We start from the raw sequence: 112,867 nt of genomic DNA on the forward strand, positions 1-112,867 counted from the left end.
CATCGTCGTTTTCGGCGTGGTTGGCTATAACGTGCTGCTGGCGAAGAAGCCAGCCGAAGAAAAAAGCTGAAGATCCACACACATTGAGATAAGGAGAGAATCAAATGACTTGCTATGAGGAACTGAAAGCCCGCGGCCTGATCGCTCAGGTCACCAACGAGGAGGAGATCTCCAAGATGATCAACGAGGGCAAGGCCGTGTTCTACATCGGCTTTGACCCCACCGCCGACTCCCTGCACGTGGGCCACTTTATGGCCCTGTGCCTGATGAAGCGGCTGCAGATGGCCGGAAACCAGCCTATTGCCCTCATCGGCGGCGGCACCGGCTATATCGGCGACCCCTCCGGCCGCACCGATATGCGCTCCATGATGACTCCCGAGACCATCCAGCACAACTGCGACTGCTTCAAAAAACAGATGGAGCGGTTCATCGAGTTCGGCGAGGGCAAGGCCCGGATGATCAACAACGCCGACTGGCTGCTGAAGCTGAACTATGTGGAGCTGCTGCGGGAAGTGGGCGGCTGCTTCTCCGTGAACAACATGCTGCGGGCCGAGTGCTATAAGCAGCGCATGGAGAAGGGCCTGAGCTTTTTGGAGTTCAACTATATGATCATGCAGTCCTATGACTTCTACTATCTGTTCCAGCACTATGGCTGCAACATGCAGTTCGGCGGCGACGACCAGTGGTCCAACATGCTGGGCGGCACCGAGCTCATCCGCCGCAAGCTGGGCAAGGATGCCCACGCCATGACCATCACCCTGCTGCTGAACTCCGAAGGCAAGAAGATGGGCAAGACCGCCAACGGCGCGGTGTGGCTGGACCCCAACAAGACCTCCCCCTATGACTTTTATCAGTACTGGCGCAACGTGGGCGACGACGACGTGCTCAAGTGCCTGCGGATGCTCACCTTCCTGCCCCTGGAGCAGATCGACGAGATGGACAAGTGGGAGGGCAGCCAGCTGAATACCGCCAAGGAGATTTTGGCCTTTGAGCTGACCAAGCTGGTCCACGGCGAGGAGGAGGCCACCCGTGCCCAGGCCGCTGCCAAGGCCCTGTTCGTGGGCGGCGGCGACATGAGCAACGTGCCCGCCACCACTCTGACCCAGGATGACCTGACCGACGGCACCATCGGCGTGCTGGACCTGATGGTCAAGTGCAAGCTGGCCCCCTCTAAGAAGGAGGCCCGCCGCCTGGTGGAACAGGGCGGCGTGGAGGTCAACGGCGAGAAGGTCGCCGCCCCCACCGTCAGCTACACCGCTGCCGATTTGACCGGCGAGGGCCTGCTCATCAAAAAGGGCAAGAAGGTCTATCACCGGGCGCAGATGTAAGCCCCTGTGGGAAAATACAGCGCATGAGAAAAGAGCAGCCGCAGCAGTTCAAAGCTTGCTGCGGCTGTTCTTGTATTCAGCCGTGCTGTGTGATACTATGAGGTCAGAGAGAACGACAAACTCGAATTTATATATAAAGGAGAATATTGATGAAACTGTTTTTATGTTCGCACTTTTCAAGTGTAGGAAGTCTGATAAAGGAAGAAATTGAAAATAAAAAAGTCACATTTATTCCAACAGCTTCGCTGCGTGAAGGCTACACCGGTTATGTCGGCTCGGCTCAAAAATTATTCAAAAAGTTGGGAGCAATCGTAACTGAAATTGATATTTCAACGGAGGCTTATTCAACGATACAGTCTGTTTTTGAAGAAGCAGATGTGATATATTTTACCGGCGGAAATTCTTTCTTTCTTATGGACCAGCTCCGTAAAACGGGAACTGATGGGCTGCTGAAAAAGGAATTGGCAAATGGAAAATTGATGATCGGCGAGTCGGCAGGCGCAATTATATGCGCTCCAAGCATCCAATATATCGAGCAAATGGATGAAAAGCCGGAGGACTACTCACAAGAAGATGATGCAGGGCTTGATTTGATTGATTTCTATGTTCTTCCGCATTATCTTACAGCACCATTTAAGAAAGTTACCGAGAAAATAATGACTGAGTTTTCGGATTTGAATCTATGCCCAATTAACAACCGTCAGGGAATTGTAATTGATGGTGAAGGTTCAAAGGTTATTTGCAAAGACTAATTTGAAAATTCCAGTTTGTAACGCTGAAAAATCAAAATATAAGGAGGTCATATAAGCTTTTCAATGTTATTGCTTCTCGTATAGGTTATAATGGGTGCGGGGGCCTTTGTCGCATTTAATGGAAGGAACACGGCAATCGGCATGGCATTGCTGCTTGTCATGGCGGTTGGTATTTTAATTTTGGGATATCTGTTCGTCCGTTCGCCAATGTGATAAATCTCGATGTTGTTATGCGCACCCGGAGTGCTGTGGCCAGACGATCTAATCAGGTAAAAAATGCAAACAATGCGGTTTTTCAGCCGCATTGTTTGCGTTTGTGCCGTCTACAGGCCGGGAGTCTCAAAACTGCCCGATGTCCCGCACCACTGCGCTGGCCAGGACCAGGCCGGCGGCGGCGGGGACAAAGGAGATGGAGCCGGGGGTGGCCCGGCGGGCGGTGGAGCCGGGGCGGGTATCCTGCCCGGCTGGGGCCTCCGTCTGGATGGGCCGGGCGGGGGAGAGGGGCTCCTCCTGGGAGTAGACCACCTTCAGGTGGTTGATGCCCCGCTTGCGCAGCTCCTTGCGCATCACCCGGGCCAGGGGGCAGCCCTGGGTCTTGCTGATGTCCGTGACCACAAAGCCCGTGGGGTCCAGCTTGTTCCCCGTGCCCATGGCGCTGATGAGGGGGACGTTCAGCCGGGCGCACCGCTGGGCGATGTCCAGCTTGGCGGCCACGGTGTCGATACAGTCCACCACATAGTCATACTGCCCCAGGTCCACCGTGTCCGCGTTTTGGGGCAGATAGAACATGCGGATGGCCCGGACGGTGCAGTCTGGATTGATGTCCGCCACCCGGCGGGCGGCCACTTCCGCCTTGGGCTGGCCGATGGTGGAGCGCAGAGCAACCAACTGGCGGTTCAGGTTGCTCTCAGACACGGTGTCATCGTCATACAGATCCAGAGCGCCCACGCCCGCTCGGGCCAGGGCCTCCACGCAGAAGCCGCCCACGCCGCCGATGCCGAATACGGCCACCCTGGCCCGGGCCAGGCGGTCCAGGGGGGCGTCCCCGATGAGCAGGCGGGTGCGGATAAAGGGATCAGACATGGTGTTGCCTCCTTTGTTCCTGATTTGAGTTCTGCCCCCGCTGGGGGCAGAAGTAGAAAAAAGCGTAAAATCAGCAATATCCCCGCCCCGAAAACAGGGGGCGGGGATATGAAATTTCCGTAAAGGCCTTTTACTTTACAAGCATACTCATGTCATACATTCCGGGGGCGGTGACACCGGCGATGAACTTGGCGGCCTCCACCGCACCCTGGGCGAAGATCTCCCGGGAGAGGGCGGTGTGGCGGATCTCCATCACCTCGTCGTGCCCGGCGAAAATGATCTCATGCTCGCCCACGATGGTGCCGCCGCGCACGGCGGAAATGCCGATCTCCTTCTTGTCCCGGGGCTGGCGGACACTGTGGCGCTCGAACACATATTCGGTCTCGTGGCCACAGCTCTGGGCGGCGGCATCGGCGATCATCAGGGCGGTGCCGGAGGGGGCATCCACCTTGCGGCGGTGGTGCCGCTCCACGATCTCGATGTCATAGCTGTCGCCCAACACGCTGGCCGCCTTCTTTACCAGTTCCAGCAGGACGTTGATGCCCAGGGACATGTTGGCGGAGCGGAAAATAGGGGCCTCCAGAGCGGCAGCGCCGATCTGGGCCACCTGCTCCGGGGTGTAGCCGGTGGTGGCCAGCACCAGGGGGGTCTTGGTGGTCCGGGCGAACGCCAGCAGGCCGTCCAGGGCGGCGGGGGAGGAGAAGTCGATCACCGCGTCCGCCTTGCCCTGGAACTGGGCGGGGGAGGCATAGACGGGAAAGCTCCCATCGCCGGTGCCCATCACGTCGAAGCCCGCGACCACCTCCACCTGGGGATCGGCGGCGCACAACCCGGCGACAACTCGGCCCATGTGGCCGTTGCAGCCGGAAACGATTATCTTCAGCATGGCAAACGCTCCTTACTTCAGCAGGTCCATCCGCTCCAGAGAGGCACGGAGCACCGCCAGGTTCTTCTCGGAGATGTCGCACAGGGGCAGGCGCAGGGGGCCGGCCTCCATGCCCATCAGGTTCATGGCCGCCTTTACGGGGATGGGGTTCACTTCGCAGAACAGGGCATCGATCAGGTCCATGTACTGAATCTGAATTTTGGACGCCTCCTCGAAGTTGCCGTCCAGGCACAGGTGGCTCATCTTCACCATCACGTCGGGGGCGATGTTGGACACCACGGAGATGACACCCTTGGCCCCCAGAGACATCATGGGCACCACCTGGTCGTCGTTGCCGGACCAGATGTAGAAGTCATCGGGGCAGACAAAGCGGGTGTGGGCCAGCAGGGAGAAGTTGCCGCTGGCCTCCTTCACGCCGTTGATCTTGGGATTTTCGGACAGGACCCTATAGGTGTCAGCAGTGAAGGACACGCCGGTGCGGCTGGGCACATTATAGAGGATAATGGGCAGCGAGGTCCGGTCGGCGATGTACTCATAGTGCTTGATGAGGCCGGTCTGGCTGGCCTTGTTATAGTAGGGAGTGACGTGGAGCAGGGCATCCGCGCCGGAGTCCTCCGCGTGCTGGGACAGATAGACAGCGGCGGAGGTGTCGTTGCTGCCCGCCCCAGCGATGACCTTCACCCGGTGGTCCACCCGCTTGACGCAGAACTCCACGGCGGCAATGTGCTCCCGGATGGACATGGTGGCGGACTCGCCAGTGGTGCCGCAGACACACACGGCATCTACCCCGGCGGCGATCTGGGCATCGATCAGACGGCCGAAGGCATCGTAGTTGATATTGCCGTTCTGGTCAAAGGGGGTGGCCAGGGCGCAGCAGGAGCCGGTAAATACAGGCGTTCTCATAAAAAACTCCTCTCTTTCAATGGAAAAATATCCCGTTTCGTGGGGAGGAAACGCAGCTTACTTGTGGTCGATGTAGCCCTCGGCGCACAGCAGCTCGGCCAGCAGCACCGCACCGCCGGCGGCGCCCCGCAGGGTGTTGTGGCTCAGGCCCACGAACTTATAGTCATACTGGGTGTCGGGACGCAGACGGCCCATGGATACGGCCATGCCGCCCTCCAGCTCCCGGTCCAGCTTGGCCTGGGGACGGTCGGGCTCCTCGAAATAGTGGATGAACTGCTTGGGGGCGGAGGGCAGCCCCAGCTCCTGGGGACGGCCCTTGAAGTCGGCCCAATCGGCCTTGATCTGCTCCATGGAGGGCTTCTTCCCGTCGGCGAACTTGACGAATACAGCGGCGGTGTGGCCGTCGGACACGGGGACACGCAGGCACTGGGCGGTGATGGCGGGGGCATCGGCCTTGACGATCTTGCCATTCTCCACATGACCCCACACCTTCAGGGGCTCCTGCTCGCTCTTCTCCTCCTCGCCGCCGATGTAGGGGATGACGTTGTCGATCATCTCGGGCCAGCGCTCAAAGGTCTTGCCCGCGCCGGAGATGGCCTGATAGGTACACACCAGGGCCTTCTCGATGCCATACTTCATCAGGGGGTGCAGGGCGGGGGCATAGGACTGGATGGAGCAGTTGGACTTGACGGCGATGAAGCCCCGCTTGGTGCCCAGGCGGGCGCGCTGGGCGGGGATGACCTCCAGATGCTCGGGGTTCATCTCGGGCACCACCATGGGCACGTCATCGGTCCAGCGGTGGGCGGAGTTGTTGGACACCACGGGGCACTCGGCCTTGGCATAGCGCTCCTCCAGGGCGCGGATCTCCTCCTTCTTCATGTCCACGGCACAGAAGACAAAGTCTACCATGCCGGCGATCTTGTCCACGTCGGCCTGGGCGTCCAGGACCACCATGGACTTGGCCTGCTCGGGGATGGACGTTTTCATAGCCCAGCGGTGGGCAACGGCCTCTTCATAGGTCTTGCCGGCGGAGCGGGGGCTGGCCGCGATGGCGGTGAGCTGGAACCAGGGGTGGTTTTCCATCAGGGTGACAAAACGCTGGCCCACCATGCCGGTGCCGCCAATGACGCCTACTTTATACTTTTCCATACGAAACGACCTCCAAACTATAGCTATGACGGGGGCTTTCCCTTCGTGCGCCGAACGGGGGAGAGGGCTGCGAGGGGAAAAAATAAATCAGCGGCTTTTCAAGCGGCTGATTTTGTACTATAATGTCGGCGTAGGTGTTGTCCGCCGCCGGCAAAATATTCACAAAAGCAGACAGCGCTCCATCAGACCAAACTGATGACAGTCGCAAGGCTGTTAACCTGGCGACCAGAACTCACTCTGCCGGGTGAGGAGTCCTTCGGCGGCCGTCCCCTTTCGGCATGGCTGAAACAGGAACCGGCTCCCTGACCATGCTTACTCCTGTAAGCCGCGACCTCTATCTAGCTAAATTTAAATTTATCCTACCATGTTTCAAATGGGGTGTCAATAGCGCAAACCGGACGAAACAGAGAAATGGAGCAGACCATGAAGAAAAAAATTATGCAGCTTGCCGCTGTTTTCCTTGCAATGACAATGTGTGTGCCCACTGTATGGGGGGCGCGCACAGACAGCGCCGATCAAAAGGTCCGGGTGGGTCTGGCCTCCTCCAGCAGCCACAACGCCACGGGGGAGCTGGCCTGCGCCCATCTGCAGAACAACACGGGCTTTGGCGCAGGCTATCGCTTTGGTTACTATGACAGCGACCTGAACTTTGTGGAGCTGGCCCGCACGGGGCAGAGCACCGACCAGATCGCCGTGCTGAAGGCCCGGAACATGTACTATGGCTATGACTCCTCCGCCGGAAAGTATACCTATTCCGAGAGCAGCCTGGGCGGCCCGGCGGTGGGCTGCTATCACATCCAGATCCCAGGCTCCTATGTCTCCTACAGCAACGTCGCGGCGGACGCCCAGCTGTACGGCGGTTTTGTGGCCTGGATCGACGGGGCCTATCAGGTGCGGGTGGGGTCCTACGCCACGAAGGAGGCGGCACAGGCCGCCCTGACCGACCTGCCCCAGGGCACGGTGGTGGGCACCAGTGCCTACGGCATGAACGTGGTGGAGACGGGGACGGACCGCATCCTGTTCCAGTTTGACATGGGCAAGGGGGGCGCTCTGGGTATCCTGCCCGATGTCACCGGGGCCGGCGACGTGCGCACCTGGTTCTCCGGCTATAAATACCGGGGGGGCTTTACTTACCAGCGGGTGAGCGGCAACGACCTGACTGTGGTGAACGTGCTGCCTTTAGAGGACTATATCCGGGGGGTCATCTGTTATGAGATGGGCAACTCATGGCCCTTGGAGGCCCTGAAGGCCCAGGCCATCTGCGCCCGGACCTATGTGCTGCGGCGGCTGAACTACCACGGCAGTCTGGGTTTTGACGTGTGCAACAGCGACGCCTGCCAGGTCTACCGGGGCGTGGGCAGCAACCGGGCCGACTATGGCCCCAGCGACACCAGCGACCGGGCCGCCTCCGAGACCGCCGGGCAGGTGCTGTGGTACAACAGCACCCTGGCCGACACCTATTACTCCGCCAGCCACGGCGGAGCCAGCGAGAGCGCCTATTATGTGTGGGGCACCAGCATGACCGACTACCCCTATTTGTGCGGCGTAAAGGACCCCTACGAGGCATCTGTGGCCGACCGGAACAGTTACTCCTCCTGGACGGTGACCTATTCCGCCCAGCAGCTCACCACCCGGCTCCAGAGCTATGGCTTTGGCACCAACACCAGCCTGGACCATCTGGAGCTGACCTATTCCGACCTGGGCAACGTGATCCAGGTGAAGCTGTGCTATGCCAACGGCCAGAGCAACACCATCACCCCCCGCACCAAGCCCCGGGGCATCCGGGCCCTGTTCGGCCTGAACTCCATCCGCTTTACGGTGAACGGCCAGGGGGCGGATTCCGCATCCTCCGCTTCTTCCGGTACCACCGGCGGACAGAGCACTTCACAGACCGGCTCCGGCTATCCCGTCAACGGCAGCGGGAGCCTGTCCGATTTGGACGGGGTCTATGTGATCTCCGGCGGCGGGACGGTTGCCAAAGCGGGGGAGAGCCTGTATACTATCACAGGGAGCGGGGCCACCGCCGCCCTCCGGCCCGCCGACAGCGGCAGCAATAATAATGGCAATAACAACAACGGCTCCGCCGGGGGCAAGGGCGTGGTATCCGTGTCCGGCGGCTCCTATGTCTTCAACGGCAGCGGCAACGGCCACCAGGTGGGCATGAGCCAGTTCGGCGCCAACGCCATGGCCCGCCAGGGCTTTGCCTATGACGACATTGTGGAGTTCTATTTCCCCGGCACCCATGTGGGGAGCTGCCGTTAAATCAGCTTGATGCATTCTATAGACTATTAGAGAAGAAAGGCGACATACGTTTGAAAACTTCTGATTTTGACTTTTACCTGCCCGAAGAACTCATCGCCCAGACCCCGCTGGAGCGGCGGGATGCCTCCCGGCTGCTGACCCTGGACAAGCACACCGGCCAGACCGAACACCACCACTTTTATGAGCTGCCCCAGTTTCTCCGCCCGGGGGACTGCCTGGTGCTGAACAACTCCCGGGTGCTGCCCGCCCGCCTCATCGGCCACCGGCCCACCGGCGGCGTGTGCGAGGTGCTGCTGCTCACAGACAAGGGGGAGGGCCTGTGGGAGTGCCTGGTCCGTCCTGGTAAGAAGCTGCGCCCCGGCGCTCAGGTGATCTTCGGCGAGGGCCAGCTCACCGCCACGGTGGAGGGAGAGCTGTCCGACGGCAAGCGCCTGGTCCGCTTCCACTACGAGGGTATTTTCCTGGAGATCCTGGAGCAGCTGGGCAAGATGCCCCTGCCGCCCTATATCAAGGCGGAGCTGCAGGACAACGAGCGGTATCAGACGGTGTACTCCAAAGTAATGGGCTCCGCCGCCGCCCCCACCGCCGGACTGCACTTCACCCCGGAGCTGCTGCAGCAGATTCAGAACATGGGGGTCGACCTCTGCTATGTGACCCTGCACGTTGGCCTGGGCACCTTCCGCCCGGTGAAGGCGGAGGACATCCAGGACCACGAGATGCACTCGGAGTTCTGCCAGATCAGCCAGGAGACGGCGGATGTCATCAACCGCACCAAGGCCCGGGGAGGGCGGGTCATCTGTGTGGGCACTACCTCCTGCCGGACTGTGGAGAGCTTTGCCGCCGAGGACGGCACCATGACCGCCCGCTCCGGCTGGACCAACATCTTCATCTATCCCGGCTACCGCTTCAAGGTGCTGGATGCCCTGATCACCAACTTCCACCTGCCCCAGTCCACCCTTATCATGCTGGTGTCCGCCCTGGCCGGCCGGGAGCACGTCCTGGCCGCCTATGAGGAGGCCGTGCGGGAGAAGTATCGGTTCTTCTCCTTTGGGGATGCGATGTTTATTGGAGACGTGATGCCCTCCAAGGCTGAAAACGGCGAAAAGCCCGCAAAATAAGGGTTTTCAAGGAAAACGCCTTAACCGCCGCAAAGACCTGAAAAAGCCGCGTGGATAACCGAAAAGCATCACGCATCGTTAGCTTTGAAGGGATGCTTATAAAATTGAACAACTTTTTTGGCGCATAATGTTGCGGCGATACTGCATAGACTGCATAAGATGGCCCCGACCTCAGTATATGAGGCCGGGGCTTTTCTCATGTCTTGTAGGTGAATGTGTGGGTCGCACCGTTCTTGAATGTGATGGAGGTGACGCGTCCATCGTTTACAACGATGTGGTCTATGATCTGCTGGAGGAAGCTGTGCGGGATGGAGGGGTCAATGGCTCGGATGTACTTCTCGTAGTCGATGTAGCGGTCTTCAATCAGCTTGTTCGCCATGATGTAGTACGACTGAAATGCCGAAGCTGCGGCTTGGAGATTGGGTATCATGCAGCGCATACATCAGACCGAGCGGCAATCACTCGTCTGGCCGGAGATTGCCGAGTGGTGGATGCCATCTACGCCGTCAATGACGTTCGGCGACGTGTTGGCACCTTGAAAACCGAAGACTGAGTAGGGGAGAGGCCGGGATTTTCCCGGCCTCTTTGCTTTCTTGCCACAAAATATATATAACATATTGACTTCAAGGTATGATGTGGTATAATATACTCAAAGAAATTAAAGGAGTGATTTCAGATGGCGAAAGTATCAACCAGCATTTCCATTGACGCCGATGTGAAAGCACAGGCTCAAGCTCTGTTCGCAGACTTCGGCCTTGACCTGTCCACCGCAATCAACATCTTCCTGCGGCAGTCGATCCGCGAGAATTGCATCCCGTTTTCCATTCAGCGCGAGGTTCCCAATGCGGACACCATCGCCGCTATGCGGGAAGCTGATGACATGGTAAACCACCCTGAGCAGTATGAGACCTTCCACAGTATGGAAGACCTGAAGAGGGCTTTGGAGGCATGAAGTACGATGTGAGGATGTCCACCCGCTTCAAGAAGGATATGAAGCTGGTGCAGAAACGTGGGTACGACCAGAGGCTTATTTTCGAGGTGATCGAATTGCTTGCCAACGGCATGAAGCTCGACGAGAAGTACAAAGACCACCTCCTGACCGGCGATTACGGCGGTTTCCGTGAGTGCCATATCACGCCCGATTGGCTGCTGGTGTACCAGTACAGGGAGCAGGAGCTTTTGCTGCTGCTGTCCAGAACTGGAACCCACAGCGACCTGTTCTGAACTATGGAGCAGGCGGCGATGACGTACAAGGGGTATTCGGCAAGGCCCGAATACTCCGCCGAGGACGGGGCCTTCTTCGGAAGGCTCCTCGGCATCAACGACTTAGTGAACTTCGAGTCCGCAAATGCAGAGGGCTTGGAGGAAGAGTTTCATAAGGCAGTGGACGACTATCTGGCGTTCTGCTCCGAAATAGGGAAGCAGCCCCAGACACCCACCGTCTGAAAATACGAGAAAGATTGCAGAATGTGGCGCGGCGGTCTTGACTGCTGCGCCTTGCATCTGCAAAGTATAGAGGGAACGATGAATGACTATGCAGAAAATCCGAAAATCACGCTTCGCGTGAGCATCGGTAATGCGATGTTTATCCATTGAGATCAAGCCATCTGTTTTTGGCTGTAAACAAGAAGTGAAGGAGTTTTGTTGTGTTTGAAGTGATAAAACAGGAGGGGAGAGCCCGGCGGGGGGTGTTTACCTGTCCCCACGGCACGGCCCAGACCCCGGTGTTTATGAACGTGGGCACCCAGGGGGCCATCAAGGGGGCGGTAGATGCTTTCGATTTGAAGGAGCTGGGCTGCCAGATCGAGCTGTCCAACACCTATCACCTGCACCTGCGCCCCGGCGACGGAGTGGTGCGGGACATGGGCGGACTGCATAAATTTATGCGGTGGGACGGCCCCATGCTCACCGACAGCGGCGGCTTTCAGGTGTTCTCCCTGTCCGGCCTGCGGAAGATCAAGGAGGAGGGCGTGACCTTCGCCTCCCACATCGACGGGCGGCGCATCTTTATGGGCCCGGAGGAGTCCATGCAGATCCAGTCCAATCTGGGCAGCGACGTGGCTATGGCCTTTGACGAGTGCATTGAAAATCCCTCCCCCCGGGAATACGTGGAGCGCTCCTGCGCCCGAACCACCCGCTGGCTGGAGCGCTGCGTGGCCGAGCACAAGCGGCTGAACGCCCTGCCCGGCTGTGTGAACCCGGAGCAGATGCTATTCGGCATCAACCAGGGGGGCACCTATCCCGACATCCGTGTCCGCCATATGCAGGATATCGCCAAGCTGGACTGCGATGGCTATGCCATCGGCGGTCTGGCGGTGGGGGAGCCCACCCAGACCATGTACGACATCATCGACGCGGTGGAGCCGCATATGCCAAAGGAAAAGCCCCGGTATCTCATGGGCGTGGGCACCCCCTCCAATATCATTGAAGGGGTGGCCCGGGGCGTGGACTTTTTCGATTGCGTCATGCCGGCCCGGAACGCCCGCCACGGCAAGCTGTTCACCTGGAAGGGCTTTCTCAACATCAAGAACGAGCGCTTCAAGCTGGACACCCGGCCCTTGGACGACGAGTGCGGCTGCCCCATGTGCAAAAACTTCTCCCGGGCCTATCTGCGGCACCTGTTCGTCTCCGGGGAGATGCTGGCCATGCGCCTGGCCGTGATGCACAACCTGTATTTCTATAATCAGCTGATGGCCCGCATCCGCCAGGCCCTGGACGAGGGGCGGTTTGAGGAATTCCGATGCCGGTATTCCGACCTGCTGGACCGCCAGGCCCCGAAAGATTGAGGGCGTTTACCAGGCAATTTTGCAAAAAGGCTTGTCAATCGGTCTGCAAGCCGCTATAATAAAGGAAATGCGTCTGCTGAGAGGCGGACAGTCCAAACATTTGGAGGGAAACACTTTGGAAAGTATTATCTTGATCGCGGTCATGTTCGCCATGCTCTATTTCTTCATGATCCGCCCCGAGAACAAGCGGAAGAAGGAAGCGGACAACCTGCGCAGTTCCCTGACCGTGGGCGACAATGTGCTGACCATCGGCGGCATCACCGGCACCGTATGTGCCGTGAAGGAGGGCACCGTGGTCATCGAGACCGGCGCTGACCGCGTCCGTCTGGAGATGACCAAGGAGTCCATCGCCACCCGGTTCACCAAGGATGCCAAGTCCGGCGAATCCAAGTAAGGCCAAGGAAAAACCGCATAGTTCACGCCCTCCCCGCATAGGTTTAGAACAAAACCGTGGGGAGGGCGTTTTTCTATGAAAAAACAGGAGAACAAGCGCGGGGAAATGGGGGAGCGCCCCTGGCTGAGGGCCGCCCTGGCCGTGCTGCGGGGCGGAATTCTGGCCTGCGGCACGGCGGCGGTGCTCCTGCTGGCAGCTGCCTGTCTCATCTCCGCCGGGGCGATGGGGGAGCGGTGGCTGATTGGCGTGGTCCCCGGGGCCTGCGTGGCGGGCAGTCTGCTGGGCGGGCTGTACGCTGTTGGCCGGACTGGCCGCCGGTCCCTGGCGGTGGGCCTGGGGACTGGGGTCACCCTATTCTTGCTGCTTCTGTGCGTGGGGCTGCTGGCCTATGATGCCGCCGGACTGGAGCGGGAGGGGGCCGGAACCCTGTGTGCCTGCCTGTGCGGCGGGGGGCTTGCGGGCGTGTTATCTCTGCCCCGAAAGAAAAAACGCAGAAGATGATTGAAATGCGAAAAGACTTATGCTATAATAAGTATAAATATTGCGGGGCTTGCCCCGACAACATCAGGAGGAGATACCAAATGAAGCACATCCAGACTCTGAACGGGGCCACTCTGAAGGCCAGCGCTGCCAAGGGCGGCTGCGGCGAGTGCCAGACCTCTTGCCAGTCCGCCTGCAAGACTTCTTGCACCGTTGCCAACCAGAAGTGCGAGAATCAGTAAGATAAATAGCCTTGACAAAAGGGTAGGCGTTAGCCTGCCCTTTTTTATGCCCACGCCCGGAAGATACGGGACAGAATAAAAGGGGCAGGAATTACAGAGGAGAGGAATTCAACAATGGTACATACCTTTACTGCACTGGGCCAGTATCTGGCCGCCGACGTGAACAGCGGCGCGGTCCATGTGCTGGACGAAATGAGCTATCGACTGCTGTCCGCTGTGGGGGAGGAGGGGCCCATGGCCCCGGAGATGCCGGAGACGCTGGCCCAGCGGCTGCCCCAGTATCCCATCCAGGAGTTGAAGGAGGCCTGGCAGGAACTGCACGGCCTTCAGGACCAGGGCCTGCTGTTCACCAACGACGAGTACATCGACCCGGAGAAGGCCATGGAGCTGCCCCGCCAGGCGGTGGTAAAGGCCCTGTGCCTCCACGTGTCCCACGACTGCAACCTGCGCTGCCGCTACTGTTTCGCCTCCACCGGTGACTTCGGCACCGGCCACCGCATGACCATGGACTTTGAAACGGCCAAGCGGGCCATCGACTGGGTGGTGGAGAAGTCCGGCAAGCGCCGGAACATCGAGGTGGACTTCTTCGGCGGCGAGCCCCTGATGGCCATGGACACGGTGAAACGTACTGTGGAATATGCCCGCTCCCTGGAGCAGGCGCACAACAAGTGCTTCCGCTTTACCATCACCACCAACGGCATCCTGCTCAGCGACGAGAACATCGACTACATCAACCGGGAGATGTCCAACGTGGTTCTGTCCCTGGATGGCCGTCAGAATGTGAACGACCATATGCGCCCCACCATCAACGGCAAGGGCAGCTATGACGTGATCGTGCCCAAGTTCCAGAAGCTGGTGGCCGGCCGGGGCACCAAGGACTATTACGTCCGTGGCACCTTTACCCGGGAGAATCTGGACTTCTCCGAGGACGTGATGCACCTGGCCTCTCTGGGCTTCCGCCACGTCTCTGTAGAGCCCGCCAGCGGGCCCCTGGACGATCCCTTTGCGATCAAGTGTGAGGATCTGCCCCAGGTGGATGCCGAGTATGAAAAGCTGGCCCGGGAGCTGATGGGCCGCAAGGATGTGAACTTCTTCCACTTTAACGTGGACCTGGCCCAGGGCCCCTGCGTCATCAAGCGCCTGCGGGGCTGCGGCGCAGGCTGCGAGTATGTGGCCATCACCCCCGACGGGGACATCTATCCCTGCCACCAGTTCGTGGGGAAAGAGGAGTACTGCATGGGCAACGTGTTCGACGGCTCCTTCAACATGGACATCTCCAGCACCTTTGCCAACCAGAACATCTACACCCGGCCCGCCTGCCGGGAGTGCTGGGCCCGGTTCTATTGCAGCGGCGGCTGCTCCGCCTCCAATCTGCTGGTGAACAACGACATCTCCAAGTCCAACGAGGTGGCCTGCGAGATGGAGCGCAAGCGTCTGGAGTGCGCCATTGCACTCAACGCCATCGCCGCCGGGATGGGGGAGGCCGTTCCCACTTGTAGCAATACGGATTGTAATCAGTGCGAAAGCTGCCAATAAGTTCTGGCTTTCTTTACTTTTAACTGGTTTTAGCGAGAAATAACTCAAATCTATTCAGAACGTCCTGCTGTCTGGCAGGGCGTTCTTTCATGCTGTTTTACGCAGTTAACATAATTTAGTTTACATAAAAATGATACATAACGGAAAAATTTTTGCAAATTGGCAAAAAACACTTGCGAAATCCGACGAAAACCGTTATAGTAATTATGTCACCTGTTTTGGTTCTATTTTCCTCTCTGCGGGCATACCCTGGCAGAGGGGTGAGCAAAATGGGAAAACGGCTGGGCAAGACTGCCGATCTCTTTTCCGACCAGGGCCTTTGTCTGATGGTCCTGTGCGCCGTCTTTTTGCTGGGCGGCGCGGCGGGCTGCCTGTTTTCCGGCGCGGCCGGACAGGCCACCGTGGCCGAGCTGACGCAGTATTTAACGGACTATCTCACGGCGGCTCAAGCGGGGACCGCCGCCCGGTGCGGCTTTTGGAGCGCCGCATGGCGCTATGTCCGCCTGTGGTTGGCCGTGGCCATCATGGGTCTGACCGCTCTGGGCGTGGCAGTGATCCCGGGGCTGTTCTTTGCCCGTGGCTTTCTGCTGGCCTTTTCCACCGCCTGCTTTTACCGCGTCTTCGGCGGACAGGGGGTGTGGCCCGCTGTGGTCCTGTTCGGTCTGCCCGCCCTGTTTTGGGCCCCGGCACTCTTTTTATCCGGGTGGCAGAGCCTGTCCGCATCTTTATGGCTTCTGCGCCGCTGGCGGGGACAGGAGCGGGGCAGCGGCCCCTTTTCCCCGGTCTACTGGCTGCGTCTGGCTGTATTGTGCGGGCTGATGCTGCTGGCGGGCGGGGTGGAGTGCTCGGTTGCCCCCGGTCTGCTTCGGGCTGCTGCCAAGCTGGCCATGGGCACATAACTTTTATCACAACGATGGAGGGAGGGAACGGTGGTGTCCGACTGGATCGACGCCTATGAGGACTATTTAAAAACGGAGAAGCAGGCATCGGCCAACACGGTCAGCTCCTATCTCCGGGATGTGCGGCAGTTTGCCTCCGCTATGGAGGAGCAGGAGCACTCCCTGGCCCAGGTCACGCCGTTGGAGGTGGAGGGCTATATCCGCCGGCTCACCGTTTTGGGCAAGTCCCCCGCCACAGTGACCCGCTCTCTGGCCTCCATCAAATCCTTTTATCATTATTTGCTCCTGCAGGGTGAGGTGTCGGGGAATCCGGCCAGATCTGTGGCTCCCGCCAAGGTAGAGCGCAAGCTGCCCCAGATCCTCACCAGCCGGGAGGTGGAGCTGTTCCTGGCCCAGCCGGAGCCCACCGATGCCAAGGGCTGCCGGGACCGGGCTATGCTGGAGCTGCTCTATGCCACCGGCATCCGGGTCAGCGAGCTGATCTCCCTGGACGTGGACGACCTGAACCTCCCTGGCGGGGTGCTGAAATGCGTCAGCCGGAACAAGGAGCGGATCATCCCCCTATATCCCGCCGCCATCCAAGTGCTGAATGACTATGTCCATCACGTGCGTCCCCGGCTGGTGGAGAATTTGAACGAGACCGCTCTGTTTGTGAACATGAACGGGGAGCGGATGAGCCGCCAGGGCTTTTGGAAGCTCATCAAGCACTATCAGGAGAAGGCTGGTATTGAAAAGGATATCACGCCCCACACCCTGCGCCATTCCTTCGCCGCCCATCTGCTGGAGAACGGTGCGGACCTGCGCTCTATCCAGGAGATGCTGGGCCACGCGGACATCTCGTCCACCCAGATATACTCCCGTCTGGTGAACCAGAAAATCAAGGATGTCTACCGCAAGGCCCACCCCCGGGCCATGAAGGCCGTATAAAATGAAATCAAGTAGATATAAAAAAGGAAACATCAAGTCCCATGTCCGCACCGTCAAGGTGTTGGCATGGGGCTTTTTGTATATCAGAAGAGCAGATACACCTCGTAAAACGGCTAAGTTCTCCTATATAGGGGTGTTCTTTCTTTGTGGAATATGGTATACTCGTTTTAGTTTAACAAACCGGAATTTGTGAAATCCACATATTTTAAGAAGGAGCCTTCGCTTATGCGAAAGCTCCTTTTCTGTATACTTTACTTTTTCAGCTTTAAGCCATCTCGGAATGCTTCGCCCACACGCTCGGTGACTTTATAATAGCCGTGGGTGTAGGGGTCAAATGCGATGGCGTTGACCTTAGACATATCAATTTTTCCATCCACCATAACGCTCTCATCGGCAGTGACATTGACCACCTTGCCGATGACACCGCATCCGTATTCATTGTTCTGATACTCGATGAACTTGCACTCCAGACAAATCGGGAACTCGTTGATGACAGGGGCATCTACGGTTTCGGCTTTGCCGGCGGTCAGACCGCTGCGGGCAAATTTATCGGCAACTTTATTGCCGGACTCTACGCCGAAATAGTCTGCTTCCACTATGTGGGCTGCATCGGCAATGCTGACGGTGAATGCTCCCCGTGCCTTGATGTTCTGTACGGTCTTATGAGTCTCGGTGAGGTTCAGAACAACGGTGTCCCGCTCCTGCATAGTGCCCCATGCGGCGTTCATGACGTTTACGCTGCCGTCCTCGTTATAAGTCGCAACCATCAGAACCGGCATGGGGAAAATGCCTTCGGTGATTTTCAGTTTTGTTCTCATGATAACTTCTCCTTGTGATCAGATTGACAGGACTGTTCATCCTGCTTATAATTATAACCTAGTAAAACAGAAATTCAAGTACTGACTATTATGATAGGTACTATCTTAGGAGAAAGTGAAATGATAAAGAATTATATTGAGACCGCCAATTTTGAGGATACTGGCTTTGCCTACACGCTGTCGCTGATCTCCGGCAAGCACAAGATGGTCATTCTCTACTGCCTGATGGAGTTTGAGACGGTGCGATTCAATGAACTGAAACGGTATCTGAAAATCATTTCCGACAAGACCCTCAGCACGAATCTCAAGGAACTGGAAGCGGATAAACTGATCGTCCGTACCGAGTATCCGCAGATCCCGCCGAAGGTGGAATATGCGCTTTCGGAGCGTGGGAAATCGCTGATGACTGTGCTGGATCAGCTCTGTGTCTGGGGCGAGGAGAATCGACTGACAGAGTGACAACTTCCAAGTTGTCGTACTCGTTCCTAGCAGTGTTTGGGGCGGGCACGCCCCAACAAGAAGCAGTCCCCAAGCGGCAGGAAATTTTCAAGAATTGAAAATTTTTGGCCACGGGATGATTCTTGCTCTTACGAACAGCAGAAAACCCAGAACTGCACAGCTGATTCAGCTAGCAGTCCTGGGTTTTCTGTTATCAGATTAGAATATGTTTTACGAAGTCCCTGCATAAAAACGGCAGTCCGTTTTCATATAGAAGCACGATGGAGAAGGGGAGAGGCTCACTAGTTTTTCGCCGGGCTCCCGTCCTCGTTGAAGTTGGCCTTCAGCAGGCCGTCCACCAGAAAGGCGGACAGGCACAGAAAGATCATCTGCCCCCCGATGAGCCACAGAAACAGCGTCCCCAGCAGGCTCCGGCCAAAATACGCCGCCCCGGCGGACACCACCGCCAGGGCCAGGCCCAGCCGGACCCACAGTTTGGACAGGTGGGCGTGGGCAAAGCGCCAGGTATCCTCGTTTTGCTCCGACAGGGCGGTGCGGTAGGCCAGCCCGTTACCTTCCCGACGGGGCGGATGCTTCCGCCAGCGCAGGCCCACCGCCAGCATGGCCACGGGGGTGAGCATGGTCAAAATCACTTGAAACCACATCATTTTCACTCTTTTCTATTATCGTTGGTTTCCCCTGAGTCCAAAACTTTTCGGCGTTTTTTAACACCTGCCAGGGGATTGGCCCGGGCGGCGGCCCGGAGATCGTCGTTATCCACGTGGGTGTAGATCTGGGTGGTGTTCAGGTGGTCGTGACCCAGGACCTCCTGCAGGGTGCGCACGTCCACGCCGTTTTGCAGCATCAGAGTGGCCGCCGTGTGGCGCAGCTTGTGGGCGGAATACTGGGTGCTGTCCAGCCCCGCGTCTGCCAGGTGTTTCTTCACCAGCTTGTGGACCGCCGCCACCGAGATGCGCCGCCGGTTCTGCAGGGTGACAAACAGGGCGTTCTGGTCAATGAGGGTCAGGGCGTTCCGGTCGATCATCCAGTCCTGGATGGCCTTGACGCAGGCGTCGTTCAGGAACAGGATGCGCTCTTTATTGCCCTTGCCCAGCACCCGAAGCTGGTTGTCTCGAACATCCGTTACATTCAGATTCACCAGTTCAGAGATCCGCAGGCCGCAGTTTAAAAACAGGGTGAGGATGCAAAAGTCCCGGGTGGCGTTTTTGCCGTCCACGGACTCCAGCAGATCGATGCTCTCGTCCAGACTGAGATATTTGGGCAGGGCTTTTTTCTGCCGGGGCGAGTCCAGGTCCTGGACCGGGTTTTTGGTCAGCAGCTTGGCCTTGTTGGTGAGGTATTTATAAAAGGAACGGATGGTGGCAACTTTCCGAGCCCGGGACGCGGCGTTCAGCCCTTTGTCCCGGGTGAGAAAGTTCATGTAGGAATAGACATCCGTCAGCGTGACCGACTGAAACAGCTCCAGGGACACGTCGTCCAGCGGGATGTGGTCCATGGGTACAGACCGCAGGGACGGATCACGCGCCTGTTTTAAGTAACGCGCAAAACTGCGCAGGTCTAAATAGTATTCATCCACCGTTTGCCGGGAATGGCCCTGGATGGTCTCGTGATAGACCAGAAAGTCCCGGATCAGGGGTGGAGCCTCGGTTCGATAGTCCATTTCGCGTTTTAGCCTCCACTTAGGTCAACAAAATTTTTATTTTGTTGACCTGATATAATCTCTTTTTGAGGGCCATACGGTCCTCCTTTTGCTATAGTATATCACAGGTCACCGATGCCGTCCATACTCTGCAATCAGTGCAGCACCCCTCGTATTTAATCGTTAATCGTTTCGGCCGCAGCGCTTGCGGTGTCTGCATGAACTGTTTTGCAGGATAAGTTCCAGGCTATGTATAAACCGGCACTGCCGTTGTTGACGAAAACTCGGTTCAACCACGCCTGGCAGCTTGATCATAAATGGACCAATCGGACGTATGTGCCCTGTCACGAATCAATGTGTCCTCAATATGCGGTGTCCCCCTCCGCCGTCATGGCCTTGGTATCCACATCCAGCTTGCTTCATGGCCTCATGTACACAAAGCGTCTATGTAAATGTTGCACTAGTGAACTATTAAAGTAGCGTACAAACTTATGTAGCTACCTATCAGCATACCGCGTCTGTTTTATGGGCGGTATAAATGTTTTTGATAAAAATGATGAAAAACTTTGATTAAAATGCTCAAAAATACGGTTGATTTCCCCATATTAAAATGTTAAAATGACGATACAAGTTCAACAGCAAGCAGCATTTGGTAATTCAGAGTGACTGAATATTTATGTGAAATAATAGGATCATTCCACACAATAGTAGTTTTTGCTTTTTTAATAAAGCAAGATACGCATGTTTGCTTTTGTTGTTCTTGAGGGTGTCGCACCGGAGAGCAGAGGGGAGCTTTTCGGCCGGTGCCTGCACTGTTTGCCCGCCGGAGGAGTTCTCACACTCCTCCCCTCCGTTCCCACCGGGCGTCCCCCCTGACGATCGGTTCGCCGGAGCGTGACGGGCCACAGCTTTCTTGCACTGCACCTGCTGAAACACGATCCAAGAAAAAGAAGGATCGCAGGTTCAAACGGCACAGATTCCTATCTCAATGTAACCGTAAAATCAGTTTACAGAAAGGAACCTACCACCATGAAAATGAAACGATTGACCAGTCTGCTCCTTGCCGCTGCTATGGCTCTGTCTCTGGCGGCGTGCGGAAACGCCGACCAGGGTGGCGACAAATCCACTGCACAGAAGGTCTCTGCAACCACTTTGAAGGATATCGAAGCTCCGGGCGAGCCCGAGAATATCCCGGAAGCCCTGCAGGTCGACTTTAACAAGCGCTTCCATTATGCAGAGCTGGAAGATGTCTACGCCGCCCTGCATGAGCAGGCTCCCGACATCACAGAGTTCTATGCCATCGGCTCCACCTGGCAGGAGAGAAGCATGTGGTGCCTTGAGATCACCAACAAGTCCATCCCCGAGGATCAGAAGATCGGCATCGGCGTGTTCGGTCCCATCCACGGCGAGGAGCCCGAGGCCGCTATCAGCGCCATGTACACCGCCTGGTGGATGATCCTCAACCGCGACACAGATTACATGAAGGCTATGCTGGATCAGTACATCATCTATGTGGTCCCCGCCATCAACCCCGACGGCTATGAGCAGTCCTTTGTGTACCCCAACCGCTCTAACCTGCGTCCCATGGACCGCAACGAGGACGGCGTTCCCTTCAGCGATCCCTATGCCGATATCGACGGTGACGGCTTCATCGCCGACATCTATTCCGGGACTGCGGACAAGATCCCCACTGAGAAGCTCAGCACCGACTGGACCAAGCCCGAGCTCAACCGCTTCGGTATGGAGAGCCCCGACTGGGACGGCAACCACATTCTCGGCGACGATCCCCGCGGCAGCGGCATCGACATGAACCGCACCTTCAACTATCAGTGGAACCGCTTCGATGCGGAGACCTACGCCGAGGGCGCTACCCAGCCCAAAGTGGGTGCCGTCTCCTGGCACGTTGCCGGCTCTGATGCCGCCACCGAGCCCGAGGTCCGTGCGATGCAGAACTTCCTGGCTCAGAAGAGCATCAATGCCAGCGTCAACCTGCACACCGGTATGCAGGCCGTGTTCTATCCCTGGTGCTACAAGGCCTACGACCCCAACGACCCCGGGGATGCCGAGCTGGGCTTTATGGAAGGCGTTGCGGAGCAGATGCGCTCCAAAATGGAAGAGGTCACCGGCCGCGGCTTCTATCAGCTGCACTCCTACGACGATTATCCCACCAGCGCTGAGATGATCGACTACGCTTACGGTACCTTCAACATCCACGCCTACACCATCGAGGTCTATGAGGGCGGCAAGACCGGCGATCCCGCTGACTGCCGGTGGGAGAACGATCTGCCCGAGGAGAAGTGGGTGTTCTACTCTCAGGATGACATCCGTGAGAAGCTGGGTCTGGACCCCACCACTCTGGTGAGCGCATGGGACGGCTCTCACCTGGCTGCGAACGAAGGCCTGTGGTTCCACACGACCACCAGCGCCCAGTGCGTCCGCGAGGCCCCCGAAGAGCAGGACATCATGGTCAAGGCCGCCAAGGACGCCATCCTGATCATGATCGAGAACGAGCCCCACGGCGAGGGTTATCAGCGCCCCTTCTTCGTGAAGTAAGCGCCCCGTTCAAACACAAAGAGTTCCGGGCGTTGCCCCGGTGTCTCGGACAACTTCGTTCAACCGCCAAGGGCGTGCCGTCTGTCATTGCAGACGGCACGCCCTCTCGCTTTGCCCTCCGCCATTTCTCAGAACGCTATCTTGTCCGAAGAAACGCGAAAACCGGCCGCATAATCCAAGCTGTGTGCCTCCAAACTAAGGACATCTCATTTTAAGGAGGTCCCCTTCCATGAAACGTCCCCTTTTCCCAGGCTTTTTCTCGGGCCGGGCGTTGGCACTGCTGCTGGTGCTGGCCCTGCTGTGGCCCCTCAGTGTCCCCGTTTCCGGTTTCTTCTGGAACAAAAAGTCCGACGGGCCGAAGCTGAAGGATTTCTCCAAAAACGGCCTCATCGGCAGCGTCATCGTCTTTGAGCCGGAGGACTTTGTGGTCCAGTCCGGCAGCCAAGCCGTGTTGGACAGCATCACCATTCTCAGCCTGCCCGACCCGGGCTCCGGTGTGCTGACCATGGGCGGGCAGCCTTTGGAGGAAGGTGCCACCGTGGAACGCAGCGCCCTGGGCGGGCTGCGGTTCCAGTCGGCCCAGGCCCCCACCGAGACCACGGTCAGCTTCACCTTCTCCCCTATTTTCTCCGGCTCCGGCTCTGCCGGCCAGGACCCGGTCACCGTCACTCTGTATCTGCTGACCCAGGCCAACCGGGCCCCGGAGGCCCGGAATATGGACCTGTCCACCTATAAAAATGTGGCCATCACCGGCTATTTCGACGCGGCGGACCCGGAAGGCGACCCTCTCACCTTTCAGATCTCCGACTCCCCCGCCCGGGGCGGCGTGACCTTGGCCGAGGACGGCTCCGGCCGGTTTGTCTACACCCCCTATGAGAACAAGACGGGCCGGGACTCCTTCACCTATGTGGCCCTGGACCAGGCGGGCAACGCCTCTGCACCTGCCACCGTCACCCTGCGCATCGAAAAGGCCGGGACCAAAGTGCGTTACGCCGACATGGACGGAGACCCGGCCCATAAGGCGGCCCTGCGGCTGGCGGAGACCGGCGTCTATGTGGGCCAGCAGGTGGACAGCCGCTACTTCTTCCAGCCCGATGCCACGGTGAGCCGGGCCCAGTTCCTCACCATGGCCATGGCTGCCGTGGGAATGGAACCCCTGGATCAGGTCTCCCTCACCGGCTTTGCCGACGATCAGGCCATCCCCACCTGGGCCAAGGGCTCCGTATCCGCCGCATTGAAGGCGGGCGCGATTCAGGGCGAGCGGGATGCCTCCGGCGCACCGGTGTTCCAGGCGGGGGCAGCTGTCACTATGGCGGAGGCCACCGTGATCTTAGACCGCCTGCTGGATGTGGCTGATGCCCCGGTGGAGACCTTCTCCACCGATGCACCGGAGCACTGGGCGGCCCAGTCCGCCGCCAATCTGGCTGCCTGCGGAGTGATTCCATCCGTGGATACCGATCCCCAGGCCCTATCTGCCCCCCTCACCCGAGGAGAAGCGGCGGAGCTGTTGGACGGCACTCTGGATGTGCTGGCCGAGCAGGACAGCGGCAGCTGGCTCCCCTGGTAAGCGCGCCGTGAGACAGCAAAAGCGGCCCCGGAGCAAAACACGCTCCGGGGCCGCTTTGATATGCGCTATGGGTTTGGATCAGTCCTCGTCCGCCGCCGCATCGTACATGGGCCGTCCGCCGGCGGCACCGGCGGCAGGGGCGGCTCCGCCCACGCCGGACAGGGCGCGGAAGCGAGCCCGGGACTTCTTGATCTCGTCATAGGCCTCGGCCACCGCCTCTTCCGTGCGGCGCAGGGCATCCTCGCAGTATTCGTTGGCAGAGCGCTTCAGCTCCCGGCTGCGTTCCTCCACCTGCTGCATCAGCTCGTTGGCCCGCTGACGGGCCTGGAGGGAGATGGTGTTCTCCTCCAGCAGCTGGCGGGCCTTGTCCTCCGCCGCCTTGCGGATGGTATCCGCCTCCCGCTTGGCCGCCGCCAGCGTCTCGGCCCGGCTGGCCATGACCTTTCTGGCCTCGCCCAGTTCCATGGGGAACTGGCTGCGAATGTCGTCGATCAGGTCCAGTGCCCGGTCACGCTCGATCACACATTTATCGCTGGACAGCGGGGCGTTTTTCGCCTCGTCGATCATTTCAAATAACATGTCCAGCAGTTCTTCCACACCGCTTGCCATGGTTATCCTTCCTTTCCTTCGGTTCCTTCCAATTCCCGCATCCGCTGGTTCACTGCGTCCACGATCTCCCGGGGGACAAAGTCCGCCAGGTCAGCTCCATAGCGGGCCATCTCCTTGACGATGGTAGAGCTGAGATAGGTGTACTTCTCGCTGGAGGCCAGAAACATGGTCTCCAGGCGGGGGTTCAGCTTGCGGTTGATCACCGCCATCTGCACCTCCTGCTCAAAGTCAGACACCGCCCGCAGGCCCTTTACCACCACATGCGCCCGCCGACGCTTGGCATAGGCGGCCAGCAGCTCGTTGGAGAAGTCTACTTCTACATTCTGAAACCGGGCCGTGGACCGGCGCAGCAGCTCCACCCGCTCCTCCGGGGTGAACATGCCGTGCTTTTTGGAGTTGACCATCACGCAGACGATCAGCTTGTCAAAGCAGGCGCTGGCCCGCTTGATGATGTTCAGGTGGCCCAGAGTCACCGGGTCAAAGCTGCCCGGATAGATGGCAATACTCATTGGCGTTCTCTCCCCGCCCGGTGGAACAGCGTCAGCTTGATCTTGCCGTACCGATACTCCCGGCCCCGCTCATAGGGGGCTTCCAGCTGAGGGATGGTCCGTTCCGCCGCAGATTCGCATACTATTATACCATGTTCCCGAAGAATGTCAAACCTTGCAATGGCCTCCAATGCCCGGTCCAGCAGGTCGCTCTGATAGGGCGGGTCCAGGAAGATCAGGTCGAATTTTTCCCGGCAGCCGGACAGGAACGAGATGGCATCCCCCTGGACCACATGGGTCCGATCCTGAAAACCGCAGGCTTTGATATTCTCCCGGATGAGGGCGGCGGCCTCCCGCCGCTGCTCGGTAAAGGTGCAGTGTTCTGCCCCACGGGACAGGGCCTCCAGTCCCAGCTGGCCCGTGCCGCCGAACAGGTCCAGCACCCGGCGGCCTTCGATCTCAAACTGGATGATATTGAACAGGGCCTCCTTCACCTTGTCGGTGGTGGGGCGGGTATCCATGCCCTGGAGTTCTTTTAACCGTCTGCCCCGGGCAGAGCCGGAAATAATGCGCATACGCTCTCCTCGCTTCTCTGATTATTTCGTGTGAAAGTGCTGATACACAGCTTGAGCCGCATTTTTGGGCAGCGCCTTCTGGAGGTCCTCCAGGGATGCGGCCCGGATGGCCTTGATGCTTTTAAACTGCCGCAGCAGCTGGGAACGGCGCTTCTCCCCCACCCCCGGGATATCGTCCAGGGCGGAGGCGCGCATGTGGCCCGCCTGCAGCTGGCGGTGATACTCGATGGCAAAGCGGTGGGTCTCCTCCTGGATCTGCCCCACCAGGGCGAACACCGCCGGGATAGCCTGGATGCCGATCTCCCGCCCGTCCGGGTGGACCAGGGCGCGGGTGCGGTGCCGGTCGTCCTTCACCATGCCGAAGGCGGGAATGGACAGGTTCAGGGTCTCCAGCACCCGGGCGGCCACCTTCACATGTTCCTGTCCGCCGTCGATGAGCAGCAGGTCGGGCTTGTCCGAGAACTTCTCGTCCCCGTCCAGATACCGGCGGAACCGGCGGGTGAGCACCTGCTCCATGGAGGCGTAGTCATCCGGCCCGGTCATGTTTTTCAGCTTGAAGCGGCGGTAGTCGCTCTTTTTGGGCCGCCCGTCCACATAGACCACCATGGAGGCCACGATGTCACTGGCACCGGTGTTGGAGATGTCATAGGACTCCATCCGCCGGGGGGGCTGGGTCAGGCTGAGCATCTTGCCCAGCACCTCCAACAGCTTGTTCTGCCGCTCCTCCCGGGTGGTGGCCCGGGCCACCTCCTCCCTGGCGTTCTCGTTGGCCAGGCGGATGAGGTCGGTCTTGGCCCCCCGCTGGGGGCTGACCAGTTCCACCCGCCGTCCGATCTGTTCTGACAGCATCCGGGTCAGGGGCACCTGGTCGGGCAGCTCCCAGGGCAGCAATATCTGCTTGGGCAGCCGGTCCCGGCCCACGTAATAGGCCCGGATCAGGGCGGACAGGGCGGCGGCGGGGTCCTCCTCCATGGGGGTCTCGAACAGCTCGAAGTCCTTGGCCGCCAACTCCCCCTCCATATAGTGCAGCACCACAAAGCAGCTCTTGGCCGTGCCCCGGTAATAGCCGGTGACGTCGGTGTCGGCCAGGGAGCCGGCCACCACCTTCTGCCGCTTGCTCAGCAGCTCAATGGCCCGCAGCCGGTCCCGCAGCTCCGCCGCGTGTTCAAAGCGCAGCTCCTCCGCCGCCTGCTCCATCTCCGCCGTCAGGTCGGCCTGGACCTCTTTAAACCGCCCCTCCAGCAGGGAGACGGCCTGGGCGATGGCCTGGTCGTGGGCGGACTTCAGCTCGTCCCCCCGGCAATAGCCATCGCATTTGTTCATGTGGAAGTTCAGGCAGGGCCGCTCCTTGCCGATGTCCCGGGGGAACTTCTTTCGGCAGGAGGGCAGGCGCAGGGCAGTACACAGGGCATCGATGATGGCCTGGGTGTTCTTCCGGCTGGCATAGGGGCCGAAGTACCGGGCCCCATCCTCCGCCACCTTGCTTGCCAGGGAGAACCGGGGATAGGCCTCGTTGGACAGGCGGATATAGGGATAGCCCTTGTCGTCCTTGAGCAGGATGTTATACCGGGGCTGGTGCCGCTTGATGAGGGCGCACTCCAGCACCAGAGCCTCGAACTCGCTGTCGGCGATGATCACGTCGAAGTGGTCGATCTGGCTGACCATGGCCCGGGTCTTCTCGGTATGGGCGGCGGAGTCCTGAAAATATTGGGAGACCCGATTTTTCAGCGCCTTGGCTTTGCCCACATAGATGACGGTGTTCTTGGCATCCTGCATGATATATACGCCCGGCTTCAGGGGCAGACTGTGTGCTTTTTCTTTCAGTTCGTCAAAGGTCATGACCGCCCCTCCCCTCTCCTGCGGGCATTTATTTTCCGGACACGTCAAAAAAGGCGCCGCAGCGCGGCGCCTTTTTGCTTGACAGTTGGCTTACTCAGAGAAATCGGAAGAGATCATCTTATACAGAGCCTCGACCGCTTCCTTCTCGTCGGGGCCGTCCGCGATCAGCTTAATGGGGGTGCCCTTCACGATACCCAGGGACAACACACCCAGCAGGCTCTTGGCGTTGACCTTCCGCTCCTCCTTCTCTACCCAGATGGAGCTTTTGAACTCGTTGGCCTTCTGAATGAAATAGGTAGCGGGTCTGGCGTGCAGACCGACCTGATTATTCACGACTGCTTCCTGACTATACATAAGCTGTACCTCCGCCTCGTCGTTTTAGTTTGTGTAGCTTTAGCATACCAGATTTAGACCGTTGCCGTCAATGACAATTTTCACAAATATCGCATGGTTTTCACCAGAAACGGGAAGCAAAATCTGTCATTTTGCGCAAACCAACAAAAAATCAATCCCGTTTTCTAAAAAAATTAACAAATCCCAAACAAAATTTCTGTGTGTGGGAGACGGACGGCCCGCATTATCGCAGCTCCGCCACGGTCACGCCGTCCTCCCCCTCGCCGTAGCGGCCGGGTCGAAAGGCCTTGATATAGCGGCTGCGCTTGAGATAGGTGCGCACGGCCTTGCGTACTGCGCCGGTGCCCTTGCCGTGGATGATGGTCACCGTCTCCAGCTTGCCCATCATGGCCGTATCCAAAAAGCGCTCCAGCACGGAGATGGCCTCGTCGGTCATCATGCCCCGCAGGTCGATCTGGCTGGGGACGGCGGCAGTGCGCAGGGTGTGCTGGGCCCGGGCCACGATCTTTCGGGCCTCCCGCTGGGTGTGGGTCTCCCCCTCCACCACCCGGACCTCCTCCTGCTTGGCGGATATCTTCAGAATACCCGCCTGCAGCTGCAGGGAGCCATCCTTGTTCACCGACAGCACCGTGGCCTTGGTGCCCATGGACACCAGCTCCACCGTGTCCCCCGCCACGGCGGGACGGGTGGGCGGCGGGGCCTCGGTCTGGGGAGCGGAGCCGCCCAGGTTCCGCTCCGCCTCGTTGAGCATCCGGCGGGCCTCCGCCCGGCTGTCGTTCACCTGCTGCCAATCCAGGCGGTCCTGGCGCTTCTGCATCTCCTTCAGCTGGGACAGGGCCAGGTCGCTGGCCGCCCGGGCCTCCTCGATGATGCCCCGGGCCTCGGCCTGGGCCTTCTCCACCACTTTGGAGCGCTCCTCCTCCAGCTTCTTCCGATACTCCCGGGCCTTGGCGGCGGACTGCTCCATCTCCAGCTTCAGGCGGCGGGCCTCCGCCCGTTCCTTCTCCATCTCCTGGCGCTGCTGGTCCAGGCGGGTGAGCACATCCTCAAAGCGCACGTTCTCCGCATCCAGCCGGGCGGCGGCCTTGTCGATGATATACTCGGGCAGCCCCAGACGGCGGGAGATGGCAAAGGCGTTGGACTTGCCCGGGATGCCCAGCACCAGGCGATAGGTGGGGGCCAGAGTGTCCACGTTGAACTCGCAGGAGGCATTCTCCACCCCGGGGGTGGTCATGGCGTATACCTTTAATTCGGCGTAGTGAGTGGTGGCGCACACCTGGGCCCCCATGCCCCGCACCGATTCGATGACGGCGGCGGCCAGGGCTGCGCCCTCCACCGGGTCGGTGCCCGCCCCCAGCTCGTCGAAGAGGATCAGGCTCTCGTCGTCCGCCTCCTTTAAAATGCCCACGATGTTGACCATGTGGGAGGAGAAGGTAGACAGGGACTGGGCGATGGACTGCTCGTCGCCGATGTCGGCCAGCACCCGGCGGAACACCCGCACCGTGGAGTCGGACCCGGCGGGGATGTGCAGGCCGCACTGGGCCATCAGGGTGATGAGGCCGATGGTCTTCAGGGTCACCGTCTTGCCGCCGGTGTTGGGGCCGGTGATGACCAGGGTGTCGAACCGCTCCCCCAGCTCCAGGTCGTTGGGCACGGCCTTCTTCTTGTCGATGAGGGGGTGCCGGGCCCGGCGCAGGCGCAGGAACTTGTCAGACAGTTTGGGCTCGCTGCACTCCAGCTTTAAGGACAGCTGTGCCCGGGCGAAGATGGTATCCAGCCAGACGATGAGCTGATAGTCCTCCAGAATGTCCTCCTTGTGAGCGGCGCAGTCGGCGGACAGCTCGGCCAGGATGCGCTCGATCTCCTTCTTCTCCTTGGCGGCCAGCTCCCGCAGCTCGTTGTTGGCCTTCACCACGCCCATGGGCTCAATAAAGAAGGTGGAGCCGGAGGAGGACACGTCGTGGACCAGGCCGGGGATGGCGTTCTTGTGCTCGGACTTCACGGGCACCACATAGCGGTCAGACCGGATGGTGATGATGGACTCCTGCAGATACTTGGATTGGTTGGAGGAGATGAGCCGCTGCAGGATATCCCGGACCTTCGCCTCGGCGGCCCGCATGTGTCGGCGGATGGAGGCCAGCTCCGGGCTGGCGGAGTCGGCGATCTCGTCCTCCCCCAGGATGGAGTTGGTGATGCGCTCCTCCAAAAAGCGGTTGGGGGTGAGGGCCTGGAACAGGTGGGAGATGGGGCTCTTCTCCTGGCTGGCGCCATAGTCCCCGGCGGTGCGGGCCGCCCGCAGCACGGCGGCCACGTCGGTGAGCTCCCGGGTGGACAGACTGCCCCCCACGTCCGCCCGCTGGAGGGATGCGGCCACGGGCTTGACCCCGGAGAAACCGGGGCTGCCCCGCAGTATGAGCATCTTCACGGCGGCGGACGTCTCGCCCTGGGCCCGCTGGATGTCGTCAATATCCGTCATAGGGCGGAGTGTAAGGGATTTTTCCTTGCCCTCCTCCGTCACGGCGCAGCCCGACAGCATGGTCAATACCTGGGGCAGTTCAAGGATCTGAATGGACTTTTCTGATAATTCACTCATAGATGAAACTCCTGTATCCGGCCAGTGCCGGATGATTTATCTTTGCCTATTTTCCCACAAATCATGCCATTTTGCAAGGGGGCGGTCAGCCCACCCCCGCCGCCGGGCCGAAATAGGTGACCAGCAGGTCCACGCAGGCCCCATAGGACCGGATGCCCAGGCTCTGGCCGTTGCCCTTTAAAAAGGAATCGTACACCTGCTCCGCCCGGTCCTCCACCGGGGAGCGCATGGCCGCCCAATATTGGTTGTTGTCCTGCCAGTCCTGGGACAGCTCCGCCGTGAACGTGCTCCGGGCGATGGCCTGCCAGGTCTGGGGGGCCACATCGTACAGGGCATTGCACAGCTGGATCAGGCCCATAAGATAACCGGAATACTGATAGGTCACGTCCTCCCCGGTGACGCAGGCGGCGATGCCCACAAAATTGGCCTCCAGCTCGGAGGCGACCATGCGCTGGTGGGCCATCTCGTGGGCGATCGTCGCCGGAACAAGGCAGGCCGGGGCGTCCACGTTTACGTTGGCCTCCCCGGTGAAGGGAAAGTACATCCCGGTAAAGCCCAGGCGGCTCTGGAGCCGGGAGAAGAAAATGGGCTTGGCCCTTACGGGATCCATAGCAAGGCAAGGAAATTCCCTTGTCAGGTTTTCATAGACCTCCGGGCCGGTCTGGAACACAGTCTCCCGGTCTGCGGCGAAGTGTCCCGCCCCGTCCCGGGGGACCTGACCGGCCAGCCGGGCGGCATTTTGGGCGAAGTAACGGGTCACGGCGGCCAGCTCCTCCACCGAGCAGGCCCGGTCGGAAAGACCGCTGCGCTGGGCGAAGGTGTCGGCATAATAGGCCGCCCGCCACATCCAGCAAAAGGCGCACCACAGCCACAGCCAGGCCGCCCCCAGGGCCAGCAGCCGCCGGAAGGACCGTCCCAGCCCCCGGCGGTGAACGAGACCCGCCACAGCCCGGACCAGCCACACCAGGTTCCCCGCCAGAAACAGGGCGATCAGCCACTCCATCACGGAAACCGGTACCCGGGACCACAGCCGCCCCAGCAGCCGCTCCCCCGGGCCCATCACATGGAACACCCAGAAATTCATCACGGCCCGCTTGCTGTGCAGCAGCTGGAACAGCACGCTCAGGGCCGCCGGGATGCACAGCGCCCCCGCCCACCGCCAAAAGGTCCGGGAGCGGGAGCCGGTCCGCTCCTTCCCTTTGCAAAATATGTCGTTCACAAAACGCTCCTCCTGCCTAGTCTATGTCGATCACCGGCCCCCGGGTCCACTCCTGTCTCGGTGGGGGCAGCTGGGGCAGAAACAGGCCGTATAGGTCGGTACACCGGGCCTCCAGCTCAAACAGCTGCCGCCCCGGCCCGTCCAGAGCCCGGGCGTGGGCGGGCTTGGTCAAAATGGGCAGCCGGGCTTTCTGCTTCATCTCTCTTAATACCTCCCGGCCCCGTGCATTGAAGCCCAGCACCCGGAGATAGGGCGGCTCATCTGAGATATCCGCCGCCGTCAGGCCCAAGAAAGCCCACAGGGCCATCCGCCGCAGCCGGGCCATGGCATAGCGCCGGGTCTTGGCCTGGGCAAAGAAATCGTCCAGGCTATGACACCGCTGCCCCGCCCGCTCTAATCGCTGGGGCAGGCCCTCCCTGGCTCCGGCATCGGGCAGCTTGGCCCAGTCCTCCGCCCTCATCTTCCGCAGACAGGCCAGCATCGCCCGCTCCCCCAGCTCGGGATCGGTCAGGGGGGCGGACTGTAAAAGGGGCAGATTCCCGGCGGGGACATAGGGCCGGACGGCCTCCCACTCCCCCCGTGCCAGGTGCTGCCGCAGCTGAGTGGCGGAGCGGAAGCCCTCCCCTGTTTCGTCCCATGTGTTGTGAGCCGCCCCCTCCCGGCGGACGGTGACGGGGCGGATGGCGCTGCCCAGCGCCCGCAGGGAACGGAGATACTCCACCCCCAAATTGTTGTTGGGGCTGGCCAGAGCGGTCCCCACCGGACCGATCAGGTGCTCTACCGCAGTCTGACGGGCGGCGGCAAAAGAAGCGCCCCCTTCTAACGCCCGCCGCAGCTGCGCCGGATAGTCCGGGCTGTCCAGGCAGTCCGCCGCCGCTTGAAGGGAGGACAGTTCCCCCGCCTCGCTGCCAAAGCACAGGGTGTCCACCACCCCGCTGCAGCACATCAGCGCCACCGCCCCCCGGGCAAAGGACTCCGCCGAGGAGGCCGCCCACACCGTGGGCAGCTCCAGGACCAGGTCCACCCCGCCGTTCAGGGCCATCCGGGCCCGGGTCCACTTGTCCGTCACGGCGGGCCGTCCCTGCTGGACCCAGTTGCCGCTCATCACCGCAGCCACCGCCGTGTCCCGTCCGAGCTGCTCCCGCAGGGCGGATACCTGATAGGCGTGTCCGGTGTGAAAGGGGTTATATTCCGCTGTGATCCCGGCGATATTCAAGGGCGCTCCTCCTAGAAGTTACGATAGTTAATTTTCTTCATCTTTTAAGCAAGATAGCGATTGTATTTTACGAAAAAAAGAGGTACAATAAAATGGCTTTTTTATTGTACCGCCATTTCCGGCACAAGGCAACGAAAACAATAAAATTTCTGTTATGAAGGAGATCGACTTCTATGAACGTACTGGTCATCAACGCCGGCAGCTCTTCCCTGAAGTATCAGCTGCTCAACCCCGATACCCAGGAGATCCTGGCCAAGGGCCTGTGTGAGCGCATCGGCATCGACGGCAAGTTTACTTATAAGCCCACTGGCAAAACGGCTGTCAAGGCCGCCGACGTGGCTATGCCCACCCATTCCGAGGCCATCCAGACCGTGCTGAACGCCCTGGTGGATAAGGAGAACGGCGTCATCGCCTCCATGAAGGAGATCGACGCGGTGGGTCACCGGGTGGTCCACGGCGGCGAGAAGTTTGCCAAGTCCGTGCGCATCACCGACGAGGTCATGGCCACCATTGAGGAGTGCAACCCCCTGGCCCCCCTGCACAACCCCGCCAACATCATCGGCATCCGCGCCTGCCAGCAGCTGATGCCTGGTACCCCCATGGTGGCCGTGTTCGACACCGCCTTCCACCAGACCATGCCCCCCGTGGCCTATACCTATGCCCTGCCCTATGAGTATTACGAGCAGGACAAGGTCCGCCGCTATGGCTTCCACGGCACCAGCCACAAATATGTCTCCCAGCGGGCCGCCGCCATGCTGGGCAAGCCCATCGAGGAGCTGAAGCTGATCTCCTGCCACCTGGGCAACGGTTCCTCCATCACCGCCATCGACGGCGGCAAGAGCGTGGACACCTCCATGGGCTTCACCCCCCTGGCCGGTCTGCCCATGGGCACCCGCGCCGGCGACCTGGATGCCGGTATTCTCCAGTATCTGATGAACAAGCACGGCATGAACATCGACGAGATGCTCAACGTGCTGAACAAGAAGTCCGGCGTGGAGGGCATCTCCGCCATCTCCTCCGACTTCCGTGACCTGGAGAACGCCGAGGCTGAGGGCAATCAGCGGGCCGAGCTGGCCCTGCGGGTGTTTGACTATTCCGTGAAGAAGTACATCGGCGCCTATGCTGCCGCCATGGGCGGCGTGGATGCGGTGATCTTCACCGCCGGCGTGGGCGAGAACGGCCCCGAGACCCGTGAGAGCGCCTGCGCCGGTCTGGAGTTCCTGGGCATCAAGATCGACCCCGAGAAGGATAAGGTCCGGGGCAAGGAGATGGATGTCTCTGCCGACGATGCCAAGGTCCGCGTCCTGGTCATCCCCACCAACGAGGAACTGATGATCGCTATGGACACCGCCGCCATCGTTAAGGGCTAAAGAGCGGTCCTATCTCAAGACAGTTCAAGAGGGTCGCCCAATCGGGCGGCCCTCTTCTTGTATCACTTGTATCGACCTGCCTTATTCCAGCCCGAAAATATGATAGATGTAATTTCCTCGGGCGTCGGCGATGTGGAAGATGTAAACGGTGTCGCCCGCGATCTTATAGACGCAGACATAGTTGCCGATAAACAGCGCCCGAAAGCCATACTTCCCCATCAGCGTGTCATATTTCAGCACGCCCATCTCCGGGAAGTCGGCCAGCCTGGCGACCTCCCCCAGCACCCGGTCGGCAAATTTTTTCGCATAGGGCCGCCCCACCTGGACGTGGTAATACCGGACCAGCTCCCGCAGCTCGTTCCGGGCCTCACTCAGCCACTTGATCTTCACCCAGCAGTTCCTCCACTTCCCCGGCCATCTCCTCCATGGAATAGGTCCTCGCTCCGGCCAGACGGTTCTGCTCCCGGCGGAGCAGCTCCGCCAGCAGATCCAGTTCCGCCTCTCGCTTCTCCCACAGCTCCAGGGGGACAAAGACCATCTCGCCCTCCCCGTTTCGGGTCAGAAAGATCGGCTCCTGCTTCTCCTTGGACAGCTTTACCATCTTGTCATACTCGTTGCGCAGCGCTGTGGCGGAACGGATCATCATGGCGCTCACCCCTCCAGGTATTTATTCTGTCATAATTATAACGAAATCATTCCCTCTCGTCAAGGCGCGGCGGACAGCGTTGACAATTTCCCAAAAACCGGCCATAATAAAATCAAGCAAGCATATCCGTATGTGTAAGGAGGCCCCCATGGATATCCATGTGAACGACGTACTGAAAATGAAAAAAGCCCACCCCTGCGGCAGTCAGGAATGGCTGGTGCTGCGGGTGGGGATGGATTTTAAAATGCGCTGCCAGGGCTGCGGCCACGAGGTGATGCTGCCCCGGAGCAAGGCGGAGAAAAATATCCGCAAGGTGTTCCGGGAGGGCGCACCCGTTCAGGTGTGACCCCGCCCCAGACTTTCAGGAAAGGATGAACCACTATGCGCTATGACAGCGACCTGCTGTACCGCCCGCCGGGCGAATGGAAGAGCTATCTGCTGCAATGCACCATCGGCTGCTCCAACAACCAGTGTACCTTCTGCGGCATGTACAAGGAGAAAAAGTTCCGCATCCGCCCCACCCAGGAGATCTTAGAGGACATCGACATGGCCCGGGCCTATTACGGCCCCGGTCTGCAGCGGGTGTTCCTGATGGACGGCGACGCCATCATCATCAAGACGGAGGACCTGCTGCGCATCCTCCGCAAGCTGTATGACACCTTCCCCGCCCTGGAGAAGGTCACGCTGTATGCCGGGCCCCGCAGCACCCTGTCCAAAACGCCGGAGGAACTGAAGGCCCTCCACGATGCCGGTCTGTCCCGGGCCTATCTGGGGGTGGAGAGCGGCAGCGATGCGGTGCTGAAGTTCATCCACAAGGGGGTCAACGCCCAGCAGATGCTCCAGGCCGGTCAGCGCCTGGTGGAGGCGGGCATCGACCTGTGGGTGACCATCATCCTGGGCATCACCGGGGAGGGCGGCGACTGGCGGGAGCACATCCTGTCCACCGCCCAGATCATCAACGAAATGAAGCCCCGGCACCTGTCCGCCATGACCTTTGCCCCCGCCAAGGGCACCCCCCTGGGGGACGACGTGCTGGCGGGCCGCTTCAAGGTCTATGGCCCCGACCACATTCTGGAGGAGTGCCGCCTGCTCATCCAGCATCTGGACGTGGACCCGCTGCACTTCACCAGCAACCACGCCTCCAACTATCTGCCCTTGAAGGGCAGCCTGCCCCAGGACCGGGAAAAGTTCCTCTCCCTCATCGACCAGGCTCTGGAGGGCAAGATCCGCCTGCGCAAGACGCTGAACCGGGGCATCTGAGAATTTTTCGACACAGCCCCTCCAACCACAGCAAAACTCCCTCGGCTTCCCCTGCTTTCAGGGCGAACCGAGGGAGTTTTTGTATTTTTCTGCGATGGGAACTTCTTCCGTTCTCCCCCGGAGTCCCCTATAATAAAGGCATACACTCAGGAGGTGGAGGACTATGACACAGGTCAATATAGCGTCCCGGAAATGGCGGGATGCCCAGGGGCGGGAGCGCCGGTTTCACTATGGACTGCTCATCCGTGAGGTGGCGGCGGAACCCTTCTTCTGTGAGGACTACGGGGTGCGGGTGTGGGAGGACGGCGGCGAGGATGCCAGCGTCCCCGGCATCACCGTCAGCGCCCAGCGGGTGGACGAGCTGCTCTCCCTGCTGGTGGAGCACCGGGTCAGCCCCACCGCCCTGGCGGACGTGGTGGCCGATTGGCTGTGATGGGTGTAAAGGGAATTCCCTTACTTATCCTTCCTGTCCAGTTGCTGCACGGAGACTACCAGCAGGGCGATGATGCCCAGAACGGCGAAGATACCGGCCATACCCTGGCCCATCAGCTCCAGGGCCATGTTTAAATTCTCTGTCATTGAACACGCACTCCTCTCGTCTCAGCCGCCGATCATATGGGCGGCGCAGTATTGCAGGATCACGCCGCCGGCCACCACCGAGGCGATCTGCCCGGACACGTTGGCACCGGTGGCCTGCATCAGCAGGTGGTTCCGGGGATCGGCCTCCTGGCCCAGTTTTTCGATGACCCGGGCGGACATGGGGAAGGCGGAGATGCCCGCCGCCCCGATCATGGGGTTGATCTTCCGCCGGGGCATGAACAGGTTCAGCGCCTTGACGAACAGCACGCCCACCACCGTGTCCAGCACAAAGGCCACCAGGCCCAGACACAGGATCATCAGGGTCTCCACCCGCACGAACTGGTCGGCCCGCATGGAGAAGGAGATGGTCACGCCCAGCAGCAGGGTGATGAGATTGGCCAGCTCGTTCTGAGCCGTGCGGGTCAGGGTGGGCAGCACACCGCTCTCCCGGATGAGATTGCCCAGCATCAAAAAGCCAACCAGCGCCACCGACGCAGGGGCCACCAGACCGGATACCACCGTGACCAGGATGGGGAACAGGATGCGCAGGCGGCGGGAGACCCGGCCAGGGGCATAGGGCATAGCCATGGCCCGCTCATTCTGGGTGGTGACCAGCTTGATGGCGGCGGGCTGGATGATGGGCACCATAGCCATGTAGGAATAGGCCGCCACGGCGATGGCCCCCACATAGCTGGAGCCCAGCACCTGGGACACCAGGATAGACGTGGGGCCGTCCGCCGCACCGATGATGCCGATGGAGGCGGCGTCCTTCATGTCAAAGCCCAGGACCGTGGCCAGCAGCACCGTGAGGAAGATGCCCGCCTGGGCCGCCGCTCCGCACAGAAACAGCCGGGGGTCAGCCAGCAGGGGCCCGAAATCGATCATGGCACCGATGCCGATGAACAGCAGGATGGGCATGGCCTCGCTGGCCTCGATCCCCACCTGAAACAGCCATTGGACGATGCCGTGGGTGACCTCTCCCCCGGCCCCCGCCTGGTCGATGACCCCGGACAGGGGCAGATTCACCAGAATGGCTCCAAAGCCCATGGGCAGCAGCAGTGCAGGCTCAAAGCCCTTTTCAATGGCCAGCCAGATCAGCAGCCCGCCCACAACGTACATCACCAACTGCTGTGGGGTGATGGACAGAACGCCCTGCCATAAGAATTCCATAGATATCCCTCTTTCTTGTCTTTGTGGTGAGTATGCCCGATTTGAACGAAAAAAGACCTGCGTTCCCGGTGACAGGAACGCAGGTCTGGTCATTTCAGGCAAAGCCAGGTCGGACGCATACGGTCCGCCATGCTTGTTGACTCGGCCGCGCACAAAACCGTGCGCCGACTACTCCCCTTTGTTGTGGGGATGATACCACAGTTGGGCCGCAGATGTCAAGGGAAATTTTTCTTTCCGGGGTATATTCCACGAAAAATCACGTGTGCAACTTGGAATTGCGGAAATTCAAAGTTGACATGGTGGCATTTCCCGCCGATTCCGTGTAAAATAGACGGTGTCGAAAGGAGGTCACGCAGGATGATCGGAACCAAAATATCGTTTTGCCGGAAAAAGGCCGGGCTGTCGCAGGAAGCTCTGGCGACGAGATTGAACATATCCCGTCAGGCCGTTTCTCGCTGGGAGACGGGCGAAGCAGTACCGGACACAGAGAAGATCGTTCAACTCAGCAGATTATTTCAGGTATCCACCGACTATCTTTTGCTGGATGAGATCGAGGAACCACTGACGGGACAAAATCCGACCGGTATCCAGACAGGCCCCGCAAAAGAAAAGCGCAGATATCTGCGGATCTATTTTGGAAAGTGTCTGCTGGCCATCGGCCTCATTGCACTCGCCGTCATATTGATCGGTGCGGGCGTTTATGCGGATTCCCTGACTAGCTGGTATACTGCATGGGGCAGATATGGAACAGCATTATTCAAAACGTGGATCATTGTGCCTTTTCTGCTCAGCGCCTGTATCTCAGCGGGCGGAGTCATAATTCTGTTGGCAGAATACTTCAGAGAGGACTGATGGACCTGCGCCGGACAGAGCAGTTCTATATCATAACGACCCCATAACGCCATCAAACGGAAAAGCCGGACTGAATGACCGAAGCGTGCCATTCAGTCCGGCTTTTTGTCTGTTTCCGGCAACGATAACAGGTTTTTCAGTGCTCCCCCTCGGTCAAAGCGGCCTCGATGGCCCCCTCCTCCGCCTGCATGGCCTTCAGGGTGCGCTCCAGCAGGGTGTCCAGCTCCCAGCCCAGCAGCTGGGCGCCGTTTGCAATGATGTCGCGGGAGCAGCCGGCGGCGAACTTTTTGTCCTTATACTTCTTTTTCAGGGATTTCAGCTCCATGTCGGCCACGCTTTTGGACGGACGCATCAGGGCCGCCGCCCCGATGAGACCGGTGAGTTCATCAGCGGCAAACAGGACCTTTTCCATCTCGTGTTCAGGCTTGATGTCCACGCACAGGCCCCAGCCGTGGCTGGCGGTGGCGTGGATGATGGCCTCGTCCACTCCGGCCTGACGCATCAACTCCTGAGACTTGACGCAGTGCTCCTGGGGCCACTGCTCAAAGTCCAGGTCGTGGAGCAGGCCCACCACGGACCAGAACGCCTTCTCGTCTCCATAGCCCAGCTCCTGGGCGTACCAGCCCATCACATGCTCCACCGTCACGGCGTGGCGGAGATGAAAGGGCTCGTGATTATACTCGGTCAGCAGGTCCCACGCCTGCTGTCTGGTCATTGCCATGGTGTTTTCCTCCCGGTGCATAAAAATAGAGGGTCAGCCGCAAAAAAGCTGGCCGCCCTCTATTTGTAACCCCATCGGGGCAGTTTGTCAATAGGCGGTCACAATGCCGCCGTCGTTGGCATAGACGCTGGTGATGCCGCCGGCCTCCAGAATGAGGATGTGGGCGAATTTGCAGCGCTGCTCGGCCATGGCCTTCACCTGGAAGGCCCGGTCCAGACAGTTGCAGTGGCAGATCGCCAGGGTACGCCCGGCGTGGGCCGGGTCGTTTGCCATGTGGTCCACCATTTTGGACAGGGCCTGCTTCATGGACAGCGTCTGTCCCAGCTTGCAGATCTCCCCCTCCGGCGTAGCGCCCATGAGCAGCTTGATCTTCAGCGCTCCGGTGATCACCGACTGCAGGCGGGTCAGACGGCCGTTTTTCCGCAGGTTCTCCAGTGTCTCCAGCACGAACATGGTCTGCATCTGATAGATGAACTGCTCCACCTCCCGCACCACATGCTTGAAGGGTGCGCCGCTCTCGGCCAGCTCCCGGACCTTCAGGGCCACCAGCACCTCGCCGGAGGAGGCGGAGCAGGAGTTGAACACATAGACGTTCTTGTTGGGGTGATCCTCCTCCATCAGCATCCGGGCCTGTTCGGCGCTGTTGTGGGAGCCGCTGAGCAGGGCGGACAGGGTGACCACATACACGTCCTCCTCCTCCGGGCCCTGATAGGCATCCAGATAGCTCTGGGGGGAGGGACAGGCAGTGGAGGGGGCCTCCTCGCTCTGCTTCATGGCCCACAGCAGATCGGCCTGGTCAAAGGTCTCGTTGTCAATAAAGCTGCTCCCGTTGGAGCGGATGGTCAGCGGCACCTTTATGAAGCGTGGGTCCTTCAGCATCTGGCCGGTCAAATCGCAGCAGCTGTCCACAACGATCTTAAATCCCATTCGTATCATCTCCGAATATGGTTTTTTAAACTATGTCTTGTGAGATACTATAGCATGTTTTATTCCGTTTGTAAAGAGAACGGCTCCCTTAAAACAGCTCCGGGTACTCCTCATGGAGCTCGGAGAGCAGCTTTTTGTCCGATTTTTCCGTGAAGGCCAGCTTTTCATACAGGTCCGGGCGGCGCTGGCGGGTGCGCAGCAGGGATTGCTTCCGCCGCCACAGGTCCACCTTGGCGTGGTTGCCCGAGAGGAGGATGGGGGGCACGGCCCGGTCGTGCCAGACCTCCGGGCGGGAATACTGGGGGGCCTCCAGCGTGCCGCTCCAGTGGCTCTCGTTTTCATAGCAGGAGGGGTCGGACAGCACCCCGGGCACCAGACGGCACACCGCATCGGCCACCGCCATGGCGGGGATCTCTCCCCCGGTCATCACAAAGTCACCGATGGAGATCTCCTCGTCCACGCACTCGTCGATGAAGCGCTGGTCGATGCCCTCGTAGTGGCCGCAGACCAGGATCAGGCGGGAGTAGTCCGCCTTCAGCCGCCGGGCATCGGCCTGGGTGAAGGTTTTGCCCGCCGGGGACATATAGATGGTGTGGACCCGTTCCCCCGCCTGGTCGCAAATGTGCTGCCAGCAGTTGTAAAGGGGATCGGCCTGCATCACGGCCCCACGCCCTCCGCCATAGGGATAGTTGTCCACCTGCCGCTGCTTGTTCTTGGTGTAGTCCCGGATCTGGTGGCACTCGATGCGGATATAGCCCCGCTCCTGTCCCCGGCCCAGCACCGATTCACACAGCATATCCCCTACCACGTCGGGGAACAAGGTCATAATGTCGATCTGATACATGGTTGTTCCAGCGTCCTTATCTTTTTTCTCATTCGTTCTCCCCTACCGGGCCGCCCCGGCGGTGTCCTTATCATTATACGGAATTTTTTCAGCTTTTTCAACGTATGTTTTACCGTTGAGAAAAATAAAAGCAGCCGCCGCACAGCTGGTTTGTGCGGCGGCCAAAGTCAAGAGAGGGTGTTATTTCATTCAGCTGGCCAGAGAGTCCCGGTTTGCTGCGGGCTGGGGAGATACGTTCCGGGTGTGGCGGATCTCCTCCCACTGGGTGGTCTGCTTCACCAGACAGCCCAGGGTGATGGGCAGCCAGGACAGCAGGAAGAAGCCATACAGCCCCAGGGCGGGCAGCAGACGGCGGTCCCATTTGCCCTCCAGCGTCAGCACCAGTGCGGCAGCGGCGGCAGAGCCCAGGATCATGCCCGCCAGTTGGGTGAGCGCGGCGGTCAGCAGGACCCAGGGGGCCAGTTCTATCCTGGGACAGGTCAGGGCGGCGGAGACGGACGACAAGATCAGCCCGCCCAGAGCCGCCGCCTGATAGAAGGGCACCACCAGCAGGGCGGCTACATCGGCCAGGACCAGCGGCCTGCTCCCCTGTTCCGCACCCTGGCCCAGCCGGGACAGATACCGCCCGGCCACCTGAATGGTCCCGCTGGTCCAGCGGCGGCGCTGCGTGACGGACACGGCATAGTCCAGGGGCTGCTCGTCATAGGTGACGGCCCGGGGGACCCAGGCCACCTTCTCCCCCGCCAGGGCGCACTGGACGGTCATCTCCAGGTCCTCGCTGAGGGTGTGGGTGTTCCAGCCGCCCAGGCCCTCCAGCACCCGGGTGGCCACCATAAAGCCGGTGCCGTTGATCATGGCGGACAGCCCCATAGCGGCCCGGCTCTGGTTATAAAACCGATCCATCATCCAGTAGTAAATGGAGTAACAGCCGGACAGCGGGTTGTCATAGGGGTTCTTGCTGTCCCGATAGCCCTGAGCCGCACCGGCCCCGGCCTGATAAGCCAGGTCCATCTCCCGCAAAAACCGGCTGTCCACCACGTTGTCCGCATCGAACACGCAGCAGGCATCATACCGGCGGCCCCGGAGACGGGCGTAGGCAAAGCGGAGCACCTCCCCCTTGCTCTTCACCGGGCGGTCGCATTTCAACACCCGGGCCCCAAAGCCGGCCGCCGCCCGGGCGGTGTGGTCGGTACAGTTGTTGGGGATGACCCAGATGTCATACAGCTCCGGGGGATAGTCCTGCATCAGCAGACTGTTGATGAGGGGGCCGATGACCAGTTCCTCGTTCCGGGCAGCGATGAGCACGGCGAACTTTGTCCGGGCCGGACGGATGGGAAAGGGCCTCTGCCCCCTCCAGCACATCAGTCCACTGACCAGATAGTATCCGCCCCACAGGGCCAGCAGACTTCCCGCAGTGCCCGCCAGGGCCTTTATCAGCATCACGATCCATTCCATGGCCGTCTCCTCCTTCTCTTTCTGTCCCTATGGTAACAGACAAAGGTTAAGAAGCCAGCGGGAAGAAGTTTAAGATTTTATAAAGACTTTTGAAAGGCCCGCCCGTTCAGACACGACTTGGCTCCACTTTCTTCACAGTTTATTGATTTGACTGTTTTATCTATGTTTGGTATAATATCTTTATACAATTTGACCAAACTATGTTTTGGCCAACTGGCCCGGAACACCCCGTTTCCTGCGTTTTCTATGTTTTTCCTGTGTGTTCCCCGCAAAAAGGAGGTTCATTTTGATCCGCTTCGAGCATGTGTCCCTGCACTATGGAAACCAGACCATTCTCAACGACCTGAATTTTGAAATCAAAGAGGGGCAGTTTGCCGTCCTCATCGGCCCGTCCGGCTGCGGCAAGACCACCACCCTGAAAATGATCAACCGCCTGATCCAGCCCGACAGCGGGCATATCTATCTCAACGGCGAGGACGTGGCCAAGACAGACCGGTATCAGCTGCGCCGCCGCATCGGCTATGTCATCCAGCAGGTGGGCCTGTTCCCCAACATGACGGTGGCCCAGAACATCTGCGTGGTGCCCCGGCTGCTGGGCACGCCCAAGGAGGGCTATGACGACCTGGTACGCCGGATGCTGGCCATGGTGGATCTGCCCTATGAGTCCTATGCGCACAAATACCCCTCAGAGCTGTCCGGCGGCCAGCAGCAGCGCATCGGCATCCTCCGGGCCCTGGCCGCCTCGCCCCCGGTGGTGCTGATGGACGAACCCTTCAGCGCCCTGGACCCCATGACCCGCCGCTCCCTCCAGCTGGAGATCAAGCAGCTCCAGCAAAAGCTGAACAAGACCATCGTCTTTGTCACCCACGACATGGACGAGGCCCTGGACCTGGCCGACCTGATCGTCTTTCTGGACCGGGGGAACATCGTCCAGGCCGCCGCCCCGGAGGAGATGCTGGAACACCCCGCCACCCAGCAGGTGCGGGACTTTTTAGGCAGTCACATCTCCGGCCCCTCCCCCGCCGACCTCACCGCCGCCGACGTGATGCGCACCGGCGTTGTTGTCGTCAACCAGAACCGGGGCATCCACGAGTGCGTCAGCCGGATGCAGCACCACAACGTGGACACCCTGCTGGTGGTGGACGAGGCCAGGCGCTATCAGGGCACGGTTTCCATCACGGACATCCGTCTCACCGGCCATGTGGTCAAGACCATCGGCCCCCTGGTGCGCAACAATACGCCCACCGTGGGAGTGGATGACAACGCCAAGGATTGCTTTGACCTGTTGGCCTCCAGCGGCTTCCCCTATCTGGTGGTCCTCGCCCCGGACAAGACGGTGGCCGGAATCATCACCAAGACCTCTATGGCCGCCGCCATGGCGGAGCATCTGTGGGGGTGATGGATATGACCATGCAGACCGTCCACGATATTCTCCGGGCTGTGGCCGTCCACCTGGGCTACACGGTGGTCTCGGTGTCGGTGGGCTTCGTGCTGGGGGTGGCCCTGGGCATCGTCCTGTCCCGGTTCCCCCGGGCGGCCCGTTTTATCCTGCCAGCCCTGTCCGTGCTGAACACCGTGCCCGGCATCGTCTTTATCGGCCTGCTGTTTCTGTGGCTTGGGATGCGGCCTGTCACCGTGCTGGCCGCACTCAGTATCTACGCCGCCTTCCCTGTGCTGAAAAACACGGTGGCGGGCCTGGCGGCGGTGGAGCCCCAGTATAAAGAGGCCGCCCGGGGCTGCGGCATGGACCAGCTTCAGCGGCTGCGGCTGGTGGAGCTGCCCCTGGCTATGCCCACCATCATCGGCGGGCTGCGCCTGTCCACGGTGTACACCGTCAGCTGGGCGGTGCTGGCCGCTATGATCGGCCAGGGCGGACTGGGAGACTTTATCTATAAGGGCGTCAGCTCCAACAACCATGTGCTCATCCTTCAAGGGGCCATTCCGGCGGCCCTGCTGGCCTTTTTGCTGGGCTCTCTGGTGGATGCCCTGCAAAAGCGTGTGGTCCCCCGGGGGATGCGCAGCGGAAAGGGGGCGGCGGAGAGATGACCATGCTGATGCTGCGGGACCACCTCTCTCTGGTCCTGGCCGCCATGCTTCTGGCCGTTGGCCTGGGTGTCCCCCTGGGGCTTGCCTCCTATCTGTACCCCAAGGCGGGTCAGGTCATTTTGCGCCTGGTGGACCTCATTCAGACCACACCCGCCCTGGCTCTGCTGGGTGTCATTATGGTGGCCATGGGGCCGGGCAAACCCACGGTGGTGGTGGGGCTGGCCCTCTATTCCCTGCTGCCCATCGTGCGCAACACCAGCCTGGGGCTGTCCCAGGTCCCCGCCTATTTAAAGGAGGCGGGGGATGGAATGGGCATGACCCGGGCCTATCGTCTGCGCCATGTGGAACTGCCCCTGGCCCTGCCTATGATCTTCACCGGGGTGCGCATCGCCGCCGTCAACGCCATCGGCACGGCGGTATTCGCCGCCTTTGTGGGGGGCGGCGGCCTGGGCGGAGTGTTTTACACCGCCATCCGCCAGAAGGACCTGCCCCTGATGCTGAAGGGCACCGCCGTGCTCATGGTCATGGCCCTGATCCTGGACCTGGTGCTGTCGGCGGCAGAGCGGCGGCTGAATGACCGCCGGTGGCGAAAACCCGCGCCATCCTGGCTCCGGTGGACCGGCGGGGTGGCCTGCGCCGCCCTGTGCGCCGGACTGCTCCTGTTCCCCCTGCTGCCCCAAAGTACCGCCGGGACGCTGGTGCTGTATGACGGGGACTACACCGAGGTGAAGCTGATGCACCGCATCATCCGCCTTTTGGTGGAGGACCAGACCGACCTAACTGTGGATATCCGGGATCAGATGACCCAGGTGAACAACTATAATGCCCTGCGGGGCCCCTCCCCCAGCTGCGATCTGATGTTCACCTATGACGGCACGGTGCTCACCACCTTCCTGGGCCGGGACACCGCCGATATCCCCGCCGGGGAGAGCCTGTTTGACTATGTGAATGCCCAAGTGGCGGAGGACGGCCTGCGGCTGCTGGGCAAGGTGGGCCTGAACAACACCTATGCCGTGGGCGTCACCGCTCAGGCGGCCCGGGAATACGGCCTGACCACCCTCAGCGACCTGGCCGCCGCAGCTCCCGACCTGCGCTTTGGGGCGGAACATGAGTTCTTCACCCAGGAGGGCAGCATGAAGTTCGACCCCTTCACCCGGTTCTACGGGCTGAATTTCCGCACCGTCTCCGCTGTGGACGTGGTGCTGAAATATCAGGCCCTGGAACAGGGGGCCTTCGATGCCATGATCGTCTATACCACCGACGGACTGAACAAGCGGGCGGGGCTGACCATTCTGGCCGACGACCGGGGCTTCTTCCCGGAGTACAACGGGGCCATTCTGGTGCGGGAGGACCTGTTCAGCCGCCACCGGACCGACGCACCGGAGCTGGAGCAGGTGCTCAGCCAGCTCACCGGCCAGGTCAGCAGCGCCGACATGGTGGAGATGACCTACGCCGTGGACGTGGAGGGCCGGGACCTAGAGACCGTGGCCCACGACTTCCTGGTCCGGCGTGGACTCATCAAATAATTCTAAAAAGCGCCCACCTGGGAACGAATCTCACTTCCTAGGTGGGTGCTTCTTTGTCTCCTATTGCTTTTCTCTGAGCCATTCATCCAAAAAGGCCATCTGCTCCGGCGTATGGAACCAGTGTTCTCCGCCGGACACGGTGGTCAGTCCGGCACGGTGGGCCTGGGCAAAGGCGGCGATGGTCGCCGGGGTCGTCAGATTGTCCCGGTCCCCGTATAAAATCTCTGTAGGCACGTCCCACTGCACGGGGTTGGCCCGGACGTAGGTCAGATAGTACCAGTCCAGTGTCTGGCCGAAATCGGTATGAATGCGCCCCGCTTCCTTCAACTGCCCTTCGGTGATGCGGGCCCAGCCCATCATGTCGGTGATAAGCCGCTCCATGTCCACCACAGGAGAGATGAAAAAGGCCCGCTGTACGCTCTGGTTGGACAGGGCACCCATGGAGAAATAGGCCCCAATGCTGTTGGCAATCAGCGTCAGCGGCCCCCGCTCTTCTGTCAGACGTTGGACTTGAGGGCGGACTTCCCGGATAAAATCCCAGGGGGTGTCCGCCTGATAGTCCAGGCCCAACACATCTTTTCCTGGGAAAAGAGGGCGGTAGTGCTCCGCCTCCCGGGCGCTGCCCCCCTGGCCGTGGACGTAAAGGACCAGGGGCGCATCGGTTCGTTTCAAATCGTGCATGGATATTCCTCATTTCTTCGTCTGCGGCCGCATACCCTTACTACAAAAGGAGGGAGCGCCCATATGAATATAAGCATGGAACAGCTGCGGTATAAAGAGGTGGTCAGTCTGGCCGACGGCACCCGGTTCGGCTATGTGGGGGATCTGGAGGTGGACACCGACCTGGGCCAGGTCACGGCCCTCATCATCCCGGGCCGGCCCCGACTGCTGGGACTGCTGGGCCGGGAGCCGGACCGGACCATCCCCTGGTCCGCCGTGCGCCGCTTTGGGGAGGACATCGTCCTGGCGGACCTGCCCGGCCAGCGGGGAGACTAGTCTCACACGTCCCAGGCCCGGCCGGTGGCGAAGAACCACAGCACCCGCCTCCGCACCGGGCGGCCCAGAATTTCTTCCAGCGCACGGCTGTAGGAGCAGAGCTGCCGGCGGTACTCCTCCCCCCGCTGGGCCTCGCCCCCGGGCTGGATGCGGTCACTTTTAAAGTCGATGACGGTGATGCCGTCCCCGTCGTCGAACCAGGCGTCGATGACGCCCTGGAGGAGCACCTCCTCCCCCTGGGGCTCATACTCCCGGGCGGGGACCAGCAGGGAGAACTTAAACTCCCGGCGGCACTCCCGGGCGGCACACATGTCCCGGCCCAGATCGCTCTGGAAAAAGGCGGACAGCACCGCCGGACGGATGGCCTGGCGCTGCATGGGGGTAAGGAAGCCCTCCCGGGTCAGCCGGTCCAGCTCCGCCCGCACCCCCTCCGGGCTGTGGTCCCCGGTCAGGGGGAGATACTGCATGGCCTGGTGGAGGGCGGTGCCCCGCTGGGCGGCGGTCAGGCCCCGTTCCTCCGCAGCAAAGCGGGGGCGGTGGACGGCGGGCTCCGGCTGGGGCAGGTCGGTGGACATGCCCTCCTCCGCCGCCTCCTGATCCAGGGGCCGCCCCTTCCGCTGGGTGGCCGTCACCTTAGAGGGCACGTCGGCCAGGGCCAGATGGGGATAGCGCCAGGACAGGTCGGGCTGCGGGCCCTCGTCCGCCCGGACGTCCTTTTCCGCCTTCCCCACGATGCCGTCCCGGTCGTCCTGGTCGTCCTGGGTCTCCCCCAGGTCGTTCACCCAGCAGATCTCCCAACGGGGACCGATCTCGGGGTCCGGGAAGTCCTCGTCGTGTCCCGGAACGGCCAGGGCCCGCAGCAGCGTGGCCTCGGGCCGGGTCATGGCATACAGCAGCACCCAGTGGCCCACGCTGGGCTGCACGGACAGGGTCATGGGGGACACAGGCAGAGTCAGATCCTCCCCCAGTTCGGTCAGGGTCTTGCGCCCGGCGGTGAGGGCCACGGACAGGATCAGCTTTTCCCGGGCCCGGGTCATGGCCACATACAGCAGCCGCAGCTCCTCGGCCATCATCTCCTGGTCCAGACGCAGGGCCACCGCCTGGCGGGCCAGGGTGGGATACTGGACCATCCGCTCCGGCTCCAGCCCCTTGGGACCCACGCCCAGCTCCGGGTGGAAGAGCACCGGGGCCTTCAAATCGTCCCGGTTCAGCCGTCGGCTCAGGCCGCACACCAGCACCACCGGCTTCTCCAGCCCCTTGGAGCGGTGGATGGACAGGATGGACACGCCCTCCCCCTCCTGGGCGGGGCGGGCGGCGGACAGCTTTCCCCCCGTCTGGCGCAGCCGGTCCAGCCGCAGCAGGAATTGGAACAGGGTCCGGCAGCCCCCGTCCTCCATCTGCCCGGCCAGGGCGTAGAGGGACAGCAGGTTCTCCTGGCGCTTGCGCCCCTCGTTCATGGCGCCGAAAATGCCCAGCAGGTCCGCCGTCTCATAGATGTGCCAGATGAGCTGGCGGCAGGTCCGGTCTCCCGCCCCAAAGCGCAGCCGCTCCAGCCGGTCCAAAAAGTCCGCACAGTCCTGCTCCCCCCGGGCCGCCCCGGCGGCCACGGCGGAATAGAAGTCCTCCCCCCGGTCGTTCGAGCGCAGCTCGGCCAGCCGGTCGGCGGTAAAGCCGAACACCGGGGAGCGCAGGGCGGCCAGCAGGGGCACGTCCTGACGGGGGTTGTCCACCAGGCGCAGAATGGCCAGGGCCACGTTCCCCTCGGTGGTGGACAAAAAGTCCTCGTTCCCGTCGGCCACCCAGGGGATGTTCTCCTCCCCCAGGGCCCGGGTGTAGTGGTGCAGCACCACGCCGGGGCTGCGCAGCAATATCATCACGTCGCTGGGCCGCAGAGGCCGCTGGCCGTCCCCCTCGGTCACCATCAGGGGCTTGTCCAGCAGCTGACGGATGCGCCGGGCGGCAAAGCGGGCCTCGGCCTGGTCCTTGTTCTCCCGGTCCTCCCGGTCCTGCTCCCCCAGATAGGACAGGTCCAGCACGTCCAGCTCCAGGGCATAGTCCGCCCCCTCCGGGTCGGGGAAGCTTGCCCCGGGGACCAGGGCCTGGTCGTCGGTGTAGTCCAGCTCGCCAAAGCTCCGGGACATGACGTTTCGGAACAGGTCGTTGCAGCCCAGCAGCACCTGGGGCCGGGAGCGGAAGTTTTTCGACAGCACCCGCCGCCGGGGCTGGCCGGGCCGGGCCTTCGCTCCGTCCGGGAAGCGGTGGTACTTGTCCAGAAAGATGGTGGGATCGGCCAGACGGAAGCGGTAGATGGACTGCTTCACGTCCCCCACCTGAAACAGGGTGCGCCCCTGGTGGGAGATGGCCCGGAAGATGGCGTTCTGCACCTGGTTGGTGTCCTGATACTCGTCCACCTGCACCTCTTCAAAGCGGTCGGCCCACATCCGGGCGGCCTGGGTGGGCTCTCCCCGGTCATCCAGCAGCAGCTTGACCGTCAGGTGCTCCAGATCGGAGAAGTCCACCAGCCCCCGCCGCCGCTTCTCCTTGGCATAGTCGGCCAGAAAGTCCGCCGTCAGCTCCATCAGAGCCCCGACCACCGGGCGGGCCAGGGCCAGCTCCTCCCCCAGCTCCCGGCTGCTCTCCTGGAAGAGGCCGGAGAGCTTTTCCAGCTGCTTTTTGCACCGGGAGCGGGTGGTCTTGATGCGCTCGGCCCGGTCTGCGACCTCCATCTCCTCCCAGGCCTCCAGCTCTTTGGACCGCTTTTTCTTCCGGCCCAGGGTGGGGAACGGGATGGGCAGGCAGGCGGTGGTCTCGTCCCAGCCGCGGGCGGCGAGCAGCTTATTCAGCTGGGCGATGCTCTCATGCAGGGCGGTGGCGTAGTTCACCTTCAGCAGCTCGTCCTCTCCCACCAGTTCCAGCGCCTGGCAGATGCGTTTCCGGCACCAGCGGCACCGGCGGCGCAGCTCCTCCAGCAGGATGGACCCCCAGGTGGTGTCCTCCATGTCCGTCCCCGGCTCCAGCTGCCAGCGGCTCTGCTCCTCCCCCAGCCAGCGGGCGGGGTCTGGATGGCTCTGCACCCGTCCGGCGATGTCCAGCACGATCTGGGCCAGACGGCTGTCGTCCCGCCCGGCGGCCAGGGTGTCCACCAGCCGGGCGAAGGGCCCCTGGGGGTCCATGCCCTCATACCGGCGGTCCAGGGTCTGCTCCAGCACCCGGGTCATCAGCACCTGGGCCTCCCCCTCGTCGCACAGGCGAAAGTCCGGGTCCAAGTCCAGCACATGTCCGCTCTCCCGCAGCACCGCAGAACAGAAGGCGTGGATGGTGGAGATCTGGGCCTTGTACACCAGGGTCAGCTGGCGCTGAAGATGCCGGTCGTGGGGCCGCTCGGCCAGGCGGACGGCCAGCTCCTGGGCCACCCGGGTGCGCAGCTCGGCGGCGGCGGCCTTGGTATAGGTGATGACCAGAAAGCGGTCAATGTCCAGCCCCTCCTCCGTCACCCGGTCCAGCAGCCGCTCCACCAGGACCCGGGTCTTGCCCGACCCGGCGGCGGCGGACACCAGCAGCTCGCCCCCCCGGTCCTGTACAATATCCCGCTGTTCCGGGGTCAAAGGAAACGCCATGGTCCCGTCCTCCCTGTCACTGTTTTAAAACGTCTAAAAACTTTTCGATGCGAATTCCCTTGTTCTTCTCGATCTCGCCCTTCTCCAAATCGATGAGCGTCTCCAGCACGTCCATGGCCCGGCGCACCGCCCCCTGAAAGGCTGTGCCGCCCAGCAGTTCCCCCACCAGCACGGCGGAGAACATGTCCCCGGTGCCGGGAAAATGGACGTCGATAAACTGAAAGGGGATGCAGAAATACTCCCCCGCCCTGTGGTCATAGCCCCACACGGCGTGCTCCCCCGTCTCGGCCTGCTGGCCGCTGGTGATGACCACCGACCGGGGGCCAAATTCCCGCAGGGCATCGATCACCCGCCGGACCTGATCCCGGGTCAGAGACTGCTGCCCCTCGTACAGGCCGGTCAAAAACTCCGCCTCAGTGAGGTTGGGCACGATCACGTCAGCCACACCGATGAGCCGGCGCATGTTCTCCACCGTCTCCTCCGTCACGCCGTTATACAGCTTTCCCTCGTCGGCCATGATGGGGTCGGTCATCACCAGCAGGCCCTCCTTCTTCTGGCTGGCGATAAAGTCCCGGATGATGCCCACCTGAGCCGCCGAGGCCAGAAAACCGGTGGTGATGCAGTCGAACTGAAAGCCCAGCTGCTTCCACACCTCGATGGCCTTGACCATATAGTCGGTGGTGTCCAGGATGGTGAACTTGCCGTAGTCCAGGGTGTTGGACACCAGGGCGGTGGGCAGGTTATACACGCTGTGGCCCAGGTTGGACAGCACAGGCAGCATGGCCGCCAGGGCCACCTTGCCATAGCCGGGCATGTCGTTGATGATGAGTACGTTTTTGCTGTTTTCCATATTGGTCGCCTCTCTTTCCCGATGTCAGCCCTTCTGCAAAAAGTCCAGTACCAGGGCGTTGAATTGCTGAAAGTTATCCCGGGCCACAAAGTGGTCCCCGGGCAGGATGGCCAGCCTTCCGTGGGGGATGGGGGCGGCGATCATGCGGGTATGGGCCTCGGCGATCACATCGTGGTCCCCGGCCACCACCAGCACGGGCATCCGCAGCCCCCGCAGGGCCAGGTGGTCGATGTGGGGCTGGGTGACCATCAGGTCCAGCAGCTCGAACTGCCCCTCCAGCTCCGGCTGCACACGGCGGGCCGCCTGGAGGGCCGCCCAGCGCAGGCGCAGCTTCATCCGCAGGCCGCTTTTCAGCCCCTCCGGCTCCAGATTGGCCCCGTTGAGCACCAGCTTTTCAATGTACTGGGGGTATTTCAGCGCAAAGATCAGCGCCACGTTTCCCCCGTCGGAGAAGCCCAGCAGGTGGCACTTCTCAATGCCCTGCCCGTCCAGAAAGTCCTTCAGGTCCTGGGCGAACTGCTCCAGGGTGAAGGGCGCCTCCCCCCGGGGAGAACCGCCGTGCCCCCGGGTATCCAGGGCGATGACCCGATAATGGGCGGCGAAGGGCTCCATCTGGTGCTGAAAATAGGTGTGGTCCTCTCCGTTTCCGTGGAGCAGGACCAGGGGGAAGCCCTCCCCCATCTGCTCGTAGTGCAGCGTGATATCCATGTTTCGTCTTGTCTCCTTATGTCACAAAGCCCTGCGGGGCTTTTTTGCGTTTCAAAGGCCCGTTTTGTATAGGGGCAGCACGTTGATCACCGGCTCCTCGTAGGGGTGGGCCGCTTTCACTGCCGCCAGGGTCTCGTCCAACCGGGCGGCCGGGCAGCACACCTCGATCTTGATCTCCTCCGCCCGGTACAGCTGCCCCGGCCGGCCCAGATAGGGGTCCGTCCCCTCCAGGGGCCGCCAGCAGCTGTGCACCCGGCTCCAGGACAGGCAGCGGTCATATCGGCCGATGTGCCCCGCATCCGCCGACCACAGGGCCCGGCACACCGGGTCGAAGGACTCCTCCGGCAGAAAGATCTCCAGCTTATACACAGACTCAGTCATCGGCTCCATCTCTGCTCACCTCGCTCCAGAAGTCCGCCGCAGCGATCTTGGGGGCCCACCGGCGGCAGTCGCCCCCCCGGCCCTCCTCAAAGTGACAGGCGGCGGCGTAGTCGCAGTAGCGGCAGGCGTTTTTGTCCGGCCCCCGCCAGAAGGGGTCGGCGGCGATGGCCCCCCGGCCCAGTTCCCGGCAGATCTCCTCCAGCACCCGATGGATGTGGCGGCCCAGCTTGCCGAACTGCTCGGCGGTGGCCAGGGCCTCTCCGGTCACGTCGCCGGAGGTCTTGGACACCCGCAGGGGCAGAAAGCGATAGCCCGCCTCCCCCGCCATCTCCATGGCGTCCAGCACGCCCCGGTCGTTGAGCACCAGACCGCTGCGGGTCAGCTCCTTGTCCACCGCCTTGCGCCACTGGTCGTCGTCCATGGTCCGGCTGCCCTGGATCACCGCCTCGTGGGCGGGGAGATAGAGCACGCCGGCGCTCTCCACAGGCATCTTGTAAAGGTTTTCTCCCTGTCGCTCTAAGGCGAAGAGATACAGCAGCGTCTGCAGGCCCAGGCCGTTCCAGACCTCCGTCCAGTCAAAGGACTTCTTCCCGGTCTTATAGTCCACCACCCGCAGGTAGAGCCGCCCGTCCCGGACCCAGCCGTCCACCCGGTCCACAAAACCGGACACGCTGATGGTCACCCCGTCCACGGTAAGCTCCACCGGGGGCAGTTCCCCCTTCCGGCCAAAGCCCAGCTCAAAGGAGATGGGCTTGAAGCTGCCGGACAGCAGCTCCTGGGCCACATTCTCCACCACCGCCTGCACCGAGCGGAGCAGACGGCGGAACAGATATTGAAAGCGCTCGGACTGGCCCTCCAGGCCGCCCAGCTCCTCCTGAGTATAGCGCTCCACCGCTTCCCGGGTCAGAGCAGCCAGGCGCTCTCGCTCCCGGTCTCCAAAGGCCGGCTCTATGCCGGGGAGCCGGGTCTGCTGGAACATCTCGTCCTGCATGACCTGCTCCAGCACATAGTGGACAAAGGTGCCGTAGGCCGGGGCGGAGAACCCCGCCTGCCGCCGGGGCTCGGCCTTCAGGCCATAGCGCATGAAATAGGCGAAGTGGCAGGAGCGGTATTTGTCCATGCGGGAGGCGGACATGGCCACCCGCCGGCCATACAGCCGGTCGGCGGCGGAGCGGGACAGGCTGCCCCGGTCCCAGCGCTGGGCCCGGTCCTGGCGATCCAGCTCGCCGGCGTACTCCGGCAGACCCTCCAGGGCCAGGCGGGCCCGGGGATTCCATCCGGCCTGTTCCAGAGCGGGCCGGGGGGCCTCCAGAGCAAACTGTCCGTCCCACGCCTCCTGACCCACGGTCAGGTCAGAGAACAGCCGCAGCAGCCGCTGGGCCAAAAAGCTGGGGCGGCGCTCCTCCCCCCCGGGGCCGCTGGCCGCCCAGGACACCAGCAGATACCGGCTGGGCCGGGTACAGGTGAGGTATACGGTGGTCATCTCCCGGTACAGCAGCTCCCGGGCCGACCCGCTCAGCTCCAGGCCGTACAGGGCCAGCAGGCTGCGGTCGTCGTCCGACAGCAGTCCCGGGGGCGTGGATGCCTGGGGGATGGAGCCGTCGTCCGCCCCCAGCAGGATCAGGGCCTTCACCTGGTGGCCCGTCTGACGGGTGGTCTCCCCCGCCGTCACCCGGTCCAGGGAGACGGGGATGGCCCCAACCTCATACTGGGACAGCACCAGCCGGAACAGGGCGGCAAACTCGTCCAGATCCATGGGCTGGTCTCCCAGCAGGGCGGCGCACTGCTCCAGGCCGCCGCACAGGATGTCCCACAGCTGGCGATACTCCTCTGCCAACAGGGGCTCTCCCCGGCGTTTCAGCTCCTCCACCCGCTGGGCAAGGCGCTCCGGCAGGCCGATCTCCTCCAAAAAGGTGTAAAGTGCGATTGCTTGCCCACGTCCGGTTTTGTTGGTGTTTCTTCGCAGCGCCTCCAGCGGTTTGGCTACATCTCGCCGGGCGGCGTCCAGCCGTTCCGCCAGGGTGCGGTCCGCCTCCTCCCAGGGGAAGCCGTAACCCCTGGGATGCCAGGCCCACGGCCTGTCCTGGGTCCAGGCGCTGCCCCGGATGTCCCACTCCAGCACATAGTTCTCCAGCAGGTCCCGGTCCTCCTGGGGCAGGTCGGTGAGCCCGGTTTTCAGATAGCGGAACACATCGTCATAGGCGTAGTTTCCAGCCACCGTATCCAGCGCCGCCGTCACCAGAGCCAGCACGGGCTTTTCCAGGATGTCCGACATGGCGGAGGAGAACACGGGGATGCCGAACCGTGGGAAGATGCTCTCGATCAGGTCCCGATAGGCCCCGTAGTTCCGGGCCACCACCCCGATGTCCCGAAAGCGCAGGCCGCTGTCCCGGGCCAGGCGCAGGGTGCGGGCGGCGGCCCACTCCACCTCCGCCCGGGGACTGGAGGCCCGGAACAGCTCCACCGCCCCGGCCTGGGGAACGGGCCGGACATCCTCATGGCCGAACAAGGCCTGTTCCAGATGTTTCAGGGCGTCAGGCTTTGTGCTGTAATCGCTGACAGGGTGTTCCACCTCACAGAAAACGCCCTCGCCGGCGGCCAGCCGCAGCAGCCGTGCCGCCGTGAGCCGGGCGGGAGAAAAGATGCCCGTGCCCCCCTCGTCCTCCTCCAGGTGGTCGCAGGTCAGGGTCACCGTCACCTGGTTGGCCTGACGCAGCAGATGGCGCAGCACCTCCTGCTGCTGGGGGGTGAAGTCGGTGAAGCCGTCCAGCCACAGGTCCTTCCCCCGGGCCCAGGGACAGCGGGTCAGCTTGTCCGCCGCCCGGGTGAGCCGGTCTCTGGGGTCCAGGGCCGTCTGGGCCACCAGGGCCTCGTAGGCCCCGCAGATGAGCCCCAGGTCGGTGAGCTTGTCCCCGCCGGGGCCCTCGGCCTCCTCCCCCGCCCGGATGAGCTGCTCCGGGCTCACCCGGCAGCTTTTCAGCTCGTCCACCGTAGCCAGCAGGGATTGAAGAAAGGCGGGACGCTTGGAAGGGCGGCCATAGACTTTCAGCTGCTGGGCGGTCTCCTGCACCGCCCGATACATCAGCAGCAGCCGTCCGCCCCCGTCCAGCTCCTCCAAGCCCAGCCCACCGGCGGCCTGGAACACCCGGTTGGCCAGGCGGCTGAAGGACAGCACCTCTGCCCGCAGGGAGATCCCCGGGCCGCCCGCCCTGCACAGGGACCGCTCGGCCTCGTGGGACTGCTGTTCCGGGGTCATCAACACCTGGGGCCGTTCTTCGGCAGCCTGGCACAGGCGATTCAGCACGGCGGTGGTCTTGCCGCTCCCGGACCGGCCCATCAAAATGCGCAGCATCCGCCTTCCCCCTCTCATGATACAAAATCGGCCTTTATTTTATCACATTTTCCGCTGCAAAAAAAGAGTGGGAACATAAAAAATGCCCCGGGCTTTTCCTGGGAAAAGCTCCGGGACCTCCAGGCGATATTCTTCACGTTGTCTTCTTTTTTCCCATGGTCTGATAGAGCCAGTCCAAAGCATCGGTCAGGCCCCCCAGCTGGTCGATGAGGCCCAGCTGCACCGCCTCCTCTCCATAGAGGATGCTGCCCACGTCGGCGGCCAGCTCGTCGGTGCGCAGCATCAACCGGGTCAGGTCCTCCCGGGAGATGTGGCTGTTGCCGGTGACGAAGCGGACAATGCGCTCCTGTACCCGCTCAAAATAGTAAAAGGTCTGGGGCGCGCCGATGACCAGGCCGGTCAGCCGCACCGGATGCACCGTCATGGCGGCGGAGGGGGCGATGAAGGACCGCCGGGCCGCCACCGCCAGAGGCACGCCGATGGAGTGGCTGCCCCCCAGCACCAGAGAGGCGGTGGGCTTGGACATAGAGGCGATGAGCTCTGCGATGGCAAGCCCCGCCTCCACGTCTCCCCCGGCGTTGTTCAGCAGGATGAGCAGGCCATGGATGTCCGGGTCGCCCTCCACCGCCGCCAGCAGGGGCAGCACGTGCTCGTATTTGGTGCTCTTCATGCCGGAGGGCAGCAGCTGATGCCCCTCGATCTGCCCCACGATGGTCAGCACATAGACCCGCCCCTCCTCCCGCTGGATGAGGGATGTGCCCAGGTCCACCAAATTCTGCGTGTTGGCCGGGGTCTCCGGCTGTGTGTGATCCTGTTCCATGTCTGCCATAGTCGCGCCTCCTAAACCGGAATTTCTGTTAGGGTGCGCGGAGTGGGGCCGATTTAGTCACAAAAAGGGCGTGAAAAAGCGGCGTGACGAAAATTCGCCACGCCGCTGGTGTTCCGGCTAGAATTAGCCCTGCTCACGCATCTTGGCGAAGCAGTCGCTGCAATAGACGGGACGGTCAGACTTGGGCTCGAAGGGCACCTTGGCCTCGCCGCCGCAGGCAGCGCAGACAGCGGTGAAGTACTCACGGGGGCCACGAGCCGCGTTCTTGCGGGCATCACGGCAGGCCTTGCAGCGCTGGGGCTCGTTCTGGAAGCCGCGCTCGGCATAGAACTCCTGCTCACCGGCGGTAAAGGTAAACTCGTTGCCGCACTCTTTGCATACCAGGATCTTGTCTTCGTACATGGATAATTCCCTCTCTTTGACTGTTGTCCGGCCCCGCTTAGGGTCGAACGGTGTAATATTGCGATCAGCTCTCGCTGGATACGCCGGAAGAAAATTGCTGCGCCACCTTGCGCCGAATGCGTTGGATCGCGTTGTCCACCGACTTTGTGGGGCGGCCTACCTGGCGGGCGATCTCTCCGCAGGAGAGGCCGTTGAGGTATAGGGGTAAGATGTTTCCTTCGAGCTCAGATAACTGGCCCTTCAGAGCGTCTAGTCGCTCTTTCAGTTCCTCCCTGCCGATGATGACGTCCTCGGGACTTTCGACGCTGGAAAACAGGTGTGCGTTGCTTCCATCAAAAAGAGGGGGTTCAAAAGAGACGCTGTGGTTTAGGGGGGCGTGCTTTCCGCCCTGGGCCGCACGGATGGCGGTGTACAGGCGGCTGCGGATACAGATCTCCGCATAGGTCCGAAACAGGGTATCCCGCTGGGGGTCAAAGCCCCGGATGGCGGTGAGCAGACCCAACATACCCTCCTGGATCAGGTCCTCGCTGTCCCCTCCCACCAGAAACAGGGGGCGGGCACAGGCGCGAACCAGCTGCCCATAGCGGCTGACCAGTTCGGTCTCCGCCTGGGGGTCACCCCGGGCAGCCCGCAGACACAATTCCCGGTCTAAATCGTCCGGGGACAGGTCCGCTTGCCTATTAACACTTCTGCTATCAACCATAATAAACAAAATCGCCGGATTTGTCAAGTGGCCTGTGGAAATATTTTGTTCATTTTCCCAGAACCGACAAAATCCATGGCAGATGCTTACAGCTTGGCGATCAGATCCGCCAGCCGCTGGGCGGCTTCCTGGGCGGTCTGCTGGGTCTTGGCCTCCACCATGACCCGCATCAGCGCCTCGGTACCGGAGGGACGCACCAGCACACGGCCCTCGTCGCCCAGCTTCTCCTCCTCCCCGGCCACAGCCTGGGCCAGCTCCGCACTGGCCATGACGGCCTTCTTCACGTCGTTGTTGGCCACGGGGATATTGATGAGCACCTGGGGATATCGGGGGCAGGCCCCAAAGACCTCAGAGGCCTTTTTGCCGCTCTCCTTCAGCAGGGCCAGCATCTGCAGGGCGGTCAGCTCGCCGTCTCCGGTGGTGGCGTGCTCTAAGAAGATCATGTGGCCGGACTGCTCGCCGCCGATGGCATAGCCCTTCTCCAGCATCCGCTCCAGCACGTTCCGGTCGCCCACGTTGGTACACTCCAGCTTCATGCCGTGCTCCTTCACAAACCGGTGCAGCCCCAGGTTGGACATCACCGTGGCCACCACTGTCTCGCCGGACAGCTTGCCCTTTTGCAGCAGATCCAGACCGCAGGCGGCCATGATCTGGTCTCCGTCGATGAGGTTGCCCAGCTCGTCCACCGCCAGGCACCGGTCTGCGTCGCCGTCAAAGGCGATGCCGATGTCATAGCCGCCGGCCTTGACCATGGCGGCCAGGGCATCGGTGTGGGTGGAGCCGCACTTGTCGTTGATGTTCACCCCGTCGGGGTCGGCGTTGATCACGTCGGTGCGCAGCTTGGAGAAGCGGTCAAACAGCCGGGCGGCGGTGGCGGAGGCCGCACCGTTGGCGCAGTCCACCAAAATGCGCAGCCCGCCCAGGGTGGAGTCGATGGTCCCCTCCAGGTGGTCGATATAGTCCTCCGAGGCCTTGGGGGCCACATAGCTCACCTTGCCGATGTCCCCGTGGGTCTTGCGGGGCACATTGTTGTGGCCGAAGAGGACGATGTCCTCGATCTGCTCCTCCAGCTCGTCAGAGAGCTTAAAGCCCTTGCCGTTGAAGATCTTAATGCCGTTATGCTCGAAGGGGTTGTGGCTGGCGGAGATGACGATGCCGGCGTCCGCCCCCTCGTCCACCGTCACCCAGGCCACGCCGGGGGTGGGCAGGGTGCCCAGGTCCAGCACGTCGGCCCCGGCGGTACAAAGGCCCGCAATGAGGGAGCCCTTCAGCAGGTCGCCGGAGATGCGGGTGTCCTTGCCGATGGTGACCAGGGGCTTCTCCCCCGGCTGCTTGTCCCGTGCCAACACCTGCGCCGCAGCCAGGCCCACCTTATACGCCAAGTCCGCATCCAGACCGGCGTTGACCACGCCGCGGATGCCGTCGGTCCCAAATAACTTTCCCATAGTTCGATCTCCTCATTCTTTTTAAGACTGACCCGGTCTGTAGGGCCGGTTTTTCTGTGTTTACAGGGACAGCTGGTCCAGGCCGCTGCTCTCCCCCGCCGTCACGCCGGGGACAGGCAGCCCCAGATGCTGATAGGCCTTCGCCGTGACGCACCGGCCCCTGGGGGTGCGGGTGAGAAAGCCCAGCTGCATGAGATAGGGCTCGTACACGTCCTCCAGGGTCACGGCCTCCTCGTTGATGGTGGCCGCCAGGGTGTCCAGGCCCACAGGGCCGCCCCGATAGTTTTCCATGATGCTGCGCAGCATCCGGTGGTCGATGGTGTCCAGGCCCAGATAGTCGATCTCCAGGGCGGTGAGGGCCTCGTCGGCCACCTTTTTGGTGATGACACCCCCCGCCCGCACCTGGGCGAAGTCCCGCACCCGCCGGAGCATCCGGTTGGCGATGCGTGGCGTGCCCCGGGAGCGCCGGGCGATCTCCATGGCCCCGTCGTCCTCGATGGGCACCTCCAGAATGTCCGCCGAGCGCTTGACGATGAGGGCCAGCTCCTCCGGGGTGTACAGCTCCAGCCGCAGCGTCACGCCGAAGCGGTCCCGCAGAGGGGCGGACAGCTGTCCGGCCCGGGTGGTCGCCCCGATGAGGGTGAATTTGGGCAGGTCCAGCCGCACGGAGTTGGCCGAGGGGCCCTTGCCGATGATGATGTCGATGACATAGTCCTCCATGGCCGGGTATAGGATCTCCTCCACCTGGCGGTTCAGCCGGTGGATCTCGTCCACAAAGAGGATGTCGTTCTCATTTAAGTTGGTCAGCAGGGCGGCCAGGTCCCCCGCCTTCTCGATGGCCGGGCCGGAGGTCACCCGCACGTTCACCCCCATCTCGTTGGCGATGATGCCGGACAGGGTGGTCTTGCCCAGGCCCGGGGGGCCGTGGAGCAGCACATGGTCCAGGGGCTCGCGGCGCATCTTGGCCGCCTGGATAAACACCTCCAGATTTCCCTTGGCCTTCTCCTGGCCGATGTACTCCCGCAGGGTCTTGGGCCGGAGGGAGTATTCGTTCTCATCCTCCCGGGTCAGGGAGGTGGTCACCAGAGGCTCCTCCATCTCCTGGGGGTCAAAATCCGAGTTGGAAAAATCAATAGACATTGGGTCACTTCCTATTGGCGGTCAGAAATTTAATGCTTCATCATCTTTTTCAGTGCCGCCTTGATGATCTGCTCCAGGGTCAGGCTGTCCAGCTCCAGGCCCTTCAGGGCCAGGTTGATCTCCCCCTGGGAATAGCCCAGCACGGCCAGGGCTGCGGAGGCCTCCGACAGCTTGTTCTCCGGGATGACGGTGATGCCGCTGCCGCCATAGCTCTCCCCGGCGGTGCCCAGGGTCTGGCCCTTAGCCAGCTTGTCCTTCAGCTCCAGGATCACCCGCTGGGCGATCTTTTTGCCGATGCCCGGGGCGCAGGTGAGGGCCTTCTCGTCCCCGGTGATGATGGACAGGGCCAGGTTGGCCGGGGTGGTGGCCGACAGGATGGACAACGCCGCCTTTGGCCCCACGCCGGAGACGGAGATGAGCTGGCGGAACAGGTTCAGCTCCTCCTGGGTGCCGAACCCGAACAGCTCCACAGCGTCCTCCCGGGTGTTCAGGTGGGTGAACAGCTTGGCCTTCTCCCCCTGCTTCAGCTTGGACAGGGTGTGGCTGGTGGTGCGGCAGGCATAGCCCACCCCGCCGCAGTCGATCACAGCCAGGTTGGCCTCGATATGGGCCACCGGGCCGCTGACATAGTAAAACAAAAGGATCACTCCTTGTGATGTTGTGATTTGTTATCTGGTGTCGTATTTCGCCGGATCGAACTCCCGGTCTGTGTTCAAAAGGGAGGTGGCCGCCCGGCTGTGGCAGATGGCCAGGGCCAGGGCGTCGGCGGCATCGTCGGGCCGGGGGATCTCCTTCATGTGCAGCAGGCGCTGGGTCATCAGCATCACCTGGCGCTTTTCCGCCTTGCCGTAGCCCACCACCGCCTGCTTCACCTGCATGGGGGTATACTCGAACACGGGCACCCCCAGCTTCTCGGCGGCCAGCAGGATCACCCCCCGGCCATGGGCCACGGCGATGCCGGTGGTGATGTTTTTGGTGAAAAATAACTCCTCCACCGCCATCTCATCGGGGTGAAAGGCGTGGATCAGCTCCTCCATGTCGTTGGAGATCTGCAGCAGCCGGTTGGACAGGGGGATGCCCGGCGGCGTGGTGATGACCCCATAGCGCAGCAGCTGGTTCCGATTCCGCTCCGCCCGGACCAGGCCAAACCCGATGGTGGCCACCCCGGGGTCGATGCCTAAAATGATCATGCCGCCCTCCCCTGTTCGCTGTTAGTCGTACTATTGTACCACAAAGTTTTGAAAATGGAAAGCAGAATAAATTTTGTTGCCCGGGCCGTCCGGGACATGGTACAATGATGTGGAACAAAAAGAATAAACTGCTCATGGAGGTGTCCCTATGAAAAAAGTGGAATTCGTGCGGGTCAAGTCGGAACTGAGCGGCTATGGCTTCAGCAAGGGCATGAAATACTGCTTCACCGGCATCGAAAACATCATCAAGGACCGCCTGATGGACGGCTGGTCCTTTGAGGGCTACGTCCCCGTGGAGAACCGGGGCATCGGCGACATAGAGACCCTATCGCTGATCTTTCAGAAGGAGCTGTAAGTCATCATGACGAAAAAACGAATCAGAGATATTGTGCTTGCCTTGAAAGCGAGTAATTTGACCGGGGACTGAAATATTTTTCTGTCAGTGCTTGACAAACGCCCTCTTTTTCGCTACAATCATCGTTACAACAGGCGATGACGGGAATAAAGACAGCGGCCTGCCCATTTCAGAGAGTCGGTGGTTGGTGCGAACCGATGTGTGCTCCGCTGTGTATAACTGCTCCCCGAGCCTTCTGTCTGAACAACTCAGTAGGACAGAACGTCTGGCCCCGTTATCGGCCCCGGCCTTGTTAGAGGCTTCTAAGGGCCGTTTGGGCGACCAACGGCTGAACCAGGGTGGTACCGCGTGATGTTCACGCCCCTGACTTGAACAGACAAGTCAGGGGCGTTTTTATTTTCCCTGACGGACATTTCTAAGGAGGCTCTTATCGCTATGAAACCCGGATATCAAAAGTACATTCCCTTCCAGCCCCAGAAGATCGAAAACCGCACCTGGCCCGACAGGGTCATCACCAAGGCCCCCGTCTGGTGCTCCGTGGACCTGCGGGACGGCAACCAGGCCCTGGTGGACCCCATGAACCTGCAGGAGAAGCTGGAGTATTTCCACACGCTGGTGGACATCGGCGTGAAGGAGATCGAGATCGGCTTCCCCTCCGCCAGCGAGACGGAGTACGAGATCTGCCGGGAGCTGATCGAGGGCGGCCACATCCCCGACGACGTGACCATCCAGGTGCTGGTCCAGGCCCGGGAGCACCTGATCAAGAAGACCTTCGAGGCCATTCGCGGTGCCAAGAACGTCATCCTCCACTTCTATAACTCCACCTCCACCCTCCAGCGCAAGGTGGTGTTCCACATGGATACCGACGGCATCACCAAAATCGCCACCGACGCCGCCGACCTGATCTATGAGATGAGCAAGCCCCTCATTGACCAGGGCATGAACCTGCGCTTTGAGTATTCCCCCGAGTCCTTTATGGGCACCGAGATGGACTACGCCGTGGAGATCTGCCAGGCGGTGCTGGAGCACCTCCACGCCACCCCGGAGCGCAAGGTCATCCTGAACCTGCCCACCACCGTGGAGAACTGCATGCCCAACCAGTTTGCCGACATGCTGGAGTATTTCTGCCGCAAGATCCCCGGCCGGGACAGCGCCATTATCTCCCTCCACCCCCACAACGACCGAGGCACCGGCGTGGCCACCACCGAGCTGGGCCTGCTGGCCGGGGCCGACCGTGTGGAAGCCACCCTGTTCGGCAACGGCGAGCGCACCGGCAACGTGGACATGGTCACCCTGGCCATGAACATGTGGACCCAGGGCATCGACCCGGAGCTGGACTTCCACGACATCAACAAGATCAAAGAGATGTTCGAGCGCTGCACCAAGATGCCCGTGGGCGACCGCCAGCCCTACGCCGGCAAGCTGGTGTTCACCGCCTTCTCCGGCAGCCACCAGGACGCCATCAACAAGGGCAGCCAGTATATGAAGGACTCGGGCACCGAGTATTGGGAGATCCCCTATCTGCCCATCGACCCCGCAGACGTGGGCCGGGAGTACGAGCCCATCATCCGCATCAACTCCCAGTCCGGCAAGGGCGGCGCAGCCTATATCATGGAGCACAACTTCGGCTTTGATCTGCCCAAGGCCATGCACCCGGAGTTTGGTTCGGTGGTCCAGCACGAGACCGATGCCGTAGGCACCGAGATCACCCCGGAGCGCATCAACCAGCTGTTCCACCAGACCTACATCGACGTGGATGGCCCCTACAAACTGCTCAAGCACGCCTTCCAGGAGACCATCGACGGCGAGGGCCACTCCCATGTGGCCTTCCAGGGCACCATCCAGCACACCGACACCATCTTCCAGGTGTCCGGCGAGGGCAACGGCCCCATCGATGCCTTCTTCAACGCCATCAAGGGCGAGAAGATGGCCCGCTTCTCCTTCCTGGACTACGCCTCCCACGCCATCACCGACGGCTCTGACTCCCAGGGCGTGGCCTATATCCTGCTTCAGGATCAGCGGGACGGCAAGAAGTATTGGGGCGTGGGCCTGTCCCACAACATCAACCTGGCCCCCCTGCGCGGCATCCTCTCCGCCATCAACCGCGCCAAACGCGCCAGACACCACGAGTAAGGCGTTCCTGATCTGTTCCAACGGCAAAGGCCGGTCTCCCCGGGGGCCAGCCTTTGCTTGTTGAAAAAAATCCCATCAAATCCGATTGACATTTTCTGAAATCCCGCATATAATAAATGTGGATAGAGGGCATCATCCCTCTGGTGTGACTGGCACCTAAAATCCGAAAGAGATGCCGGACTTTGGGCCGGAGCGTTGGCGGGCAACAGAAAAACCCGATATAGATGCAGTAGAATGGTCTTTGACCAGATGGAACTGAGCGTCGGCGGACGACAGAAAAACCAGTCATGAAAAGAGAAGGCGCGTGACACTGCGGTGTCGCAGTCTTCTCTTTTTTATAGGTTTAAAGGCGGATAGAGAGCGGATTTTGCATATTTGAAGCCTGAAGCTACATAGCATCTGAGTCAAAGGGACGGTTCCCGCGGGGACCGTCCCTGAGACTGTCAAAAAAGCCTGTCATTGCGAGGAGGCCCAACGGGCCGACGTGGCAATCCGTTCCTAAAACTCACGAGTATCAGCACATTCCCGACTTTTTGGTTACGGATTCCCACGTCGCTGCGCTTCTCGGAATGACAGAAAAGGGTTTATCGACACGCTGCCTTTGTTCGTTTACTTCCGTCTCTTCGCCTTTGGCGCAGGCAGTTCATCGTACATGGCGTTGAACAGGCCCGTCAGGAACGCTTTATCATCCACCTCGTCCACCAGCAGCATCTCTTTTGCCCCCGCATAGGGCAGCTCATAAATGGCCGTGGGCATATAGGCCACAGCCGCCTTCACAGGCTTCACCAGCAGCCGGTCATCATAGATGCCGCCCACGATCTTGCCCCGGTAATACAGGATGAACTCACCCATCATGGCCCGGTAAGTGATCTCCTCCAGGCCGGACAGCTGCTCCAAAATGTAATTCAGATATTCTTTTCCGGATGCCACGGTCCTCTCCCCTTTTGCGGTTTTGATCTTATTATACTTGGCCTGTCAAATCGGGGGACCGGTCCCCGATTTTCTCTCTTCTCCCCTCGACTGTTTCAATTACTCTGCCTTTCTTTCTCTGTTTTTGTTTTATCTGTGAGATATCCCGATTTTACGGGATAGCTTTCGATATGAATTGACTTTTCGCCGCTTTAGAGTATACTTAACTTAGTTCTTACTTGATCAACTCCGCCCGTCTCCCCACTGACGCAGACGTTTGCTGCGTTCAGAGTTCTTTTAAAAAGAACAAAGACGGGCTGGTTTTCTATTAAGGAGGCGCTTCCATGGCAAAAGCGGCGGACAACAGTTCAAAGGCGGCGGCCAAGGCCCCTGCCCGCATGTCGAAAAAGGACTCTCTCACCAAGGAGCAGCTCCGGGCGGTGGATGCCTGGTGGCGGGCGGCCAACTATCTGTCCGCCGGCCAGCTCTATCTGCTGGACAACCCCCTGCTGCGCCAGCCCCTGCAGCCTGAGCATCTGAAGCAGCACATCGTGGGCCACTGGGGCACCTGTCCCGGACAGAACTTCATCTACACCCATTTAAACCGGGCCATTGTGAAATATGACCTGGACATGATCTACCTCTGCGGCCCCGGCCACGGGGGCAACGCCGTGGTGGCCCAGGACTATCTGGACGGCTCCTACAGCGAGATATACCCCAACATCAGCCAGGACGTGGCCGGGATGAAGCGGCTGTTCCGCCAGTTTTCTTTCCCCGGCGGCATCCCCTGCCACACCGCGCCGGAGACCCCCGGCTCCATCAACGAGGGGGGCGAGCTGGGCTATTCCCTGGCCCACGCCTTCGGCGCGGTGATGGACAACCCCGGCCTCATCGCCGCCTGCGTGGTGGGCGACGGCGAGGCAGAGACCGGCCCCCTGGCCGCCGCATGGCACTCCAACAAGTTTTTAAACCCCATCACCGACGGGGCGGTGCTGCCCATTCTGCATCTGAACGGATTTAAGGTCTCCAACCCCACGATCTTTGCCCGCATCTCCCACGAGGAGTTGGAGATGTTCTTCAAGGGCTGCGGCTGGGAGCCCCGCTTTGTGGAGGGGGACGAGCCCCAGTCCATGCACCAGAAGATGGCCGCCGCCCTGGACTGGGCGGTGCGGGAGATCCAGCGCATTCAGGAGTACGCCCGGTCCAGCGGCGATGCCGCCCGGCCCCGCTGGCCCATGATCGTCCTGCGCACCCCCAAGGGCTGGACCGGCCCCAAGGAAGTGGACGGAAAAATCGTGGAGGGCTCCTGGCGCGCCCACCAGGCCCCCATCCCCGTCCACGACGGCCGGCCGGGGCGGCTGGAGCAGCTGGAGGCCTGGCTGCGCAGCTATCACCCCGAGGAGCTCTTTGACGAGAACGGCGCCCTCATCCCCTCCCTCCAGGACTTCGCCCCCAGGGGGGAGCGGCGCATGGGAGCCAACCCCCACGCCAACGGCGGCCTGCTGCTGCGGGACCTGCGCATCCCCGACTTTCGGGAGTACGCCCAAGAGGTGCCCCGGCCCGGTGCGGTGGAGACGGAGGACATGGCCGTTTTGGGCGGCTATGTCCGGGACCTGATGTCCCGGAACCTGGCCGGGCGGAACTTCCGCATCTTCGGGCCGGACGAGACGGCCTCCAATCGTCTGGAGCAGGTGTTCCAGGCCAGCGGCCGCCGCTGGGCCGACGAGATCGACCCGGAGACAGATTCCTGCCTCTCCCACGATGGGCGGGTGATGGATGCGGCCCTGTCCGAGCATCTGTGTCAGGGCTGGCTGGAGGGCTATCTCCTCACCGGGCGGCACGGCTTTTTCAACAGCTACGAGGCGTTCATCCGCATCGTGGACTCCATGGTCTCTCAGCACGCCAAGTGGCTGAAGGTGTGCCGCCAGCTGCCTTGGCGGCAGTCCATTGCATCGCTGAACTATGTGCTGGCCTCCAACGTGTGGCAGCAGGACCACAACGGCTTCACCCACCAGGACCCGGGCTTTCTGGACCATGTGGCCAACAAAAAGGCGGACGTGGTGCGGCTCTACCTCCCCCCCGACGCCAACTGCCTGCTGTCCTGCTTTGACCACTGCATCCAGAGTCGGAACCAGATCAACGTGATGATCGCCTCCAAGCTCCCACGGCCCCAGTGGCTGAACATGGAGGAGGCCATCAAGCACTGCACCCACGGCATCGGTATCTGGCAGTGGGCCTCCAACGACCAGGGCCATGAGCCGGACGCAGTGCTGGCCTGCTGCGGCGACACCCCCACCCTGGAGACCCTGGCCGCCGTGACCATCCTGCGCCACCACCTGCCCGACCTGAAGATCCGGGTGGTGAACGTGGTGGACCTGATGAAGCTGCAGCCCCACACCGAGCACCCCCACGGCCTTACCGACGAGGACTATGACGCCCTGTTCACCACCGATGCCCCCATCATCTTCGCCTTCCACGGCTACCCCACCCTGGTCCACGAGCTGACCTATCGCCGCCACAACAAAAAGCTCCACGTCCGGGGTTACAAGGAGGAGGGCACCATCACCACCCCCTTCGACATGCGGGTACGCAACGACATCGACCGCTTCCACCTGGTCATGGACACGGTGAAGCGCCTGCCCCAGCTGGGCAACAGCGCCGCCTATCTCATTCAGGAGATGAAGGACAAGCTGGTGGAGCACCGCCAGTACATCACCACCCACGGCCAGGATATGCCCGAGGTGCGGGACTGGAAGTGGAACGGCGGAAAGGGGATCTACTAAAAACGTTTGACCCCGCTCCTGCTCTGTGCTATACTAAAGCAAATGCTGGCATGAAGCCGGCCCCTGCGCATCCCTTCCCCTGCATTATTTCATACGGATGGAATCACATACCGCAAAGGTATCGCCTGCCCAGAAGGGCGGGGCTGCTTTTGCGGTATTTTTTATCCCGTTCAGGAAAGGAAGTTTTTCAATGACAAACACGAACCGCTCCGTCAAGAACATGGTGGTGGCCGCCCTGATGCTGGCCCTGGCCTATGTTCTGCCCAACTTTACCGGAAACATCCCCCAGATCGGCTCCATGCTGCTGCCCATGCACCTGCCCACCCTGCTGTGCGGCTTTTTGTGCGGCGGCGTGTGGGGCGCTGTGGTGGGCTTTGTGGCCCCTCTGCTCCGCTCCACTCTGTTGGGGATGCCCCCCATGTTCCCCACCGCCATCTCCATGGCCTTTGAGATGGCCGTCTACGGCCTGGTGTCCGGTGCGCTGTACCGCCGCCTGCCCAAGAACCTGGGCGGCATCTATGCCTCCCTCATCGGCGCTATGGCAGCCGGGCGTGTGGTGTGGGGCGTGGTCCGGGCCCTGCTGACCCTGACGGGCAACACCCAGTTCTCCTTTGCCGCCTTCATCGCCGGAGCCTTCACCTCCGCCATCCCCGGCATCCTCCTCCAGCTGGTGGCCATCCCCGTGGTGGTGGTGGCCCTGCAGAAGGCCCGCCTGATCCCCCAGGCCGCCTGACACCATGGAGCAGATTGCGGCGCTCCTGAAGGAGCATATCGACAGCCACCCCGGTCTGGAGACCGTGGACGCAGTAAAATTTTTGTTCCAAAGCTATCTGGGGCCGGAGCATCTGGTCCCCTCGGAGCCGGCTTCTCTGACCCGCTTGGAGGAGGAGCTGGCCCAGTGCGGCCCCGATTTTGGCCAGCCCCTGACCCAGTCCCTGGGCAACGGCCTGTGTCGGCTGAACCTCCGGCCAAGCCAAGCAGCGGGGCTCTCCCCCGCCACCCTGAACCGCCTGTTCTTTCTCACCGCCCGGCAGTTCCGGGGGGACCGGGCGGCGTTTGAAGGGGCGCTGGACCAGGTCCGGGACTTTTGCCTGCCCGGGTGGCCGGATTTTCCGGCTGACTACCGCCGCCGGGGCTGTCCGGCGGTGCGCCACAGCAGCGCCTATCGAGCGCGCTACCGCCCGGCCTATCGGGTGGTGCTGGCCCGGTTCGGGGCGCTGGTCCCCATTCTGGCGGCCATTGACCGGGAGCTGGCCCGGCGGGATCAGGTGCGCCTGGCCATCGACGGCCCCTGCGCCTCGGGCAAGTCCACCCTGGCCCGGACGCTGGCGGACATCTATGGCTGCCCGGTAATCCACATGGACGACTTTTTTCTCCGGCCCCACCAGCGCACCCCCCAGCGGCTGGAGGAGCCGGGGGGCAACGTGGACTACGAGCGCTTTGATGCCCAGGTCCTCTCCCCCCTGTGCCGGAACGAGGCCGCCCGCTATCGGCCCTGGCGGTGCCGCACCGGCGACCTGGGGCCGGAGATCGTCATTCCCCCCGCCCCTCTGGCGGTGTTTGAGGGCAGCTATTCCCTCCGCCCCGACCTGCGGGAGCGCTATCACCTGCGCATCTGGACCCAGGCCCCCTGGGACACCCGCCTGGAGCGCATCGCCCAGCGGGGCCCCGGCTGCACCGACCGCTTCCGGCAGGTCTGGATCCCCCTGGAGGACCGCTATTTCGCCGCCTGCCGGGTGAAGGAGTGCTGCCAGCTGGTTTGGAACGGGGACAATTAGTTTACAGCAAAACAGGCATCGCCGTTGGGTCGATGCCTGAGACTGTCAGAAAAGTCAGCGAAGCTGAGTGAGGGATTCCGTTTTTAGGTCAGCTTTCCGGGCAGATCATATCCGCCCCTACACCGTCTCCTGGGGTAAGAAACAAAAAGCCTTCCCCTGGGGGAAGGTGGCATGGCGCAGCCATGACGGATGAGGGGAACGCCATCGACATTTGAGTGCTTCTGACGGAACGGCCAAAGCCTTCGCCCCGCAGGGGAGAAGGTGGCATGGGCGAAGCCCATGACGGATGAGGGGGACCACGGGGGTGCACCCGTTATCGACGGGCCGCTGAGGACAGCGGCCCCTACGAAATCTATCGTAACCCTGCGTAGGGGCGGATGTCCCCATCCGCCCGTTCGAGGGCCTCCGCACCTTACGATACCCGCCCTCATCCGCCCCCTGCGGGGGCACCTTCCCCCTAGAAGGGGGAAGGCTTAGGGACGTGGGGTCGGAATCCTTCCGTCACGGGCTGCGCAGCCCTTGGCAGCTCTGCTGCCTTACGGATGCAGCGTACCCATTGCGGGCGCTGCGCCCGTGCCACCTAGCCCTATCCCTTTTGTCCCTTCGGGACATTTCCCCTTGATAAGGGGAATCGGCCTTTGACAAGGGAGGCTGCCCTCTCAGTCACGGCTAACGCCGTGCCAGCTCCCCCACAGGGGGAGCCAAGGGAACGAAGGGCAGGGCGCTGCGCTGCTTTCGCTCCTCGGAATGCCAGAAAGGATTTATTGACAGGTAAAAACGCTGCGGATGAAGTTCCGCAGCGTTTTTCTATGTCACGCTAAGGATGTTGCCAGCTGCTCCACCACCTGGGCGACATAGCCCGGCAGGGGCTGCTCCTGGACCCCGGCGATCACCACGCCGCAGCTGTTCATGGGCACCAAAAACTTTTTGGCCCGGCAGCCGCCCACGGCCTGGGCCATGGCGGGGGTCACCTCCCCCAGAATGGCGTGGGCCACTACGATGCCGATGGGCCCCAGCACTGCGTCGGCGTCCGCCACGCCCCGGACCACCGGGTTCTCCCCGGTGGCCCCGCAGTCTGCCCCGGCCTTCAGCATGGTGGCGGTGGCGATGCTGTTGGTGCCCAGGGCCCACACCTCCGCCTGGGGCAGACGGGCCTTGACCCCCTCCACCAGCAGCTTGCCCAGCCGGCCGCCCTGGCCGTCGATGACTACGATCTTCATGTAATTACTTCCTCTCCATGCGCCAATGTGCGCAAAACACAGCGCCACCGCCGGACCCCCGGCATAGAATGGGTTCGGTGGTGGTGCATTATGAATCTGTCCTCCGGCGACAGCCGGGAGCTGCTGGCTCTGGCCATAGCGCTGTCCCTCTGTCTGGCCCGGGATCAGGGCCAGGCGGAGCTGGGCCGTCTGGCCGCCTTTTTCACCGTGGTGGGTGACACTCTGGCCCTGTTCGCCCTCCAGCCCGACCTGCGGCCGCCGGATCAGGGGGTGAAATAGTCCTTCAGCTCCTCCATCCGGTCCACCGCCATCTGATAGCCCTTGGCCCACAGCAGGCGCAGCTTCTCCGGGTCCCGCTCGGTGCGGGACACCCCCATGGTGGAGTCGGGCAGGATGACCTTCACCTTCCCCTGGCGCTCCAGACGGAACAGCTCCTCCCGGTTCTCGTTGTACACATGGGCCCGGTGCTCCATCACATGCAGGAAATTGGGGTAATCCCGATAGGTCCGGTGGAGCAGCTTCTGCATGGGGTCGGACTTCCTGACATAGTCCCGGGGGTGGGTCAGCACCACCAGCAGCCGGTCGCACCCCTGCTCCAAGGCGTGCTTCCAGGGGATGGCATCGGCAATGCCCCCGTCCAGATAGGGCTGTCCGCCCAGGTGAAAGATGGGGAACATCAACGGCATGGCGCAGGTGGCCTGAAGCAGCGTGGAGTACCGGTCCCGCCGGGGCACGGGGAAATATTCCGCCTTGCCTGTGTTCAGGTTGGTCACCACCGCCTCCACCTGGCCGGGATAGGAGGCGAAAGCGTCATAATCAAATGGGATCAGCTGGTTTGGAATGGTGTCATAGGCAAATTTCAGGCCGAAATAGCACCGGTTATCTTTATCTGCCAGATTCCGCATGCCCATATACCGCTTGTCCGGGGCATAGGTGGTGACCACCTTCAAGTTTCGCCGGGGCTGTCGGGACAGATAGCTCACTCCATAGGCGATGCCGGCGGACACGCCCACCAGATAGTCGGGCATCACGTCCTGTTCCAGCAGGGCGTCACACACGCCGCTGGAGAAAATGGCCCGCAGGGCCCCACCTTCCAATACGATCCCTTTTTTCATGGCTGACCTCTCTTTGAATTTGCAAAATCGTTAGACATCTTGGTAATTATCTGAAGGGCTATTTCCTGTCATTGCGAGGAGGGCAAAGCCCGACGTGGCGATCCGTCTCTTAGTCTCTTATAATAATGCCGCCAGGGCCTCCCGGATGTTGGCCACCCGGATGAGCTCCAGCCCCTCGGGCACCGTCAGCTTCCCCTGGATGCGCTTGGGCACCAGGCACTTGGTAAAGCCCAGCCGCCGCACCTCTGCCAGCCGCTGGCCCAGGGCGCTCACCGCCCGCAGCTCCCCCGTCAGGCCCACCTCGCCGATGGCGGTGAGGTCGTGTGGCACGGGCTTGTCCCGAAAGCTGCTGGCCATAGCCAGGATGGCCGCTAAATCGGCGGCGGGCTCCTCCAGGTCCAGGCCGCCGATGACGTTCATATAGGCATCGCAGTTGCTCAACAGCAGCCCGCCCCGCTTCTCCAGCACCGCCAGCAGCAGGGCCGCCCGGTTATAGTCGATGCCGTTGCTCACCCGCCGGGGGTTGCCCAGACTGCTGGGCACCACCAGGGCCTGGATCTCCGCCAGCACTGGGCGCACCCCCTCCATCACGCAGGTGACGCAGGTGCCCGGGGCGTCGGCGGGCCGCCCGCTGAGCAGGGCCTCGGACGGATTGGGCACCTCGGACAGGCCGCAGTCCTCCATCTCGAACACGCCGATCTCGTTGGTGGCCCCAAAGCGGTTTTTGGCCGCCCGGAGGATGCGATAGGCCATGTGCCGCTCCCCCTCGAAATAGAGGACGCAGTCCACCATATGCTCCAGCACCTTTGGCCCGGCGATGGACCCCTCTTTGTTCACATGGCCGATGACAAAGACGGTGATCCCCTCCCCCTTGGCCAGCTGCATCAGGGTCATGGTACACTCCTTCACCTGGCTGACGCTGCCGGGGGAGGCGCTCACGTCCCCGTTGTACATGGTCTGGATGGAGTCCACAATGAGCACGTCCGGCCGCATGGCGTGGACGGCATCCACCAGATTCTCCAAATTGGTCTCCGCCAGGAGGTACAGGCCCTCCCCCCGGACGTTCAGGCGCTCGGCCCGCAGCTTGATCTGCCGCTCCGACTCCTCGCCGGAGACATACAGCACCTTGGCAAACCGGCACAGGCTGTCGCAGATCTGCAGCATCAGGGTGGACTTGCCGATGCCCGGCGCACCGCCCACCAGTACCAATGAGCCCTTCACCGCCCCGCCGCCCAGCACCCGGTCCAGCTCGCCCATGCCGGTCTGAAAGCGCAGCTCGTCGGTGGTCTCCACCTGGGCCATGGCCCTGGGGCGGTTCAGGGCCACCCCTGTGTCAGAGCCGCGGGCCACGGCGTAGCCCGTCTTCCGGCTCTTGGCACCCGGCTTTTCCGCCGGGCGCTCCTCCATGGTGTTCCAGGCCCCGCAGGCAGGGCAGCGGCCCATCCACTTGGGTGTCTCGTTGCCGCAGTCGGTACAATAAAACAGCGTCTTTGCCTTCATGTTTCCGCTCCTAGTCTGATACATTTGTTTCTATTGTAGCAGGATTTTTTGCCCCGGACAAGGGGGCAGCGATTCTTTTTCCTCCATACATTTTCAGGAAAAGCGAGCCGATTTTTCTTCCTGCACCACGGACAGGAGCACCGCCGCCAGCTTTTTTTGATAGGCCCCGTCCCGCAGGAGGGCCTCCTCCTCCGGGTTTGTGAGAAAGCCGCACTCCAGCAGTACCGCCCGGCAGTTCACGTGGTTCATTAGATAGACGGTGTCCGGGACTGGCTTGCACTCCCGGCGGTTGTCCGGCTGCAGGTTCTCCCGCAGGGCCCTCTGCAGAGCCTGGGCCAGCTCCTGCGAGCCCTCAGTTTTGGCGTAAAAGGCCTGGCTGCCCCAGTATTTCCCCTGGGGATAGGCGTTCTGATGGATGCTCAGCAGCGTGGCGTTCGGGATGTGATTTACCGCCTGCGTCCTGTTTTTCAGGTCGGAGGTCTTTTTCTCTCTGGGGCTCACCGCCCCGGGACTGTGCAGCGAGACATCCTTCTCCCGCAGCAGCACCGGGTCGGTGCCGTAAAAGGCCAGCAGGTCCCGCAGGCGCAGGACCACCGCTAAATTGATGTCGCTCTCCCGGGCCCCGGTGACGGACACCGCGCCCCCGTCCTCTCCCCCGTGGCCCGCGTCCAGGATCAATGTCTCCTCCGCCGGGACAACGGTCTGAACCGCCGGGCACGTCCTCCCCAGCAGACACCGCCCCGCCAAGAACATGAGAAAGACGGTCAGCCCCACCCAGGCCGCCGCCAAAACCATCGTGCGCTTCAAGCCCACCACCTCCGCCCTATCCTATGGCCCCCGCCCCTGGACTATGCCGAAAGTGACATCCGCCCCCCGGCGGCATAGACTGACGTGAGGGACCTGTCAGCGTCCCTTACATTCCATGGAGGAGGGATCTTCTTTGAACACACCCACCGGCAGCGCCTGCCCGCTGCCCCACTGCCCTGACCACTATGGCACCATGCCGTCCTGCGCCGGACTGGCCGTGCCTTATGTCCCCTTTCAGCAGGAGAACGCCAAACAGTATGCCCAGGATCAGGCCCTCAGCGCCGGGACGCTCTTCCCCGGCCTGAATCTGCCCTTCCACCTGAAAACGGAGAACAGCACCCTGCCCGACACCCCCATGGCCCAGCTGCAGGCCCTGGAGTTCGTGGTGCTGGAGCTGGGCATCTATCTGGACACCCATCCCCAGGATACCGAGGCTCTGGCCCTGTTCCGCCAGTACACCGCCATGGAGAAAGCGGCCCGGGCGGCCTATGAGGACCGCTTCGGCCCCCTGACCCAGTCCGCAGCCGGAGGCGACAGCTATCGCTGGCTCCAGGAGCCCTGGCCCTGGTGCTATGAGCAGAATGAGGTGAAATAAGGGATGTTTTTTTATGAGAAAAAGCTCCAGTTCCCGGTGAAGATCGCCACCCCCAACCCCAAACTGGCGGCCTTTATTATCAGTCAGTATGGTGGGCCAGACGGCGAGCTTGGTGCCTCCATGCGCTACCTCTCCCAGCGCTATACCATGCCCTACCCCGAGGCCAAAGGGGTGCTGACTGACATCGGCACAGAGGAAGCGTCATGGCCCCCAATTTTGGCGCGGTATTTTTCCAGTCCGTCCAGCACATAGACCCATTTGGCGGGCAGCAGATTGAGCGCCACCGCTACCCTGCCGTCCCGGTACACGGTCATCTGTTGGAGGAGATGACCGTAAAAGTCGTCGTCCGCCGTGCGCCCGCTGACGATGCCCGTGATGGCGGCGCGAATGTCCGGCTTTAGGGTCTGCGTGTCGGTGTTCAGCGTCTGCCGCTGTTGGATCGCGGCGATTTTCTCCCGCACCCGGTTCATTTCACTTTCACAGCGGGCTTTGGCGCGCTGATAGTCAGCCTTGGTGATGCTCTCGTCGAAAAAGCGGTCATGGATGGTGTCATTGCGGGCTTGCAGCTTTTCAAGCTCCAGCTCCAGCCGCCGCAGCTCCTGCTCGCCGCTGTCGTCGCCGGACACCAGAACGCTTTCCACAATGCGGGCGAGGTTTGATATGATCGCTCTCTTATCCAGCGTCACGGCGTTCACGGAGCGCCGTAGAAGATCCATGGCGATGTCGTCCCGGATCTGCCGCCCGACGCTGCATCCGATGGTATTTCCCGCGCCGTCTGTGCGCCGCAGGCCCTCGTTGGTGGCGGTGAAGCAGCACCAGCGATAATAGGAGCTGCCGTCCTGCCGCTTTTGGGTGCGGTGAGAGAAGCTCTTGCCGCACTCGCCGCAGCGAATTTTGCCGGAGAGCGGATAGCGGTTGCCGTGTCCGCCGCGGCCCGTCGCGCGGTTGCGTCGGGATAGCTCCCGCTGCACCGCCTGCCACGTTTCCCGGTCGATGATGGCCTCGTGGTGGTCTTTCAGCTCGACCAGCGGCTCCTTGCCGTGGTTGTACTTCTTTTCATGGGTCAGGAAGTCCGGTGTGTAGGTCTTTTTCTGGATCAGGTCGCCGCAGTATTTTTCATTTTTCAGGATCTTTGTCACGGTGGCCGATGACCAAAGGCAGTTGCCCTTGCTGCTGAGGATACCGGCCTCCCGCAGCTCCCGCGCGATGGTGCTGCACCCTTTGCGCTCTTGCAGGTACTTATGGAAGATGAGCCGGACAACTTCCGCGCCCTCCGGGTTGACGGTCATTTTGCCGCCGATCACGTCGTAACCCAGCAGCGAGCCGCCAAAAACGACGCCCTTCTCCATGCTGCGCATCTGTCCCCATTTGGAGCGTTCAGAGGTCCTTCGGCTCTCATCCTGCGCGACGGAGCTCATGATCGTCAGCCGCAGCTCCCCATCGTTGGTGCGGGTATCCAGGCTGTCATTGAGAAACAGCACCCCTACACCCCGCCGCCGCAGCGCGCGGGTGATTTGCAGCGCGTCCACCGTGTTGCGGGTAAAACGGCTGACCTCCTTGGTCACGATCAGGTCGATCTGGCCCAGCTCCGCCGCGTGGAGCATTTTATTGAACTCCACGCGCTTGCGGGTCGATGTGCCGGAGATGCCCTCGTCGGCATAGATGCCCTGCAAAACCCAATCCGGCTGGCGCTGGATGTACTCGCGGAAATACCGCTGCTGCGCTTCAAACGAGTTCGCCTGATCCTCCTTATCCGTGGATACGCGGCAATACGCCGCTACTTGTAGCATAAAACCGCCTCCTCGCGGGTATCATACGGCAAATCTCATGCCTCTGCAACTGTGCGGATACTGAAAGGCACTATTGCTTTACAGAGTTTGATTTCCCTGTATTTCTTATCTGTTCTTCCAATTTTTGTACGCAGTTCCTACACTGCATTTCGTTAAGAACCCCTTGCCGCTGCAAGGTGAGCAGGACGGCTCGCTGGTATGCGAAAAGAAAGTCCTGCCCGATCTCGTCTGCCGCCTGATTATGCAGCAACTCCGGTTTGCTTGCCATCCTGCTCCCCCCTTTCCCTGAAACTATGCGGAGAGACCGGTGAACTTGTTTTCTGTTTTCCCGGAAGCGGTTTCCTGCCGATCGTTTGCGCAGAATTTCAACTTCCACATACTGATTCCCTTGCGGAATTTGTCGTTGACTTACTTGGATAAGCTGTGCTAAAATACTCTCAAAAAAATGATCACACCGCCAAAAACGCCGCACGGCGGGCGGGTACATGGCTGAAATGTCTGCGAAACCGCCGGTTCACGGCTCGGCAAACGGAATATCTTGCCCGAAAAGGCTTCAAAAGGCATCGAAAACCACGGTTTTCGGTGCTTTTTTGTCGCGCTAAGAGCATGCCTTACCCGCTCTACAGGCAGGGTGAAGAAAGGATATGAGACATGAAATCAAGACACGGAAGAGTTCGGATGCGGGTTGTGAGCCTTTCCAGCAGTCTGCTTGCGCTTCTGATCGCGGTACTGGTAACGATGCTGGTGGCGCGGCTGCAGCGTGGGTTTATCGAGCTGCACGATGCCACGGAGCAGTACATCGTCTGCGTCAACACCGCCCGAGAGATGCAGGACGGCTCTAACTACCTGACGGAGCAGGCCCGCCTTTTTACTCTGTGGGGAGATATCGAGTACTTAGATAATTACTTCACGGAGGAAAATGAGACCCGACGGGTCGATCTGTCTGCGGAGAAATTACAGAAATGCTCTGGAGAGAGCGACAGCTTCGCGTATATCACCACAGCCTTTCAGCTCTCCCGCGCCCTGACGAAGGTAGAATACCGCGCCATGCGGCTCATGGTGGAGGCCATGGGAGTAGATCCTGCCGAATGGCCGCAGGAGCTGCTGGACACGGTGCTCTCCGAGGAGGAGGCGGCTCTGTCCAAGTCTGAGAAGGTGGAAGCGGCGCAGCATCTGCTCCGAAGCAGGACCTATCAGGAAAAGAGGGACGGCATTGCCGCCTCGATCACCGCCTATCGGAACACGATGGCAGCAGTGACCCGCGACCGGCAGACGAAGGCTGCCGGCAGACTCTCCGCCAGCCTGTGGCAGTTGGGCGTCTACTCCGTTCTTTTGGTTGTGTCGATCTTCGCCAGCTGGGCGCTGGTCTATCTGCTGATCGTGAAGCCCATCGCCCGCGGCATCGGCTATGTCCGCAGGGGCGAGTTGGTGCCGGTGCGGGGCGCGATGGAGGTGCGTGAGCTGGCGTCGGTATACAACGAAATGTTCGAGGAAAATCAGGAGAAGCAGCGCATCATCCGCCGAGAGGCGGAGCGCGACGCACTGACGGAGCTGCTCAACCGCCGATGCTTTGAGCGGACCCTGGGCGCTTACAAGCAGGCGGGCGAGCCCTTTGCGCTTGTGATCGTGGACATTGATACCTTTAAGACCATCAACGACACGATGGGACACTCTGTCGGCGACGCGGTCATCAAGCGGGTGGCGTCTGCGCTCGGCGGCGCGTTCCGCGGCGGAGATCACATCTGCCGGATAGGCGGCGACGAGTTCACCGTCATCGTGTCGGACATCACCAAGGCGGACGCCGACGTGATCTGTCGGAAGATGGCTGCCATCAATGAGCGGCTCTCCGTGCCGGAGGACGGCGTACCGACGGTGTCGCTCAGCTCCGGCGTGGCCTTCGCCAACAACAAAAAAGCGGCGGAGAGGATTTTTGAAAACGCGGATGAGGCGCTGTATCGGGTGAAGAAAACCGGCAGAAACGGCTGCGCCGTTTACTGATGGGCCTTCTGCGGTGCGCTTGCGCTCCCAGCTGCCCGAGAACGCCGCGGATGGCGGAGCGACAGGCGGGGAAACGAGCAAAGCCGCTGCTAAGTGTATGAAAAAACAGCAAGGCTGTTGGCAAATGCGCCGACAGCCTTGCTGTTTTTTACGGGTGTTCTGAAATCTCCACGTCCTTGATGGGGCTGCGCTCCATGGCCAGCAGGTATGTGAACGGTGAATTGACCTATGAAGAATTAGATGCGCTTACACAGCTCCCAAAGAAGAAAGGCGAATAATAGACGAAGAAAACATGAGCGTTTTCTGTTTTCAATACAGCTCTTGTGTGGTATGATAATAAAAATGACCGTTTGGAGGATTTATCATGAACTACATTCTAAAGCAGTTCGATGAACCGCTGGTTAAATTCTCCGCAACGACCGATACCAGTGAGCCGGAGATCCAAATCCTTTGGACAAACGAAGAAAAAGCGGCATTTCTGCCGCTTGATCTGACGCTGACACCGGACGGATTGAGTCGTTGGCTGCGCCGCCGCACGATCCCCAAAAACCGCGCCTACGTCCATAGCCTTTTAGCAAAATGCGGCTTAAACCTCAACCGACCGCTCAGTATTATCAGTGCTTGTAAAGGACTATCCCTTAACGATTGCTATTGGGTCGTCGAGGACGGTGACACCGCTTCTTTCGACAAAGTAAATCTCTACGACAACCCATTCAGCAATGTTCTGGCCGAGCTTGCCTTTACCGGCTATGGCAGCAGCGTCCGCGCTTCCCTGCTCTCCAGCCCGGAGTTTACCACCAACGGAATGCTTCGTAAATGCTGGCGGCGCATGGGCGGTAAGGTGTATCTCTATAAGGGCGGCACGGAGGGCGCGGCCAACACAGGCAACGAGCCATACTCTGAGTTTTACGCCGCACAGATCGCCGCCGCCATGGGCGTTCACGCGATCCCCTACGGCTTATCCCGTTGGAAAGGCGTTCTCTGCTCCACCTGCGAGCTTTTTACCGACAAGGTGTATGCCTACCTCCCGATCGGCCATCTTGTTTCTAAGGGCGGCATGGGGGCTGTCAGGACATATTACGAGAAGATGGGAGTCGAGTTTGTCGACGCGCTGAACGAAATGCTGGTGTTCGATGCGGTGATCTGCAATGTGGACCGGCATTTCGGGAACTTTGGCGTAATGGTCGATAACCGGACGAATACCATCGTCTCCCCCGCTCCCCTGTTCGACCACGGCAACTCCCTCTTTAACTTTGCGGGCGCGGACGCCTGGGCGAACGAGACCGCGCTGGAGGCATATATCGAAACGCTGTACCCCAGCGTGTACGATGATTTTCTCGGTACGGCGGCAAGTGTCCTGACGCCGGAGCTGCGCGAGAAGCTGCGGCATCTGCTGAACTTCAAGTTCAAGAAGCACTCGCGCTATAACCTGCCCGAAAAAAGATTGCGGATGATGGAGCGGCAGGTGCAGCGAAGAGCGCAAAAGTTATTGGAACTGTAAAAATAAGCACGGTTACCGGAAATAGCAGTAACCGTGCTTATTCTTATGCGACAGCATTTAAATTGATTTTCTCTATGGTATTCCGAATTCCCATCCAAACTGTAAGATCCGTGAACACCTCCACGATGCTGCCGTGGTCGGTAAACGGCGCTTCCTGCAAAACGGACAGGTCTTTCATCATGCCGTTGTGGACGATGTACTCCACGATCTGATTTACGAAATAGATCTGTCGACTATCGAGGCTGGCATCGTTCAGGTACTGCGCAAAAGCCTCTTTTGCCGCATTCATATCAAGCCCGACGATCTCCCGCACAAACTCCCCCAGCGGCTTCTGGCCGTACTCGGCCTCGTAATCCTGTTTCGTCCCGACCTCGTTCCAGAGTGCTTTCTCCAGCGCCTGCACGTCCTCCGCAGTCAGAGGAACATTGTCCTTTAGCTTGGCAATGGCCGCATTGTCCATGTGCTGACGCACGTAGAACTCCGCCTTGGCCTTGTAGTTCTTCAGATCGTCGTTCTCCAGCTCAGATTCTTTCCAGTCCACAGACAGAATTTCGTCATCAAAATTCGTATCATAGTGCGCTTTACTGACCGGAATATACTTGATGAGGTCACGCAGATTCTCCCGGATGTGCTCAAATTCATTGATCCCGGCAGTCTCCACATAGTCTGTATGCAAAATCTTGTCGATCAGCTCAGCCTGTGCCATGATCTCCGGGATGTTCGCCACAGATGCAACAGCGGAAACTTTCTTAAACAGGTCGCTGCGGGCTTTGCTGTATTTCTTTCCGGCGAGATAGGCAAGCTCGATGCCATACATCAGCGCGTCGAACCGCAGCGCCTTGGCATCGTCCTCTTCCGGTGTAATGAGCGGTGCAAGCTCCTGCCCCATGAGCAGCGTGTCCTCATAGGTCAGGGCGCTATAGCTGTCCGGTTCGGCATACCGCTCTACATATTTTAAATGCTGGCGGACAGCAAAGTTCTCTTTGTTCAGTTCCCGCACCTTGCGCACCATGTCCTCCACCAGCGTCTTGCGGAAGGCAATCAAGTCCGTCGTCTGATACGCCAAGTCCTGTAATTTGAAGGCAATTTGGGCCTTCAGATGGAAGATCGCACCTTGCAGGGCGATCATATTGGCGGTGGGCCGTCCCTTGTTCATGCGAAAGAACTCAAAGTTGCCGCAGAAGTCGAAGATGTAGAACTTGTCCTTGTCCTTACCGTCCAGCAGCCCCGGACACAGACGGGTGCCTCGCCCGATCATCTGCCAGAACTTCGCCTTGCTCATGACCTTCTTGAAAAACACCAGATTCAGCACTTCCGGCACGTCAATGCCGGTGTCCAGCATATCCACGGAAATGGCGATTTGAGGCAGCTTCTTCGGGTCGGAAAACTCGTCAATGGCGCTTTGGGCATAGGTCATATAGTTGTCGATGACCTTGGCAAAGCCGGGAAGATGCGGGTATTCCTGATTGAAAACCGTGAGAATTTTCTCTGCATGGGTGTGGTTCTTTGCAAAGATGATGGTCTTGCCCAGTTTGCTGCCGTAGTCGATGGTCAGGCCGTGGGTCATCAGTGTGTTCAGCACCTGTCGGATGGTGTCCTCGTTGAAGATCCACTCATTCAGCGCCGACGATGCAATGCTGTCCGGCAGCTCGCCGTTCTCGTCCTCAAAAGTGTCCTCGTAAGCCTGCTTGTCCGCGTCGGAAAGTTCATCGTAGACAATGCCCTGTTCCATGAATTTCAGCTTCGTCTCCACAGACAGGAAGTCCACCAGATACCCGTCCTTCACCGCCTGCGCCAGCTCATAGCCATAGGTCGGCACGCCGTTTTCCAGCTCAAATATCTCATAGGTATTCTTGTCGATCTCGTCCTTGGGCGTGGCCGTCAGTCCTACCAGCGGCGCGTCGAAATAATTGAAAATATCCCGGTATTTGTTATAAACGGAGCGGTGCGCCTCGTCGCAGATCACAAGGTCAAAGTGCCCACAGGTAAAGAGCTTGCCCTCCTCATCCTGTACGCTGTCGATGACATTGTACATGGTCTGATAAGTAGAAAAGATGCAGTGAGCGGTGTAGTTATCCTTCTCCTCACAGAGGTTGGTAACGGAGAGATCGGGCAGCAGATTCACAAAGCTGCGCTTTGCCTGGGTGACCAGACTGTTGCGGTCAGCAAGAAACAGGATATTCTTCACCCAACCGTGCTGAAGCAGCACATCACACAGAGCAATGACCGTCCGTGTCTTGCCGGAGCCGGTAGCCATGACCAGCAGCGCCTTGCGGCGATTTCGGGCAAAGGCGTCGCAGGCGGCCTTGATTGCCCCCTCCTGATAGTAGCGCCCGGCGATCTTGCGGTCCACCATAATATTTTTGAGGCTCGTCCGCATACTCTGGAGATTGAAGAGCTTCTCCAGATCGCGTTTGGAGTAAATGGCCGCACATTTCCGCTCAGGGTATAGATTGTCCGTGATGCGGGTCTCAAAGCCGTTGGTCAGGAAGATGACCGGGCGGCGATGATACTTTTTCTCCAACAGATCGGCATAGAGCTTTGCCTGTTGGCGGCCCTTGGCCACATCCACACAGGTGCGCTTGGCCTCCACCACCGCCAAGGGGCGGCCGTCGTCCCCGCAGAGCACGTAGTCCGCATAGCCCACCTCGGACTTGTTTGGCATACCGGGCAGCTCCACCTCATTCAGCCAGTCCTTGCCCTCTGTCCAGCCCGCATCTGTGAGCATGGTGTCGATATACAGCTTGCGGGTCTTGTACTCAGACAGGTCGAGGGGCTTGGGCACATAGGTCTGCTGCTGCTCGGCTCGGCGGGCGGTGAGTTCCTCCTTCAGCGCAGCGTTCTCCGCCATCAGTGCGGCGAGATCCACCTCCGGCGCTTCCTGCACCGGTGCGGCGGACACTTCGCTTTTCTGCGTCAGCAGCGCAGGGTCGAAATGTCCCTCGGTGTAGTTCTCACCGTAGCAATAGGCCACAAAATCCAGAAAGACATACAGGTTTTCCAGACACAGCGCCGCCTGCTCCTGGGTGATTTTCTTGCCGGTGTGGGCGGCGTTGTTTCCCATGCGGCGGATCAGGTCCATCCGCCGCCAGATGTCTGCGCCCACAATGTCCCGGAAGTCCTCGGTGTTCATCAGACTGACCAACGTGTCCTGATAAGGCATGACCAGCGCCTTGTCCACGGAGTACATCCACTTCACGGCGAATTCCATCGCCCTGCGGCAGTTCAGCACGCAGGCGGAAGGGTCGATATGTAGAATCCGCTCGGCGGAGACGGCAACAGGGGCGAAGGAGGAAAATTGTGGGGTTGAGAGGAATGTGTCAAAGTTGGTCATAAAATCACCTGCCATAAACAGCTATTAGTACCAGTATAGATTGCTACCTTGCCCTATATAACTTTTAGCGATGTAGGGATTTTTCAGCTTGTCCCAGGAAAGTGACTCTCCGTATCCTAGGTGTCTAGCAATCGCTTCGAGAAGTTTTATATATGCATCGTCAAGTGCAGACAACTTTTGCATGAAGGACTGTGGGACTGTTAGATTATCTGTCACGTCGTTCTGAGCTTTTTTGTAATTTTCTAGACAGCTACAAATGTCGGGACAGTTAAAAAATACGATAGGAATGATGTTTAACGCTGTTACGCGTTCTGGTTGTGCTGGAAACAAACGGTATGTAACCAACGTTTTCAGTATGCTTAGCTGTTCTTTTCTCAACTCTTCTCTTTGAGATAGCTTAGAACCGATTAACACGCCAAAAAGTCCAGAAATGAGAGAGAGCAAAATATTCATACGGCTTCTCCTTTATCTATTACAGTCGATGTATTTTACAGTAAGTCGATACTCTGACAGGGACAGGCAAGATATATGCCTACTGTCGCTCACACAGTGAATAGGTCATCTCCCATACTCCGTTTCTGAGATCAGCATAGCCTGTTGTTTTTCATGTTTGATTTTGCCAATCATAAAAAACAATCTCCAATGATAGTTCAACTTGCTTTTTTCCAATAATGGCGCTTGAAATAAGCGCAAGAATTGAAATTATAATAGATAATATATTTAACATTTTATCGCCTGAAATCATTCTGTTGTAGATATTTAAAAGCCACTGAAAAACCATAACTTTCTAGAAGCACATTCATGTTTTCCGCAAAACGTTTCTGGTTTTCGATAGAAAGCTTTTCAAACTCGGCCTTCAAGTCAAAAGCCGTTTTTGAAAATTTGGCTACGAACCTTTCATATTCCTGTTGTGAAGTCATAGTAACGCCTCCTCAAATTTGGTTTCGCCCTAATTTTACCATGTTTTTTGAAGAACGGAACGTCAACTTTACATCAGTTATTCGTCAAAATACGTCTGCATCAGACTGTCGAACAACAGTTGTGCTTCATCCAATGCTTTCTGTACGGCGACTTTTGATTTGTCGACCTGTTTAATGAATACCTCAAAGTTTTTTTGTTCTTCAATACTCGGTAGAGGAATGAGTATTGTCTTTATTTCGGATAGATTTAAGGTTTTCTGTGCAATACCTTTGACTTTTTCTTCTATTTGCCGCTGGCCATCTGGAGATAGCAATGCCGCATACAAATAAAAGCTATTCACAATTTCGTGTTTGGGTTTCAAATATGCGATATGCCTTTGAAACAGGAATTTTTTATCTTCAACAACGACTGCCACATGGCCATAGGAACCTACTGTTGATAACAGCAGATCTCCTATCTCGATAGGCGTTCGCTTGTAGAGTTCACCGTATGTTTCTTCGCTTATGAATTTTTCAGCGTTATATGTGACAGTATTGTTAACCAGATTTGAAACAAAAATAAAGGGAATTCCGTTGTCTTGAAACTTCGGCGGCTGATGCGTCCCGTCAGTGATTATTGAGCACAATTCATTCATCGAAGCTATATGCTGACAAGAACTAAACATCTCGACAAATCGTGCCTTGACCAGCTCGTCCAGTTTCTGGAGTTGTTGTTGATATAGCGTAGTCATGCTACATACCTTCTCCAGGACATCGACAGCATACTGCTGCTGCTCTTTTGATGGAAAGGGAATTTCCATTGCCAGGAAATCACTATCCGTTATCCTTTCACGACGTTTAACGCTTCCATTAAACTTTGATGAGTAATAACGAACGCTTCGAGGAGAGCGCAATACCGTTTCAAGATATTTGGGGACAATTTTTTGAAAATCAACATTCCAGATTTTATAAGCCGGGCTTACAATACCGATATCGACAATAGACTGAATTCCAAAATTAGCTTCATCGATGTGAATTCCTTGAACAAGTTGTCCACGTTTTACAAGTTTGTATTGTTCCGTGTCTCTTGAAGCAATTCTCTTTTTGAACTTATCGCTTTGAAGAACAACGCCATCACTCTTTGTAATTGATAGAACTGGATAATCACTTGCCCCACATCGTTCTATTTTTGCTGATGAAATAACTTCACAAAGTTTTATATATTCCATTCTTCATCCCCACAAATCCGAATTTAGTCACATTCTAAGCAATTCTTCCAACTTGCTCATTTCCGCACCAATCTCCACTTCCAGCTCTCTCAGCTGGGCCATGATCTCACTGGTGGGCGGGTACTCCACGGGCTTATACTCGGTTTTCTTATACTTGTTGATGGACAGGTCATAGCCGTTGTCCACGATCTCCGCCCTGGGCACGAGGAAAGACTTCTCTGTGCGCTGGCGGTCTTTTTCTGCCCCCGGCTTGCGGAAGCGGGCAATGATGTCGGGGATGTCATTGTCGGCCACCGGGCTGCGCTTATCGTCCAACGAGAAGCCGTCGGCGGTCATGTCGTAGAACCACACGTGGTCCGTGCCGCCGTGGCCGGTCTTGGTGAAGATGAGCACGGCGGTGGACACGCCTGCGTAGGGCTTGAACACGCCGGAGGGCATGGAGATCACGGCCTCCAGCCGGTTGCCGTCCACCAGCTCCTTGCGGATGGCCTTGTGCGCCGTGGACGAACCGAACAGCACGCCGTCCGGGACGATGCAGGCGCAGCGCCCGCCGATGCGCAGCATCCGCAGGAACAGAGCCAGAAACAGCAGCTCGGTTTTCTTGGTCTTGCAGACTTTGAGAAGATCCGCAGACACGGTGTCTGCGTCCAGACTGCCCTTAAATGGCGGGTTGGCCAAAATCAAGGAATACTTCTCCTTGTCCGGGTTCTGGTCGCTAAGGCTGTCCCGGTACTCGATAAAGGGGTTGTCAATGCCGTGGGTCATCATGTTCATGGCACCGATGCGGAGCATGGTACGGTCCATGTCATAGCCGAAGAACATGTGATTCATGTAGTGATCTTTCTTCTGGCGGTTGAAGAAGATCTCTTCTTTTCGGTTTTCTTTCAAATACTCGCCCGCTGAAACAAGAAAACCGGAGGTGCCGCAGGCCGGATCGCAAATCATGTCATCGGCTTTCGGGTCCATCAGCTCCACCATCATGCGGATAATATGGCGCGGGGTACGGAACTGGCCGTTGCGGCCGGACTGGCTGATTTTGCTCAACAGATATTCATAGGTGTCGCCCCGCACATCCACCGCCTGTGATTCGCTCATCAGGCGGTAGATCTCGTCCAGCGCATCCACCACCTTGGAGAGCAGCAGCGGCGTGGGCAGCTTGAAAATGGCATCGTCCATGTACTTGGAATAGGCGCTGTTCTTATCCCCGTGGAGATTCTTGATAAAGGGAAACACCCACTCCTGCATGACGGAGTACATCTTCCCTGCCGGGAAATCGTGGAATACGCTCCATTTGAGCTGCTGGCCGTCGATGGTGCGCTCACCCACCTGCACCTCATCGGTGAAGATGCTGGTATAAGGCAGTCCCAGCATGGCGGCCTCTTTCGCCCGGAGATTGTCCGAATCATCCAAGTCGTGAATGAACATCAGATATGTGATCTGCTCGATCACGTCCAGCGGGTTCACCAGACCGCCCGCCGCAAAAATATCCCAGAGACTGTCAATTTTGTTTTTCAATTCGCCTGTAATCATGAATCCAATCCTCTCAAAGTTTTACAATTCTTTCTCTCTAAGCCAAGTTTTCTATTTAACCAGCACTTCCCACTTGCCGTATCTCTTGCCGTTCTCTCTGCGGATATAGTTCTTATCCTGCAAGGACTTCATGATCCGCTTCACGGTTGCGATGGACTTGCCAGTTGCGTTCACAAGCTCCTGCTGCTTGATGGTCGGGTTTTGTGCGATCCGCTCCAAAACAGCCAGTTCCTCCAGCGAGCAGTCCAAAGTATCAAATTGATACTTTGAAACTTTGGGGCTGGTACTTTGGGAAGCGCTCTCGTCCACATAATCAATGTGCACCTCATTCCTTGCTCAGATCTTCCGTCTTGAAGGTCGTATACCCCTCATAGTAGTAGCTGTGGTCGATGCCCTTCATATAGACCTCACAGCTGTTGATCTCGTCGGTCAAAGCCGCTTTCAGCAGAACCTTGATCTCCACGTCCTTGATGGGGCTGCGCTCCATGGCCAGCAGATAGTCCTCCTTATCGACACGGCTCCAATCCACCACCTGCCCGATACCGGCTTTTAGCATCTGGTCAAGCCAGATGCGGGTACTGCGGCCGTTGCCCTCGCGGAACGGGTGGGCGATATTCATCTCCACATACTTCTCGATGATCTCGTCAAAGGTGGACTGCGGCATCTTGTCGATGTTGGCAAGCGCCGCCTCCAGATACATCAGCGGCGCAAAGCGGAAATTGCCTTTTGCCAGATTCACAGTGCGCAGTTCACCGGCAAAGTCATAAATATTCTCGAACAGCGCCTTGTGAATGGCTTGCAGCGACGCAAATCTGCCGGGGGCCAGCCTGTCCAGAGCGCCGCTTTCAAACAGTTCCACGGCTTTCTTCTTGCTGATCCGCTCCTCCTCGCGGGCAAGCTCGGCGGAGTTGGTGATGCCAAGTTTATTTTCAAGTGCCATTGTGGGCCTCCATGTGTTTGCAAAATAGCTTCTCAGTGGGTGTCCAGAAGGTCGGATGACCTTTCTGCCAACAATTCTACAGAGTAATTATACCATAAAACGCTATATTCACAAGCGGAAGAAAGAAAACACGGCCTTTCCCGCACCTGTGGCCCTTTTGCTTCCACAGTCGGCACAGAGGAACTGGGTCACATGGAGATGGTGGCCGCCATCGTCCACCAGCTGACCCGGAACCTGAAAGAGGATCAGATCAAGGACACCCCCTTCGCCGCCTACTTCGTGGACCATACCACCGGGGTCTACCCCACCGCCGCCTCCGGCTTCCCCTGGAGCGCCGGGTCCATCCAGTCCACCGGCGACGTCATCGCCGACCTCACCGAGGACCTGGCCGCCGAGCAGAAGGCCCGCCTGACCTATGACAACATCCTCCGCCTGTCCGACGACCCGGACGTGAACAACGTCATCCGCTTTTTGCGGGAGCGGGAGATCGTCCACTTCCAACGCTTCGGAGAATGCCTGCGCCTGTGCAAGGAAAAAATGGACGCCAAAAACGTCTACCTCACCAACCCCGCCTTCGACGCCCCCACCGCTGCGCCGCTGACCCAGGGGTAAACTCAAGAGGAGCCCCCGGTCCGTACAATGGACTGGGGGCTCCTCTCTTCATTTAAACAGCGCACTGAAATTTATCGCTTGGCCGATACATCACACCAGCGTCACCAGGCCGCTGTCCTCCAGGAAAGACTCCGCATTGTTGATAGCCTGATTGACCTCCTGCTCATTTACCACGTTCGTTTCGGCGGTGCTGCCAGTCTGGCGGACCAACTGGACCTTGCACATGCTGTACAGCAGTCCCACCAGCATTACCGTATTCTCCGTCATCTTCTTTTCCGCATCCGTAAACTCATTCCAGTCCGTCTTCCCGCTCACGACCACCAGATCACCCAGCTTGCTCAGGTGACGGAGATAGAGACGATCCAACGTTTTCAGCGCCTTTTCAAACGCAGCTTCCGTATCATACAGCTTCTTCAGATAACGACAAATCTTATTGATCTCCCGCTCTGCCTTCTCCATCTGACGATAAGCCTCATCTGCCTTGTCAGACAGCTTGCTTCCGGTCACATTGAAGATAATACCGCCTACCAAAAGGCCAACACCCAATGTGGTCGCACCCAAAATCGTGGTACCCAGCGCCATTCCTCCGCCGCCAGCAGCAATCGCTCCGCCACCCAGGGCAGCCAGGGTCGCATTAGTCGCTGCCACGCCGCTCAGCGACGCAATGGCAGTACCTGTGGACGCAGTGCCCAGCGCCATCACTGCTGCCGTAGTCGCACCGGCTGCGGCAAACCCGCCAGCCGTTCCAACTGCTGCGCCACCAAGTCCGCCCAGCAAAACACCGGCACCCACAGAAACCTTCTTCAGCTCTTCCCCGTTATAGGCGGGAATATCCACATTCTCTTTGTTGTAGCCTTTGAACTCAGGCCGGTTCTGGATGCGCTCGAAAATATCCGAAAACTTCTTAAAACTGTCCAGGATCACCAGTTCCATCTCGCCCAGGCGATCCATAGCCTCTGTCGTCTCCTGGTTCTGCTTTTCAAACTTGGCGATGTTTTCCTTGTGTCTCTTGTCCGCCAGCTTCATGGTGTCGTTGGCTTCCTTCATCTTGGCTCCGCCGTGAACGGCACTCCCCAGTCCAACAGCTCCGGCAATGGTAGCGACTCCACCCAAAATTAACGGTAACGGCATAGTAATTTCCTCCTAAATCTCTTTTTTCTTTAATTGACTGCATACCAGCAGGTTCTCACGATAGAATTCTTCCCTCGACATGGAATCCTTGAAAAACCGGTCATAGCTCTCGTCGATCCGGCACAACAGGGGTCGGGTCTGATAGATGCTGCACAGATTCCCGTCCAGATATCTGCACACCCCGTCTCCCCTGTCCAACTCTCGGTACAGCTCGGACAGCTTCAAATTGCGGCAGCATGCCCCGCATTGATCACATGGAAACATCACTGAAACACCAAGTGCGCATGCTCGTCGCGCATGAATGCGTCAAAGTCTTCAAAGCCCTCCCAGGGCAGCGGCAGCTTTCTGGCTGCGAACGCCTGCCGCAGGGTGAGATTCAACTCAGCCGGGGTCTGAATCTTGTCCAGCTTATTTGCGATCTCGTTAAACGCACCGGTCTCTTGCTCAAACCGCTCTATGTCGATCTGCATCAGTTCCGCCGCATACCGCTCAAAATACGCCGCATACTCCCGGTAATAATTCAGCTCCGTTTCCATCGTGTGAACGTTGTTCAAACATTTGACCAGCGCATTCATGGTCTTGCTTCTGTCTAAATACATGAGCAGCGTACAGCTCATAATGCCGGTCGCAAACGCCTCGCAGAAATTCTTTACAATTTCTCCCGTCTCTCCCAGGCTGCTCAGCGGGGTGCGGGCCAATGCGTCACCCACAAGCACACCGACGGTCACACTGGCACCGACAGAGAGAACCTTTACGACTGCGCACATCCGGTCTCCGAATTCATAATCATCCGGGTTGATGAAAAGGACCTTCATCGCTTCCACCAAAGAGGCATAGGACTGTCTGATGATACGCACCGTCGATTTTGCAGTCGTAAAGAAGATGTTGCACAGCGTAGTTGTCACGCTGGCCAGGACACCGGCAGTCGCACCGTTCAAAAACCGGGAACACAGTTCGGGATATTTTTCTTTGGCTTTTTTGATCCCTGTTTCAATCCCCCGAACAATCGCTTCCAGATATTCTGTCAGGCCAGTCTCCTGGTCGTTCAGCTTCTTCCATTCGTCTTTCACCGAGAACCAAATCTCAGCAAACACAAATCCAAGCACCTGCCGCAATCCCATGCCGGCCCCGACCTTGACTGCTGCGTATGTCATATCTTTTCTGAACTGTACACTGGTGTAATAAGTACGAGCTAGCTGGGCATCGTAATCTTTTTTTGCCCGCTGATATTCCGCTCTCAGGCGCTCCTTCACTTCTTCCGGGAGCGGCTCTCCCTTCTTCCCGTTCCAGTCTACTTTGCTGGGATTCGCTTCACACCAGGCGATATATTCATCCACGCTCATGTTAGACATATTTCGATTCAAAGCCGCATTGGTATAGCGTAGATTTTCCGGGCGGTTAGCCAAGTCCAAACCGTCCATTCCAGATAAGACCCGCCCCCGGTCATTATGTATTTCCTCTGCTGACATGACATGGTCCAGTTGTCCCTGCTGACCACGGGGGATATTCTTTTCCATACGAGGTATTACCTGATTGCCAGGAACATATGTATCCGCAATCTTTGTGCCGTGCTGGTCAAACTCATTTTTTGCCGCTTTCACTGTGCCCGCATAACGCTGGTCTTTGTGATACGCAACTCGATCATATTGACCTCTATTCTCATAGTTCTGCTGATTTTTGGCGGATTTATATGTCATCTTGTCATCCACGCCAATTTTCCGTACATTGTGAATCGTGTCCACATCTCCGCCGTGCTGGTCTTTTATGATAAAGTCCAGGCCAAACGACGTAATCAGGCTCTCGACCAGCAATCTCTCATACTGCTGAAAGATACTGGTGAACAGCGGCTCGCTGGGGTCTGGCACATAGCCTTTGTCAAACGAAACGATCTGATTTGCTGCTGGCATTCTCTTCGCCTCCTAATCAAAGTAGTGTGATATACTCCCCCTGGCTCCTCAGCCACATCTCGATCCCCTTGCCGAACACCTCCGCTTTCACGATCCACCCGTCCTCGGTCTGTTCCTCGATCTCTGCGGTGGGCAGGCGGTCCAGCACGGCCTCGATGGAGGGGCCGGTGTATTGGAAGCGGATGGTCTGCAGTCTGCCGCCGTACATAAACTGCACCCGCTTACGGAACTCGCCCTCCTGAAAGCGCTCCAGATAGGGCACCTGAAAGTGCTCCCGGGTGACCCGGAAGTCCCGGATGCGGTCCAGGCGGTAGATGGTGGGGAACAGGTCGTCCGGGTTCTCAAAGGCCGCTTTTTTGTCGATATCCCGGATGAAGGCCACCAGATAGAAGTAGTATTCCGAGAACATCAGCCCCACCGGCTCGATGGTCCGGCGGACGGTCTCGCCGCCCTTCAGCTTTTCGTAGTCGATCTCCGTCACCAGGTGCTTCTGCACCGCCTCCCCCAGGGCCCACATGCGCTCCAGCAGGGGCTTTTCGTGGTGGGGCTGGATGTACAGGTGCTTTTCGTTGGCCAGCAGCTCCGCCACCGCCTGGCGCTGCTCCGCCGGAACGCAGCAGCTGACCAGCTTGTCCAGAATGGGCAGCATCTCGTCCCGGCGCAGGGAGCGGCTCTCCAGCAGGATCTTGCACACCGCCAGTACCTCGCCGTTGGTGAACAGGGTGCTGCCCCACTCTACCAGGCGGTAGGCCCGCTCCTTGGCGTCATAGATGATCTCCCCCGGCGGGGTCTGCTCGGCGAAGAAGCAGCGCAGGTCCTCGATGTCCCGCTGCAGGCTGCGCTGGGTCACGCCGAAGCGGTCCGCCGCCTCCTGCTTGCGCACCTTGGCCCCCCTGGCAAAGTCCCGGTAGAGATACAGCAGCCGGGCCGTTTTTTCCGTTTCCATCTCGTCCTCTCCTCCTGTCTGACGTTGTTGAAGTAGATAAAGACAGGGCCGCTCTTTCGGGTGCTGTTTGGAAGTCCTGTCCACAGTATATGCTACATCTTCCATTTATGCAACAGATAGTTCCAATTTTCCGCACTTTCAGCGTTCTTCCGCCTGGGACTTGGTTTCTCCTTCGGCGTACCTGGCGTAGAACGCCTCCGCCAGCAGCCGCAGGGCCTGGGTCCGGTCCAGCTTGTCCTTCCAGCCCTGGGCATCTCCGGTTTTGATGGCCCGGCACAGCCAATCCTCCGCCGCCCCCAGGTCCCGGGCCGTGCCCCGGCCCTCCAGGCAGCAGGCCCCCAGCCGGATCATGGCCTTCACATGGCCCTGTTCTGCGGCGCACCTGCACAGATCTGCCGCCGTCCGGTCGTTCTGCTCCGTACCCGCCCCGGAGAAATAGCAGATCGCCAACCCGAACCAGCCCTCGCTGCACCCCTGCTCCGCCGACTTCCGAAACCAGGCCGCCGCCTGGTCCGCATCTTCTTTCACACCAAAGCCCTCCAGACAGCAAAAGCCGAAGATACTCTGCCCCTCCGGGCTGCCCTGCTCCGCCGCTCGTCTCAGCCACGCCGCAGCCTGAGCCGGACTGCGCTCCACGCCCCGCCCCTGGGCATAGCAGTCGGCCAGCTGCACCTGGGCCGTCCTGTCCCCGCCCTCAGCCCGGGCCAACAGTTCCTCCCATTCCTGCATTCTGTCTCCCCCTTTCTCTGTTCTGCCCCCATTCTACGCAGGCAGAGAGACAGCTTTTGTCCATCCTGGAAAGCTCCGAAATTTTCTCCTGAAAGTTTATGCTTGTCCCTTCTCAAAGTTTATTTAAGGGAACAACTAATGGCGTTAAACTGATATCATAGCCAAGTGACAGGAGGATTCTGCCGTGGACTGGAGTGCGATTGGAAAGCGGATTCGATGCCAGCGGGAATATATGGGCCTTACCCGGGAGCAGTTTGCCGAGCAGATCGAGGTGACCCCCAAGTTCTGTTCCGACATTGAGACGGGCGCCAAGGGCATGTCTGTCCCCACCCTCTGCCGCATCGCCAGGACCCTCCGCCTGTCCACCGACTATATCCTCTATGGCCGACGGGGCCAGGAGGACCCGGAGCCGGTGATGCGGGTGCTGGAGACCTGCTCCGCCCAGGAGCGCACCTATGCCGAGCAGCTGCTGAAGACCTTTGTGGCCGCCATGAACATGAAAGACAACGAAAAGGCCCCGCTGTAACGGCGGAGCCTTTCTGTTTATGTATTTACGATATCTAAAATCCAAGAAAACGCTTTCCTTTCTCCCGTTTCCGTGATATATTGTATTTGAAAGCAAATACTTTTATTAAAAGCGGCCGCAGCCGGAAAGGAGTGTCTTTTTTGATCTACACACTGGAACAACTCAAGGAGCTGATCGCCCCCATCGCAGAAGAGTATCAGCTCGCTGCAGTCTATCTGTTCGGCTCCTATGCCCGTGGCACCGCAACCGAGTCCAGCGACGTGGACCTGCTGGTGGACACAACAGGCACTTCTCTGACCAGTCTTTTCGCTCTGGGGGCGCTATATTGCGATTTAGAGGATGCCCTGCAAAAACGGGTCGACCTCATCACCATCAGCGCCCTGCAGCAGCGGACTCAGATGCCAAGTGAACAGGATTTCCGTCAAACGGTCATGCGGGAAAGGGTGAAACTTTATGCTGCCGCCTGATTTACAGCGGATCAAGCACATCCGCGACTATTGCACCGAGATAGAGAAGACCGTCATGCGCTATGGCCGGGCCTTCACTATCTTCGACAGCGACCCAGACTATCAGCGATCTGTCTCCTTTTCCATCCTTCAAATCGGTGAACTCAGCGGAGGTCTGACCCAGGAATACCGTCAGGCCACTGCCGACAGAGTACAGTGGGGACCAATCAAGGGGATGAGAAATCTGGTTGCACACAACTACGGCAGTATGAGCCGCGAGATCATTTGGGAGACAGCAACAACAGATATTCCCGCTTTAAAACGATTCTGCGAGGAGCAGCTGGCAAGCGCTGATTTCTGATCTTTTTGTATTTTCATAATCATGTAAACACCGCCCGAACCGGTCCTCTCCCCGGTTCGGGCGGTGTTCTATTATGGTTACTTGGCCACGCCCTCCAGCTGGGCGGCTCGGTCCAGGGCGGCGTCGATGTTGGGCTGGAAGTTCTCCCGGCCCACCTCGTCCAGCAGGCCGGACTTCTGGAACACGGACATGGGCTGCTCGTTCACATGGGAGAACACCACCTGGATGTTCTGGCGGCGGCACTCCTCCCACAGGCGGCGCAGGCCGTTCAGCGCCGTGATATCCAGGGCGGGGACGGCACGCATGCGCAGGATGAGGACGGACTTGTCCGTCTTTCGGTCCATATGGGGGATCTTGTCCGCTGCTCCGAAGAACATGGGGCCGGTGACCTCGTAGACCATGACGTGGGCGGGCACGGGCTTAAACCGGCCCTGATCGTCCTGGGTATCCTCCACATACTCCCACTCCCGGACCACGGCCACGTCGGCCATGCGTGTCATGAACAGCAGACAGGCCAGGGTCAGGCCCACGGCAATGGCCACCACCAGATCGAACACCACCGTGAGGAAGAAGGTCAGCACCAGCACGGCGATGTCGCTCTTGGGGGAGGTCTTGACCACTTTGACCACCGTGCGCCAGCCGCTCATATTATAGGCCACCTGGAACAGGATGGCGGCGATGCAGGGCATGGGGATCAGGGCGGCATAGGGCATCAGCAGCACCAGTACCAGCATCAGCACCACCGCATGGACCATGCCGGCCACTGGGGAATTGCCGCCGTTTTTGATGTTGGCCGCCGTGCGGGCGATGGCTCCCGTGGCGGGGATGCCGCCGAACAGAGCGGAGGCCGTGTTGCCCACGCCCTGAGCCACCAGCTCCATGTTGGAGTTGTGCCGGGCGCCGATCATCTCGTCGGCCACCACGGCGGACAGCAGCGACTCGATGGCCGCCAGAATGGCGATGGTGCACGCATCGGGCAGCACCGCCGCCACCGTCTCATAGGACAGGGCGGGCAGCTGGAAATGGGGCAGCGACCCGGAGATGGTATACAGATCGCCAATGGTGTTCACTGGCAGGTCAAATCCCTTTATAATGCCTGCGGTGACGATGACAGCCACCAGAGAGGCGGGGATTTTCTTCAGTGTCTTGGGCCAGAAGATCAAAATGGCCAGGGCCAGACAGCCCACGCCCAGGGCGGTGACGTTCATCGTCCCGATGCACAGGACCACCTGCTCCAGCTTCTCCATGGTCTCCACGGGAGCGGTCTGGAAGGTCAGGCCCATAAAGTCCTTGATCTGGCCGATCAAAATGGTCACGGCGATGCCGGCGGTGAAGCCGGTGGTGATGGTATAGGGGATGTACTTGATCATGCTGCCCATGCGCAGCAGGCCCATGATGACGAGCAGGATACCCGCCAGAATGGTGGCCACCGCCAGGCCGTCCATGCCGTTGCGGGCCACGATACCCGCCACGATGGTGGCGAAGGCCGCCGTGGGCCCGGCGATCTGCACCTTGCTCCCGCCCAGGGCGGAGATCAAAAATCCGGCCACGATGGCGGTGTACAGTCCCTGCTCCGGGGACACGCCGGAGGCCAGGGCCAGGGCGATGGACAGGGGCAGGGCAATGATCGCCACGATGATGCCGGATATCAGGTCTTTGACGAACGCTTCTTTGGAATAGTTTCTCAGCGACAGCAGCAACTGAGGTTTCAGTTCACTCACAGTTCTCTCTCCTCTTATTTTTCTAGGGACACACACGATTTTTCATTATAGAGAAAACTGCTGTGATTTGCAAGGATTTTTCCCAATTTGGCCCGTCTTGACCAAAAACAGCAAAGGCCGCTGCCGGAAAGAGAACGGCCTTAACGTTGCCTTCTAAGTTGGCTCCCAGATCAATCGCCTGCATATTTCAATCCTCGCCCCGTGCGGGGACGACCCGCCCGGTAATTCGATCTACGTCCCCGGGTGGGGGTGACGCAAGTATAAAGACCAGATCACGGCCCGTATGCGATTTCAATCCACGCCCCCCGTGTGGGGGGCGACCACCTCATCCATATCCACGTCCTGCCCCTTCATATTTCAATCCACGCCCCCCATGCGGGGGGCGACCGTCGACATTCTGCCGCAGATTTTCCGCGCATAGATTTCAATCCACGCCCCCCGTGTGGGGGGCGACCATGGTCATGGCGTTAGGCCCGTCCCGCAGCTCATTTCAATCCACGCCCCCCGTGTGGGGGGCGACAGCCGCCAGCAGCTGCACAAGGCCACCAGAGCGATTTCAATCCACGCCCCCCATGCGGGGGGCGACTCACCTTGCGCATCTCGTAGTCCGCACGCTCGGCATTTCAATCCACGCCCCCCGTGCGGGGGGCGACGGCTACTATATCGGCAAGCCCATGCCCCCGGAAATTTCAATCCACGCCCCCCGGGTGGGGGGCGACAGCCGTGGTAGACTGGCACGGCGATGAGGCTGTATTTCAATCCACGCCCCCCATGCGGGGGGCGACACGGTTCAACGTCAATTTTACGTCATTTTTACGTCATTTCAATCCACGCCCCCCCCATGCGGGGGGCGACGTCGAGAGTCTGTACCAGTGACCCAGCCGCTGCCGTAATTTCAATCCACGCCCCCCGTGCGGGGGGCGACTCCGCAGCTGCTCCCCATAATCCGGCACCTCATTATTTCAATCCACGCCCCCCGTGCGGGGGGCGACAACGCCGTCTATAGCGACTACGTCAAGGTCGCCAATTTCAATCCACGCCCCCATGTGGGGGGCGACGGTCGGAGAATTCTTCCTCATTGCATCCAAGTGGCAGCCCTTTGTCGGCTTGACTTTTGGGGTATAGCCCCGGTCATAGAGCCGGTGCATCTCCGCCGTCATCGTCCGCACCTCCTGCCGCAGGGTCTCTGTCAGCTCTACCGTCACACGGCGGCGGGTCTGGCCGTAGTACAGGGCTCCCCCCGGTGATACTCCAGCACGTCGCAGGCCCCGGACACCCCCAGGGTACGGGAAAACACCCGTACCCCCCGCACCGCCAGCAGGTCTCCCCGGCTCTCCCGCAGGTCCTCGTCGTGGGCCCGCTGGTGCAGAATGCCCCCCTCCACCGTGCGGTAGTTCTCCTCCCACTGGTCCTCCACGTGGATCAAGGCCCACTGCCGGCGGCAGAACTTGAAATGCTGGAGACCGGAGAGCTGGAGGAAGTCCTCCTCCTGATAGGTCACCCCATCCGCATACAGGCGACACCGGCGGGGAGCTTCTCCTCCTCCACCGTCACGGTATAGTCAGAATAGCTGCGGGCTACGGGAACTGCCGGGCCCCGCTCCGCCTTTACCAGGTCGAACAGCTTGTGGGCGGGGGCATTGCCCAGCTCGCTGTCGTGCTTGAACACGATCAGCTCCCGCACCGCCATTTTCCCCCGGGCGGCGGAGTGGTCATTCTCAAACATGTTCAGGATGGCTGTCCACAGCAGAGACAGGTCCTTCTCTGAGAATCCGGTGGTCTTTCTGGCCAGGTTGGCGGAGATATAACCCTCCATCCGATACAGGCCATAGGGCACGATGTACTTGCGGCCCATCTCCGTGCCTTTCTTCTCTGCGTCCGCCTCGGTGGTGATAGCCACACGGGTGATGGTGACCTCCTGGGGCAGGATGGGGTCCACGCTGCGGGCAAAGCCCAGCTGCACCGGTCCCCGCACCTGACCGCAATTCAGCGCCCCTTTGACAAAGGTGGTCATCACTGCGCCGAAAGTGCGGATATCATAGAAGTTGGCGCACATAAAGTCCCGCAGCTTCATGTCCAGCTGGTCGTCCTTCTTTTTGGCCTCCTTCAGCTTCCCCGGGTCCGCACCCACATAGGAACACGCCTCTGCGTCGCTGCGGTTCAGCGGTACGCCGTCCTTGATGTAGATGCGGTAGCCCTCCTCGCCCTCCTTGGCCATCTCCACATAGTTGCGGATCTTCCGCTTGATGCACACGTCCGTCACCAGGCCATGGCCGGTCTCCGGGTCCACCCGGGGCATATTCCCGGCATCCGGGTCGCCGTTGGGGTTGCCGTTCTCCACGTCGAACAACACTACAAACTCATACCGGTTCTTGATGGGTTCAGACATTTTTCTCTTCCTCCTTTTTGTGATTACACTGATGATAGTAACCGAGATAAAAACAAACTACCTCTTCCTGCGTGGATCTTGCGGGAGGCGGCGAAGTCAATTTCGCAGCAAGCTCACTTTCCAAATCTCCAAGCTTTTTCCCCAATCCCGGCTTATCTCTCATAAGCTTCTTCAGATGATAGTTACTCAGGGCAAACAGTTTACCAAACACGCTCAGCGGAGTCGATGCAGCGGAGTTGAAATAGCTGTCCTTGATGCTCCGGTTCACGTTCCACCCCGTCGATGCAAGTTGAATCTCTTCCATCACTCGAAACAGGCGGCCCAGGGTATAGGCGGGGTTGGTGCTCTCCTCGTTGAGACTCACGGTCAAAACCTCCTTTGGACAATCTTCATGCGGATTCTTCAAATAATAAGCTTTTAAGATGGCGGCCCGTCCCCAGGTGATATTCCGCTCCGCCCGGATGCGGAGCATCACCCCCTCCAGCAGAGAGGCGGGGTAGCGTCCGCCGGAGAAAACTGCCCGGGCGGTGGCCCCCGCCATAGCGGGGGACGGCATTTTGTCCCGGGAATTCAGGTTCACTGTCTCCCGCAGCAGCGCCCACAGTGGCAGCATCTCATATCTGCCTCCCACGATCTCCAGCCGCTCATAGTGGTCGTTCACATTTCGCATCAGCGCACCGAAGCTGTCCCGCAGGAAAAAGCGGACGGACAACCGTGCCGCATTGGGCGCCAGCCCCAGGATGTAAAACGTGCGGTTGGGGTCCACTGCCAGCTCGTCGCAGGGTTCCCCGTGGGCCAGATGCCACAGGGTCGCCCGAAGCGCATTGTCTGTCAGACCGCCGGGGGCCTCACCCCCGAAGATCGCCGCCACGGCAAGGCTCTGGCAGACGGGGTCTGCGCCCTCGGCCCAGCAGACCACCGTGGTATCTCCGATCTGCTGCACCTGGTCTTTGTCCGCCAACAGATGGTTCAGGGCGGCGGTGTAGGCAAAGGCGGCATATTTTCCCACCGGGGCATTGAAGTTCTGCTCATGCCCATAGGAACAGAAGGCCGGGGCATTGAAGGACACCAGGGCTGCGCCGCTGGACTGGGCGTCCCGCACACCCTTGATGGCGGGATGCACTTTGGCGATCTCGTCCTCCCGTCCGGTGACCAGGCACTGCATTTCCACCGCATCTTTATCCCTGTCAGACTGCCGGCGCTGCCACGCCTCCCGAATGGCAGCGTCCTCCTGGGCATAGCGCCCATCCACCCGGAACAGCAGATTGCCGCCGGAGGTCACTTCCTCCAGCTTTCCCTCAAGGGCTGGGCATTGGGCCGCATTTTCCGGCTGCCAGCTGTCGAAGAAGCGCAAGATTGCCCGGGCCGCAGGAGAATCCACTCCGTCCAAAACGGCGTGGTGCCGGGCCGCAGCAGTGGAAAAGCACTCCCGGCTCCGGGCCGGTTTGCCCTTCTGGTCCACACCCAGCAGATAGGACGAGTTATCCCAAAGAAAGTTGGATACGATGCCCACAGTCCGTTTCTCCGCTGCAGGCAGCGGAAACACCAGCGGCTGCGAAACGGTTTTCTTCCCCTTCGGCACTTCCTCCATCGTCGGCACGACCTGGGTCAGCTGCCCGTCTTCGTCCAGGCACAGGGCATAACTGATCTTGGCCGGGGCCCAACCCGGGGCAGCGATCTCACCACGGGCCAGCAGGTCCTCATAATACTGGGTCAGCGCTTGCAGGATCATCCCCTCACCTCCCCGCTGTCTATGGTCGGCACTGTCAGCACGCCGTCATTTAAGCTGCCCCGGAAAAACTTAGGGACGATGTTCTGCGGGTCGCTGTAATCCATGTCCCACAGCATCCACCCCAAGTCCCGAGTCCCCTTCAGCTCCTCCGGGCAGGGAGGCAGCTGCTGGCAGCGGCGGAAATGGGCGGGAAATTCCCGGGTGCCCAGATAGGGCATGCTGTAGCACTGCCCCCGCTCCAGCCTCCGCTTGACGATATCCTGAAACTTGCCGGGGTTGTCGCCCGGGTTGGCCCGCTGGGTCATTTCAAAGTGGGCGTCGATGACATAATGTACGTCCCGCAGCACCATGGCCGCCCGCTGCTGGATGCTCTCCGGCGTGGCCAGATACAGCGCTCCGCCCCCCTTCTCCATAGCCGTTTTTACCTTGCGCCACGGAATGGTATCCTTTACCTCGTTGCGGCGGATGTTGGTGAAGCGGATGGGGCTGCACACATGGATGCGGTCGATGATCCATTTCAGACCGAGGTGCCAGTAAATACTTTCCAGCAGCCCCCGGGCTGCCGATGGGGTCATACAGTCATAGCTCATATGCTCGACTTTAAACTCAGGGCGTGAGAATAATGCGTAATCGCCCCAGACCTCTACTTGGATCGACATAAGATCACTCCCTTCTTTCTCTTTGTGTGTTCACTATACATCATTCTTCACGGACGACTCTCCGTCCTTCTGTCTATTTTGTACTGTTTTTTCAAAATACACCATACGCTGTCCCATAAACCGGACTTCAGACAAATTCTGCTCTGCCGGTCTCCGGTTCCAGGGACAGGCCCATGGTTGGGTCATACAAATTCATATCGGTCAAAATGGCACTGCGGCTGTCCAGGGCCGGAATTTCCCCAGCGGTCATCAGGGCTCCGGCCTGATACAGCGCCCGAAAATGCTGCTCATATACCGTGACCCCATAGCGTCCCAATTTGCGGTACAGCGACTTGGAGCACCCCCCATCCCGCAGCTGCTGTACCAGGGCCGCCCCCTCGCCATAGGGCACATAGACCGTGCAGGTATTCTGGTCGATGAGTCGGAAGGTCTCTGCCACCGTGCGGAAGGGCAGCTCGCAGCCTTCGATCCCCTTCTCAAACGCCTGCACCACCCCCTGTTTGTCCAGGGTCTCGCCGCTCAGGCTCCGCAGGCTGTGGAAATAGCGGTCCATGGTCTCCGGCGCGCCGGGGTCCCGGTCTTTTCCCAGCGCCTCCCGGGCTGCTCCCACCGCCGTGCGGAACAGCACCGGCGGAAGCTCTGTCCGTTCAAAGACGGTCACAACGCTCTCCTTTGCCGGGCGCTTTCCCTCTCGATTGCACCGGCCCGCCGCCTGCAAAATGGAATCCAGACCCGCCAGTTCCCGATAGACCGCCGGAAAGTCCACGTCTACACCGGCTTCGATCAGGGAGGTGGACACCACACGGCAGGGCTCCCCCTTCCGCAGCCGCACTTTGATCTCCTCTATCCGCGTTTTTCTCTGGGCCGGGACCATCAGCGTAGACAGATGATAGCTCCCCTCCCGGGGCAGCTTGTCAAAAATGCTCTGGGCCGCCTTGCGGCTGTTGACGATGCACAGGACCTGGTCGTGCTCCGCCAGCTGGGCGGCCAGGGTCTCATCCTCCAGCTTTCCCGTCTGACGGAAGGTCACCCGGCGGAAACAGTCATACAGCTGCGCCGTCTGGGGACACAGCTCCGTCACCGTGCAGCCGGGGGCGTAGGTGTGCAGCAGATCGTCCAAGGCGGGCTGGGTGGCGGTACACAGCACCACGGTAGACCGGAACTGCTCCGCCAGCGATGCCATAGCCGCCACACAGGGCCGCAGGTGCGCCAGGGGCAGCATCTGCGCCTCGTCAAAGATCACCACGCTGTTGGCCAGATTGTGGAGCTTGCGGCACTTGGAGGAGCGGTTGGCGTACATCGATTCAAACAGCTGCACCGCCGTGGTGACCACCACCGGCACGTCCCAGTTCTCCGCCGCCAGCGCCCGGCGCACCTGCTCCGGCGGCGCACCGTCCTCCAGGTCAAACTGCACCCCGGAGTGATGCTCCAGCACGTTCTGCTCCCCCAAAATATCCCGAAAAACGGCGGCGTTCTGGTCGATGATGGAGGTGTACGGAATGACATAGATCACACGCTGCATCCCGTGTTCCTTTGCGTGGCGCAGGGCAAAGGCCAGAGAGGCCACCGTTTTCCCGCCGCCGGTGGGCACGGTCAGGGTGTATATCCCCCTGGGCTGACCGCCCTTCTCCATGCAGGTGTTCAAAATCTCGCACCGCAGCCGATTCAGCTCTGTTTCAGGCTTCTGCCAGGACGCGATATGTTCCTCCAGCCGGGCTAAGAGGGTCTCTATGCTGTCATACCGGCCCCTGCCCCGGTCTCCGTTCATAAATTGCTCCGTGTCCAGAAAATCCGCATCCACCAGACAGGAATAGAGCATCCGGGTCCAAAAGCTCATCTGGAGTCTGCTCCTCCACAAAGGCTCCCGGGGAAACTCCGGCACAGGGATACCGGGGTCGCCGCACTGCTCCAGCAGCCGGTCCCCCACCCCCTTCTTCAGGCGGGCAAACAGGGTGGGACCGCTCTTGTCCCCCTGGCTGCCCACATCCGCCAGCCCGCCGTGGTGCCCGGCCACGCAGGCAGCCGGCAGCAGCTGCCCACGACTGGCACAGAGCAGCGCCCCGGCTGTGGCGTGGTCCACCTTCGGTCCATCGCAGAGCAGCCGTTTTTGAAAGCCCGGCGTACACTTGCCCCAGTCGTGGACCAGGCCCACGGCTCGCCCGGCCTGCTCCGCCTGAAAGGCCCCCGCAAAGGCCGCACACCGCTCCGCCGTCCCCAGCAGATGGTCCTTTACCGTCTGATAGTCCACTTTTTCCGGCTCCTCCGGGTCAGGCCGGATGTGGGCGTAATACTCCTGTTTCACAGCGTTTTCCTCTCCATCTTTTAGATATTTTCCGAAGATTTACAGTAATATTGTACTGCAACCCCTGTGTTATGTCAATTTGTATTGTGCGCAATAGACACAAGCGCCCTCTGTCCACGATCTGGACAGAGGGCGTTTTCCCTGTAGACATTTTGAATGCTTTGTGATATAGTTTTAAAAACTAGATTAAGGCGTGACTATTTCTCTCCATTCAGGCCATGCTAACACAAAACTACTTTTTTATCAGGAGGTCATTCCCATGTACTATTCCAGCGGAAATTACGAGGCGTTCGCCCGTCCCAAAAAGCCCGAGGGGGTGGACAGCAAGTCCGCCTATCTGGTGGGCAGCGGTCTGGCCACCCTGGCCGCCGCCTGCTATCTGGTGCGGGACGGCCAGATGAAGGGCGAAAACATCCACATTCTGGAGAAGGGCGACCTGCCCGGCGGGGCCTGCGACGGCTATAAGTTCGAGAACCTGGGCTATGTCATGCGGGGCGGCCGGGAGATGGACAACCACTTCGAGGTGATGTGGGACCTGTTCCGCTCCATCCCCTCCATCGAGACCGAGGGGGTCAGCGTGCTGGACGAGTATTACTGGCTGAACAAGGCCGACCCCAACTACTCCCTGTGCCGGGCCACGGTGAATCGGGGCCAGGACGCCCACACCGACGGCAAGTTCGGCCTGTCCGACAAGGGCGCGAAAGAGATTCTGAAGCTGTTCTTCACCCCCAACGAGGACCTGCAGAACAAGCGCATCACCGACATCTTTGACGACGAGGTCTTTCAAAGCAACTTCTGGCTGTATTGGCGGACCATGTTCGCCTTTGAAAACTGGCACAGCGCCCTGGAGATGAAGCTCTATCTCCAGCGCTATATCCACCACATCGGCGGTCTGCCCGACTTCAAGGCCCTGCGCTTCACCCGCTATAACCAGTACGAGTCCATGATCCTGCCCATGGTGAAGTATCTGGAGGGCTTCGGCGTTCAGTTCCACTATGGCGTTCAGGTGACCAACGTGCAGTTCGACTGCAATAAGACCCGCAAGCTGGCCACCCGCATCGACGTGCTGCGAAACGGGAAGGCGGATGCCATCCCCCTGACGGAGAACGACCTGGTGTTCATCACCCACGGCGGCTGCGTGGAGAACTCCGCCACCGGCAGTCAGGACAAGCCCGCCCCCTTTCACACCCAGCTGCGCCCCGGCGGCGGCTGGGACCTGTGGAAAAAGATCGCCGCCCAGGACCCCTCCTTCGGCCACCCGGAGAAGTTCTGCTCCACCCCCGAGCAGACCAACTGGATGAGCGCCACCGTGGAGACCCTGGACGAGCGCATCCTCCCCTATCTCAAAAAGATCTGCAAGCGGGACCCCTTCTCCGGCGGCGTGGTCACCGGCGGCATCGTCACCGTGAAGGACTCCTCCTGGCTGCTCAGCTGGACCATCAACCGCCAGCCCCAGTTCCGGGACCAGCCCAAGGGCCACTGCCTGGTGTGGCTGTACTCCCTGTTCACCGACAAGCCCGGCGACTTCGTCAAAAAGCCCATGCGAGACTGCACCGGCAAGGAGATCTGCATGGAGTGGCTCTATCACCTGGGCGTTCCTGCCGACCAGATCGAGGACATGGCCGCCCACAGCGCCAACACCGTGCCCGTGATGATGCCCTATATCGACGCCTTCTTCATGCCCCGGGCCTACGGCGACCGGCCCGCCGTGGTCCCCCAGGGGGCGGTGAATTTCGCCTTTTTGGGCCAGTTTGCCGAGACCGCCCGGGACACCATCTTCACCACGGAGTATTCCATGCGCACGGGCATGGAGGCGGTGTATACCCTGCTGAACGTGGACCGGGGCGTGCCCGAGGTGTGGGGCAGCGTGTTCGACCTGCGCTGTCTGCTGGAGGCCACGGTGAAGCTCCGGGACGGCAAAAAGGCCACCGACATGGAGCTGGGCTGGCTGGAGCGCATGGCCCTGAAAATGGCCCTGGGCAAGATCCAGGGCACCGATCTGGAGAAGCTGCTGAAAGCTTATGAGGTGATCTGAGCGGCGCATCGTTCGGGCGGATGGGGACATCCGCCCCTACGAAACGCCGACGAAATACGGGTAGGGGCGGACCTCTGTGTCCGCCCGCAGCCCTCTCCGCCCCCTGCGGGGGCACCTCCCCCAATGGGGGAGGCAAGTAAGACAGATTGCCACGTCGGGCTATGCCCTCCTCGCAATGACAGGGCACGCCCTTGGCTCCCCCTGTGGGGGAGCTGGCACGGCGCAGCCGTGACTGAGAGGGTATCCCCCAAAACTCAACCGGACTGACCGTTCCCCTAATTAACGGCCAGTCCGGTTTTTCTTTATTCCAACGTGATCTTTCCGTGCTCTTTTTCATATTCCGCGATACATTTCAGCATGAGCTGGATGATCTGGGCGTTGGCCGAGCGGCCCTTGAACCCGCACACATAGCGGAATTTCGCCAGAATATCCCCATCCACCCGCAGCCCGAAGTGCTTTTCATTGATCTTGTTCATCCTCTTTTCCTCCGTATAACGCTATTATGGACTTATAATAGCGTTAAGCCTTGCAAATATTTGAAAACGGAGCTATAATGGAGTTATAATGACTCTGGAAATTTTAAGGTGGAACCTGTACCCGCCCCATGACAGGCGCATACAAGACTGAAGAAGAGGACGCAGGCATGAACGAACTGACCAGCTTGAGCCACGAGGAGCTGCTGTGCTTTATCCGCAGCGCCCCGGCCAGTATTTTCTTTAAGGATACCCAATGCAGATACCGCTTTGTCTCTGACCTGTGCGGTCTGGTCCACGGCAGCGCGGCAGAGGACCTTTTGGGCCGGACCGATTTAGAGGTCCAATCTGACCCCGCCCTGGGCCGGGAGCATTATGAGGAGGACCTGCACATTCTGGCTTCCGGCCAGGGCAGCCAGCGGATCAGCCGGGTCCCCCTCCCCTCCGGCCCGGTCTATCTGGAGATCAAAAAGAACCCGGTGCGGCTCCACGGGGCGGTCATCGGCATCATCGGGGTCATCAACGACATCACCCAGCAGGTGACCCAGGAGCGGGAGTTGAAGGAGCTCTCCTTCCGGGACAAGCTCACGGGGCTGTACAATCGGAACTATCTGGAGACCCGGATGCGGCACTACGTCCGCGCTGACGACTTCCCCGCCAGCCTTATTATGGCCGACTGCAACTATTTGAAACGGGTGAACGACACCCTGGGCCACGAATATGGCGACCTGATGCTCCAGCGGGTGGCCCGGTGCATCCAGGACAGCATCCCCCCAAGCTCCGTGGCCATGCGGGTGGGCGGGGACGAGTTTCTCATTCTCTGCCCCAAGTGCCCCGCCGACCAGGCCCAGGCCGTCATCGCCCGCATCCGCCAGCGTTTAAAGCAGTGCAGCGACGGCATCCTCCCCTTGGATGTGGCCTTTGGCAGCTCCACCGCACAGGACGACAGCCTGACCTTTGACCAGGTGTTCCATCGGGCAGACCGGGCCATGTATGAAAACAAAAAAGCGCTGCACCGCACACAGGCGCAGTGAACCGCAAAAACAGCCGCCCGGCCGGGCGGCTGTTTTTGCGCGTTGGGGAACGGATTGCCACGTCGCTGCGCTCCTCGCAATGACAGTAGGGGCGGACCTGTGTGTCCGCCCGCGATGACCGGTGCGCCAACGGCGGGTGACACACAGGCCGCCCCTATAGGATGTCGTTTACCTCATATATTTCTCCCGGAATTCCTCCGCCGGGATGGCCTTGGAGAACCAGAAGCCCTGGGCGCTGTCGCAGCCCACGGCGCGCATGATGTCCACCTGTTCCCGGGTCTCGATGCCCTCGCAGATGACCTGATAGCCCAGGCTCTTCACCATGTTCACCACCTGCTGCAGAAAGTAGATGCCCCGCTGGTTCTCTGTACAGCGGGCGATAAAGCCCCGGTCCAGCTTCACGGTGTTGATGGGGATGTCCACCACGGAGTTGAGCACGGAATAGCCCGCGCCGAAGTCGTCCAGAGAGGTCTGCATCTTCTTCTCCCGGAAGCAGGCGAAAAGCTTTTTCACCCGGTCAAACTCGAACACAGCGGCGGTCTCTGTCAGTTCGATCTCCAGCAGTTCAGCGCTGATCCGGTGCCGCCGGAGTATCTCGTCATACCGCCGGGCGTTCTCCGGGTTCTTGGCCAGGGCCACCGAGGCATTCACCGCAATGGGATACAGCCTCAGCCCGTCCTGAATGCCGCGCTTTAAAAACTCCGCCACCTGCTCGAACATATACAGGTCCAGGGCCACCACGCGGCCGGTGTTCTCCAGGATGGGGATAAATTGGTCGGGATAGAGCACGGTGCCGTTCTCCCGCTCCCACCGGACCAGGGCCTCCGCCCCGATGACGGAGAAGTCCTTCAACGAAAACTTGGGCTGGAGATACAGCTTGAACTCTCCCCTTTCTATGGCCCGGCTCAGGCCGTTGGTCAGCTCGTTGGTCAACGTCTGCCGCGCCTCCATCTGCCGGTCATAGCGCAGGACCGCTCTTCTGGTATCGGGCCGGAGCTGCTTGCGGGCAAAGTTGGCCTTGTCGATGGCGGCGGAGGCGCTGAGGCAGTCCGGCTCGATCTCATAGATGCCGCTGCGCAGGCGCAGGCTGGCCTCCGGGTATTTCTCCGCCTGCCGCCGCTGGAACACCTGGTTTACCCGGTCCACAAACAGCACGCTGTCCTCCGGCCCACGGTAGGGCACATAGACGGCGAACTGATCCCCGACTACCCGGGTCATGTATATGTCGCCCACGGCGTGCACATTGCTTACCAGATAGTCGCTGAACTCCTTCAGCACCTGGTCGCCCACGGCGTAGCCATACTTCTCGTTGAAGTATTTAAAGTTCTCAAAATCGCTGTACACGATGATATGGCCCCCGGCATAGCCGCCCACGATCTTGTGCTCGATCTCCTCCCGGAAGCGGCTGAAGCTCAACAGACCGGTGAGCCGGTCAAAGTCCGGGGCGGCCATCATGCCCCGATTGATGGCGTTGGCCGCCAGATGCTTGGTGAGATAGGCATTGATGATCTTGGTGATCTCCCCCAGCTCTTTCCGGCTCTGCTGCGTCCAAAAGCGCTTGCTGCCGCACACCACATAGGCGATGGCCCCCAGATACTCGCCCTCGCTGTACATGGCGGCATAGACCACCGTCTTCGCGCCCCCCTGCATCAGCAGGGCGGCCCCGCCGGGGGAATACATGTCCATGTTGTCATACTGCAAAACGGTGGTGCCATATTCGTCATAGCTCTGGAACAGGGTGAGAAAGTCCTCCTTGGTAAAGCCGCTCTGCTGCTCCAGAGCCGCCGGGGCCCGGGGGGAGGTCCACTGAAACTGCCGGCTGGTGCGGTGCTCTTTAATGTCCGTATTGATGATGGTGATGCGGTCCAGCTGCAGGCGGATGCCCACGATCTTTAAAAACAGAGAGATGGCTGCCTCAAAGCTGTTCGTTTTCTCGAACAGCTCAAAGGCGGTGGAGATGAGATCGTTGTGGAGATAGCGGGCATCGATATCCTCCGTCTTGATCTCTGTATTCTCCCCCTCGGCATAGCGGTGGAGGTTGTCGCAGAAGGCGTATTGGTTGCGCCCGTTCTCCTTGGCCTGATACAGGGCCCAGTCGGCATTTTGAAACAGCTGTTCATAGGAATAGCCCGATACGTTTTCCGGCAAAAAGCAGACCCCGATGCTGCACGTCATGCAATAGTCGTTCTCCTCGAACACCAGCTTCCGCACCGCCTCAGACAGCTGCCTGGCCTTTTTCAGCACCACGGAGTGTCCGGCATCCTTCATAAAGACCAAAAACTCGTCTCCGCCGATCCGGGCCAGCACGTCCTCCCGCTTGAACAGGGTATTCAGCAGACGGGCAAACTCCCGCAGGACCTTGTCTCCAAACAGATGGCCGTAGCGGTCGTTCACGTTTTTGAAAAAGTCCACGTCAATGACCAGCAGGCCACAGGAGGCATAGGGGTCCTTCTCCTCCAGATACCGGGCAATCAGTGTCTTGGCCATCCGGCGGTTATACAGCTGGGTCAGCGGGTCGTGCTGGGCCTGCCGGAGCAGGCTGCGCTCCCGCTCCTTCTCCGGGGTCACGTCCTTGGCATAGCCCACAAACACCTGCCCCTCCCGGATATCCTGCACAGGCAGGGCGTCCGCCTCCAGGTAGAGCAGCTTCCCCTCTTTGATCTCCCGCAGCTCCAGGGGGCCGTGCATCTGGCCGGTAAGCAGCTCCCGCAGCTGCCAGCGGTCCTCCGGCAGGACACAGCCCTGCGCACAGACGGAGGCCACATAGCGCTCGATGGTCCGCTGCACATTCAGCGCTTGGTCATAGACCACCATGGTGTCGGCGGCGGAAAAATATTCAAACAGATAGACCCGGCGGTGGCGCAGCAGCTCGGTCACCACACGGTTATCCTTGATGTCATTGATAAAACGGGACGATCTCATCTGCTCCCTCCCTTTCCCTTTTATATCAAATTTCTCTTTTCTTAAAAGTATAGCAGATTTTCCGGCGTCTTACAATCACAGGAAGCAAATTTTTCAAAATATTTACAATCCAGAAAAATACTGATTTCGGGTCAAATTCTATGTAAAACCCAAAGCCCGGAGCGCTGTGCGGCGCTCCGGGCTTTGGGTTTGCCCTCCGGCTTTGTGCTCACCGGGTCATAACATTCAGGATCAGCACGATCACCAGCATGTGGACCGGATAAAACCCATAGCACACATACTGGAACGGCTTGCTGTGGTATCCCTGCCGGCCGTGATACAGCCAGATGGGGATCAGCGCCAGCAGCGCAAGCCCCTGCTGGCACAGCTCAAGCTCCATGCCCAGCAGCCGGATGGGGTACACCAGACCGCCCAGCAGCTCCACATTCACCCAGTAAAGCCCAAGGAGCTGCCCCAGCAGGCACCACCACTTCTTCCCCCGGAAAAAGTAGAACAGGAACACCGTCAGCACCCCGGCGCCGTAGTAATCCACCATGCACAGGGTCCCCAGCACCACTCCGGCCACCACCACGGCGGCGGATGCCAGGATGTATCGCCAGGTCCTCCCCTTCGCCCGCACCGTCTCCATCAGGCGGATGCCCAAAAGGCCCATCAGCAGCGTCCAGATCACATTCTGGTGGACTGGATAAAACCACGTCCCGCCGTACATCAGGTCGAAGGGCACCTCAGACAGCACCGCAAACAGCAGCAGCCGCAGCGCATACTTTTGAAAGCTGTGGGTGTGGAAATACCCCTCCACCGCCATAAAGGCAAAGATGGGAAAGGCCAGCCGCCCCGCACAGGTCAGCCACTCCTGGGCGGGGAAGATCGTCGCCCAAAGGTGGTCCATCAGCATAAGCGCCATGGCGATGATATGAAGGGCCGCCGCGCTGATGTCAAAGCCGCCGGTGCCGGTGGGGGTTCTGTCTGTCTTGTAAATCGGCATACTGATACTCCTTTGTCAGATGTCAGACAGCGCCGAGCGCTGTCGTCTGATGGTATCACATTTCACCGTCCAAGGCAAGAGGGCGGGCGCAGTTGACTTTTCCCCCAGCCGCTGATATGATTTTTTCGGAAAACATCCCCCATCTTCCCCCGGGAGGCGATCTTCTTTGATCCGACGATTTCAACGGCTGAGCTTAGAGCGCCAGCTGTTTCTCAGCTTTTTCTCCCTGTGCGCCGCGCTTTTGCTGCTGTTCACCGGCCTCACCCTGTGGTTGGATATCTCCCGCCAGCGCCACGCGATGGACGGCGTCATCTCCAACACCGCCGCCTATGTGGCCTCCCTCCGCCCGGTGGCCGACATGCTGGAGCAGGGCTATCCCGACCCCCAGGTCCGCCAGGAGCTGGATGCCATGAGCCAGACCCTGTCCGGCTTGGACGTCATTCTGGTGTGCGACACCAGCGGGATGCGCTTTTACCACACCAGCCGCCAGTCCGGCGGCGAGACGGAGCTCACCGGGGACGAGGGGCAGCGGCTTCAGGAACAGGACAGCTTTATCACCACCGGATACAGCACCCACGGGGAGCAGCGCCGGGCCTTTCACGCCGTGTATAACGACGGGGGAAATCTGGTGGGCTTTGTCATGGCCTCGGTCTTCACCTCTGACATCCTCCGCCGGGGCCTGGTGCTGGCCTGCTACAGTCTGGTGCTGCTGTGCGTCATGCTGGCGGCGGCCCTGGCCCTGTCCCACGGCATCGTGTCCCTGCTGAAAAGCAGTCTGCGAGGGCACCACCCCGCCGAGCTGCTGGACCTGTATCTGCGCCAGTCTGACGTGCTCAACGCCATTGAAGACGGCGTGGTGGCCACCGACCCGGTGGGAAACATCCTCTTCTGCAACCAGGCCGCCCAGGCTCTGCTCCATACGGAGGATGACCCGGCGGGATGCCCCCTGCCCCAGCTGTTCCCCGACTCCCGCTGCAAAGAGACGGCCCGGGCCGGCGCGGGCAGCTATAACCGCTCCTGCACCCTGGGCAACCGCCAGGTGCTGACCACCGAGCTGCCCATCCAGGGCGAGGAGGGCGGCGGCGTGCTCACCGTCTTCCACGACAAGACGGAGATGCTCCGCCTGTCGGACAAGCTGTCCGGCACCCAGAACACCCTGGACACCCTGCGGGCCTTTAACCACGAGTTTATGAACAAGCTCCATGTGATCCTGGGCTATCTCCAGTCCGGCCAGATCGACCAGGCCAAGCGTCTCATCATCAACAGCAGCCTGGTCTCCAGCCAGGCCGTCCGGGAGACGGCGGACTGCATCCGGGTATCCTCCATCTGCGCCCTGGTCATCGGAAAGATGCTGCACGCGGCGGAATACGGCATCTGCCTCACCGTCACGCCGGACAGCCGGTGCCGCCCGGAGGACCTGCTGCTCACCGAGACAGAGTGCACCTCCATCGTGGGCAATCTGCTGGAAAACGCCATTGAGGAGCTCGCCCGCAGCAGCCCCAAGGTGCGGGAGATCCGCCTGGGGTTCTACACCCGCTCCGACTGCAACATCATCACCTGTGAGGACACGGGGGACGGGGTGCCCGAGGACATCCGGGCCCGCATTTTTGAGCGGGGCTTCTCCTCCAAGGGCCCGGGCCGGGGTCTGGGCCTTGCCATGATCCGGGACATCACCCAGCGCCGCGGTGGGACCATCGACCTGGACACCGAACCCCACACCGGCACCTGCTTCACCCTGACGTTTACGAAAGAGAGGTCCTGACCGTGCCCTATCATGTGCTGATCATCGAGGACGACTCTATGGTGGCCGCCATTGACCGGCAATATGTGGAGTCTGACCGCCGGTTCCAGGTGGACCG

The 112,867-nt window shown here is 60.1% G+C and carries 107 protein-coding genes, 3 pseudogenes, 1 CRISPR repeat array, 1 riboswitch and 1 other annotated feature (2 of these 113 running past the window's edge); of the genes and pseudogenes, 45 read left to right on the forward strand and 65 right to left on the reverse strand.

Translation table 11 applies throughout. From position 1 onward, the window contains the following. The 3 genes from H8S55_RS07225 to H8S55_RS07235 form a co-directional block, all read left to right on the forward strand. Positions 1-70, forward strand: the final stretch of a protein-coding gene (locus tag H8S55_RS07225) for a DMT family transporter (RefSeq protein WP_186878410.1). 776 nt of this gene lie to the left of the window's left edge; the window shows 70 of its 846 coding nt (coding positions 777-846); its start codon lies beyond the left edge, outside the window; it ends in the stop codon at positions 68-70. A gap of 34 nt (positions 71-104) precedes the next feature. Then, positions 105-1,328, forward strand: a complete 1,224-nt coding sequence (gene tyrS / locus H8S55_RS07230) for a tyrosine--tRNA ligase (protein WP_186878411.1) — start codon at positions 105-107, stop codon at positions 1,326-1,328. Positions 1,329-1,477: 149 nt separating this feature from the next. Then, the gene (locus H8S55_RS07235) at positions 1,478-2,080 is read left to right on the forward strand and encodes a Type 1 glutamine amidotransferase-like domain-containing protein (protein WP_186878412.1); all 603 of its coding nucleotides are present in this window, start codon (positions 1,478-1,480) and stop codon (positions 2,078-2,080) included. Positions 2,081-2,419: 339 nt separating this feature from the next. On the opposite strand, the gene H8S55_RS07240 is transcribed toward H8S55_RS07235, so the two are convergent. From H8S55_RS07240 to asd, 4 genes are all read right to left on the reverse strand, one after another. After that, positions 2,420-3,163 (reverse strand): tRNA threonylcarbamoyladenosine dehydratase, encoded by a 744-nt coding sequence (locus H8S55_RS07240; protein WP_186878413.1) that lies wholly within the window; start codon positions 3,161-3,163, stop codon positions 2,420-2,422. A gap of 130 nt (positions 3,164-3,293) precedes the next feature. Then, positions 3,294-4,049: a 4-hydroxy-tetrahydrodipicolinate reductase gene (gene dapB, locus H8S55_RS07245; protein ID WP_186878414.1), complete on the reverse strand. Its 756-nt coding sequence runs from the start codon at positions 4,047-4,049 to the stop codon at positions 3,294-3,296. Positions 4,050-4,061: 12 nt separating this feature from the next. After that, the gene (gene dapA / locus H8S55_RS07250) at positions 4,062-4,952 is read right to left on the reverse strand and encodes a 4-hydroxy-tetrahydrodipicolinate synthase (RefSeq protein ID WP_186878415.1); all 891 of its coding nucleotides are present in this window, start codon (positions 4,950-4,952) and stop codon (positions 4,062-4,064) included. Positions 4,953-5,009: 57 nt separating this feature from the next. Further along, a complete protein-coding gene (gene asd / locus H8S55_RS07255) occupies positions 5,010-6,101 on the reverse strand; it encodes an aspartate-semialdehyde dehydrogenase (protein ID WP_186878416.1) in 1,092 nt (363 codons plus the stop codon). 164 nt (positions 6,102-6,265) lie between these two features. Beyond that, positions 6,266-6,446, reverse strand: a riboswitch (Lysine riboswitch). A 78-nt stretch (positions 6,447-6,524) separates the two neighbouring features. Here asd and H8S55_RS07260 point away from each other — a divergent pair. Both H8S55_RS07260 and queA read left to right on the forward strand, forming a co-directional pair. Next, positions 6,525-8,363: a SpoIID/LytB domain-containing protein gene (locus tag H8S55_RS07260; RefSeq protein WP_186878417.1), complete on the forward strand. Its 1,839-nt coding sequence runs from the start codon at positions 6,525-6,527 to the stop codon at positions 8,361-8,363. Positions 8,364-8,413: 50 nt separating this feature from the next. Continuing rightward, entirely contained in the window at positions 8,414-9,481 is a 1,068-nt protein-coding gene (gene queA / locus H8S55_RS07265) for a tRNA preQ1(34) S-adenosylmethionine ribosyltransferase-isomerase QueA (protein ID WP_186878418.1), read from the forward strand. 196 nt (positions 9,482-9,677) lie between these two features. On the opposite strand, the gene H8S55_RS07270 is transcribed toward queA, so the two are convergent. Then, positions 9,678-9,860 (reverse strand): hypothetical protein, encoded by a 183-nt coding sequence (locus H8S55_RS07270; protein ID WP_186878419.1) that lies wholly within the window; start codon positions 9,858-9,860, stop codon positions 9,678-9,680. Between the two features lie 297 nt (positions 9,861-10,157). Between H8S55_RS07270 and H8S55_RS07275 the strand changes: the two genes are divergently transcribed. The 10 genes from H8S55_RS07275 to xerD all read left to right on the forward strand — a co-directional run bounded on the left by H8S55_RS07275 (position 10,158) and on the right by xerD (position 16,745). Then, complete coding sequence (locus H8S55_RS07275) at positions 10,158-10,433, forward strand: type II toxin-antitoxin system RelB/DinJ family antitoxin (protein ID WP_119346329.1); 276 nt, start codon at positions 10,158-10,160, stop codon at positions 10,431-10,433. Then, positions 10,430-10,705, forward strand: a complete 276-nt coding sequence (locus H8S55_RS07280) for a type II toxin-antitoxin system YafQ family toxin (protein WP_119346330.1) — start codon at positions 10,430-10,432, stop codon at positions 10,703-10,705. The genes H8S55_RS07275 and H8S55_RS07280 overlap by 4 nt, the downstream gene beginning before the upstream one ends. A gap of 18 nt (positions 10,706-10,723) precedes the next feature. Beyond that, entirely contained in the window at positions 10,724-10,927 is a 204-nt protein-coding gene (locus H8S55_RS07285) for a type II toxin-antitoxin system HicB family antitoxin (RefSeq protein WP_147562325.1), read from the forward strand. 200 nt (positions 10,928-11,127) lie between these two features. Beyond that, positions 11,128-12,267, forward strand: coding sequence for a tRNA guanosine(34) transglycosylase Tgt (gene tgt, locus H8S55_RS07290; protein ID WP_186878421.1), 1,140 nt, complete (start codon positions 11,128-11,130; stop codon positions 12,265-12,267). A gap of 115 nt (positions 12,268-12,382) precedes the next feature. Next, positions 12,383-12,661 carry a preprotein translocase subunit YajC gene (gene yajC, locus H8S55_RS07295; RefSeq protein ID WP_238043333.1) on the forward strand — a complete coding sequence of 93 codons (279 nt, stop codon included), beginning with the start codon at positions 12,383-12,385 and terminating at the stop codon, positions 12,659-12,661. Positions 12,662-12,736: 75 nt separating this feature from the next. After that, complete coding sequence (locus H8S55_RS07300; RefSeq protein WP_186878423.1) at positions 12,737-13,162, forward strand: TIGR04086 family membrane protein; 426 nt, start codon at positions 12,737-12,739, stop codon at positions 13,160-13,162. An 80-nt stretch (positions 13,163-13,242) separates the two neighbouring features. Then, complete coding sequence (gene scfA, locus H8S55_RS07305; protein ID WP_008980862.1) at positions 13,243-13,383, forward strand: six-cysteine ranthipeptide SCIFF; 141 nt, start codon at positions 13,243-13,245, stop codon at positions 13,381-13,383. Positions 13,384-13,497: 114 nt separating this feature from the next. Next, the gene (scfB, locus tag H8S55_RS07310; protein WP_186878424.1) at positions 13,498-14,919 is read left to right on the forward strand and encodes a thioether cross-link-forming SCIFF peptide maturase; all 1,422 of its coding nucleotides are present in this window, start codon (positions 13,498-13,500) and stop codon (positions 14,917-14,919) included. A 269-nt stretch (positions 14,920-15,188) separates the two neighbouring features. Beyond that, positions 15,189-15,818 (forward strand): stage II sporulation protein M, encoded by a 630-nt coding sequence (locus tag H8S55_RS07315; protein ID WP_186878425.1) that lies wholly within the window; start codon positions 15,189-15,191, stop codon positions 15,816-15,818. Between the two features lie 33 nt (positions 15,819-15,851). Then, positions 15,852-16,745 carry a site-specific tyrosine recombinase XerD gene (gene xerD / locus H8S55_RS07320; RefSeq protein ID WP_186878426.1) on the forward strand — a complete coding sequence of 298 codons (894 nt, stop codon included), beginning with the start codon at positions 15,852-15,854 and terminating at the stop codon, positions 16,743-16,745. 251 nt (positions 16,746-16,996) lie between these two features. On the opposite strand, the gene H8S55_RS07325 is transcribed toward xerD, so the two are convergent. Then, positions 16,997-17,563 (reverse strand): flavin reductase family protein, encoded by a 567-nt coding sequence (locus H8S55_RS07325; protein ID WP_186878427.1) that lies wholly within the window; start codon positions 17,561-17,563, stop codon positions 16,997-16,999. Positions 17,564-17,683: 120 nt separating this feature from the next. Between H8S55_RS07325 and H8S55_RS07330 the strand changes: the two genes are divergently transcribed. Continuing rightward, positions 17,684-18,022: a winged helix-turn-helix transcriptional regulator gene (locus H8S55_RS07330; protein WP_186878428.1), complete on the forward strand. Its 339-nt coding sequence runs from the start codon at positions 17,684-17,686 to the stop codon at positions 18,020-18,022. Positions 18,023-18,303: 281 nt separating this feature from the next. Here H8S55_RS07330 and H8S55_RS07335 read toward each other — a convergent pair whose 3' ends face one another. Further along, complete coding sequence (locus tag H8S55_RS07335) at positions 18,304-18,669, reverse strand: SdpI family protein (protein ID WP_186878429.1); 366 nt, start codon at positions 18,667-18,669, stop codon at positions 18,304-18,306. Between the two features lie 2 nt (positions 18,670-18,671). Further along, positions 18,672-19,682: a tyrosine recombinase XerC gene (locus tag H8S55_RS07340; protein ID WP_186878430.1), complete on the reverse strand. Its 1,011-nt coding sequence runs from the start codon at positions 19,680-19,682 to the stop codon at positions 18,672-18,674. A gap of 1,008 nt (positions 19,683-20,690) precedes the next feature. Here H8S55_RS07340 and H8S55_RS07345 point away from each other — a divergent pair. Further along, complete coding sequence (locus H8S55_RS07345; RefSeq protein WP_186878431.1) at positions 20,691-22,214, forward strand: M14 family zinc carboxypeptidase; 1,524 nt, start codon at positions 20,691-20,693, stop codon at positions 22,212-22,214. Between the two features lie 229 nt (positions 22,215-22,443). Then, entirely contained in the window at positions 22,444-23,781 is a 1,338-nt protein-coding gene (locus H8S55_RS07350) for an Ig-like domain-containing protein (RefSeq protein WP_186878432.1), read from the forward strand. Between the two features lie 78 nt (positions 23,782-23,859). On the opposite strand, the gene H8S55_RS07355 is transcribed toward H8S55_RS07350, so the two are convergent. The 8 genes from H8S55_RS07355 to H8S55_RS07390 all read right to left on the reverse strand — a co-directional run bounded on the left by H8S55_RS07355 (position 23,860) and on the right by H8S55_RS07390 (position 32,674). Continuing rightward, positions 23,860-24,390 carry a hypothetical protein gene (locus H8S55_RS07355; RefSeq protein ID WP_147562315.1) on the reverse strand — a complete coding sequence of 177 codons (531 nt, stop codon included), beginning with the start codon at positions 24,388-24,390 and terminating at the stop codon, positions 23,860-23,862. Between the two features lie 2 nt (positions 24,391-24,392). Continuing rightward, the gene (gene coaD / locus H8S55_RS07360) at positions 24,393-24,899 is read right to left on the reverse strand and encodes a pantetheine-phosphate adenylyltransferase (protein ID WP_147562314.1); all 507 of its coding nucleotides are present in this window, start codon (positions 24,897-24,899) and stop codon (positions 24,393-24,395) included. Then, a complete protein-coding gene (gene rsmD / locus H8S55_RS07365; protein ID WP_186878433.1) occupies positions 24,896-25,453 on the reverse strand; it encodes a 16S rRNA (guanine(966)-N(2))-methyltransferase RsmD in 558 nt (185 codons plus the stop codon). Before rsmD ends, coaD begins: the two co-directional genes overlap by 4 nt. Positions 25,454-25,474: 21 nt before the next feature. Continuing rightward, on the reverse strand, positions 25,475-27,292 hold the full coding sequence (gene uvrC, locus H8S55_RS07370) for an excinuclease ABC subunit UvrC (protein WP_186878434.1): 1,818 nt from the start codon (positions 27,290-27,292) through the stop codon (positions 25,475-25,477). Positions 27,293-27,382: 90 nt separating this feature from the next. Then, on the reverse strand, positions 27,383-27,646 hold the full coding sequence (locus tag H8S55_RS07375) for an HPr family phosphocarrier protein (RefSeq protein WP_147562311.1): 264 nt from the start codon (positions 27,644-27,646) through the stop codon (positions 27,383-27,385). 223 nt (positions 27,647-27,869) lie between these two features. Beyond that, entirely contained in the window at positions 27,870-30,239 is a 2,370-nt protein-coding gene (locus tag H8S55_RS07380) for an endonuclease MutS2 (RefSeq protein WP_186878435.1), read from the reverse strand. Positions 30,240-30,324: 85 nt separating this feature from the next. After that, positions 30,325-31,458, reverse strand: coding sequence for a DUF3810 domain-containing protein (locus H8S55_RS07385; protein WP_186878436.1), 1,134 nt, complete (start codon positions 31,456-31,458; stop codon positions 30,325-30,327). 16 nt (positions 31,459-31,474) lie between these two features. Next, positions 31,475-32,674, reverse strand: a complete 1,200-nt coding sequence (locus H8S55_RS07390; RefSeq protein ID WP_186878437.1) for a tRNA(Met) cytidine acetate ligase — start codon at positions 32,672-32,674, stop codon at positions 31,475-31,477. Between the two features lie 173 nt (positions 32,675-32,847). On the opposite strand from H8S55_RS07390, the gene H8S55_RS07395 reads away from it, so the two are divergent. Then, positions 32,848-34,044, forward strand: a complete 1,197-nt coding sequence (locus tag H8S55_RS07395; protein WP_186878438.1) for an acetate/propionate family kinase — start codon at positions 32,848-32,850, stop codon at positions 34,042-34,044. An 81-nt stretch (positions 34,045-34,125) separates the two neighbouring features. Here the strand turns inward: H8S55_RS07395 and H8S55_RS07400 are convergent, their stop codons facing one another. After that, positions 34,126-34,434 carry a type II toxin-antitoxin system RelE/ParE family toxin gene (locus H8S55_RS07400; RefSeq protein ID WP_186878439.1) on the reverse strand — a complete coding sequence of 103 codons (309 nt, stop codon included), beginning with the start codon at positions 34,432-34,434 and terminating at the stop codon, positions 34,126-34,128. Continuing rightward, the gene (locus H8S55_RS07405; RefSeq protein ID WP_147562305.1) at positions 34,412-34,690 is read right to left on the reverse strand and encodes a type II toxin-antitoxin system Phd/YefM family antitoxin; all 279 of its coding nucleotides are present in this window, start codon (positions 34,688-34,690) and stop codon (positions 34,412-34,414) included. Before H8S55_RS07405 ends, H8S55_RS07400 begins: the two co-directional genes overlap by 23 nt. 148 nt (positions 34,691-34,838) lie before the next feature. Here H8S55_RS07405 and H8S55_RS07410 point away from each other — a divergent pair, with 148 nt between their 5' ends. The 3 genes from H8S55_RS07410 to H8S55_RS07420 all read left to right on the forward strand — a co-directional run bounded on the left by H8S55_RS07410 (position 34,839) and on the right by H8S55_RS07420 (position 36,383). Continuing rightward, positions 34,839-35,036: a DUF951 domain-containing protein gene (locus tag H8S55_RS07410; RefSeq protein ID WP_147562304.1), complete on the forward strand. Its 198-nt coding sequence runs from the start codon at positions 34,839-34,841 to the stop codon at positions 35,034-35,036. Between the two features lie 35 nt (positions 35,037-35,071). Beyond that, the gene (locus tag H8S55_RS07415; protein WP_186878440.1) at positions 35,072-35,950 is read left to right on the forward strand and encodes a B12-binding domain-containing radical SAM protein; all 879 of its coding nucleotides are present in this window, start codon (positions 35,072-35,074) and stop codon (positions 35,948-35,950) included. Between the two features lie 163 nt (positions 35,951-36,113). After that, entirely contained in the window at positions 36,114-36,383 is a 270-nt protein-coding gene (locus H8S55_RS07420; protein WP_186878441.1) for a DUF6514 family protein, read from the forward strand. Between the two features lie 20 nt (positions 36,384-36,403). Here the strand turns inward: H8S55_RS07420 and H8S55_RS14345 are convergent, their stop codons facing one another. Together H8S55_RS14345 and H8S55_RS07425 are read right to left on the reverse strand one after the other, a co-directional pair. Then, complete coding sequence (locus H8S55_RS14345) at positions 36,404-36,529, reverse strand: OadG-related small transporter subunit (protein ID WP_279287409.1); 126 nt, start codon at positions 36,527-36,529, stop codon at positions 36,404-36,406. 21 nt (positions 36,530-36,550) lie between these two features. Beyond that, positions 36,551-37,699 carry a sodium ion-translocating decarboxylase subunit beta gene (locus tag H8S55_RS07425; protein ID WP_186878442.1) on the reverse strand — a complete coding sequence of 383 codons (1,149 nt, stop codon included), beginning with the start codon at positions 37,697-37,699 and terminating at the stop codon, positions 36,551-36,553. 357 nt (positions 37,700-38,056) lie between these two features. On the opposite strand from H8S55_RS07425, the gene H8S55_RS07430 reads away from it, so the two are divergent. Continuing rightward, complete coding sequence (locus H8S55_RS07430; RefSeq protein ID WP_186878443.1) at positions 38,057-38,551, forward strand: helix-turn-helix domain-containing protein; 495 nt, start codon at positions 38,057-38,059, stop codon at positions 38,549-38,551. A gap of 136 nt (positions 38,552-38,687) precedes the next feature. On the opposite strand, the gene H8S55_RS07435 is transcribed toward H8S55_RS07430, so the two are convergent. The 4 genes from H8S55_RS07435 to H8S55_RS07450 form a co-directional block, all read right to left on the reverse strand. Next, the gene (locus tag H8S55_RS07435; protein WP_186878444.1) at positions 38,688-39,272 is read right to left on the reverse strand and encodes a hydrolase; all 585 of its coding nucleotides are present in this window, start codon (positions 39,270-39,272) and stop codon (positions 38,688-38,690) included. Between the two features lie 87 nt (positions 39,273-39,359). Next, a complete protein-coding gene (locus tag H8S55_RS07440) occupies positions 39,360-40,199 on the reverse strand; it encodes a DegV family protein (protein ID WP_186878445.1) in 840 nt (279 codons plus the stop codon). Positions 40,200-40,287: 88 nt separating this feature from the next. Beyond that, positions 40,288-41,043, reverse strand: coding sequence for a tRNA (guanosine(37)-N1)-methyltransferase TrmD (gene trmD, locus H8S55_RS07445; protein WP_186878446.1), 756 nt, complete (start codon positions 41,041-41,043; stop codon positions 40,288-40,290). Positions 41,044-41,232: 189 nt separating this feature from the next. Continuing rightward, on the reverse strand, positions 41,233-42,498 hold the full coding sequence (locus H8S55_RS07450; protein ID WP_186878447.1) for a glycosyltransferase family 2 protein: 1,266 nt from the start codon (positions 42,496-42,498) through the stop codon (positions 41,233-41,235). Positions 42,499-42,784: 286 nt separating this feature from the next. On the opposite strand from H8S55_RS07450, the gene H8S55_RS07455 reads away from it, so the two are divergent. From H8S55_RS07455 to H8S55_RS07465, 3 genes are read left to right on the forward strand one after another with little or no spacing between them, the layout of a single operon-like run. Beyond that, positions 42,785-43,897: a betaine/proline/choline family ABC transporter ATP-binding protein gene (locus tag H8S55_RS07455; RefSeq protein ID WP_147562294.1), complete on the forward strand. Its 1,113-nt coding sequence runs from the start codon at positions 42,785-42,787 to the stop codon at positions 43,895-43,897. A 5-nt stretch (positions 43,898-43,902) separates the two neighbouring features. After that, positions 43,903-44,544: an ABC transporter permease gene (locus H8S55_RS07460; protein ID WP_147562293.1), complete on the forward strand. Its 642-nt coding sequence runs from the start codon at positions 43,903-43,905 to the stop codon at positions 44,542-44,544. Continuing rightward, a complete protein-coding gene (locus tag H8S55_RS07465) occupies positions 44,541-46,070 on the forward strand; it encodes a glycine betaine ABC transporter substrate-binding protein (RefSeq protein WP_186878448.1) in 1,530 nt (509 codons plus the stop codon). Before H8S55_RS07460 ends, H8S55_RS07465 begins: the two co-directional genes overlap by 4 nt. Positions 46,071-46,130: 60 nt before the next feature. Here the strand turns inward: H8S55_RS07465 and H8S55_RS07470 are convergent, their stop codons facing one another. Continuing rightward, positions 46,131-46,751, reverse strand: coding sequence for an alpha/beta hydrolase (locus H8S55_RS07470; RefSeq protein WP_186878449.1), 621 nt, complete (start codon positions 46,749-46,751; stop codon positions 46,131-46,133). A gap of 63 nt (positions 46,752-46,814) precedes the next feature. Here H8S55_RS07470 and H8S55_RS07475 point away from each other — a divergent pair, with 63 nt between their 5' ends. Next, complete coding sequence (locus tag H8S55_RS07475) at positions 46,815-47,066, forward strand: YlmC/YmxH family sporulation protein (RefSeq protein ID WP_186878450.1); 252 nt, start codon at positions 46,815-46,817, stop codon at positions 47,064-47,066. 2 nt (positions 47,067-47,068) lie between these two features. On the opposite strand, the gene addA is transcribed toward H8S55_RS07475, so the two are convergent. From addA to ruvC, 12 genes are all read right to left on the reverse strand, one after another. After that, positions 47,069-50,683: a helicase-exonuclease AddAB subunit AddA gene (gene addA / locus H8S55_RS07480; RefSeq protein ID WP_186878451.1), complete on the reverse strand. Its 3,615-nt coding sequence runs from the start codon at positions 50,681-50,683 to the stop codon at positions 47,069-47,071. A gap of 16 nt (positions 50,684-50,699) precedes the next feature. After that, positions 50,700-51,533 (reverse strand): pyridoxamine kinase, encoded by an 834-nt coding sequence (locus H8S55_RS07485; RefSeq protein WP_186878452.1) that lies wholly within the window; start codon positions 51,531-51,533, stop codon positions 50,700-50,702. Between the two features lie 24 nt (positions 51,534-51,557). Further along, positions 51,558-52,241: an alpha/beta fold hydrolase gene (locus H8S55_RS07490; protein ID WP_186878453.1), complete on the reverse strand. Its 684-nt coding sequence runs from the start codon at positions 52,239-52,241 to the stop codon at positions 51,558-51,560. Positions 52,242-52,292: 51 nt separating this feature from the next. Beyond that, on the reverse strand, positions 52,293-52,631 hold the full coding sequence (locus H8S55_RS07495; RefSeq protein WP_186878454.1) for a YqfO family protein: 339 nt from the start codon (positions 52,629-52,631) through the stop codon (positions 52,293-52,295). After that, complete coding sequence (locus tag H8S55_RS07500; RefSeq protein WP_186878455.1) at positions 52,615-55,974, reverse strand: PD-(D/E)XK nuclease family protein; 3,360 nt, start codon at positions 55,972-55,974, stop codon at positions 52,615-52,617. Before H8S55_RS07500 ends, H8S55_RS07495 begins: the two co-directional genes overlap by 17 nt. Positions 55,975-56,107: 133 nt before the next feature. After that, positions 56,108-56,803: a ClpP family protease gene (locus tag H8S55_RS07505; protein WP_238044389.1), complete on the reverse strand. Its 696-nt coding sequence runs from the start codon at positions 56,801-56,803 to the stop codon at positions 56,108-56,110. A gap of 123 nt (positions 56,804-56,926) precedes the next feature. Beyond that, positions 56,927-57,205 carry a zinc-ribbon domain containing protein gene (locus tag H8S55_RS07510; protein WP_147562284.1) on the reverse strand — a complete coding sequence of 93 codons (279 nt, stop codon included), beginning with the start codon at positions 57,203-57,205 and terminating at the stop codon, positions 56,927-56,929. A 64-nt stretch (positions 57,206-57,269) separates the two neighbouring features. After that, positions 57,270-57,908: a sigma-70 family RNA polymerase sigma factor gene (locus tag H8S55_RS07515; protein ID WP_186878456.1), complete on the reverse strand. Its 639-nt coding sequence runs from the start codon at positions 57,906-57,908 to the stop codon at positions 57,270-57,272. Positions 57,909-57,994: 86 nt separating this feature from the next. Next, positions 57,995-59,353, reverse strand: coding sequence for a phosphoglucosamine mutase (glmM, locus tag H8S55_RS07520; protein ID WP_186878457.1), 1,359 nt, complete (start codon positions 59,351-59,353; stop codon positions 57,995-57,997). Positions 59,354-59,413: 60 nt separating this feature from the next. After that, positions 59,414-60,493 (reverse strand): Holliday junction branch migration DNA helicase RuvB, encoded by a 1,080-nt coding sequence (gene ruvB / locus H8S55_RS07525; RefSeq protein ID WP_186878458.1) that lies wholly within the window; start codon positions 60,491-60,493, stop codon positions 59,414-59,416. A 29-nt stretch (positions 60,494-60,522) separates the two neighbouring features. Then, a complete protein-coding gene (gene ruvA, locus H8S55_RS07530) occupies positions 60,523-61,131 on the reverse strand; it encodes a Holliday junction branch migration protein RuvA (RefSeq protein WP_186878459.1) in 609 nt (202 codons plus the stop codon). Positions 61,132-61,161: 30 nt separating this feature from the next. Then, on the reverse strand, positions 61,162-61,683 hold the full coding sequence (gene ruvC / locus H8S55_RS07535) for a crossover junction endodeoxyribonuclease RuvC (protein WP_186878460.1): 522 nt from the start codon (positions 61,681-61,683) through the stop codon (positions 61,162-61,164). Between the two features lie 148 nt (positions 61,684-61,831). Here ruvC and H8S55_RS07540 point away from each other — a divergent pair, with 148 nt between their 5' ends. Further along, positions 61,832-62,038 carry a DUF4177 domain-containing protein gene (locus H8S55_RS07540; protein WP_186878461.1) on the forward strand — a complete coding sequence of 69 codons (207 nt, stop codon included), beginning with the start codon at positions 61,832-61,834 and terminating at the stop codon, positions 62,036-62,038. 128 nt (positions 62,039-62,166) lie between these two features. Continuing rightward, positions 62,167-62,406 (forward strand) — a binding site (T-box leader). Positions 62,407-62,473: 67 nt separating this feature from the next. After that, a complete protein-coding gene (gene leuA, locus H8S55_RS07545) occupies positions 62,474-64,171 on the forward strand; it encodes a 2-isopropylmalate synthase (protein WP_186878462.1) in 1,698 nt (565 codons plus the stop codon). 609 nt (positions 64,172-64,780) lie between these two features. On the opposite strand, the gene H8S55_RS07550 is transcribed toward leuA, so the two are convergent. Then, positions 64,781-65,101, reverse strand: coding sequence for a TfoX/Sxy family protein (locus tag H8S55_RS07550; RefSeq protein WP_186878463.1), 321 nt, complete (start codon positions 65,099-65,101; stop codon positions 64,781-64,783). Between the two features lie 377 nt (positions 65,102-65,478). Here H8S55_RS07550 and H8S55_RS07555 point away from each other — a divergent pair, with 377 nt between their 5' ends. The 3 genes from H8S55_RS07555 to H8S55_RS07565 all read left to right on the forward strand — a co-directional run bounded on the left by H8S55_RS07555 (position 65,479) and on the right by H8S55_RS07565 (position 69,641). Continuing rightward, entirely contained in the window at positions 65,479-67,863 is a 2,385-nt protein-coding gene (locus H8S55_RS07555) for a phosphoketolase family protein (RefSeq protein WP_186878534.1), read from the forward strand. Positions 67,864-68,053: 190 nt separating this feature from the next. Further along, entirely contained in the window at positions 68,054-68,596 is a 543-nt protein-coding gene (locus H8S55_RS07560; RefSeq protein WP_186878464.1) for an ECF transporter S component, read from the forward strand. Positions 68,597-68,600: 4 nt separating this feature from the next. Then, a complete protein-coding gene (locus H8S55_RS07565; RefSeq protein ID WP_186878465.1) occupies positions 68,601-69,641 on the forward strand; it encodes a uridine kinase family protein in 1,041 nt (346 codons plus the stop codon). An 812-nt stretch (positions 69,642-70,453) separates the two neighbouring features. On the opposite strand, the gene H8S55_RS07570 is transcribed toward H8S55_RS07565, so the two are convergent. After that, a complete protein-coding gene (locus H8S55_RS07570; RefSeq protein ID WP_186878466.1) occupies positions 70,454-70,861 on the reverse strand; it encodes a DUF3842 family protein in 408 nt (135 codons plus the stop codon). Between the two features lie 90 nt (positions 70,862-70,951). On the opposite strand from H8S55_RS07570, the gene H8S55_RS07575 reads away from it, so the two are divergent. Continuing rightward, the gene (locus H8S55_RS07575; RefSeq protein ID WP_147563303.1) at positions 70,952-71,140 is read left to right on the forward strand and encodes a hypothetical protein; all 189 of its coding nucleotides are present in this window, start codon (positions 70,952-70,954) and stop codon (positions 71,138-71,140) included. Here H8S55_RS07575 and H8S55_RS07580 read toward each other — a convergent pair. The 3 genes from H8S55_RS07580 to H8S55_RS07590 all read right to left on the reverse strand — a co-directional run bounded on the left by H8S55_RS07580 (position 71,125) and on the right by H8S55_RS07590 (position 74,283). Further along, positions 71,125-71,976: a patatin-like phospholipase family protein gene (locus H8S55_RS07580; protein ID WP_186878468.1), complete on the reverse strand. Its 852-nt coding sequence runs from the start codon at positions 71,974-71,976 to the stop codon at positions 71,125-71,127. The two genes, H8S55_RS07575 and H8S55_RS07580, sit on opposite strands and share 16 nt — an antisense overlap. 117 nt (positions 71,977-72,093) lie before the next feature. Beyond that, positions 72,094-73,476: a DNA repair protein RadA gene (gene radA / locus H8S55_RS07585; RefSeq protein WP_186878469.1), complete on the reverse strand. Its 1,383-nt coding sequence runs from the start codon at positions 73,474-73,476 to the stop codon at positions 72,094-72,096. 93 nt (positions 73,477-73,569) lie between these two features. Beyond that, positions 73,570-74,283 carry an N-acetylmuramoyl-L-alanine amidase gene (locus tag H8S55_RS07590; protein ID WP_186878470.1) on the reverse strand — a complete coding sequence of 238 codons (714 nt, stop codon included), beginning with the start codon at positions 74,281-74,283 and terminating at the stop codon, positions 73,570-73,572. Positions 74,284-74,416: 133 nt separating this feature from the next. Between H8S55_RS07590 and H8S55_RS07595 the strand changes: the two genes are divergently transcribed. Further along, positions 74,417-74,878: a spore coat protein CotJB gene (locus H8S55_RS07595; RefSeq protein WP_227146617.1), complete on the forward strand. Its 462-nt coding sequence runs from the start codon at positions 74,417-74,419 to the stop codon at positions 74,876-74,878. Positions 74,879-74,881: 3 nt separating this feature from the next. Beyond that, positions 74,882-75,076 (forward strand): annotated as a pseudogene (locus H8S55_RS07600) (manganese catalase family protein); the annotation flags it as partial. Here the strand turns inward: H8S55_RS07600 and H8S55_RS07605 are convergent. After that, entirely contained in the window at positions 75,031-76,668 is a 1,638-nt protein-coding gene (locus tag H8S55_RS07605; protein ID WP_186878471.1) for a recombinase family protein, read from the reverse strand. The pseudogene H8S55_RS07600 and the gene H8S55_RS07605 overlap by 46 nt on opposite strands. A 678-nt stretch (positions 76,669-77,346) precedes the next feature. Here H8S55_RS07605 and H8S55_RS07615 point away from each other — a divergent pair. After that, complete coding sequence (locus tag H8S55_RS07615) at positions 77,347-78,666, forward strand: GGDEF domain-containing protein (protein WP_186878473.1); 1,320 nt, start codon at positions 77,347-77,349, stop codon at positions 78,664-78,666. A 364-nt stretch (positions 78,667-79,030) separates the two neighbouring features. Continuing rightward, a complete protein-coding gene (locus H8S55_RS07620; RefSeq protein WP_186878474.1) occupies positions 79,031-80,167 on the forward strand; it encodes a HipA domain-containing protein in 1,137 nt (378 codons plus the stop codon). Between the two features lie 43 nt (positions 80,168-80,210). On the opposite strand, the gene H8S55_RS07625 is transcribed toward H8S55_RS07620, so the two are convergent. The 7 genes from H8S55_RS07625 to fic form a co-directional block, all read right to left on the reverse strand. After that, a complete protein-coding gene (locus tag H8S55_RS07625; protein WP_186878535.1) occupies positions 80,211-83,501 on the reverse strand; it encodes a DEAD/DEAH box helicase family protein in 3,291 nt (1,096 codons plus the stop codon). Positions 83,502-83,525: 24 nt separating this feature from the next. Further along, on the reverse strand, positions 83,526-83,954 hold the full coding sequence (locus H8S55_RS07630) for a DUF6680 family protein (protein ID WP_186878475.1): 429 nt from the start codon (positions 83,952-83,954) through the stop codon (positions 83,526-83,528). Positions 83,955-84,229: 275 nt separating this feature from the next. Then, entirely contained in the window at positions 84,230-84,421 is a 192-nt protein-coding gene (locus H8S55_RS07635; protein WP_186878476.1) for a hypothetical protein, read from the reverse strand. A 77-nt stretch (positions 84,422-84,498) separates the two neighbouring features. Further along, positions 84,499-85,629, reverse strand: a complete 1,131-nt coding sequence (locus H8S55_RS07640) for a restriction endonuclease subunit S (protein ID WP_186878477.1) — start codon at positions 85,627-85,629, stop codon at positions 84,499-84,501. A gap of 27 nt (positions 85,630-85,656) precedes the next feature. Beyond that, positions 85,657-87,159: a type I restriction-modification system subunit M gene (locus H8S55_RS07645; protein ID WP_186878478.1), complete on the reverse strand. Its 1,503-nt coding sequence runs from the start codon at positions 87,157-87,159 to the stop codon at positions 85,657-85,659. A 51-nt stretch (positions 87,160-87,210) separates the two neighbouring features. After that, entirely contained in the window at positions 87,211-87,483 is a 273-nt protein-coding gene (locus H8S55_RS07650) for a winged helix-turn-helix transcriptional regulator (protein ID WP_186878479.1), read from the reverse strand. Between the two features lies 1 nt (position 87,484). Further along, on the reverse strand, positions 87,485-88,099 hold the full coding sequence (fic, locus tag H8S55_RS07655) for a protein adenylyltransferase Fic (protein WP_186878480.1): 615 nt from the start codon (positions 88,097-88,099) through the stop codon (positions 87,485-87,487). Between the two features lie 168 nt (positions 88,100-88,267). Between fic and H8S55_RS07660 the strand changes: the two are divergent. Further along, positions 88,268-88,711 (forward strand): annotated as a pseudogene (locus H8S55_RS07660) (manganese catalase family protein); the annotation flags it as partial. A 90-nt stretch (positions 88,712-88,801) separates the two neighbouring features. Here the strand turns inward: H8S55_RS07660 and H8S55_RS07665 are convergent. The 5 genes from H8S55_RS07665 to H8S55_RS07685 all read right to left on the reverse strand — a co-directional run bounded on the left by H8S55_RS07665 (position 88,802) and on the right by H8S55_RS07685 (position 93,424). Further along, on the reverse strand, positions 88,802-89,842 hold the full coding sequence (locus tag H8S55_RS07665; RefSeq protein ID WP_186878482.1) for a hypothetical protein: 1,041 nt from the start codon (positions 89,840-89,842) through the stop codon (positions 88,802-88,804). 12 nt (positions 89,843-89,854) lie between these two features. Further along, on the reverse strand, positions 89,855-90,106 hold the full coding sequence (locus H8S55_RS07670) for a YkgJ family cysteine cluster protein (protein ID WP_186878483.1): 252 nt from the start codon (positions 90,104-90,106) through the stop codon (positions 89,855-89,857). Beyond that, positions 90,106-91,749 carry a hypothetical protein gene (locus H8S55_RS07675; protein WP_186878484.1) on the reverse strand — a complete coding sequence of 548 codons (1,644 nt, stop codon included), beginning with the start codon at positions 91,747-91,749 and terminating at the stop codon, positions 90,106-90,108. The genes H8S55_RS07670 and H8S55_RS07675 overlap by 1 nt, the downstream gene beginning before the upstream one ends. A gap of 16 nt (positions 91,750-91,765) precedes the next feature. After that, entirely contained in the window at positions 91,766-92,695 is a 930-nt protein-coding gene (locus tag H8S55_RS07680) for a helix-turn-helix transcriptional regulator (RefSeq protein ID WP_186878485.1), read from the reverse strand. Positions 92,696-92,833: 138 nt separating this feature from the next. After that, on the reverse strand, positions 92,834-93,424 hold the full coding sequence (locus tag H8S55_RS07685) for a tetratricopeptide repeat protein (protein ID WP_186878486.1): 591 nt from the start codon (positions 93,422-93,424) through the stop codon (positions 92,834-92,836). A 184-nt stretch (positions 93,425-93,608) separates the two neighbouring features. Between H8S55_RS07685 and H8S55_RS07690 the strand changes: the two genes are divergently transcribed. The 3 genes from H8S55_RS07690 to H8S55_RS07700 all read left to right on the forward strand — a co-directional run bounded on the left by H8S55_RS07690 (position 93,609) and on the right by H8S55_RS07700 (position 94,757). Next, positions 93,609-93,950, forward strand: a complete 342-nt coding sequence (locus tag H8S55_RS07690; protein ID WP_186878487.1) for a helix-turn-helix domain-containing protein — start codon at positions 93,609-93,611, stop codon at positions 93,948-93,950. 131 nt (positions 93,951-94,081) lie between these two features. Further along, a complete protein-coding gene (locus H8S55_RS07695) occupies positions 94,082-94,417 on the forward strand; it encodes a nucleotidyltransferase family protein (protein ID WP_366467606.1) in 336 nt (111 codons plus the stop codon). Further along, entirely contained in the window at positions 94,404-94,757 is a 354-nt protein-coding gene (locus H8S55_RS07700; protein ID WP_186878489.1) for a HepT-like ribonuclease domain-containing protein, read from the forward strand. Before H8S55_RS07695 ends, H8S55_RS07700 begins: the two co-directional genes overlap by 14 nt. Positions 94,758-94,834: 77 nt before the next feature. Here the strand turns inward: H8S55_RS07700 and H8S55_RS07705 are convergent, their stop codons facing one another. From H8S55_RS07705 to cas3, 7 genes and pseudogenes are all read right to left on the reverse strand, one after another. After that, a complete protein-coding gene (locus H8S55_RS07705; RefSeq protein WP_186878490.1) occupies positions 94,835-96,478 on the reverse strand; it encodes a SulP family inorganic anion transporter in 1,644 nt (547 codons plus the stop codon). Positions 96,479-96,500: 22 nt separating this feature from the next. After that, entirely contained in the window at positions 96,501-96,662 is a 162-nt protein-coding gene (locus tag H8S55_RS07710; protein ID WP_186878491.1) for a hypothetical protein, read from the reverse strand. 104 nt (positions 96,663-96,766) lie between these two features. After that, a CRISPR array of direct repeats spans positions 96,767-97,264; the repeat unit is 33 nt; unit sequence ATTTCAATCCACGCCCCCCGTGCGGGGGGCGAC. A 305-nt stretch (positions 97,265-97,569) separates the two neighbouring features. Then, positions 97,570-97,979 (reverse strand): annotated as a pseudogene (locus H8S55_RS07715) (CRISPR-associated protein Cas4); the annotation flags it as partial. Beyond that, positions 97,976-98,866 carry a type I-C CRISPR-associated protein Cas7/Csd2 gene (gene cas7c / locus H8S55_RS07720; protein ID WP_186878492.1) on the reverse strand — a complete coding sequence of 297 codons (891 nt, stop codon included), beginning with the start codon at positions 98,864-98,866 and terminating at the stop codon, positions 97,976-97,978. The gene cas7c and the pseudogene H8S55_RS07715, both read right to left, overlap by 4 nt. Next, positions 98,859-100,598, reverse strand: coding sequence for a type I-C CRISPR-associated protein Cas8c/Csd1 (gene cas8c, locus H8S55_RS07725; RefSeq protein ID WP_186878493.1), 1,740 nt, complete (start codon positions 100,596-100,598; stop codon positions 98,859-98,861). Before cas8c ends, cas7c begins: the two co-directional genes overlap by 8 nt. Next, positions 100,595-101,257, reverse strand: a complete 663-nt coding sequence (gene cas5c, locus H8S55_RS07730) for a type I-C CRISPR-associated protein Cas5c (protein WP_186878494.1) — start codon at positions 101,255-101,257, stop codon at positions 100,595-100,597. The genes cas8c and cas5c overlap by 4 nt, the downstream gene beginning before the upstream one ends. Positions 101,258-101,384: 127 nt before the next feature. Then, the gene (gene cas3, locus H8S55_RS07735) at positions 101,385-103,559 is read right to left on the reverse strand and encodes a CRISPR-associated helicase Cas3' (protein ID WP_366467610.1); all 2,175 of its coding nucleotides are present in this window, start codon (positions 103,557-103,559) and stop codon (positions 101,385-101,387) included. 259 nt (positions 103,560-103,818) lie between these two features. Between cas3 and H8S55_RS07740 the strand changes: the two genes are divergently transcribed. Beyond that, positions 103,819-105,594 (forward strand): oleate hydratase, encoded by a 1,776-nt coding sequence (locus tag H8S55_RS07740; protein ID WP_186878495.1) that lies wholly within the window; start codon positions 103,819-103,821, stop codon positions 105,592-105,594. A gap of 302 nt (positions 105,595-105,896) precedes the next feature. Here H8S55_RS07740 and H8S55_RS07745 read toward each other — a convergent pair whose 3' ends face one another. Then, positions 105,897-106,070, reverse strand: coding sequence for a hypothetical protein (locus H8S55_RS07745; RefSeq protein ID WP_186878496.1), 174 nt, complete (start codon positions 106,068-106,070; stop codon positions 105,897-105,899). 167 nt (positions 106,071-106,237) lie between these two features. Here H8S55_RS07745 and H8S55_RS07750 point away from each other — a divergent pair, with 167 nt between their 5' ends. Continuing rightward, on the forward strand, positions 106,238-107,101 hold the full coding sequence (locus H8S55_RS07750; RefSeq protein WP_186878497.1) for a sensor domain-containing diguanylate cyclase: 864 nt from the start codon (positions 106,238-106,240) through the stop codon (positions 107,099-107,101). A 168-nt stretch (positions 107,102-107,269) separates the two neighbouring features. Here the strand turns inward: H8S55_RS07750 and H8S55_RS07755 are convergent, their stop codons facing one another. Continuing rightward, positions 107,270-110,023 carry a bifunctional diguanylate cyclase/phosphodiesterase gene (locus tag H8S55_RS07755; RefSeq protein ID WP_186878498.1) on the reverse strand — a complete coding sequence of 918 codons (2,754 nt, stop codon included), beginning with the start codon at positions 110,021-110,023 and terminating at the stop codon, positions 107,270-107,272. A gap of 208 nt (positions 110,024-110,231) precedes the next feature. Continuing rightward, positions 110,232-111,008: a TraX family protein gene (locus H8S55_RS07760; RefSeq protein ID WP_186878499.1), complete on the reverse strand. Its 777-nt coding sequence runs from the start codon at positions 111,006-111,008 to the stop codon at positions 110,232-110,234. 166 nt (positions 111,009-111,174) lie between these two features. Between H8S55_RS07760 and H8S55_RS07765 the strand changes: the two genes are divergently transcribed. Next, entirely contained in the window at positions 111,175-112,770 is a 1,596-nt protein-coding gene (locus tag H8S55_RS07765; protein WP_186878500.1) for a sensor histidine kinase, read from the forward strand. A 2-nt stretch (positions 112,771-112,772) separates the two neighbouring features. Further along, a protein-coding gene (locus H8S55_RS07770) for a response regulator (protein ID WP_147563830.1) crosses the window boundary here: on the forward strand, positions 112,773-112,867 show its start. Its footprint extends 595 nt past the window's final position; the window shows 95 of its 690 coding nt (coding positions 1-95); it begins with the start codon at positions 112,773-112,775; its stop codon lies beyond the right edge, outside the window.

This window comes from Flintibacter faecis, assembly GCF_014287875.1.
Taxonomy (GTDB): Bacteria; Bacillota; Clostridia; order Oscillospirales; family Oscillospiraceae; genus Lawsonibacter; species Lawsonibacter faecis_A.

Excerpts from the sequence above, each read along its gene's own strand:
- tyrS (WP_186878411.1), top strand. The coding sequence starts at position 105 with ATGACTTGCTATGAGGAACTGAAAGCCCGCGGCCTGATCGCTCAGGTC.
- H8S55_RS07235 (WP_186878412.1), top strand. The coding sequence starts at position 1,478 with ATGAAACTGTTTTTATGTTCGCACTTTTCAAGTGTAGGAAGTCTGATA.
- H8S55_RS07240 (WP_186878413.1), bottom strand. The coding sequence starts at position 3,163 with ATGTCTGATCCCTTTATCCGCACCCGCCTGCTCATCGGGGACGCCCCC.
- dapB (WP_186878414.1), bottom strand. The coding sequence starts at position 4,049 with ATGCTGAAGATAATCGTTTCCGGCTGCAACGGCCACATGGGCCGAGTT.
- dapA (WP_186878415.1), bottom strand. The coding sequence starts at position 4,952 with ATGAGAACGCCTGTATTTACCGGCTCCTGCTGCGCCCTGGCCACCCCC.
- asd (WP_186878416.1), bottom strand. The coding sequence starts at position 6,101 with ATGGAAAAGTATAAAGTAGGCGTCATTGGCGGCACCGGCATGGTGGGC.
- H8S55_RS07260 (WP_186878417.1), top strand. The coding sequence starts at position 6,525 with ATGAAGAAAAAAATTATGCAGCTTGCCGCTGTTTTCCTTGCAATGACA.
- H8S55_RS07270 (WP_186878419.1), bottom strand. The coding sequence starts at position 9,860 with ATGGCGAACAAGCTGATTGAAGACCGCTACATCGACTACGAGAAGTAC.
- H8S55_RS07275 (WP_119346329.1), top strand. The coding sequence starts at position 10,158 with ATGGCGAAAGTATCAACCAGCATTTCCATTGACGCCGATGTGAAAGCA.
- H8S55_RS07280 (WP_119346330.1), top strand. The coding sequence starts at position 10,430 with ATGAAGTACGATGTGAGGATGTCCACCCGCTTCAAGAAGGATATGAAG.
- H8S55_RS07285 (WP_147562325.1), top strand. The coding sequence starts at position 10,724 with ATGACGTACAAGGGGTATTCGGCAAGGCCCGAATACTCCGCCGAGGAC.
- H8S55_RS07300 (WP_186878423.1), top strand. The coding sequence starts at position 12,737 with ATGAAAAAACAGGAGAACAAGCGCGGGGAAATGGGGGAGCGCCCCTGG.
- scfA (WP_008980862.1), top strand. The coding sequence starts at position 13,243 with ATGAAGCACATCCAGACTCTGAACGGGGCCACTCTGAAGGCCAGCGCT.
- scfB (WP_186878424.1), top strand. The coding sequence starts at position 13,498 with ATGGTACATACCTTTACTGCACTGGGCCAGTATCTGGCCGCCGACGTG.
- H8S55_RS07315 (WP_186878425.1), top strand. The coding sequence starts at position 15,189 with ATGGGAAAACGGCTGGGCAAGACTGCCGATCTCTTTTCCGACCAGGGC.
- H8S55_RS07325 (WP_186878427.1), bottom strand. The coding sequence starts at position 17,563 with ATGAGAACAAAACTGAAAATCACCGAAGGCATTTTCCCCATGCCGGTT.
- H8S55_RS07330 (WP_186878428.1), top strand. The coding sequence starts at position 17,684 with ATGATAAAGAATTATATTGAGACCGCCAATTTTGAGGATACTGGCTTT.
- H8S55_RS07335 (WP_186878429.1), bottom strand. The coding sequence starts at position 18,669 with ATGATGTGGTTTCAAGTGATTTTGACCATGCTCACCCCCGTGGCCATG.
- H8S55_RS07340 (WP_186878430.1), bottom strand. The coding sequence starts at position 19,682 with ATGGACTATCGAACCGAGGCTCCACCCCTGATCCGGGACTTTCTGGTC.
- H8S55_RS07345 (WP_186878431.1), top strand. The coding sequence starts at position 20,691 with ATGAAAATGAAACGATTGACCAGTCTGCTCCTTGCCGCTGCTATGGCT.
- H8S55_RS07350 (WP_186878432.1), top strand. The coding sequence starts at position 22,444 with ATGAAACGTCCCCTTTTCCCAGGCTTTTTCTCGGGCCGGGCGTTGGCA.
- H8S55_RS07355 (WP_147562315.1), bottom strand. The coding sequence starts at position 24,390 with ATGGCAAGCGGTGTGGAAGAACTGCTGGACATGTTATTTGAAATGATC.
- coaD (WP_147562314.1), bottom strand. The coding sequence starts at position 24,899 with ATGAGTATTGCCATCTATCCGGGCAGCTTTGACCCGGTGACTCTGGGC.
- rsmD (WP_186878433.1), bottom strand. The coding sequence starts at position 25,453 with ATGCGCATTATTTCCGGCTCTGCCCGGGGCAGACGGTTAAAAGAACTC.
- uvrC (WP_186878434.1), bottom strand. The coding sequence starts at position 27,292 with ATGACCTTTGACGAACTGAAAGAAAAAGCACACAGTCTGCCCCTGAAG.
- H8S55_RS07375 (WP_147562311.1), bottom strand. The coding sequence starts at position 27,646 with ATGTATAGTCAGGAAGCAGTCGTGAATAATCAGGTCGGTCTGCACGCC.
- H8S55_RS07380 (WP_186878435.1), bottom strand. The coding sequence starts at position 30,239 with ATGAGTGAATTATCAGAAAAGTCCATTCAGATCCTTGAACTGCCCCAG.
- H8S55_RS07395 (WP_186878438.1), top strand. The coding sequence starts at position 32,848 with ATGAACGTACTGGTCATCAACGCCGGCAGCTCTTCCCTGAAGTATCAG.
- H8S55_RS07405 (WP_147562305.1), bottom strand. The coding sequence starts at position 34,690 with ATGATGATCCGTTCCGCCACAGCGCTGCGCAACGAGTATGACAAGATG.
- H8S55_RS07410 (WP_147562304.1), top strand. The coding sequence starts at position 34,839 with ATGGATATCCATGTGAACGACGTACTGAAAATGAAAAAAGCCCACCCC.
- H8S55_RS07415 (WP_186878440.1), top strand. The coding sequence starts at position 35,072 with ATGCGCTATGACAGCGACCTGCTGTACCGCCCGCCGGGCGAATGGAAG.
- H8S55_RS07420 (WP_186878441.1), top strand. The coding sequence starts at position 36,114 with ATGACACAGGTCAATATAGCGTCCCGGAAATGGCGGGATGCCCAGGGG.
- H8S55_RS14345 (WP_279287409.1), bottom strand. The coding sequence starts at position 36,529 with ATGACAGAGAATTTAAACATGGCCCTGGAGCTGATGGGCCAGGGTATG.
- H8S55_RS07425 (WP_186878442.1), bottom strand. The coding sequence starts at position 37,699 with ATGGAATTCTTATGGCAGGGCGTTCTGTCCATCACCCCACAGCAGTTG.
- H8S55_RS07430 (WP_186878443.1), top strand. The coding sequence starts at position 38,057 with ATGATCGGAACCAAAATATCGTTTTGCCGGAAAAAGGCCGGGCTGTCG.
- H8S55_RS07435 (WP_186878444.1), bottom strand. The coding sequence starts at position 39,272 with ATGGCAATGACCAGACAGCAGGCGTGGGACCTGCTGACCGAGTATAAT.
- H8S55_RS07440 (WP_186878445.1), bottom strand. The coding sequence starts at position 40,199 with ATGGGATTTAAGATCGTTGTGGACAGCTGCTGCGATTTGACCGGCCAG.
- trmD (WP_186878446.1), bottom strand. The coding sequence starts at position 41,043 with ATGTATCAGATCGACATTATGACCTTGTTCCCCGACGTGGTAGGGGAT.
- H8S55_RS07450 (WP_186878447.1), bottom strand. The coding sequence starts at position 42,498 with ATGGAATGGATCGTGATGCTGATAAAGGCCCTGGCGGGCACTGCGGGA.
- H8S55_RS07460 (WP_147562293.1), top strand. The coding sequence starts at position 43,903 with ATGACCATGCAGACCGTCCACGATATTCTCCGGGCTGTGGCCGTCCAC.
- H8S55_RS07465 (WP_186878448.1), top strand. The coding sequence starts at position 44,541 with ATGACCATGCTGATGCTGCGGGACCACCTCTCTCTGGTCCTGGCCGCC.
- H8S55_RS07470 (WP_186878449.1), bottom strand. The coding sequence starts at position 46,751 with ATGCACGATTTGAAACGAACCGATGCGCCCCTGGTCCTTTACGTCCAC.
- H8S55_RS07475 (WP_186878450.1), top strand. The coding sequence starts at position 46,815 with ATGAATATAAGCATGGAACAGCTGCGGTATAAAGAGGTGGTCAGTCTG.
- addA (WP_186878451.1), bottom strand. The coding sequence starts at position 50,683 with ATGGCGTTTCCTTTGACCCCGGAACAGCGGGATATTGTACAGGACCGG.
- H8S55_RS07485 (WP_186878452.1), bottom strand. The coding sequence starts at position 51,533 with ATGGAAAACAGCAAAAACGTACTCATCATCAACGACATGCCCGGCTAT.
- H8S55_RS07490 (WP_186878453.1), bottom strand. The coding sequence starts at position 52,241 with ATGGATATCACGCTGCACTACGAGCAGATGGGGGAGGGCTTCCCCCTG.
- H8S55_RS07495 (WP_186878454.1), bottom strand. The coding sequence starts at position 52,631 with ATGGAGCCGATGACTGAGTCTGTGTATAAGCTGGAGATCTTTCTGCCG.
- H8S55_RS07500 (WP_186878455.1), bottom strand. The coding sequence starts at position 55,974 with ATGCTGCGCATTTTGATGGGCCGGTCCGGGAGCGGCAAGACCACCGCC.
- H8S55_RS07505 (WP_238044389.1), bottom strand. The coding sequence starts at position 56,803 with ATGGCAGACATGGAACAGGATCACACACAGCCGGAGACCCCGGCCAAC.
- H8S55_RS07510 (WP_147562284.1), bottom strand. The coding sequence starts at position 57,205 with ATGTACGAAGACAAGATCCTGGTATGCAAAGAGTGCGGCAACGAGTTT.
- H8S55_RS07515 (WP_186878456.1), bottom strand. The coding sequence starts at position 57,908 with ATGGTTGATAGCAGAAGTGTTAATAGGCAAGCGGACCTGTCCCCGGAC.
- glmM (WP_186878457.1), bottom strand. The coding sequence starts at position 59,353 with ATGGGAAAGTTATTTGGGACCGACGGCATCCGCGGCGTGGTCAACGCC.
- ruvB (WP_186878458.1), bottom strand. The coding sequence starts at position 60,493 with ATGTCTATTGATTTTTCCAACTCGGATTTTGACCCCCAGGAGATGGAG.
- ruvC (WP_186878460.1), bottom strand. The coding sequence starts at position 61,683 with ATGATCATTTTAGGCATCGACCCCGGGGTGGCCACCATCGGGTTTGGC.
- H8S55_RS07540 (WP_186878461.1), top strand. The coding sequence starts at position 61,832 with ATGAAAAAAGTGGAATTCGTGCGGGTCAAGTCGGAACTGAGCGGCTAT.
- leuA (WP_186878462.1), top strand. The coding sequence starts at position 62,474 with ATGAAACCCGGATATCAAAAGTACATTCCCTTCCAGCCCCAGAAGATC.
- H8S55_RS07555 (WP_186878534.1), top strand. The coding sequence starts at position 65,479 with ATGTCGAAAAAGGACTCTCTCACCAAGGAGCAGCTCCGGGCGGTGGAT.
- H8S55_RS07560 (WP_186878464.1), top strand. The coding sequence starts at position 68,054 with ATGACAAACACGAACCGCTCCGTCAAGAACATGGTGGTGGCCGCCCTG.
- H8S55_RS07565 (WP_186878465.1), top strand. The coding sequence starts at position 68,601 with ATGGAGCAGATTGCGGCGCTCCTGAAGGAGCATATCGACAGCCACCCC.
- H8S55_RS07570 (WP_186878466.1), bottom strand. The coding sequence starts at position 70,861 with ATGAAGATCGTAGTCATCGACGGCCAGGGCGGCCGGCTGGGCAAGCTG.
- H8S55_RS07575 (WP_147563303.1), top strand. The coding sequence starts at position 70,952 with ATGAATCTGTCCTCCGGCGACAGCCGGGAGCTGCTGGCTCTGGCCATA.
- H8S55_RS07580 (WP_186878468.1), bottom strand. The coding sequence starts at position 71,976 with ATGAAAAAAGGGATCGTATTGGAAGGTGGGGCCCTGCGGGCCATTTTC.
- radA (WP_186878469.1), bottom strand. The coding sequence starts at position 73,476 with ATGAAGGCAAAGACGCTGTTTTATTGTACCGACTGCGGCAACGAGACA.
- H8S55_RS07605 (WP_186878471.1), bottom strand. The coding sequence starts at position 76,668 with ATGCTACAAGTAGCGGCGTATTGCCGCGTATCCACGGATAAGGAGGAT.
- H8S55_RS07615 (WP_186878473.1), top strand. The coding sequence starts at position 77,347 with ATGCGGGTTGTGAGCCTTTCCAGCAGTCTGCTTGCGCTTCTGATCGCG.
- H8S55_RS07620 (WP_186878474.1), top strand. The coding sequence starts at position 79,031 with ATGAACTACATTCTAAAGCAGTTCGATGAACCGCTGGTTAAATTCTCC.
- H8S55_RS07625 (WP_186878535.1), bottom strand. The coding sequence starts at position 83,501 with ATGACCAACTTTGACACATTCCTCTCAACCCCACAATTTTCCTCCTTC.
- H8S55_RS07630 (WP_186878475.1), bottom strand. The coding sequence starts at position 83,954 with ATGAATATTTTGCTCTCTCTCATTTCTGGACTTTTTGGCGTGTTAATC.
- H8S55_RS07635 (WP_186878476.1), bottom strand. The coding sequence starts at position 84,421 with ATGACTTCACAACAGGAATATGAAAGGTTCGTAGCCAAATTTTCAAAA.
- H8S55_RS07640 (WP_186878477.1), bottom strand. The coding sequence starts at position 85,629 with ATGGAATATATAAAACTTTGTGAAGTTATTTCATCAGCAAAAATAGAA.
- H8S55_RS07645 (WP_186878478.1), bottom strand. The coding sequence starts at position 87,159 with ATGATTACAGGCGAATTGAAAAACAAAATTGACAGTCTCTGGGATATT.
- fic (WP_186878480.1), bottom strand. The coding sequence starts at position 88,099 with ATGGCACTTGAAAATAAACTTGGCATCACCAACTCCGCCGAGCTTGCC.
- H8S55_RS07665 (WP_186878482.1), bottom strand. The coding sequence starts at position 89,842 with ATGCCGTTACCGTTAATTTTGGGTGGAGTCGCTACCATTGCCGGAGCT.
- H8S55_RS07670 (WP_186878483.1), bottom strand. The coding sequence starts at position 90,106 with ATGTTTCCATGTGATCAATGCGGGGCATGCTGCCGCAATTTGAAGCTG.
- H8S55_RS07675 (WP_186878484.1), bottom strand. The coding sequence starts at position 91,749 with ATGCCAGCAGCAAATCAGATCGTTTCGTTTGACAAAGGCTATGTGCCA.
- H8S55_RS07680 (WP_186878485.1), bottom strand. The coding sequence starts at position 92,695 with ATGGAAACGGAAAAAACGGCCCGGCTGCTGTATCTCTACCGGGACTTT.
- H8S55_RS07685 (WP_186878486.1), bottom strand. The coding sequence starts at position 93,424 with ATGCAGGAATGGGAGGAACTGTTGGCCCGGGCTGAGGGCGGGGACAGG.
- H8S55_RS07700 (WP_186878489.1), top strand. The coding sequence starts at position 94,404 with ATGCTGCCGCCTGATTTACAGCGGATCAAGCACATCCGCGACTATTGC.
- H8S55_RS07710 (WP_186878491.1), bottom strand. The coding sequence starts at position 96,662 with ATGCAGGCGATTGATCTGGGAGCCAACTTAGAAGGCAACGTTAAGGCC.
- cas7c (WP_186878492.1), bottom strand. The coding sequence starts at position 98,866 with ATGTCTGAACCCATCAAGAACCGGTATGAGTTTGTAGTGTTGTTCGAC.
- cas8c (WP_186878493.1), bottom strand. The coding sequence starts at position 100,598 with ATGATCCTGCAAGCGCTGACCCAGTATTATGAGGACCTGCTGGCCCGT.
- cas5c (WP_186878494.1), bottom strand. The coding sequence starts at position 101,257 with ATGTCGATCCAAGTAGAGGTCTGGGGCGATTACGCATTATTCTCACGC.
- H8S55_RS07740 (WP_186878495.1), top strand. The coding sequence starts at position 103,819 with ATGTACTATTCCAGCGGAAATTACGAGGCGTTCGCCCGTCCCAAAAAG.
- H8S55_RS07745 (WP_186878496.1), bottom strand. The coding sequence starts at position 106,070 with ATGAACAAGATCAATGAAAAGCACTTCGGGCTGCGGGTGGATGGGGAT.
- H8S55_RS07750 (WP_186878497.1), top strand. The coding sequence starts at position 106,238 with ATGAACGAACTGACCAGCTTGAGCCACGAGGAGCTGCTGTGCTTTATC.
- H8S55_RS07755 (WP_186878498.1), bottom strand. The coding sequence starts at position 110,023 with ATGAGATCGTCCCGTTTTATCAATGACATCAAGGATAACCGTGTGGTG.
- H8S55_RS07760 (WP_186878499.1), bottom strand. The coding sequence starts at position 111,008 with ATGCCGATTTACAAGACAGACAGAACCCCCACCGGCACCGGCGGCTTT.